At 36.8% G+C, this 115,343-nt stretch carries 101 protein-coding genes (2 of these 101 cut by a window edge); 40 read left to right on the top strand and 61 right to left on the bottom strand.

Going from position 1 to position 115,343, the window contains the following annotated elements:
• From AC27G3_RS09955 to rppH, 3 genes are all read right to left on the bottom strand, one after another.
• Nucleotides 1-83, bottom strand: partial view of a sulfite exporter TauE/SafE family protein gene (locus AC27G3_RS09955; RefSeq protein WP_487121141.1) — the start only. 712 nt of this gene lie to the left of the window's left edge; the window shows 83 of its 795 coding nt (coding positions 1-83); it begins with the start codon at nucleotides 81-83; the stop codon falls past the left edge of the window.
• Nucleotides 84-102: 19 nt separating this feature from the next.
• The gene (ptsP, locus tag AC27G3_RS09950) at nucleotides 103-2,388 is read right to left on the bottom strand and encodes a phosphoenolpyruvate--protein phosphotransferase (RefSeq protein WP_487121139.1); all 2,286 of its coding nucleotides are present in this window, start codon (nucleotides 2,386-2,388) and stop codon (nucleotides 103-105) included.
• A gap of 85 nt (nucleotides 2,389-2,473) precedes the next feature.
• The gene (gene rppH / locus AC27G3_RS09945; RefSeq protein WP_487121138.1) at nucleotides 2,474-2,980 is read right to left on the bottom strand and encodes an RNA pyrophosphohydrolase; all 507 of its coding nucleotides are present in this window, start codon (nucleotides 2,978-2,980) and stop codon (nucleotides 2,474-2,476) included.
• A gap of 143 nt (nucleotides 2,981-3,123) precedes the next feature.
• Here rppH and mutH point away from each other — a divergent pair, with 143 nt between their 5' ends.
• Nucleotides 3,124-3,804 (top strand): DNA mismatch repair endonuclease MutH, encoded by a 681-nt coding sequence (mutH, locus tag AC27G3_RS09940; protein WP_487121136.1) that lies wholly within the window; start codon nucleotides 3,124-3,126, stop codon nucleotides 3,802-3,804.
• 204 nt (nucleotides 3,805-4,008) lie between these two features.
• On the opposite strand, the gene AC27G3_RS09935 is transcribed toward mutH, so the two are convergent.
• The 10 genes from AC27G3_RS09935 to AC27G3_RS09890 form a co-directional block, all read right to left on the bottom strand.
• Nucleotides 4,009-4,905 carry a D-hexose-6-phosphate mutarotase gene (locus tag AC27G3_RS09935; protein WP_487121134.1) on the bottom strand — a complete coding sequence of 299 codons (897 nt, stop codon included), beginning with the start codon at nucleotides 4,903-4,905 and terminating at the stop codon, nucleotides 4,009-4,011.
• 118 nt (nucleotides 4,906-5,023) lie between these two features.
• On the bottom strand, nucleotides 5,024-7,237 hold the full coding sequence (locus tag AC27G3_RS09930) for a patatin-like phospholipase family protein (RefSeq protein ID WP_487121132.1): 2,214 nt from the start codon (nucleotides 7,235-7,237) through the stop codon (nucleotides 5,024-5,026).
• A 149-nt stretch (nucleotides 7,238-7,386) separates the two neighbouring features.
• On the bottom strand, nucleotides 7,387-8,646 hold the full coding sequence (locus tag AC27G3_RS09925; RefSeq protein ID WP_487121130.1) for an amidohydrolase family protein: 1,260 nt from the start codon (nucleotides 8,644-8,646) through the stop codon (nucleotides 7,387-7,389).
• Nucleotide 8,647: 1 nt separating this feature from the next.
• Nucleotides 8,648-10,102, bottom strand: a complete 1,455-nt coding sequence (locus AC27G3_RS09920) for an amidohydrolase (RefSeq protein WP_487121280.1) — start codon at nucleotides 10,100-10,102, stop codon at nucleotides 8,648-8,650.
• Between the two features lie 205 nt (nucleotides 10,103-10,307).
• The gene (msrQ, locus tag AC27G3_RS09915) at nucleotides 10,308-10,901 is read right to left on the bottom strand and encodes a protein-methionine-sulfoxide reductase heme-binding subunit MsrQ (RefSeq protein ID WP_487121128.1); all 594 of its coding nucleotides are present in this window, start codon (nucleotides 10,899-10,901) and stop codon (nucleotides 10,308-10,310) included.
• A 34-nt stretch (nucleotides 10,902-10,935) separates the two neighbouring features.
• Nucleotides 10,936-11,943, bottom strand: a complete 1,008-nt coding sequence (gene msrP / locus AC27G3_RS09910) for a protein-methionine-sulfoxide reductase catalytic subunit MsrP (protein WP_487121126.1) — start codon at nucleotides 11,941-11,943, stop codon at nucleotides 10,936-10,938.
• 174 nt (nucleotides 11,944-12,117) lie between these two features.
• Complete coding sequence (locus tag AC27G3_RS09905) at nucleotides 12,118-12,480, bottom strand: glutaredoxin family protein (protein ID WP_487121124.1); 363 nt, start codon at nucleotides 12,478-12,480, stop codon at nucleotides 12,118-12,120.
• A 106-nt stretch (nucleotides 12,481-12,586) separates the two neighbouring features.
• The gene (locus AC27G3_RS09900; protein WP_487121123.1) at nucleotides 12,587-13,138 is read right to left on the bottom strand and encodes a DUF2058 domain-containing protein; all 552 of its coding nucleotides are present in this window, start codon (nucleotides 13,136-13,138) and stop codon (nucleotides 12,587-12,589) included.
• A gap of 159 nt (nucleotides 13,139-13,297) precedes the next feature.
• Complete coding sequence (locus tag AC27G3_RS09895; RefSeq protein WP_487121121.1) at nucleotides 13,298-15,310, bottom strand: EAL domain-containing protein; 2,013 nt, start codon at nucleotides 15,308-15,310, stop codon at nucleotides 13,298-13,300.
• Nucleotides 15,311-15,479: 169 nt separating this feature from the next.
• Nucleotides 15,480-15,851: a hypothetical protein gene (locus AC27G3_RS09890; RefSeq protein WP_487121119.1), complete on the bottom strand. Its 372-nt coding sequence runs from the start codon at nucleotides 15,849-15,851 to the stop codon at nucleotides 15,480-15,482.
• Between the two features lie 469 nt (nucleotides 15,852-16,320).
• On the opposite strand from AC27G3_RS09890, the gene AC27G3_RS09885 reads away from it, so the two are divergent.
• The 6 genes from AC27G3_RS09885 (at nucleotide 16,321) to AC27G3_RS09860 (ending at nucleotide 24,463) form a co-directional block, all read left to right on the top strand.
• A complete protein-coding gene (locus AC27G3_RS09885) occupies nucleotides 16,321-18,798 on the top strand; it encodes a penicillin acylase family protein (RefSeq protein ID WP_487121118.1) in 2,478 nt (825 codons plus the stop codon).
• 93 nt (nucleotides 18,799-18,891) lie between these two features.
• A complete protein-coding gene (locus AC27G3_RS09880) occupies nucleotides 18,892-19,278 on the top strand; it encodes an MAPEG family protein (RefSeq protein WP_487121116.1) in 387 nt (128 codons plus the stop codon).
• Between the two features lie 370 nt (nucleotides 19,279-19,648).
• On the top strand, nucleotides 19,649-20,827 hold the full coding sequence (locus AC27G3_RS09875; RefSeq protein ID WP_487121114.1) for a chorismate mutase: 1,179 nt from the start codon (nucleotides 19,649-19,651) through the stop codon (nucleotides 20,825-20,827).
• A 99-nt stretch (nucleotides 20,828-20,926) separates the two neighbouring features.
• On the top strand, nucleotides 20,927-21,589 hold the full coding sequence (locus AC27G3_RS09870; RefSeq protein ID WP_487121112.1) for a hypothetical protein: 663 nt from the start codon (nucleotides 20,927-20,929) through the stop codon (nucleotides 21,587-21,589).
• A 152-nt stretch (nucleotides 21,590-21,741) separates the two neighbouring features.
• Nucleotides 21,742-23,859 (top strand): transporter substrate-binding domain-containing protein, encoded by a 2,118-nt coding sequence (locus AC27G3_RS09865; RefSeq protein ID WP_487121110.1) that lies wholly within the window; start codon nucleotides 21,742-21,744, stop codon nucleotides 23,857-23,859.
• A 133-nt stretch (nucleotides 23,860-23,992) separates the two neighbouring features.
• The gene (locus AC27G3_RS09860; protein ID WP_487121108.1) at nucleotides 23,993-24,463 is read left to right on the top strand and encodes a c-type cytochrome; all 471 of its coding nucleotides are present in this window, start codon (nucleotides 23,993-23,995) and stop codon (nucleotides 24,461-24,463) included.
• 57 nt (nucleotides 24,464-24,520) lie between these two features.
• Here AC27G3_RS09860 and AC27G3_RS09855 read toward each other — a convergent pair whose 3' ends face one another.
• From AC27G3_RS09855 to AC27G3_RS09830, 6 genes are all read right to left on the bottom strand, one after another.
• Nucleotides 24,521-25,216, bottom strand: a complete 696-nt coding sequence (locus AC27G3_RS09855; RefSeq protein WP_487121106.1) for a cytochrome b/b6 domain-containing protein — start codon at nucleotides 25,214-25,216, stop codon at nucleotides 24,521-24,523.
• 212 nt (nucleotides 25,217-25,428) lie between these two features.
• Nucleotides 25,429-25,929: a thioredoxin family protein gene (locus tag AC27G3_RS09850; protein ID WP_487121104.1), complete on the bottom strand. Its 501-nt coding sequence runs from the start codon at nucleotides 25,927-25,929 to the stop codon at nucleotides 25,429-25,431.
• 45 nt (nucleotides 25,930-25,974) lie between these two features.
• Complete coding sequence (gene tyrA / locus AC27G3_RS09845; protein WP_487121102.1) at nucleotides 25,975-27,120, bottom strand: bifunctional chorismate mutase/prephenate dehydrogenase; 1,146 nt, start codon at nucleotides 27,118-27,120, stop codon at nucleotides 25,975-25,977.
• Nucleotides 27,121-27,160: 40 nt separating this feature from the next.
• Nucleotides 27,161-28,243: a 3-deoxy-7-phosphoheptulonate synthase gene (locus AC27G3_RS09840; protein WP_487121101.1), complete on the bottom strand. Its 1,083-nt coding sequence runs from the start codon at nucleotides 28,241-28,243 to the stop codon at nucleotides 27,161-27,163.
• 404 nt (nucleotides 28,244-28,647) lie between these two features.
• Nucleotides 28,648-30,594 (bottom strand): acetate--CoA ligase, encoded by a 1,947-nt coding sequence (gene acs, locus AC27G3_RS09835; RefSeq protein WP_487121099.1) that lies wholly within the window; start codon nucleotides 30,592-30,594, stop codon nucleotides 28,648-28,650.
• 376 nt (nucleotides 30,595-30,970) lie between these two features.
• Nucleotides 30,971-31,837: a tetratricopeptide repeat protein gene (locus tag AC27G3_RS09830; protein WP_487121097.1), complete on the bottom strand. Its 867-nt coding sequence runs from the start codon at nucleotides 31,835-31,837 to the stop codon at nucleotides 30,971-30,973.
• A gap of 162 nt (nucleotides 31,838-31,999) precedes the next feature.
• Here AC27G3_RS09830 and AC27G3_RS09825 point away from each other — a divergent pair, with 162 nt between their 5' ends.
• From AC27G3_RS09825 to AC27G3_RS09795, 7 genes are all read left to right on the top strand, one after another.
• Nucleotides 32,000-32,326 (top strand): hypothetical protein, encoded by a 327-nt coding sequence (locus AC27G3_RS09825; RefSeq protein ID WP_487121096.1) that lies wholly within the window; start codon nucleotides 32,000-32,002, stop codon nucleotides 32,324-32,326.
• Between the two features lie 76 nt (nucleotides 32,327-32,402).
• Nucleotides 32,403-33,986 (top strand): mechanosensitive ion channel family protein, encoded by a 1,584-nt coding sequence (locus AC27G3_RS09820; RefSeq protein ID WP_487121094.1) that lies wholly within the window; start codon nucleotides 32,403-32,405, stop codon nucleotides 33,984-33,986.
• Nucleotides 33,976-34,854, top strand: a complete 879-nt coding sequence (locus tag AC27G3_RS09815; protein WP_487121092.1) for a hypothetical protein — start codon at nucleotides 33,976-33,978, stop codon at nucleotides 34,852-34,854. The genes AC27G3_RS09820 and AC27G3_RS09815 overlap by 11 nt, the downstream gene beginning before the upstream one ends.
• Before the next feature lie 93 nt (nucleotides 34,855-34,947).
• A complete protein-coding gene (gene ettA / locus AC27G3_RS09810; RefSeq protein ID WP_487121090.1) occupies nucleotides 34,948-36,621 on the top strand; it encodes an energy-dependent translational throttle protein EttA in 1,674 nt (557 codons plus the stop codon).
• 134 nt (nucleotides 36,622-36,755) lie between these two features.
• Nucleotides 36,756-37,118, top strand: coding sequence for a PilZ domain-containing protein (locus AC27G3_RS09805; RefSeq protein ID WP_487121089.1), 363 nt, complete (start codon nucleotides 36,756-36,758; stop codon nucleotides 37,116-37,118).
• Between the two features lie 87 nt (nucleotides 37,119-37,205).
• Nucleotides 37,206-37,706, top strand: a complete 501-nt coding sequence (locus tag AC27G3_RS09800; RefSeq protein ID WP_487121087.1) for a glycine cleavage system transcriptional repressor — start codon at nucleotides 37,206-37,208, stop codon at nucleotides 37,704-37,706.
• Nucleotides 37,707-38,059: 353 nt separating this feature from the next.
• Nucleotides 38,060-38,218, top strand: coding sequence for a hypothetical protein (locus AC27G3_RS09795; RefSeq protein WP_487121085.1), 159 nt, complete (start codon nucleotides 38,060-38,062; stop codon nucleotides 38,216-38,218).
• Nucleotides 38,219-38,473: 255 nt separating this feature from the next.
• Here the strand turns inward: AC27G3_RS09795 and AC27G3_RS09790 are convergent, their stop codons facing one another.
• On the bottom strand, nucleotides 38,474-38,641 hold the full coding sequence (locus AC27G3_RS09790; protein WP_487121083.1) for a hypothetical protein: 168 nt from the start codon (nucleotides 38,639-38,641) through the stop codon (nucleotides 38,474-38,476).
• A gap of 382 nt (nucleotides 38,642-39,023) precedes the next feature.
• Here AC27G3_RS09790 and AC27G3_RS09785 point away from each other — a divergent pair, with 382 nt between their 5' ends.
• Nucleotides 39,024-39,761 (top strand): SDR family NAD(P)-dependent oxidoreductase, encoded by a 738-nt coding sequence (locus AC27G3_RS09785; RefSeq protein WP_487121082.1) that lies wholly within the window; start codon nucleotides 39,024-39,026, stop codon nucleotides 39,759-39,761.
• A 5-nt stretch (nucleotides 39,762-39,766) separates the two neighbouring features.
• Nucleotides 39,767-40,654: an amidohydrolase family protein gene (locus AC27G3_RS09780; protein ID WP_487121080.1), complete on the top strand. Its 888-nt coding sequence runs from the start codon at nucleotides 39,767-39,769 to the stop codon at nucleotides 40,652-40,654.
• 7 nt (nucleotides 40,655-40,661) lie between these two features.
• Here AC27G3_RS09780 and AC27G3_RS09775 read toward each other — a convergent pair whose 3' ends face one another.
• Nucleotides 40,662-41,837: a mandelate racemase/muconate lactonizing enzyme family protein gene (locus AC27G3_RS09775; protein WP_487121078.1), complete on the bottom strand. Its 1,176-nt coding sequence runs from the start codon at nucleotides 41,835-41,837 to the stop codon at nucleotides 40,662-40,664.
• A gap of 67 nt (nucleotides 41,838-41,904) precedes the next feature.
• Nucleotides 41,905-42,675, bottom strand: a complete 771-nt coding sequence (locus AC27G3_RS09770) for a class II aldolase/adducin family protein (protein ID WP_487121076.1) — start codon at nucleotides 42,673-42,675, stop codon at nucleotides 41,905-41,907.
• A gap of 192 nt (nucleotides 42,676-42,867) precedes the next feature.
• On the opposite strand from AC27G3_RS09770, the gene AC27G3_RS09765 reads away from it, so the two are divergent.
• Together AC27G3_RS09765 and phnW are read left to right on the top strand one after the other, a co-directional pair.
• A complete protein-coding gene (locus AC27G3_RS09765) occupies nucleotides 42,868-43,638 on the top strand; it encodes an NRDE family protein (protein ID WP_487121074.1) in 771 nt (256 codons plus the stop codon).
• Between the two features lie 205 nt (nucleotides 43,639-43,843).
• Nucleotides 43,844-44,938, top strand: coding sequence for a 2-aminoethylphosphonate--pyruvate transaminase (phnW, locus tag AC27G3_RS09760; RefSeq protein WP_487121073.1), 1,095 nt, complete (start codon nucleotides 43,844-43,846; stop codon nucleotides 44,936-44,938).
• A gap of 82 nt (nucleotides 44,939-45,020) precedes the next feature.
• Here the strand turns inward: phnW and AC27G3_RS09755 are convergent, their stop codons facing one another.
• From AC27G3_RS09755 to AC27G3_RS09730, 6 genes are all read right to left on the bottom strand, one after another.
• Nucleotides 45,021-45,716: a UTRA domain-containing protein gene (locus AC27G3_RS09755; protein WP_487121071.1), complete on the bottom strand. Its 696-nt coding sequence runs from the start codon at nucleotides 45,714-45,716 to the stop codon at nucleotides 45,021-45,023.
• Nucleotides 45,717-45,752: 36 nt separating this feature from the next.
• Complete coding sequence (locus AC27G3_RS09750) at nucleotides 45,753-46,310, bottom strand: HD domain-containing protein (RefSeq protein WP_487121069.1); 558 nt, start codon at nucleotides 46,308-46,310, stop codon at nucleotides 45,753-45,755.
• The gene (locus tag AC27G3_RS09745) at nucleotides 46,310-47,704 is read right to left on the bottom strand and encodes an FAD-dependent oxidoreductase (protein WP_487121067.1); all 1,395 of its coding nucleotides are present in this window, start codon (nucleotides 47,702-47,704) and stop codon (nucleotides 46,310-46,312) included. Before AC27G3_RS09745 ends, AC27G3_RS09750 begins: the two co-directional genes overlap by 1 nt.
• A complete protein-coding gene (phnX, locus tag AC27G3_RS09740; RefSeq protein ID WP_487121065.1) occupies nucleotides 47,701-48,510 on the bottom strand; it encodes a phosphonoacetaldehyde hydrolase in 810 nt (269 codons plus the stop codon). Before phnX ends, AC27G3_RS09745 begins: the two co-directional genes overlap by 4 nt.
• A gap of 96 nt (nucleotides 48,511-48,606) precedes the next feature.
• The gene (locus AC27G3_RS09735; protein ID WP_487121063.1) at nucleotides 48,607-49,932 is read right to left on the bottom strand and encodes a DUF5690 family protein; all 1,326 of its coding nucleotides are present in this window, start codon (nucleotides 49,930-49,932) and stop codon (nucleotides 48,607-48,609) included.
• Between the two features lie 79 nt (nucleotides 49,933-50,011).
• Entirely contained in the window at nucleotides 50,012-52,849 is a 2,838-nt protein-coding gene (locus AC27G3_RS09730; RefSeq protein WP_487121061.1) for a TonB-dependent receptor, read from the bottom strand.
• A 306-nt stretch (nucleotides 52,850-53,155) separates the two neighbouring features.
• Between AC27G3_RS09730 and AC27G3_RS09725 the strand changes: the two genes are divergently transcribed.
• Nucleotides 53,156-53,488, top strand: coding sequence for a hypothetical protein (locus tag AC27G3_RS09725; RefSeq protein ID WP_487121059.1), 333 nt, complete (start codon nucleotides 53,156-53,158; stop codon nucleotides 53,486-53,488).
• A gap of 77 nt (nucleotides 53,489-53,565) precedes the next feature.
• Here AC27G3_RS09725 and AC27G3_RS09720 read toward each other — a convergent pair whose 3' ends face one another.
• The gene (locus AC27G3_RS09720; RefSeq protein WP_487121057.1) at nucleotides 53,566-55,464 is read right to left on the bottom strand and encodes an alpha/beta hydrolase family protein; all 1,899 of its coding nucleotides are present in this window, start codon (nucleotides 55,462-55,464) and stop codon (nucleotides 53,566-53,568) included.
• 327 nt (nucleotides 55,465-55,791) lie between these two features.
• On the opposite strand from AC27G3_RS09720, the gene AC27G3_RS09715 reads away from it, so the two are divergent.
• Entirely contained in the window at nucleotides 55,792-56,115 is a 324-nt protein-coding gene (locus tag AC27G3_RS09715) for a hypothetical protein (RefSeq protein WP_487121055.1), read from the top strand.
• Here AC27G3_RS09715 and AC27G3_RS09710 read toward each other — a convergent pair.
• Nucleotides 56,112-56,285, bottom strand: a complete 174-nt coding sequence (locus AC27G3_RS09710) for a hypothetical protein (RefSeq protein ID WP_487121053.1) — start codon at nucleotides 56,283-56,285, stop codon at nucleotides 56,112-56,114. The genes AC27G3_RS09715 and AC27G3_RS09710 overlap by 4 nt on opposite strands.
• A 117-nt stretch (nucleotides 56,286-56,402) precedes the next feature.
• On the opposite strand from AC27G3_RS09710, the gene AC27G3_RS09705 reads away from it, so the two are divergent.
• The 3 genes from AC27G3_RS09705 (at nucleotide 56,403) to AC27G3_RS09695 (ending at nucleotide 61,133) form a co-directional block, all read left to right on the top strand.
• Nucleotides 56,403-57,629, top strand: a complete 1,227-nt coding sequence (locus AC27G3_RS09705) for a threonine/serine exporter family protein (protein WP_487121051.1) — start codon at nucleotides 56,403-56,405, stop codon at nucleotides 57,627-57,629.
• 202 nt (nucleotides 57,630-57,831) lie between these two features.
• Complete coding sequence (locus AC27G3_RS09700; RefSeq protein ID WP_487121049.1) at nucleotides 57,832-59,904, top strand: M13 family metallopeptidase; 2,073 nt, start codon at nucleotides 57,832-57,834, stop codon at nucleotides 59,902-59,904.
• A 176-nt stretch (nucleotides 59,905-60,080) separates the two neighbouring features.
• Nucleotides 60,081-61,133, top strand: coding sequence for an aldo/keto reductase (locus AC27G3_RS09695; RefSeq protein WP_487121047.1), 1,053 nt, complete (start codon nucleotides 60,081-60,083; stop codon nucleotides 61,131-61,133).
• A 90-nt stretch (nucleotides 61,134-61,223) separates the two neighbouring features.
• Here AC27G3_RS09695 and AC27G3_RS09690 read toward each other — a convergent pair whose 3' ends face one another.
• A complete protein-coding gene (locus tag AC27G3_RS09690; RefSeq protein ID WP_487121046.1) occupies nucleotides 61,224-61,682 on the bottom strand; it encodes a YehS family protein in 459 nt (152 codons plus the stop codon).
• A 273-nt stretch (nucleotides 61,683-61,955) separates the two neighbouring features.
• Between AC27G3_RS09690 and AC27G3_RS09685 the strand changes: the two genes are divergently transcribed.
• Both AC27G3_RS09685 and AC27G3_RS09680 read left to right on the top strand, forming a co-directional pair.
• On the top strand, nucleotides 61,956-62,786 hold the full coding sequence (locus AC27G3_RS09685) for a mechanosensitive ion channel family protein (protein WP_487121044.1): 831 nt from the start codon (nucleotides 61,956-61,958) through the stop codon (nucleotides 62,784-62,786).
• 163 nt (nucleotides 62,787-62,949) lie between these two features.
• Nucleotides 62,950-64,158 carry a serine hydrolase domain-containing protein gene (locus AC27G3_RS09680; protein WP_487121042.1) on the top strand — a complete coding sequence of 403 codons (1,209 nt, stop codon included), beginning with the start codon at nucleotides 62,950-62,952 and terminating at the stop codon, nucleotides 64,156-64,158.
• A gap of 6 nt (nucleotides 64,159-64,164) precedes the next feature.
• Here AC27G3_RS09680 and AC27G3_RS09675 read toward each other — a convergent pair whose 3' ends face one another.
• Complete coding sequence (locus AC27G3_RS09675; protein WP_487121040.1) at nucleotides 64,165-65,358, bottom strand: DEAD/DEAH box helicase; 1,194 nt, start codon at nucleotides 65,356-65,358, stop codon at nucleotides 64,165-64,167.
• Nucleotides 65,359-65,512: 154 nt separating this feature from the next.
• On the bottom strand, nucleotides 65,513-67,771 hold the full coding sequence (locus AC27G3_RS09670) for an ABC transporter substrate-binding protein (RefSeq protein WP_487121038.1): 2,259 nt from the start codon (nucleotides 67,769-67,771) through the stop codon (nucleotides 65,513-65,515).
• A 235-nt stretch (nucleotides 67,772-68,006) separates the two neighbouring features.
• Between AC27G3_RS09670 and AC27G3_RS09665 the strand changes: the two genes are divergently transcribed.
• Nucleotides 68,007-68,369, top strand: coding sequence for a GIY-YIG nuclease family protein (locus AC27G3_RS09665; RefSeq protein WP_487121036.1), 363 nt, complete (start codon nucleotides 68,007-68,009; stop codon nucleotides 68,367-68,369).
• A gap of 67 nt (nucleotides 68,370-68,436) precedes the next feature.
• On the opposite strand, the gene AC27G3_RS09660 is transcribed toward AC27G3_RS09665, so the two are convergent.
• Entirely contained in the window at nucleotides 68,437-69,126 is a 690-nt protein-coding gene (locus tag AC27G3_RS09660) for a type 1 glutamine amidotransferase domain-containing protein (RefSeq protein WP_487121034.1), read from the bottom strand.
• Between the two features lie 179 nt (nucleotides 69,127-69,305).
• On the opposite strand from AC27G3_RS09660, the gene AC27G3_RS09655 reads away from it, so the two are divergent.
• Nucleotides 69,306-70,202, top strand: a complete 897-nt coding sequence (locus AC27G3_RS09655) for a LysR family transcriptional regulator (protein WP_487121033.1) — start codon at nucleotides 69,306-69,308, stop codon at nucleotides 70,200-70,202.
• A gap of 25 nt (nucleotides 70,203-70,227) precedes the next feature.
• On the opposite strand, the gene AC27G3_RS09650 is transcribed toward AC27G3_RS09655, so the two are convergent.
• The 4 genes from AC27G3_RS09650 to AC27G3_RS09635 all read right to left on the bottom strand — a co-directional run bounded on the left by AC27G3_RS09650 (nucleotide 70,228) and on the right by AC27G3_RS09635 (nucleotide 74,755).
• On the bottom strand, nucleotides 70,228-71,052 hold the full coding sequence (locus tag AC27G3_RS09650) for a M90 family metallopeptidase (RefSeq protein WP_487121031.1): 825 nt from the start codon (nucleotides 71,050-71,052) through the stop codon (nucleotides 70,228-70,230).
• A gap of 191 nt (nucleotides 71,053-71,243) precedes the next feature.
• Nucleotides 71,244-72,848 carry an ABC-F family ATPase gene (locus tag AC27G3_RS09645; RefSeq protein WP_487121030.1) on the bottom strand — a complete coding sequence of 535 codons (1,605 nt, stop codon included), beginning with the start codon at nucleotides 72,846-72,848 and terminating at the stop codon, nucleotides 71,244-71,246.
• A 219-nt stretch (nucleotides 72,849-73,067) separates the two neighbouring features.
• Nucleotides 73,068-73,583, bottom strand: coding sequence for an NUDIX hydrolase (locus AC27G3_RS09640; protein WP_487121028.1), 516 nt, complete (start codon nucleotides 73,581-73,583; stop codon nucleotides 73,068-73,070).
• A gap of 143 nt (nucleotides 73,584-73,726) precedes the next feature.
• The gene (locus tag AC27G3_RS09635) at nucleotides 73,727-74,755 is read right to left on the bottom strand and encodes a zinc-binding alcohol dehydrogenase family protein (RefSeq protein ID WP_487121026.1); all 1,029 of its coding nucleotides are present in this window, start codon (nucleotides 74,753-74,755) and stop codon (nucleotides 73,727-73,729) included.
• 140 nt (nucleotides 74,756-74,895) lie between these two features.
• Between AC27G3_RS09635 and AC27G3_RS09630 the strand changes: the two genes are divergently transcribed.
• The gene (locus AC27G3_RS09630; protein ID WP_487121278.1) at nucleotides 74,896-75,834 is read left to right on the top strand and encodes a LysR family transcriptional regulator; all 939 of its coding nucleotides are present in this window, start codon (nucleotides 74,896-74,898) and stop codon (nucleotides 75,832-75,834) included.
• A 70-nt stretch (nucleotides 75,835-75,904) separates the two neighbouring features.
• Nucleotides 75,905-76,324, top strand: a complete 420-nt coding sequence (locus AC27G3_RS09625) for a tetratricopeptide repeat protein (RefSeq protein ID WP_487121024.1) — start codon at nucleotides 75,905-75,907, stop codon at nucleotides 76,322-76,324.
• A gap of 8 nt (nucleotides 76,325-76,332) precedes the next feature.
• Here the strand turns inward: AC27G3_RS09625 and AC27G3_RS09620 are convergent, their stop codons facing one another.
• Complete coding sequence (locus AC27G3_RS09620; RefSeq protein WP_487121022.1) at nucleotides 76,333-78,999, bottom strand: CHASE domain-containing protein; 2,667 nt, start codon at nucleotides 78,997-78,999, stop codon at nucleotides 76,333-76,335.
• A 99-nt stretch (nucleotides 79,000-79,098) separates the two neighbouring features.
• A complete protein-coding gene (locus AC27G3_RS09615; protein ID WP_487121021.1) occupies nucleotides 79,099-79,374 on the bottom strand; it encodes a GNAT family N-acetyltransferase in 276 nt (91 codons plus the stop codon).
• A gap of 326 nt (nucleotides 79,375-79,700) precedes the next feature.
• Between AC27G3_RS09615 and AC27G3_RS09610 the strand changes: the two genes are divergently transcribed.
• A complete protein-coding gene (locus AC27G3_RS09610; protein WP_487121020.1) occupies nucleotides 79,701-81,239 on the top strand; it encodes a methyl-accepting chemotaxis protein in 1,539 nt (512 codons plus the stop codon).
• Nucleotides 81,240-81,343: 104 nt separating this feature from the next.
• On the opposite strand, the gene ppc is transcribed toward AC27G3_RS09610, so the two are convergent.
• Nucleotides 81,344-83,905, bottom strand: a complete 2,562-nt coding sequence (gene ppc, locus AC27G3_RS09605) for a phosphoenolpyruvate carboxylase (RefSeq protein WP_487121018.1) — start codon at nucleotides 83,903-83,905, stop codon at nucleotides 81,344-81,346.
• 135 nt (nucleotides 83,906-84,040) lie between these two features.
• Here ppc and AC27G3_RS09600 point away from each other — a divergent pair, with 135 nt between their 5' ends.
• Both AC27G3_RS09600 and AC27G3_RS09595 read left to right on the top strand, forming a co-directional pair.
• Nucleotides 84,041-84,949, top strand: coding sequence for a LysR substrate-binding domain-containing protein (locus AC27G3_RS09600; RefSeq protein WP_487121016.1), 909 nt, complete (start codon nucleotides 84,041-84,043; stop codon nucleotides 84,947-84,949).
• A 151-nt stretch (nucleotides 84,950-85,100) separates the two neighbouring features.
• Nucleotides 85,101-86,174, top strand: coding sequence for an endonuclease/exonuclease/phosphatase family protein (locus AC27G3_RS09595; RefSeq protein WP_487121277.1), 1,074 nt, complete (start codon nucleotides 85,101-85,103; stop codon nucleotides 86,172-86,174).
• 22 nt (nucleotides 86,175-86,196) lie between these two features.
• Here the strand turns inward: AC27G3_RS09595 and AC27G3_RS09590 are convergent, their stop codons facing one another.
• Entirely contained in the window at nucleotides 86,197-87,312 is a 1,116-nt protein-coding gene (locus tag AC27G3_RS09590) for a PepSY-associated TM helix domain-containing protein (protein WP_487121015.1), read from the bottom strand.
• A gap of 324 nt (nucleotides 87,313-87,636) precedes the next feature.
• Here AC27G3_RS09590 and AC27G3_RS09585 point away from each other — a divergent pair, with 324 nt between their 5' ends.
• Entirely contained in the window at nucleotides 87,637-88,251 is a 615-nt protein-coding gene (locus tag AC27G3_RS09585) for a MarC family protein (RefSeq protein ID WP_487121013.1), read from the top strand.
• On the opposite strand, the gene AC27G3_RS09580 is transcribed toward AC27G3_RS09585, so the two are convergent.
• Entirely contained in the window at nucleotides 88,252-89,031 is a 780-nt protein-coding gene (locus tag AC27G3_RS09580; RefSeq protein WP_487121011.1) for a phytanoyl-CoA dioxygenase family protein, read from the bottom strand.
• Nucleotides 89,032-89,330: 299 nt separating this feature from the next.
• On the opposite strand from AC27G3_RS09580, the gene AC27G3_RS09575 reads away from it, so the two are divergent.
• On the top strand, nucleotides 89,331-91,196 hold the full coding sequence (locus AC27G3_RS09575; protein WP_487121009.1) for a YfiR/HmsC family protein: 1,866 nt from the start codon (nucleotides 89,331-89,333) through the stop codon (nucleotides 91,194-91,196).
• 397 nt (nucleotides 91,197-91,593) lie between these two features.
• Entirely contained in the window at nucleotides 91,594-92,946 is a 1,353-nt protein-coding gene (gene gdhA / locus AC27G3_RS09570; RefSeq protein ID WP_487121008.1) for an NADP-specific glutamate dehydrogenase, read from the top strand.
• A gap of 130 nt (nucleotides 92,947-93,076) precedes the next feature.
• Here gdhA and AC27G3_RS09565 read toward each other — a convergent pair whose 3' ends face one another.
• From AC27G3_RS09565 to AC27G3_RS09505, 13 genes are all read right to left on the bottom strand, one after another.
• Nucleotides 93,077-93,724 carry a DsbA family oxidoreductase gene (locus AC27G3_RS09565; protein ID WP_487121007.1) on the bottom strand — a complete coding sequence of 216 codons (648 nt, stop codon included), beginning with the start codon at nucleotides 93,722-93,724 and terminating at the stop codon, nucleotides 93,077-93,079.
• 37 nt (nucleotides 93,725-93,761) lie between these two features.
• Complete coding sequence (locus AC27G3_RS09560; protein WP_487121005.1) at nucleotides 93,762-94,913, bottom strand: GNAT family N-acetyltransferase; 1,152 nt, start codon at nucleotides 94,911-94,913, stop codon at nucleotides 93,762-93,764.
• 52 nt (nucleotides 94,914-94,965) lie between these two features.
• A complete protein-coding gene (locus AC27G3_RS09555; RefSeq protein ID WP_487121004.1) occupies nucleotides 94,966-95,727 on the bottom strand; it encodes an ABC transporter permease in 762 nt (253 codons plus the stop codon).
• On the bottom strand, nucleotides 95,724-96,623 hold the full coding sequence (locus AC27G3_RS09550; RefSeq protein ID WP_487121002.1) for an ABC transporter ATP-binding protein: 900 nt from the start codon (nucleotides 96,621-96,623) through the stop codon (nucleotides 95,724-95,726). Before AC27G3_RS09550 ends, AC27G3_RS09555 begins: the two co-directional genes overlap by 4 nt.
• A gap of 122 nt (nucleotides 96,624-96,745) precedes the next feature.
• Nucleotides 96,746-97,318: a DNA-J related domain-containing protein gene (locus tag AC27G3_RS09545; RefSeq protein ID WP_487121001.1), complete on the bottom strand. Its 573-nt coding sequence runs from the start codon at nucleotides 97,316-97,318 to the stop codon at nucleotides 96,746-96,748.
• 246 nt (nucleotides 97,319-97,564) lie between these two features.
• On the bottom strand, nucleotides 97,565-98,233 hold the full coding sequence (locus tag AC27G3_RS09540; RefSeq protein ID WP_487120999.1) for a glutathione S-transferase family protein: 669 nt from the start codon (nucleotides 98,231-98,233) through the stop codon (nucleotides 97,565-97,567).
• A 365-nt stretch (nucleotides 98,234-98,598) separates the two neighbouring features.
• Nucleotides 98,599-99,219, bottom strand: a complete 621-nt coding sequence (locus AC27G3_RS09535) for a PEP-CTERM sorting domain-containing protein (protein ID WP_487120997.1) — start codon at nucleotides 99,217-99,219, stop codon at nucleotides 98,599-98,601.
• Between the two features lie 379 nt (nucleotides 99,220-99,598).
• Nucleotides 99,599-99,898, bottom strand: coding sequence for a DUF3325 domain-containing protein (locus AC27G3_RS09530; protein WP_487121275.1), 300 nt, complete (start codon nucleotides 99,896-99,898; stop codon nucleotides 99,599-99,601).
• A gap of 32 nt (nucleotides 99,899-99,930) precedes the next feature.
• Nucleotides 99,931-101,517, bottom strand: coding sequence for a PepSY-associated TM helix domain-containing protein (locus AC27G3_RS09525; RefSeq protein ID WP_487120995.1), 1,587 nt, complete (start codon nucleotides 101,515-101,517; stop codon nucleotides 99,931-99,933).
• The gene (locus tag AC27G3_RS09520; protein ID WP_487120993.1) at nucleotides 101,514-101,810 is read right to left on the bottom strand and encodes a hypothetical protein; all 297 of its coding nucleotides are present in this window, start codon (nucleotides 101,808-101,810) and stop codon (nucleotides 101,514-101,516) included. The genes AC27G3_RS09525 and AC27G3_RS09520 overlap by 4 nt, the downstream gene beginning before the upstream one ends.
• 73 nt (nucleotides 101,811-101,883) lie before the next feature.
• Nucleotides 101,884-104,028 (bottom strand): TonB-dependent receptor domain-containing protein, encoded by a 2,145-nt coding sequence (locus tag AC27G3_RS09515; protein WP_487120991.1) that lies wholly within the window; start codon nucleotides 104,026-104,028, stop codon nucleotides 101,884-101,886.
• 83 nt (nucleotides 104,029-104,111) lie between these two features.
• On the bottom strand, nucleotides 104,112-105,449 hold the full coding sequence (locus AC27G3_RS09510) for a sensor histidine kinase (RefSeq protein ID WP_487120989.1): 1,338 nt from the start codon (nucleotides 105,447-105,449) through the stop codon (nucleotides 104,112-104,114).
• Entirely contained in the window at nucleotides 105,446-106,132 is a 687-nt protein-coding gene (locus AC27G3_RS09505; protein ID WP_487120988.1) for a response regulator transcription factor, read from the bottom strand. Before AC27G3_RS09505 ends, AC27G3_RS09510 begins: the two co-directional genes overlap by 4 nt.
• A 210-nt stretch (nucleotides 106,133-106,342) precedes the next feature.
• On the opposite strand from AC27G3_RS09505, the gene AC27G3_RS09500 reads away from it, so the two are divergent.
• On the top strand, nucleotides 106,343-106,810 hold the full coding sequence (locus tag AC27G3_RS09500) for a YciI family protein (RefSeq protein ID WP_487120986.1): 468 nt from the start codon (nucleotides 106,343-106,345) through the stop codon (nucleotides 106,808-106,810).
• Nucleotides 106,811-106,861: 51 nt separating this feature from the next.
• Here AC27G3_RS09500 and AC27G3_RS09495 read toward each other — a convergent pair whose 3' ends face one another.
• Nucleotides 106,862-107,356 carry an FKBP-type peptidyl-prolyl cis-trans isomerase gene (locus AC27G3_RS09495; RefSeq protein ID WP_487120985.1) on the bottom strand — a complete coding sequence of 165 codons (495 nt, stop codon included), beginning with the start codon at nucleotides 107,354-107,356 and terminating at the stop codon, nucleotides 106,862-106,864.
• A 240-nt stretch (nucleotides 107,357-107,596) separates the two neighbouring features.
• On the opposite strand from AC27G3_RS09495, the gene AC27G3_RS09490 reads away from it, so the two are divergent.
• The gene (locus AC27G3_RS09490; protein ID WP_487120984.1) at nucleotides 107,597-108,235 is read left to right on the top strand and encodes a hypothetical protein; all 639 of its coding nucleotides are present in this window, start codon (nucleotides 107,597-107,599) and stop codon (nucleotides 108,233-108,235) included.
• Nucleotides 108,235-109,002 (top strand): DUF3307 domain-containing protein, encoded by a 768-nt coding sequence (locus AC27G3_RS09485; protein WP_487120982.1) that lies wholly within the window; start codon nucleotides 108,235-108,237, stop codon nucleotides 109,000-109,002. Before AC27G3_RS09490 ends, AC27G3_RS09485 begins: the two co-directional genes overlap by 1 nt.
• Before the next feature lie 125 nt (nucleotides 109,003-109,127).
• On the opposite strand, the gene gcvP is transcribed toward AC27G3_RS09485, so the two are convergent.
• The 3 genes from gcvP to gcvT all read right to left on the bottom strand — a co-directional run bounded on the left by gcvP (nucleotide 109,128) and on the right by gcvT (nucleotide 113,930).
• On the bottom strand, nucleotides 109,128-112,013 hold the full coding sequence (gene gcvP, locus AC27G3_RS09480; RefSeq protein ID WP_487120980.1) for an aminomethyl-transferring glycine dehydrogenase: 2,886 nt from the start codon (nucleotides 112,011-112,013) through the stop codon (nucleotides 109,128-109,130).
• 205 nt (nucleotides 112,014-112,218) lie between these two features.
• Nucleotides 112,219-112,608, bottom strand: coding sequence for a glycine cleavage system protein GcvH (gene gcvH, locus AC27G3_RS09475; protein WP_487120979.1), 390 nt, complete (start codon nucleotides 112,606-112,608; stop codon nucleotides 112,219-112,221).
• A 233-nt stretch (nucleotides 112,609-112,841) separates the two neighbouring features.
• A complete protein-coding gene (gcvT, locus tag AC27G3_RS09470; protein WP_487120977.1) occupies nucleotides 112,842-113,930 on the bottom strand; it encodes a glycine cleavage system aminomethyltransferase GcvT in 1,089 nt (362 codons plus the stop codon).
• A 529-nt stretch (nucleotides 113,931-114,459) separates the two neighbouring features.
• Between gcvT and AC27G3_RS09465 the strand changes: the two genes are divergently transcribed.
• On the top strand, nucleotides 114,460-114,897 hold the full coding sequence (locus tag AC27G3_RS09465) for a hypothetical protein (protein ID WP_487120976.1): 438 nt from the start codon (nucleotides 114,460-114,462) through the stop codon (nucleotides 114,895-114,897).
• A gap of 65 nt (nucleotides 114,898-114,962) precedes the next feature.
• Complete coding sequence (locus tag AC27G3_RS09460; protein ID WP_487120974.1) at nucleotides 114,963-115,271, top strand: hypothetical protein; 309 nt, start codon at nucleotides 114,963-114,965, stop codon at nucleotides 115,269-115,271.
• Between the two features lie 26 nt (nucleotides 115,272-115,297).
• Here AC27G3_RS09460 and AC27G3_RS09455 read toward each other — a convergent pair whose 3' ends face one another.
• A protein-coding gene (locus AC27G3_RS09455; RefSeq protein ID WP_487120972.1) for an FAD-dependent monooxygenase crosses the window boundary here: on the bottom strand, nucleotides 115,298-115,343 show its 3' portion. It continues 1,211 nt past the right edge of the window; the window shows 46 of its 1,257 coding nt (coding positions 1,212-1,257); its start codon lies off the right edge, out of view; it ends in the stop codon at nucleotides 115,298-115,300.

The following is a 115,343-nucleotide window of genomic DNA, read 5'->3' as shown; positions in this document are numbered from 1 at the left end:
CCACCGCCGATCCCTAGAAGTCCAGCAAGAAAGCCAACAACACTACCGATAGCTAAGCAAATAATAAAGACGGTTAAGAACATTCGACTTGCTCAATAGTCATCACATCCCTGCCCTTACAAACCCACCTAAACCTAATTGCTCGAGTTGTTCATTTAAATAGCTCCGTACTTGTTTGGCAGTACTAAAAGAAAGCGCATGAGATAAAATAGCTTTACTGCGTTGATATTCTACATGCCGAATAACCCATTTAATTTTAGCTATATTGTGCGGGTTCATACTGAGCTTATCGTAGCCCATAGCTAATAATAATAATGCGCCCGCAGGCTCACTTGCTAATTCTCCACATAAACTGAGTGGAACAAGATATTTCGCTGACTCACTTGCAATTTGATTTAACGCCCTTAAAACAGCGGGATGATAGGCATCATATAAATTAGCCACCCGGCTATTATTGCGATCAACTGCCAAGAGGTATTGCGTTAAATCGTTACTTCCCACAGAGAAGAAGTCGACTCGTTGAGCTAGCTCTTTCAATTGAAAAATAACGCTAGGTACTTCTAGCATTATGCCAATTTTGGGACGAGGTAAAACTTGGCCATTTTCTAAAAACATTTCGGAGGATAATTCAAAGTAGGCTTGGTTTATTAACCTGATGGCATCATCGACTTCTGCAACACCTGAAATCATCGGCAGCATTATCTCTAAGTTTCTGGTGTCGTAGCTCGCTCTGATCATTGCTCGAACTTGTACTAAGAATATCTCAGGGTGATCTAGGGTTATTCTAATGCCTCGCCAACCTAAAAAAGGGTTGTCTTCAAGAATAGGAAAATAAGGCAATGATTTATCTCCCCCAACATCAAGTGTTCGCATAGTTACCGCCTGTTGCGGAAAAACACTTAAGACTTCTTTATATAACTTAGTTTGTTCTTGCTCAGTCGGGAAGCTGTTACGACTCATAAAGGGAATTTCAGTGCGATATAAACCAATACCTATGGCTCCAGAGTGTTTCGAATGTTCAAAGCCTGTAGATAAACCAGCATTTAAAAGTACTTCAATACTTCGTCCGTCTTTTGTTATCGCTGGCAGATGGGTCACTTCTCTAACTTTTTCAGTGAGCGTGTGTTCCTCTTTTAGCAATAATAAGTATTCTTTTTTTAACAACTCGTTGGGTGCAACAAATAGCTCACCACTATAGCCATCAATTATCGCTTCTTGATTATTAAGTTGGCCAAGAGGGATTGACTCAACCCCCATAATTGCAGGTAAATCTAACGCTCTAGCTAAAATAGCGGCATGTGAGTTATTCGAACCACACAAAGATACAATCCCCAGCAACCCCTTATGTTGATACTCTGCCAACATGGAAGCAGTTACATCTTCAGCGACTAGAATAAATTGCTCAGGCAAGTGTTTATCAAATTGATTTTGCTGTTGTAAATTAAACAGCAGGCGGTTCCCTAAATCTTTAATATCACTTACTCGTTCACGTAAGTATGGATCATCTAAGGCTTCAAATTGCACAACGTAAAAATCAATCACTAATTTTAATGCGCTTTGTACATTCCAACCCTGTTGAATTTTTTCAGATATTTCAACTCCAAGATTGGTCGGTTCAAGCAGTTGTTTATAAAACTCAAAAATACCTAAACTATCGTCTTGAATAATGCCACTGAGTTTTATACTCATCTGTTCAAAGTCTGTACGTGTTTGAGTAACCGACTCCTTAAACGCCGCTAATTCGATCGCTCGGTTACTGTTCGCGTTAATTCTTTCCAGTGAAATACTCGCAAGATCTGCTTTTGGTTGAATAGTAACCATTTGGCCGAGCGCAATACCAGGTGCCCCAGAAACGCCTTTTAACTGTTTTAGCCATTTACCATTTTCTAAACTTTGCCCTAACACACCTCTCGCTTCGGCATTAGCTAATGAAGTTGCAAGTTGAGCTGATAAAGTCACTAAAAAGGCTTCTTCATCTTCATTAAAGGCGCGAGTGTCTTTTTGTTGGATCGTCAAAACACCTAAAACTTTACGTTGATGGATAATAGGCGCACCAAGAAAAGAACTGAGATTGTCTTCTTCTACTTCTGGGGTGTGAAGGAAATGAGGATGATTTTTAGCATCGGCAATATTTATTGGCTCTTCTCGCTGCCCGACTAAGCCAATTAACCCTTCTGAAAAGCCAATAGTAGTGTGCCCAAGTGACTTCTCAGCTAAACCATCTGAGGCTGTTAAAATAAAATGCTGGCTTTGATAGTCCGCTAAATATATTGAACAACAATCGGTGTTCATTGCTGATTTAACTTGGCTAACCATGCGAAAAAGCGCACTTTCTAGTTCAGAGTTCTGACTAAATTCGAGCACAATTTGTCGCAAAGAGGTTAGCATATCATTCCATTAGTATGTGGGTTGAAATAGAGTAGATTAAAGAACCGATCTGTTTATAACAGATCGGAAATCAACACAATAATAATCAGGCGCGGCGTTTACGTCTGTCTTGACGGTGATGAGACATTGCTATTGGCGCAAACTCTTTCATCACTTTACGATAAACGTCCCGTTTAAATGACACCACTTGTCGTACTGGATACCAGTAACTTACCCAGCGCCAATCATCAAATTCTGGATGGGAACTGTGCAATAAATTAACTGCAGACGTTGGTGCAGTGAGCTTTAATAAAAACCACTTTTGTTTTTGTCCAATACAAACGGGTTTACTGTCATGCCTTATATAACGTTTTGGTAATTTATATCTTAGCCAATGTTTGGTTGTGGCCACAATTTTCACATGTTCAGGTTTTAAACCAACTTCCTCATGAAGCTCCCTGTACATGGTTTGCTCTGCACTTTCACCCTCGTCAACTCCACCTTGTGGATACTGCCATGAGTGTTGTCCAAACCTTTTAGCCCAAAATACTTGTCCCCTGTCATTGATTATTACTATGCCGACATTGGCGCGATAGCCTTCGGCATCGATCACAGGAACTCCTGACGATTCAAAAAAAATAGTTAAGTTGATTCTTCCACAAACTGAGCTTTCTAGCAAATAAATACTTGTTTTATTTGCCGTGGTACAGGATGATAATAAAGAGTTTTCCTTATAAAATCCGCCATTTAATTATCATGCCCAATAAAACCTCATCACCAACAACCGAGCACCAATTATTGGAAAGAGCGCAAGCTCTAGCAGGAAAAACCTTGGGTGAAATTGCAAAACAAGCAGCAATAGAAATACCTGAGAACTTACTGAAAAATAAAGGGTGGATTGGTTTACTGCTTGAACATGTTTTAGGAGCAAGTGCAGGCTCGAGACCTGAGCCGGATTTCCCTGAACTTGGAATAGAATTAAAGTCCTTACCCATTAACAGCCAAGGAAAGCCATTAGAAACAACGTTTGTCAGTGTTGCACCTTTAACAGGTTTAGTGGGTGTAACATGGCAAACAAGCTATGTACGTAAAAAGCTTGCCAAAGTGCTATGGGTGCCAGTATTAAGTGATAAATCTCTTGCTTTAAAAGATCGCATTGTCGGCACATCCTTTCTCTGGTCTCCTTCTGCAGAAGAAGAACATTTATTGGCTATGGACTGGCAAGAGTTAACCGACATGATAGTGTTAGGAGATGTTGAAAACATTCAAGGTAAGCATGGCCAAGTACTTCAGTTAAGGCCAAAAGCGGCAAATAGTCAGGCTAAAACACAAGCGTTTGACAAAAACGGAAAGCCGTTTATGACTCTCCCTAGAGGCTTTTATCTAAAAATACCATTCACGCAAATGTTATTGCACAAACATTTGCGCGTGAATTAAAGCCAATTAATTAACCTGAACTCGGTTTAAGAGATGGTTAACAGTTTGAAAAATAGATAAATAATTATTTTACTCCACTCTAGCTCGATAGTTTTTCTTAATTCAAAGCAAATTTCGCGTCAATAGCTGGCCTATTGCAAGAAATTTAACGAAGAAGTAAGGAAAAATAGCTGCTAGAAAAATATTTGTTAAGCCGAGCTCAAGTTAATTATTACCAAAAACCTCAATTGTTTGACTGATAACAGTACTAGTGTGTGCTGGTAACATTTGAGGCTGTGTATTTGCCGCTTCTAAACAAACAAATTCTTGCTCACCTTGGTTATGAATATCTGCCATATTGTTAGCTAATTTTTCTCCTGGGTTCCAAAAAACCCATTGTTGAGTATTTTCTGCAACAACTTTAATGGTTCGGCGTAATCCTTCATCTACTAGACACATAGTTCGGCTATCAGCATTATCTATGTAATAAATTCGATCAACAGGCCCTACACCATTAATAAACACTTCTTTGTCTCGCATTTCACCAGTTAATTTATCAGCAAACTTTAAGGCCGATAATCCCGCTATTTTTATTTGTTGAGGATCGCTAACAGAAAAGTAACTATGCAAAGCGCCTGTGTAGGCTATTTCACTTTCACTTAAATTGATCATTTCAAGTTGTTGGCTAAATTTTTCACCAAAAACTAGCGTTTGTTTGATCTGACAAGCAATAGGGAATAAGTCATGCATATTCTCTCCTTGCCACATCAATTTAACGACAACATCATTGTCGGTAATCGCTATCGATTCAACTTGCCAAGTTTGTTGACGTGCAAAACCATGATTTCCGGCTTTATTTTCAGGATCATTATGATGACTGCCAAACCATGGCCAACAAAGAGGAATTCCTCCACGTATCGCTTTATTTTTTTGATAACTTGAGGATTTGCTTAACCAAAAAACTGGCTGATGTTCTATTGGTTGCCACATCAGTACTTGACCGCCGTGCAAGCTTATTTTTGCTTGGCAATATTGATGTTTTATCTCTAAACCATCAATATTATCGGCTAACTTTATACTGTCTACTTGGCCAAATTGGTTTGACGCTAGTTGTACCGTCATTCTTTTATCTCATTTTTAAAAAGCATCTTTTAAATACTTTAAATAATAAACCGTTAGAAAGTAAGTATAAAAGTATTCATTTGTTCATTCAGACTCACTTTCGTTTGCTCAAAACAAGTTACCAGTTTTTTCCAAAAGAGATAAAAATTGTACTCTCACCTTCAGAAGCATACCCTAAGCCAATAACCGCAGGACCAAAACGTGTATCAGTGCCTAAATATACACTGCCGGAAGTAATTAAATCATTAAGCTCTATAGAACCTAAACCACCCCATACATTACCCGCTTCTAAACTGGTCCCTATATAAATAGGTAAATCAGTACCACCTGGTACTTTTCTACCTAAATCATACTGATAAGCAATAGCAGCAAATGCTTTATGATTACCAATTAAGGAGTCTTTTTCAAAACCAGAAAGGTTTAAAAAACCACCTAATGAAGTTACATGCATAGAGAAATCAATATCATTTTCAACAGTTACTATTGATGCTATCCCTAAAAAGGTATGATTATTGAAACCAAAGGCACCTCGCCAATCAAAATTGACGACTAAGGCATGATCAGAAGTGTCTTCAATAAGTTCTTGCTTATATCTATCTTTTGTAAAAAAAAAGTCCAAAGAAAACTTATTACCGCTTGTTGGGAAGTTAATACTATTTAAGTTATCGTAACCAAATGATAAATACCCCCCGTAAGAAAGGTAGTCTATATCTTCTAATACTTTATCTTCAAAGCTCATATCACCTGGTTCAACTAATAAGCCCAGCTCAATAAAGCCTTGATTGGAATAATTATATCCAAGGCCCGATTGCGCTAAAACATACGAGTTAGTCACCTCTGTTCTTTGATAAGACTGAGCCCATTTATCTTGGGTATACTCGATTCCAGTTCTTGAGTACAAAACTTGATCAAGCCCTAGAGGCTGATAGAACTCTGTAGCAAGTCGGGTTTCCCAGCCCAGTGATAATTCGTTTTTCCATTGCCCACCATTTTCAGTTACATCATTTTTAATGTAAGCAGTATCTATAGCGATCACGGTATTTTCAGAAAAATCAGTTTGTAAGCTAAAACCAAAGTGCAAAAAATCAGGCCCCCACGACTTCTCATGAAGAATCAATAAGAGCTTTCTACCATACTCAGTATCAATAAATTCAGCATTAACTCGTTCAAATCTATTTAATGCATAAACACGATCTATAGCCTGCTTGAGTTGCTCTTTAGTAACAACATCTCCGACATTAATCGCAAAATATTCAGCAATAATCGCTTCATGAACGGTGGAATAATTTTCATAGTCAATAGCAACAATAGGTTGCGCTTTCGCTTGAAACCATGACTGACTTTTAAGTGATTTTTGCTGCAAATAACTGGCATATTGTTCATCATTCACACTAAAAGAGGCTAAGTTATTGGCCTCAGCTCTTGCTGCTTCTTCACCTAATGTTAACGCTTGCGGCATTATTGAAAAATCAGTGGTACTCAACCCATCAATTTTAGGGCGAATATACAAGTCGTTATCTCTAAGCTGTGCCACCTGCTGTAAGGTTGTATTATTGGTTAAAATCGTTGAAAGTTGATTCAATACATCAACAGTATCTTTTATATGATCTTGATCAGCTAAAGGAGAGCCTATATCAACTGCGATAATTCTATCTGCACCCATTTTTCTAATGACATCAACAGGCATGTTATTGGAAATTCCACCATCAACGAGCATTTGCCCATTAATAACAACAGGCTCAACAATGCTAGGAACAGCTGCTGATGCACTCATTGCTTCAGTGATACTGCCAGAGTCTAGAACAACAGCTTTGGCGGTTGATAAATCAGTGGCTACTGCACGATAAGGAATTGCCAATTGGTCAAAAGAGCTAAACTCTGCAATAACATCAGTTGACAACCTTAATAATTGAGTAGAATTTTGCCCTAAAAGTAATCCTGTAGGTGCTTTAAAAGTTTTATCGCTATAACCTAACCTTAAAACAATATTATATTTATCTCTGAGTGCTTGCTCTCTGAATGGCAAAGATTGCCGAGGTACTGAATCGGTAAAACTGTTTTCCCAAGGAAGGCCTAACATTATTTTTTCAATTTCTGACGGAGTGTAACCTAGTGCATACAAGCCAGCAACATAGGCTCCTATACTTGTACCAACAACGTAATCAATAGGCACATTATGTTGCTCTAATACCTTTAAAACACCAATATGTGCAGCACCTTTAGCGCCACCACCACTAAGCACTAGGCCTACTTTAGGCCTTTGTTTAGCAATAACGTCAAAAGCTGTGGAAGAAAAAAGTATAAGAAAGGCAAAAACAATTAATGAGTGCATATTGAGTTATTAACCAAATGAAATGCATTGATTTTTCGATTATGTTAACCATAGCAATTTCATTGTTTTTTATCGAGCAAAAAAAACGCCATTCAAATGAATAGCGTTTTCAAAGCTTATTAGTCATCGTTATTATTATAACTAATGCCCTATTTTATATAAGCTCTAGGCATATCACTGTCAGTAGTATAACGTTTACGCAGTGCATCTTGTCTACTGGTAGTTGATACTTCTTCGCCTGCTATCCACATTTTTTCTACATGAGTGCTTAGCTCAAAAGGATCGGCACTCCATAAAACAAGATCAGCATCATACCCTGTAGCTATTCGGCCAGCATTAAGACTAAACGTATCAGCAACATTACGAGTAATAGCAGCTAAAGCAGCGTCTTTTGAAAGACCGTTAGCCACTGAGATGCCTGCATCATATCTCAGTTGATAAATATTATGTGCATCATTTACAGATAAAATAACTTTAACACCTGCTTGAGTTAATTCAGCAGCACTAGCAAGAGAAGTATGCAATGAGTCAAAACTGTCAGGTAAGTTTCTCATCACGCTGACAACAACAACGATGTTTTCATCAGCTAATTGCTTACTCACTAAAATGCCATCAGCAGCACCTGCAATAATTAGGTTTAAATTAAACTCTTTCTTTAAGTTAATTAACGTTAATAAATCAGTCGCTCTGTCAGCATAAGCCAATAAAGGGATTTCACCAGCTAACAACGAATTAATGATTTTTTCATCTCTTTTAAGTGATTCTTTCTTATCATCTTTAGAAGACTCCTCATCCGTTAATTTTTTTGACGCATCTTCAAGTTGCTGACTTAATGCTTGTAACTCCAACGCCCTAGAGCCTTTGCTTTTAGCACCTAAATCAACAACTACAGCACTTTTGCTATCAATCACACTGTCAAAGTCACCAGATAAATCAGCAGCGAAAGCAAAACCTTTAAACATGCTTTCACCACCGTTAGGGGTAACAATATTGCGCGTAATTCCACCTTTGCGGCTGTATGGAATCACCGTAGTTTTAGGATTAAATGCTAAACTTGCATCGAAGGTAATGTCTGCTTTTTTATCGCTTGCATCACGCGTTCTTGACACGGCACCAACTTCAATCAAACCTAATTGATTCATAGAACCGATAAAACCTGGCGTTAAAATTTTCCCTTTAGCGTCAATGGTAACGTCTACATCAACAGAGTTTGGATTGATTGCAGTAATTTTTCCATCTTCAACGATTACCGTCGCATTATTTAAAACGCCTTGCTCAGTCACCGTATACACAGTTGCATTTGTAATCGCTAAGCTTTGAGCTTGAATCGATAAACTACTTGATAAAACAGCCATACCTAATGTCATTGTTAATAACTTAACTGGCAAAATTTGCTTGATAAAACTCATGTTATTCTCCTTGCTCAGTTACTTTACTGGTATTTGATGACTTCACTTTATCTGAATCAATACTATACTGACCTAGCATAAAGTCGCTTTGAGCTTGGTATTTTTCGTCAAAACGGTCATATACTTTCGCGCCATCAATGAACACTTGCTCAGCTTGTGCATAAACACTAAATGGGTTTTGATTCCAAAGGACAACATCAGCATTCTTACCTGTCTCCAAGCTACCTGTTTTCTTATCAACGCCTAAAGATTTAGCAGCATTTAAAGTAATCCAAGTAATCGCATCTTGCGCTTTTAAGTCAAAACCATTTTGGTTAGCGCTATACATCACCTTACCTGCCTCTTGGTTTAAACGTTGAATAGTTGTAGCCGAATCAGAATGAACAATCGCGCATGAATTTTTAACGGCATCGACAATAGCAACATTTTCTTGAACCATATCGTAAGCTTCCATTTTAAAGCCCCACCAATCTGGCCACATAGCGGCACAATTTCCATTTTCGGCTAACAAATCGGCAATTTTATAACCTTCAATTGCGTGATGAAAAGTACCTGATTGATAGTTAAATTCTTTACCGATATCAATCATTACCGCCATTTCTTCTGCTTTATAACAATGGTTATGTATTAAAATATCACCGTCTAAAACACCTTTTAAGGTATCGTTAGTTAAATTACGAGTTGGTGCTTTAGGATTTTTTCCAGCGGCATAATCTGCCTCGTACTTGTCCCAAGCTCTTTTATATTCAGTGGCTTGTGCCCAAGCATGGCGATAGCCTGCAACATTCCCCATACGTGTACCTGGTGCAATATCTTTTGAACCGTACACACGTTTAGGGTTTTCACCACAAGCCATTTTTAATCCGTAAGGCGCTTCAGGGAATTTCATGCCCTGAGTTGTTTCACTTGGCACATTTCTCAACGTTACGCCTCGTCCGCCAAATAAGTTCGCTGAACCAGGTAATATTTGTAACGTTGTTATGCCGCCAGCACGTGCGGCTTGAAAACCAGGATCTTGCGGCCAAACACTGTGCTCAGCCCACACTTCAGAAGTGTTTGGGTTGGTCATTTCGTTACCGTCAGAGTGTGACTCAACACTCGGGCTTGGGTACACGCCTAAATGAGAATGTACATCAATAATACCTGGAGTCACCCACTTATTGTCACCATCAATTTCGATAGCATTAGGGGCTGATAAATTACTACCAACTTCCTTAATTTTACCATCAACCATAAGCACGTCAGTGTTTTCTAAACGTTGACCTGTTCCAGTTAGTACCGTCGCATTTTTAATAATAGTTGTTTGCTGTGGCAGTGCTTGGTAAGTACTCGGGAATGGATTTTTATTAATGGTTACTTTGGCATCTTGCTTTTCATTTTGTAAGCAAGCAGTCAATGACACCGAAATGGTCATTGCGAGTAAAGATACCGCAAACTTACTTGAGTTAGGTTTCATCATAGTTATTCCTGTTTAGTCATCTCATGATATTTTTTAATTCTTATTTTTAAATAAATCAGCATTATTTAACATTTTGACCATATTACTTTTTAGGATGAACAACAAGCCCAACTAAAGGCTGACAAGGGGAAATTCGTTAAGTGGTATTTAAATTGCGACTATTGGTATAAACGCATTGACATGCTTAGGCTTTCAGCATTAATTATTTAAACCAACGCTTAAATTTAGTTATTCTAAAATAGAGTAAAAATAAAACAATCGCCCCATAAATTATTGGTTCAACGACATCAGATTTTACTGACCAATAAAAATGAATAGTCACTAAAATGACGATCAAATAATTAAAGTTGTGCAATATTTGCCAGCGCTTACCCATTTTTTTTCGAATAAAATTGATAGAGGTGATTGCAAGTGCAACTAAGAATACAAATGCCACTAATCCAACATTAATATAAGGCCTTTCGATTATTTCTGAGAAAAACAGCATAAAATCAAACTGCACCTCAAAAGCTAAAAAATTCAATAAATGCAATAATGCATAGGTAAAAGCGTATAAACCGAGTAATCGACGGGTTTGTATTAAAAAGCCTAATTTAAACGTTTTGGCTATTGGTGTGACCGACAAGGTAATGAGCAATAAGTTAAATGCCCCAATACCAGTAAAATGAATAACAGCTTCAACAGGATCTGCACCTAATTGGTCATTAAACGCTGCCAAATAAAGATAAACTAAAGGTATAAAAGCGGACAATTGAAAAAGCACTTTCAGTAACATCACTTTATTTCTTAAGATCATTTTCAAGCCAACTTCTACCTTGCTAAAGTGTTAGTTAATAATATTTTTGCAAATCCATATTTTTATATAGTGCCGCGACTTCTTCTCCATAGCCATTAAATGGTTGCGTTGCAATTCGATTACGGGCAAATAACCCACCCGTAGTAATTCGCCGCTCGCTCGCTTGGTTCCACCTCGGGTGATCAACTTCTGGATTTACATTGGCATAGAATCCGTATTCTTTAGCAGCTAAAATATTCCAAGTTGTTGGCGGTTGCTGTGAGACAAGCTTAATACCCACTATCGATTTTATGCTTTTAAAACCGTATTTCCACGGTACAACTAATCTAATAGGAGCACCATTTTGAGGTGGTAATGTTTTGCCATACAAACCAACACTCATCAATGCTAAAGGGTTTAATGCTTCATCTAACCTAAGCCCCTCAACATAAGGGTATTCTACGCCCCCACCGATTCTCCTACTTGCCTGACCTGGCATTTGTTCTGGATCGTATAGAGTTTCAAATGCCACATATTGTGCCTTTGAGTTCGGTGCGACTTTTTTAATTAAATCAGCAAGTGAAAAACCAATCCAAGGAATAACCATTGACCAAGCTTCGACACATCGCATTCTATAAATACGCTCTTCTAACGGGAACATTTGCATTAAATCGTCATAATCTAGCGTGATAGGATTATCACACTCGCCAGATATCTTTAATTGCCATGGTTTAACATTAAATTGCTGAGCATTTTGTTGCGGGTCGGTTTTACTCGTACCAAATTCATAAAAATTGTTATGACTAATCACCTTACTTTCAGGTGTTCTCGCTAAGCTTTCATTGCGAATGTCAGGACTAAACCTTAATGTTTGGGTGTTAAACACCTCTGGTTCACTATCAAAAAAGCCCGCATTGGCTTGATTAGAAAAAGACTGGTTTAAAAGAGCACCTGCGCCAAGAAAACCCATTTGCTTTAAAAGGCTTCGCCTGCTTTTATAGTGTTTTTCGTCAGTTACTGCATTTTCTTTTAATTGGTAAGACTTGGGAACTTGAATTAACATTTAATCAATCTCTAATCAAAAACGACTTATACAAATAGAAAGAGTTTAAGTGAAAATAATTTCGTCTGTGAATAATTTAATAATTACCCAGTAAAAAAATAAAGCAATAGAAACAAAAAAGCCAACAACATAAAGCGTTATTGGCTTAATAGAGTCTAAACAAAAAATGAGTATTTAACGAGCAAACTTTTGCAAGTACGCAATAATATCGTTTGACTCATACAACCATTCAAATTGGCCATTTTCTCCTGCAATTTTCAAACAAGGTACCGTTCGCTTACCACCTTCTTTAATTAACTCTTCGCGATAATTATTTTTACCGTTTATATTTCGTAATTCAATATTTAAGCCTTTACGTTTGAATTCACGACGTACTTTGACACAAAATGGACAACTAGGTAATTGATATAAGCTTAACGATTTGGTTTGCTCATCAATTTCATTTTGCACACTCTGCTCTCTTTTGGGCGATGAAGGTGAAAAAATAAAATTAAAGAATAAAATAATACGACCAAGTACCCAGCGGATAATAAACATTGACTTCACTTCTTATGTTAATAAATAAAACGGTTAATTTTTTGCTGTAGCAGTAAATACTGCCCTTACAATTTACACTTATGTTGATTGATATAATAGGAGGTACTTACCACATTAAATCATCTGGTATTTGATAATCTGCGTATGGATCTGACTCATCAACAATATCGCTTTCAACTTTATCATTTTGCACTAAAATAATATCGCGATTAAGCTCAGCTAACTTTTGTGCAGTTTCACTAGTAACAATATAAGTTACTTCGTCTAAACCACATAAAGCTAATCGTCCATTCACTAATGCTTGGTGGGTGTTTTGATCAAGAGCTAGCTTTTTAACTTTATTGTTAAAAGTATAATTGTATTCCGTTTCACCACTCACATTCTTCACTTGATGGTGCTCAAGAATTTGTTTAATTCGCAAGTATTGTTCTTTAGCAATTAACTGTTGCTTTTTTTCATCGTTTAGCGCTGTGTCTTTAGCTAGTTTTTCTGCTTTTGCTTTAGCTAAGTCTTGCTGCACTTGCTCTTGTAAGCTAGCACCATGTGCTACACCACTTCGCTTTTGTTTGTTTTTTTTACGCTTGTCAGAATTGGCCTGACGCGTTTTCTGTTTTGTCGTTAAACCTGCTTTGAGCAATTGATCTTGTAGTGATGCCATAAAAGAAACTTAAGTAACTAGATAATAATTTTACGCGATATTCTAGCAGTAATTAAACAGAGTTTCATATAGGAATTTATCGCCCTTCAAACAAAATTCTATATAAAAGTATAACCACTAAGTTAATGTAAATATGCCTTAAATAAATCTATTAAAAGGTTAACCTAACTTCAATGGGATCACTTTCGCTGTATCAGAATAATCATAAGTTAAACTAACAAAATCGCTTATAGGAGCAGGATAGGCGATTCCATAACCTTGAATGAAGTCAACGCCTAGATCTCTTAAAAGTTCAGTAGTTTTCTCACATTGAACAAATTCAGCTATTGTTAACATGTCTAAGGTACTTGCCATACTTTGTATTGATTTAACGATGGCGACATCGTATTTATTGGTCAATAAATTTTGTACATAAGCACCGTCGATCTTTATATATTTAGCCGGTAAACTTTTCAAATAGCTGAACGTAGAAAAACCTTTACCGAAGTCATCTAAAGCAATTAAAAAGCCTGAAAAACGCAATTTTTCAACCATTTGCGTTGCTACGGTCATATTAGTAATTGCTGCGGTTTCGGTTACTTCAAAACAAATAGCATGGCATGGGAAACGGTAATTATTCTGACAAGAAATAATGCTATCAATGAATTTTTCATCCGTTAACGATCCACCCGATAAATTAATCGCGATAACTAGATTATCCCATAATTCGGGGCGCTGAGCGAACCAACTAAATGCTTTAGACATCACCCAATAATCGACTTGCGCACACAACCTAAAACGCTCCACTGCTGGTAAAAATATATTGGGACTGAGTAATTGGTCTTGATCCGCTAACCTTAGCAATATTTCAATATGTTGCTTGGTGCCTGCCCTTTCACTTAATGGTTTAATTTCTTGGAAAAACAGTTTGAATTGGTCTTGCTCTAGTGCCGTTTGAATACGCGCAGCCCATTGAGTTTCCTGCTGTAGGTGAACAACACTTTCGTCTTTATAGTCAAATAGTTGAAAACAATTAATACCTTTGTTTTTTGCCATAAAACAAGCAGCATCTGCTTCACGCTTAACTTCAACAAGTGGTGGAGAATCGGCCGTAATAAGTGTAGCACCTATACTTGCAGCTACATCGAACACTTGACCATTATAACTAAAAGTTAGCTCTTTAATTGCTTGGTTTATTTTCGTTATAATTTTTAACGTATCTTCTTGAGATAACTGTAATAACAACACTGAAAATTCATCACCGCCAATTCGTGCGCAAATATCACTTTGACGAACAACAGATTTAAGGAGTTGACCAACTTCACGTAATAATTGATCGCCCGCAGCATGGCCAGCGTTATCATTAATTAACTTAAAACGGTCCATATCTAACTGCAATAAGGCATGTTGATGCTTATTTTCTTGGGCGTCATGCCATGCATCAACAAGGCGTTGTTCAAACTTATAACGATTAAACAGTTTAGTAACACTGTCGTAATTAGCTTGATACCGAAGACGTGCGCGCAACTTCTCAGCATTAGTTACATCGCGTAATACAATGACTGTTCCGTCAAAAGCACCATCAGATGAGAACACCCCTTTTACATCTTGCTCAATACTTAAATGTTTATTTTTTAACTGCACGCTCAGTGTTTGTTTAACAACATGTCCAGTATTATGGGCTGATCGTAGAGCAATTAAACTATCAGCAAACGCATCATCACCGTCTTCCGTTAACATCATCGCTTTGATCTTGCCATATTCTTGATTAACAAAGTCCTGACTTTTTACTGAAAACAAGGTTTCACAAGAGTGATTGATATAGAGAATTACGCCTTGGCTGTCTGTACGAATAACGGCATCATGTAATGCATTTAATGTTGCATTAGGATTATCATTTTTAGCAACTTTATTTAACACTAAGGAGCTTTTATCTGAATAAGATTTACGTGAATGGCTCACCTTGCTTTGTGTTGAACTCGACGAAAAATAACTGAAAATAGTGACCAGACAAAATATGGACAACAATGCACAAGCAAGCAAGAAAACTTCTACTTGATTGTCATCTTGTCCTAAAAAGAGTAAAAAAATGAATAAAAAGAGCACAGAAAAAAGCGCAAAAACCTTTATATTAGATTTTCGTTCAACACGATGAGACAACCGTGCTAGTTTACTTTTAATGGTATAACGCATAACTACCAATCAAATACAGCTTGAATTTTGAGCGACAAAGTATAGCAACTTTTCATGACTGCCACACTAACAAAAAGCAAATAAAAGTACTAAGGCACCTTGTTTTAAAGGGCTACTGAGAAACTCTTTAAAAATAAATAGCTTATAAACACCTATTTTTAATTTATTTTTAAGTCTTTTTAGAAGGACGTGTTTCTGTTAGAGAAATAACATTATCATTTTCTTTTAAAGAGTCCCTTGAATTTTGTTGGCCAACAGCGACAACTTTAGTGCTGGATTCTCCATTGTGGTAACGTTGATAGGTAAACTCTTCTAAACCAAGTTGCTGACTAAATTGATAAAATGTCATAAAATCTTCTTTGGTAAATTCATCGTTTTTTTGTGTAAGCAAACCATCAATGTACATTGAGCTACCGTTAATATTACAAGTTGCGACAGCAGCATAAGGTTCTGTGTTGTTGCTCATTTTATATGCCCTAACCATTTTGACTTCAAAGCACCAATCACCAATTGTTAACTGTTTATCGATAATTTCTTTCATTTTACCTCTCACTCTACTTGTTCTCAGTCTAGGTTAACTTATTAAATGTAGACTAAGTGATTTTCAGCACTAGATTAGGGCGTATTGATCTTTCAAGTGCGACTCTGAAATGACTGAAAAATCCTCAATCAAGGCATAAAGAATGTAGTTTGGTCGTCGCAAATCAATAATGAGTACTGATCATTAGTGCCAGATATAACCCAAGTCCATACATCCATGTAGGTAACGCAGAGTGAGTTTGTCTAGCCTTTCCCCGCAGAAATGAACTTGAAAGATCAACACGCCCTAGTTTATCAATAATTTATTGTACAAGTATTAAGCAATAAATTCGAACACAACCTTTAGCAATTCTTTTTATTTAAAACAACAGGTAAAAGCAGTCCTTAGTAAATCTTTGTAATGATAAATTTATACAGCTGAGGTAACCTACCATCTTCTGTGATTTATTGAATATTGATGACTTTTTAAAATGAATAAAAAAATCATAATAAAAATTTTCATTGCCTTTTTATTAACTGCTTTATTAGTTACCGCAACGATTATTACTTGGGTTTATAGCCAAATAGACAGCGCATTGCCTACACTGAACGGCAAACAAACACTTTATGGTTTGTCGAACACCGCCACGGTTGAACGTGATGTACAAGGTATTGCCACAATCACGGCACAAAATCGCACAGATGTAGCTATCGCGACAGGGTTTATTCATGCGCAAGAGCGCTTTTTTCAAATGGATTTATTACGAAAAAACGCAGCTGGTGAGCTCTCCAGTCTTTTTGGTAAGGTTGCATTAGATTACGACAAAGAAATTCGACTCCACCGTTTTAGGGATCGTGCAAGAGAGATAGTCAAACAACTTCCCGCAACGCAATTTGATACACTGCAAGCCTATACTCGAGGAGTTAATCAAGGTTTGAGGTCCCTTAGAGCAGCACCTTTCGAATATTTATTATTACAACAATCTCCAGCAGAATGGCAAGAAGAAGACACGATATTAACCGTTTTAAGTATGTATTTAGATCTGCAATACCATGATGGCAGACGTGAGAGAACTTTAGCTACGATACACAACGTTTTAGGTAGTGATGTTTATCAATTCCTTAACCCCAAAGGCAGCATTTGGGATGCTGCAATTGATGATAGTCAATTTACAAGCTCTCCTTTACCAGCAAGTGATTGGTCAGCATTTACTCAACAAAAAATTGCAACTACATCGTCTTCCTTATACTCGATAAGCCCTTTAGCAAATACGCCATATAAAACGTTAGATAAAACATTAAATAGTGTTTTTGAAAGCTCTTTTAAGAAAAGTAATGCTATTGGCGAAAAATTTCCCGGCTCAAATAACTGGGCTGTTTCAGGAAGCTTAACCACAACTAAAAGCGCTATAGTCGCTAACGATATGCACTTGGGTATACGCGTACCCAACATTTGGTATAGAGCTAGTTTTAACTATGTAAACCAAGATAAAAAAGTCACGGTAACAGGGTTAAGTCTCCCTGGCACTCCTAACATGATTGTTGGCAGCAATACTCACATTGCTTGGGGATTTACGAATAGCTATGGTGACTGGAGTGACGTAATTGTATTAGAGACCAACGATGATGGCAGCCAATATTTAACGCCTCAGGGCTATAAGCCGTTTACATACCACAAGCAAATGATTGCCGTTAAAGGTGAAGAATCGGTAGAAATTAAAGTTAAAGAAACTCAATGGGGACCCGTTATAGGGAAAAATGCTAACGAGCAATTATTAGCCTATCGCTGGGTGGCTCATGATATAAATAGCGTTAATCTTAACCAAATAAAATTAGAAGCCGCAAGCAATGTTGACGAAGCCTTTGTTATTGCTGCATCGGCGGGCATGCCAGCACAAAACTTAATGGTCGCAGACGCACAGGGCAATATTGGCTGGACGATTATGGGGCCAATTCCTGCGAAAAAAGGAGATGTGGGAGAGTTGCCACAGAGCTGGTCAACAGGTAGTAACACATGGCAAGGCTACTTAACACAAGATCAATACCCGAGGGTCAAAAACCCTAATGGCGATCGGCTATGGACCGCAAACTCAAGAGTCGTTGGCGGTGAAATGTATGAAAAATTAGGAAACGGTGGGTATGCACTAGGTGCAAGATCTCGTCAAATTAGAAACGCTTTACAAGCTAAAGAAACCTTTGACGAGAAAGACCTGCTCACTATTGCTCTTGATGATAAAGCCGTATTTTTACAGCGTTGGCAACAATTACTGATTGAGCAAGTATTAACCTTAGCAGCGGTTCAATCAAATGACACATGGCAAACAGCTAGACAGATTATCTTAAACAATAATTTACAAGCATCCACTGACTCTGTAGCCTACCGCTTAGTAAGAAGGTTTAGATTAAATGTTAGGTATTTAGTTTTTAATCAGCTCAACACACAACTTACAGCACTTGACCCCGCATTTAACTTTAAAACTATAAGGCATCAAGTTGAAACGCCTTTATGGCAACTTGTCACCCTTAAGCCGTCACAATTTCTATCAAAAAATACTGAGTTTACTCATTGGCAGCAATTATTTACTCATGCATTAAATATGACTCTAGAGGAAATGACTAAAGAGCAGCCTCTTATTGAATCTACTTGGGGGAAAATCAATACAACTAATATCGTACATCCGCTAAGTAAGGCTGTCCCTTTTATTGGTCGATGGTTAGACATGCCACATACCCCTTTATCTGGTGATGCTTATATGCCTAAAGTACAAGGTAAAGCCTTCGGTGCTTCACAGCGTATGATCGTTTCACCTGGCAACGAAGAAAACGGTATTTTACATATGCCAACAAGCCAATCTGGTCACCCTTGGAGTCCTTATTATGGCATGGGACATGCCGATTGGGAGGCTGGAAACCCTTCAGCTTTTTTACCAGGAAAAACCAAATACACCTTAACTTTTTACAGTTTTTAATACTTTAAAATACATAGCTAATAGTAGATTACTAATAATAGATTACTAATAGTAAGAATAGATAATTCACATAAACGACAACAGGAACCTGATATGACGATATTGATTTGGACTTTATTAATTGCCACAATTCTCCCTTTTTTAGCCAAAGTCCCTGTGGCATATGCCATGAACAAACTTGGCGGATATGACAACAACCACCCCAGAGCACAACAAAATCAACTAACAGGCTTTGGTGCAAGAGCGCTTGCTGCCCATCAAAATGCTTTTGAGTCGTTAATTATTTTTTCTGCCGCCATTTTATGCGCTTTAGCTACAAATACCGTAACAGAATCAGTTCAAGCACTTGCGATCACTCACGTTTGTGCGCGCATTATTTATAACATTTTGTATTTAACAAATAGTGGTACCTTTAGATCGGTAGTGTGGTTTATTAGCTTGGGGAGCTCACTGACCATCATTTTACAATGTTTACTTTAATGATCTGCATCTTATCATCTTTCAATTAAAGTCAAATTTAAGTTGAGGTACGACTGAGACAGAGGCGACATTTATCAATAAACTGTATCTTGAACTAAGTACTATCAAATCATTATAAAGAAACCATTGACGAGCATAGTCAGCGAAGCTAGAGTACGAGAATGAATAAAGATACCCATTTAACCACATTTTTGCTTTTTACTTTTTTTCTCTTTACTAGCGAGTTTCGCTAGAGGGATTGTTGTCGTGTTAAATACCTTACGATAATAAAACCTCCCTTAGGAGGTTTTTTTATACTCGTGTTATAAATTAATAAAGCCTAAACAAACAATATAAAGCAAACGTTAAATATACTTAATAGGATCACATTGTGAACGAAGACTTAGATTTAAATAAAATACGCGAAAAAATTACCAACCTTGATAATCAATTATTAACGTTGTTCTCTCAGCGTCGTTCTCTCACTTTAAATGTGGCCAAAAGTAAAGCACACCTTGTTCGTCCAGTAAGAGATCAACAACGCGAACAAGAATTACTCATACGGTTAATTAACAAAGGCAAAGAGCTTAATCTAGATGCTCACTATGTCACGAGTATTTTCCAAAGCATTATTGAAGACTCCGTACTTAATCAACAAGCTTACTTACAAACTCTCGCTAACCCTAACATTCAAACACCTACGGTAAGTGTTGCCTTTTTAGGCCACAAAGGATCTTACAGCTACCTTGCTAGCCAACGTTACTTTTCAAGACGAGCTGAAAATATTATTGAACATGGTTGTCAAAACTTTAGCGACATCATGCAACAAGTCGAATCAGGTAATGCTGATTACGGCATGTTACCAATAGAAAACACCAGTTCAGGTAGTATTAACGAAGTTTATGACGTCCTTCAACATACGAACTTATCTATTGTAGGTGAAATTACACAGCCTATTGAGCATTGTTTGTTAACCGCGGTTAACACAAGTTTAGAGAATATAAAAACTATTTATGCCCACGGGCAACCGTTTACTCAATGCAGTAACTTTTTAGATAAACAAACAGATATTCGTATTGAATACTGCGACAGTACCGCCGATGCCATGGCGAAAGCTTACCAATTACAAGACCCTAGTGTAGCCGTTATTGGTAGTGAAGAAGGTGGTCATCTATACAAATTACACGCTCTAGAAAAGTCGATTGCTAACCAGCGCGAAAACCACAGCAGATTCATACTTGTTGCCCGTAAACCAGTAGACGTAGCAGAACAAATCCCAGCTAAAACAACTATTGTACTCGCCACAGGGCAAAAAGCAGGTGCATTAGTAGAATGCTTACTGGTATTAAAAAATAAAGGCATAAATATGTGTAAGCTTGAGTCTCGACCTATTCAAGGACGCCCTTGGGAAGAAATGTTTTATATCGATGTTGAAGCTAATTTAAAATCGCTAGCGCTTCAAGAAGCGATTAATGAAATTACTAGTTTAACTAACTTTATTAAAGTGCTTGGTTGTTACCCTATCGAACATATTAGCCCGACAAATGTGCCAAGCAATGCCATTGATTAAGACCTTCTAATTAAGTCAATGAATTAAAATGGCAAGCAACACAGCTTGTCATTTTAGTGTTAAAATTATCTAGACTTGATAGCCATCTATGGAAATTTAATGAATAAATTAGCACCTCTTGCCCTTCTACTTTTACTCTTTTTTGGTGGTGCTTTATGGTACTTAGCCAATAGCGAATTAAACGCTAATATTCGTGGACGCATTATTGATGTCTCCAATTACTATACCGATCAAACATTAACCATAGATAAAGTTGCCATCGATCTAACTAATGGCAGTGGCGAAATTTATGGCGTTAAATTACAAAACCCCACTAATTTCAAACATAAAAACATGCTAGAAATTTCACAAATTAGTTTCACATTTGACCCTAAAAGTATCAGTAGTGGATTAATACACTTACAAGAAATTACTCTTAATGATAGCCATTTTTATATTGAAAAAACGGTTGATGCCAAGGGTGACAGTACAACTAACTTTTCAACACTTTATCAACGTCTGAATGATAAAATTGCCTTAATTCAAGATCGTAGGAAACAAAAGGCAGAGCCTTATATACAAGTTGAGACCATTAATTTACTCGAATCAACGCAACACATCTTCAACTTAGCTAAAAAGCAACCAATAACGAATCAAATAATTAAAAAACAAACCTTAAATGCCGTCGGCGCAGGTGATGGCTTACCGGCCAGCTTATTTGGTATTGAAGTATTGAGAAAAACTATTGAAACTGTGTTAAATACTCAAGTTACAACGCATTAATATTGTTAATTTCAGGTTATTACTCAACGTTAGTATTTAATTAACCTGATGTGACGGTTAACTCAACAGAACAAACTAGAATATTCATAGCCTTCTTAAAACAAAATAGTTAAAGTGAGTAATAAAGCTTGAGCTATAACTAGGTAGAATAAATGTTAAAACAGTTTTTTCTGATCTTTGTCACACTCATCATATTATCGGGGTGTGAGCAAAGCCCTGATGCTAATCAAGTAGTCTCTGATGATGTTGCAGCGACAAAACAAAGTGCTGCGAATAATCAAAATAAAAGTGATAAGAGTCAGCCCAGCGTTAGAACATGGCAACAAATTAAAGATTCAGGTTATATTGTTGCGCTAAAGCTAGACAGAGAAAACGAAGCTGCCCTACCCCGTTCAGGTTCAACCAGTGATTACCATCGTCAATTATTTACACTTTTTGCTCAAGAGCATAACTTGGAAGTTAAGTGGCTAACCGTTAAAAACTTAAAAGAAATGTTTGAACAACTTGCCTTGTTCAATGCGGATATTATTCCACGCCACTTAACCATTACAAAAAAACGCCACGACCGATTCAGCTTTACCTACCCGCTCCTGAGAGATAAAGAAATACTGATCAGTCGGGTAGACACAAAAATACCGACCAATGAAGACTCAATTACTGTCACTTTACCTAAAGATTCATCTTATCAAGAAACTATTGAAGCACAATTTCCCCATTGGACTATAACTCCATTAAAACAAGCATTTAATTCTGAGGAGTTAGCTGATGAAATAGTTAAAGGTGAAATTAACTATAGTGTAATTGATGGCTTCGCATATGATGTATTAAAACAATACCGCGACGATATTAAAGCGACAATTGTTCTACCTAACGATATTGATTTAGCCTGGGCTGTCAATCTAAACAACCCTACCTTACTTCGAAAAATTAACAATTTCATCTCAGAATACCATGTTTTTAAAACAGCTGAGCCTAAGCGTAAATTTGACTTTAATACCTTAAAAAAGAAAAGGCTTCCACTGCGAGTGATCACACGAAATAGTCCTGAAACCTACTTTTTGTGGCGAGGAGAATTGCTCGGTTTTGAATTTGAATTAATGAGGCGATTCACCAGTTTACACAACCTAAAACTTGAAATGATTGTCGCTGAGTCGTACGACGAAATGTTGGCCATGCTAAAAGATGGTCGCGGAGATATGATCGCAGCAGGTTTATCACGAACACCTGAGCGCCTAGCTCAAATTAAAGAGCTAAAAATGCAAAGCAGTATTCGATATAACAGGGTATCCGAATTATTAGTTGTTCATATAGACAGCCCACCTATTAAAGCACTAGCGGATCTAAAAGATAGAACAATCACCGTACGTAAAACCAGTAGTTTTTGGCAAACCGCTCAGCATTTAGTAGAAAAGTATGGTGTTAAATTAATTGCCGCCGATGAAGAGTTGGCAACAGAATTACTCATTGGGCAAGTCGCCAATAAAGTCATCGACTTAACCATTGCCGACAGTAATTTGATCAATATTGAAAAAAATTTTAGAGACAATATTGTTACTCCTTTAACCTTAAATGAAGGTATTCCCTATGCTTATATTGCCAGAAACAATAACCCTCAATTGATGAACAACTTAAATGAATTTATTCGTAAGCATTACCGAAAAACTTTTTATAACGTGGTTAAAAACAAATACTTTAAAAACACCACTAACCAAAACAAATTAAGAGCATCACGCTTGCAACCCGGTTCAGCATTATCCCCTTATGATGAAATAGTAAAAAACAATGTCATAGAGTACCACTTTGATTGGCGTTTAATTGTTTCTCAAATTTACCAAGAAAGTCGCTTTGATCCACTAGCATCAAACCCGACGGGTGCTAAAGGGCTTATGCAAATGTTGCCACGTACAGCTAAAGAACTTGGCGTAACCAATTTAAACGAACCCGAGCAAGCGATTTCTTCGGGTATTAAATATCTGGACTGGACTCGCGATAGATTTTCAAAAAATTTACCCGTTCAAGAACAAATATTTTTCTCGTTGGCTTCTTATAATGCAGGTTTTGGCCATGTTAAAGATGCGCAACGACTAGCAAGACAGTTAGGGTTAAGGAATGATAAATGGTTTAATCATGTAGAAAAGGCTATGTTATTGCTGCAGAAGAAAAAATACTATCAAAAAGCAAGGTTTGGTTATGTTAGGGGAAGCGAGCCCGTTAATTATGTTAGAAATATTCACCAACGTTATTTAAGTTATATACGTATTACGCAATAAATATTGGAGTCTGTAATTTTCATTAAACAATAACGACTAGTCACCTATGCTAACTCTTGCGATTAAAAGAGAATCAAGTAGACTAACTCTAAAATAACAGTTGAATATAACTGAAAATCACTAAGGAATAATTATGAGTTTAATCAAATATAGTGCTGTAGCTTGTCTTGCTGCTTTTTCATTGTCTGCTTTTGCAGTAGAACCAGCAAAGTCACAAAAACACGCGGTTAAAGCAACTGAACTACGCCAATCAATTTTTTCTTTATTAGGCAGTAACATGGGCCCTTTAGGTGGCATGGCTAAAGGAAAGATTGCATTTGATGCAAAACGTATTGAAACAAACGCTTTACGAATTAACCAATTATCTTTAATGATTGCTGATTATAATCGCACGGATACATCAAAATTTGATGTAAAAACAGAAGCGTTAAATAAAATTTGGCAAGAGCAAGAAAACTTCTCAAAACGCATTGATGATTTAACAAAAGCATCAGCGCACTTACAACAAGTAGCCGCATCGGGTGATAAAGCCGCCATAAAAAAAGCAATTGGTGGTGTAGGGAAAACCTGTGGTGGCTGTCACGATGACTTTAAGAAAGACTAACACACCAACAATAATAAACGATTGATGTGTTATAGCTTGTTAGAATATTAACAAAGTCTAGTAATAATACTCTTCAAGCACTGGTGCATTTATTACCACTAACCAATAAATAAATGCGCCAACAAAAATTGCAAGTACAATGGCTAATACAAGTTTAGAGTGAGAGATACTATCTGCTTTACTCACTTGGTTAGCCGACTTCTTTCCGGTGATCATCGGTGAAACCAAGTTATTCTTTTTAACCTTGTAATAAAAAGCAATCGCCAGTAAATGAGCGACGATAGCAGCAATTAAGTAATCAAAAACATTGTGATGTAGAATCGACATTACTTTATCTACCTCATCGCTAACGCTACCGTAATAAGGGCCCGACGAAAAAATTTCATCATTCATAAACAAGCCACTTATTGCTTGAAGTAACACTAAAACAATCATCACCACAACCATTAAGCTTCCCAATGGATTGTGGCCAACACTTGGTTTTAATTCACTGTCATTAAAGTGCTTAATATAATTGATTAAACGGCTAAAAGAGGGAATAAAACTCGAAAATCTAGCATGTTTGGTACCAATAAAGCCCCAAACCACTCGAAATATAACTAAGCCTAAAATAAAATAGCCGAGTAACATATGATATTCAATTAAGTCATTATCTTGATCTGAAGTGTACCAAGCGCCGACAATTGCCATCGCAAAAAGCCAATGAAAAAGCCGTAAAGGTAAATCCCATATCAAGTACTGTTTAGTTGTCATTTATTGATCCAAAATTTAGCTGAAAATGCGTTTATTGAATTGGCTGATTATAATACGAACTCCCTGAGAAAGACATGCGCTTTGCGTAATCTTGTTATTGCGTTAAACATTTCGTTAAATATTACGTTTAACATTGAGGATAAAAATTAGCACAAAAAAAAGACCGAAACTTTCGGTCTTTTCATGCGCTTAACACGTTGTGATCTGACAATTTACTCAAGCATATTACTGATGTCATCGACTAAGCTGATTTTTGGTCTTTCGATTATACGACCTATTTCTTTCCCTGATAAAGAAACAACAAATGTAGGGGTGTACTTAACATTCGCACGTTTAGCTCTGCCTTCAGGTTCAGATTTTTGATAATCTAGTGCAATTAAGTTTAACTCAACGCTTGTATTAGCTGCTAAAGCTTTTAACAAGCGAGGTACTTCACGTTGACTGTCATGACACCAAGTACCAAAGTAAACATCAATTGTAAGCTGAGCTGGCCACTCTTTCATGCGTGCTGTTTGCTGTTGTGTGATATCAAAGCTCTGATACTCTTTAGAAAAAAGAGGGTATTGTGCTAACAAGGTGTCTGTTTCAACATCCCCTAATACATCATCAGCATTACTATTACTGCTGACACAACCCGTAACTAACATCAAAATAATGAGCATCATAGTTACAAATAACTTATTAATGCGCGCAGATAACATGTGTTCTTTCAAAACTAACTCCTGCTTAATATGAGTAATAACGCTAGTGCAAGCCGATTATTTTTTTAATTCATTCGCTTTTAATAACATGCCTTTGCTTTCAGCTAAGAAAATATCAGCGTAATCACCAAACCAGTGAGATACTTCATTAAACATATCAACAAATGCAGCCTTATTCCCTTGCTCCACATCTTCGAGCAAAGTCAGAAAACGATGAGCAAAGCGCTTCATCATAGCGACATTATCAGGATTAGCAAAAATAATATCTGAATAAAGTATCGGATCTTGGGCAAATAACCGACCAACCATTAATAGCTCTAAGCGATAAATAGGTGAACTCATATCTACTAACTGAGCAATATCAGCCCCTTCTGACATTAAATGATGTCCATAGGCAATGGTTGAAAAATGACGCATGACTTGCACCATCGCCATTGCTTTATCATGTTCTTGCGCACCTACAGAATAGATTTTTGCCCCCCAAACCTTAAACTGTTGCAGTAACCAGTTATATTGATCTGTAAGCCGACCATCACAAGCAATAATTGTTTGTTTTATTAACCCAGAAACATCAGGTCCAAACATAGGATGTAACCCCACTACAGGACCTTGATGCACTTCCATCATCGCCTTTAATGGAGATTCTTTAATACTTGTAACATCCGCTAAAATGCACGATTCAGGTAAGTTATTCAGTTTATTAATAATCGATTGTGTTAAACGGATAGGCACAGCAACAATAACGAGACTAGCTTGAGCAAATAGCTGCGCACTATTTTCCCAATCAGCCTCCTCAACAATAGCAACTTGGTATTGTGAACGTTGAAATAAATCAACAAATATTTGGCCTAGCTGTCCTTTACCGCCAATAACCACCACCTTGTTACAGTCTGGGTTCACACATTGATAACCACTGGCATCTTGACTGACATATGAGTCACGCATTAATCGACGTAAAACATCTTCAATTAAGTCGCCTGAAATGCCTGAATTAATCGCTTGTTGACGACGTTTACCAAATAAAGCTTTCTCACGAACTGGATCATAAATTGGCATGCCTACCTGACTTTTTAAATGCCCTACTTTTGCAGTGACACTCAAGCGTTTAGCAAGTAAGTCAACCAACTGGCTGTCTATATCGTCTATTTCATCACGTAAATTATTGAGCTTTTTTTCAAACTCAACAGGTTTTTCGTTTGTCATTTATCTTGAATCCACATTAATAACATAGGGTTGAAATAAGTTAGCCAATTCGCTCTACTAATTTGGTTGCTAACATTTCGTGAGCTTGAGCAAATAATTCAGTCGTCGTTGGTAAATCAATACAAGCATCAGTTACAGATACACCATAAGCCAACTCAGCTTGCGGTAAATCCGAACTTTGATTACCTGCATTAATGTGGCTTTCTAGCATAATACCAATAATTGACTTATTGCCTTCAAGTATTTGATTAAAAACATTTTTAGCTACTAAAGGTTGACGTTTGAAATCTTTATTAGAGTTACCATGGCTACAATCAACAACAATACTTGGCGTGATCCCTTGAGCAGATATCTCTTGTTCACACTCTGCAATATTAACAGAATCATAATTAGGCTGCTTCCCTCCACGTAAAATAACATGCCCATCTGGGTTACCCGACGTTTTAATTAATGCCACCTGCCCTTGTCGATTAATTCCCATAAAACGATGAGGTGATTCAGCAGATTGCATCGCGTTAATTGCTACGCCTAAACTACCATTAGTGCCATTTTTAAAACCTATTGGCATGGATAGTCCACTAGCCATTTCACGGTGAGTTTGTGATTCTGTAGTGCGTGCGCCAATGGCAGACCAACTGAATAGCTCAGCTAAATATTGTGGGCTAATTGGATCTAACGCTTCAGTTGCTAACGGTAGGTCTAACTCGGTTAAGTAAATTAATAACTCGCGTGCTTTTCTTAAACCACTCTCAACATCGAATGAACCGTCCATATCAGGATCATTAATCAACCCCTTCCAGCCTACTGTCGTTCTTGGTTTTTCAAAATAAACACGCATTACGATGTACATACTGTCTTGATATTGGTCATGCAGCTTTTTTAATTCTCGAGCATATTCTTTAGCAGCATCGATATCATGGACAGAACATGGACCGCTAATAACTAATAAACGCGGATCGCGTTTATGAATGATATCAGCAATAGTTTTTCGCGCATTAGTAACAAAATTGCGCCCACGTTGCGATAAAGTAATTTCAGCTCTCAATTGCTCAGGGGTGATCAATACTTGTTCAGAATTGATATGAATATTATTTAAGGTACTTCTAGGTTCAGCGATAGACATAATTTTTCCAGTAAAATGTGATGTAAATTAAGATTAAACGTTATTAATTGAGTGTAGATAAAACGGGTTAAGAAACAACTTAACCGTTGAGATGCTGCTAATTAGCAGTTAATAAATCGATAACTAAAACGATAACTAAAACGATAGTTAAATCGATTAATTAACCAATAAGTAAGGTTGGAGGTAAACAACATAATGTACAAATTCTCGTAGTTTTTAACATCACCAATCAAAAATAAAAACATGTAAACTTTTAATTACGCGACTTGTAAGGAATATACTACACATTAAAATCACTCAGGTATAGTGGGTACAGACAAAAAAAGCGCCAAAAGGCGCTTTTATTTTAACTGAGCTCGTTTTTTATACTAACGAGCGTTATCTTGCATCGAACATTGCTTTGTTTAACCGCCGTGAACAATTCGCTCTGCGATTAAGTTATCAACCACACTTGGGTCGGCTAAAGTCGATGTGTCACCTAAAGTATCGATATCGTTCTCAGCAATTTTGCGCAAAATACGACGCATTATTTTTCCTGAGCGAGTTTTAGGTAACCCCGGAGCCCACTGAATGTAGTCTGGTTTAGCAAAACGACCTAATTCTTTTGCAACAAACTCTTTTAATGTGCTATTTAGCTCGTCACTCTCACTCGTGCCTTGCATTAAGGTTACATAGCAATAAACACCTTGACCTTTAATCTCATGCGGATAACCAACTACCGCAGCCTCTGCTACCGCAGGGTGTAATACTAATGCGCTCTCAATTTCGGCTGTACCTAAACGATGTCCTGATACATTTAAAACATCATCCACTCGGCCAGTGATCCAGTAAAACCCATCTTCATCGCGTCTTGCACCATCACCTGTAAAGTAAGTACCAGGATATTGACTCAGGTAAGTTTGGTAAAAGCGATCATGATCGCCATAAACTGTTCGTAATTGTCCTGGCCAGCTACCTGTCATAACTAACAGCCCTTGATTTTCACCCGTTAACGTATTGCCATCTTTATCAAATAACGCGGGTTGAACACCAAAGAAAGGCTTACCTGCACAACCAGGCTTCATGCCCACAGCACCCGGTAGCGACGTTATCATAATACCGCCAGTTTCAGTTTGCCACCAAGTATCAACCACAGGACAATTGCTTTTACCTACCACCTGATAATACCAATTCCATGCTTCTGGATTGATTGGCTCGCCAACAGTACCTAACAAGCGCACTGATGATAAATCGGCTTTTTCAACGAGTTCGTCACCAATACTCATTAGTGCACGAATTGCCGTAGGCGCTGTATAAAAAATATTAACTTTATGTTTATCACACACTTGCCAAAAACGGCCTGCGTCTGGATATGTTGGTACACCTTCAAAAACTAGCGTGGTCGCGCCATTAGCTAATGGCCCATAAAAAATATAAGAATGGCCAGTAATCCAGCCGGCATCAGCAGTACACCAATAAATGTCGCCATCTTGATAATCGAATACATATTTATGTGTCATAGCGGCATATAAAATATAACCACCACAAGTGTGAACAACTCCTTTTGGCGTACCGGTTGAGCCTGAGGTATAAAGAATGAATAACGGATCCTCAGCATCCATCTCTTCTGGTTCGCAAACCGCTGGCATATTAGCTACAGCCGCCGCGTATTTAATATCAGTTTTATCATTATAATTAACATCACCGCCTGTGCGCTCTACTACCACAACGGTATGAACATTGTCACAATCAGCGATTGCCGCATCAACATTGGCTTTTAGAGGAATTTTTTTACCGCCGCGAAGACTCTCGTCAGCTGTAATAATAACTTGGCAATCGGCATCAACTACTCGAGAACGAATCGCCTCAGCAGAAAAACCACCAAAAACGACAGAATGAATAGCACCAATACGTGCACATGCTAGCATCGCATAACCGACTTCAGGGATCATCGGCATATAAATACAAACACGATCACCTTTTGTAACGCCACGATCTTTAAGTAAATTCGCAAAACGACACACATGATCATGCAACTCTTGATAAGTTACTGTGGCATCTTCACTAGGATCATCGCCTTCCCAAATAATGGCAGTATCGTTGGCTTTTGTCGCAAGATGGCGGTCAATACAGTTATAGCTTACGTTTAACTTACCGCCAGAAAACCATTTTACTTCTGACTCTTTAAAGTTAACTCGGCTTACTTCATCGAATGGTTTGGTCCAATCGATAAATTTTAAAGCTTGCTCACCCCAAAATTCATTAGGTTGTTCAATTGACTGTTGGTACATAGCATCATATGTCGCCGCATCAATATGAGTACGTGCTTTAGCTGAATCCAATACGGGATAAAACTTCTGTAATTCGCTCATCTTTTGTCCTTGAATATTTTTTAATATTTCATTTTAGTTAATTTTAGTTTAAAAAAGATTAATCACCTTAATACATTAAAATTCGCCCAAGAAAAGCCTAAATTGACCTTTAAAATGCATTAAGGTAATTACTCTATTTTTCTTTATGATTCACAGTTTACCTGTTTATTTTCGTTGATTGCACCCTACCTTAGTCTTATTGTTTTGTCGTTAATCTATACAATTTCACAACCAAATATTAAATAAAAATAGGAAAAATGGGTAAAACAAAAAATAACATAGCATTTAACACCGAGCATGACAACGCTGTCATTGGTTGTGTTATTTTATAATGCGCGATTATGCCAATTATGGTGTAACAAGTTGTAAACTACGTTTAAGGCGTTAACTTCACCCCTAAACTTCTTACTTTTACATTTACTCCAGAGTTAATTAAATTTTGATAAAAATCATAAAGATCACAGTATTCAACTTGTTTGCACACAATGTCATACTTTAAAATTGCGGGCTTATAACTTTGCAAAGCCGCTTGGTTAAACCAGTACAAAGCACGCTCTAAGTCTTTTTCAACATATTGACCATTTACGTACATTTCAGCCAAATTCAACTGGCCTTGAGGGTAACCAAGTTCAGCAGAACGGCTAAAATTTTCAAATGCGAATTCAGCATGTGTCTCTAAATTTTTTTCGTGCAAAAAAGCAAGGCCAACATTGTTTTCTCTTTTACCGGCAACAAATAGCTTGCTTTGGTAGACATACTTGTCAGGCTTAACCGTATTACCAAATAATCGACCTTGGACCGGTCTCTTTGCCATATAAATTGCCCCCGAGTCATACATAGCGTTTAACTGTTTTAAGGTAAAGTCGTAGCGTCTTGGTTGAAAATAATCCTTATATCGTAAATGACCAAACCGAAAACTATCCTCTATCATATTTTGGTTGTAATAAAAAAAGTCACTATAAAGCAAAGTAATAACATCGCCTGTTATATCTACGACTTGAGCAACACGATATTTTTCTTTAGGTCGTAAATTTTCACTGAATAGCCGAAAATCTAGAAAGTAGAAGTCATCTATTTTAGGTGCAGCAAGATACTGCTCAGTTAAAACGGAATGTTGGTGTATTTTAGTAAACCACTGCCAAGCAATAACACTAATGATTATTAAAAACAACAAGACATAAATGACTTTATTAAAAAGTTTGTACATTAGCACTTGGGTATAACTTGCAGTGTGTTCCATCATGTTTCTACTTAAGTAGTGGTTGTTTAATAACGGCAATCCATCAATATTTAATATAAAAGATATCAGTTAACTTTCATTAACCCCATAGAATTTTTACTATTTTATCTTTGATCTTATATATAATGCCTTACAATATAACCAAACACTCGATAAGGGATAGCTATGTTTAAACTTATATTAATTACTGCTTTGTTATTGTCGCCAACTGTTATCGCCAAAGAACTCAGCGATAAAAGGTTAAAACAACAGGTGTTGTTAGATCAACAATGTGAAAAAGACCGTCAAAAAGCACTCGCTCCAAGAAAAAAAGAAATCTACCAAGAGTGCTTAACTAAATTTAAAAAAAGTAAAAGTGTCTGTAAAGATGAAGCTGCCGCCTACAATGGTAACCGTATCAATGGCGCTCCTATGTTTTATGAAAAACCATCGTGCGAGAAAGCCTTTAATTACAGAAAAGAATCAGAAAAGATTATGGAAGACAAACTTTAACCTGTTTGATTTCATAAACGATTAGATAACTTTATTGGCTGAGTTTCATTAAACATACGCTAACGCAGGATAAACAATGCACATATTTAGGTTACCCAAGGCAAAATCGACACAATTTTTACCATTATTTTTTACCAACTTTTGTGTGGGTCATTTTATCTTAATTGCCATAATTTCTTGTGCAGTATCTTTTAAAAGCAATGCCACAACACCTTCAAATTATCATGCATCTACAACGCAAAACCCTGAAATTGAGTTAAATGAATTAAAGTTTGCTTTAATGCCATTAACAAAAGGTGAAGTAGAGATTGAATTAAATGCATGGCTAGTGCTATTAAAAAATAAAGCGATGATTGTCAGCGAAGCAGAGATTTTAGTCAGTCAAAAGAAAAAAAGTATCCTTGCCGCGAAAGAGATCTCTGAATTAAGTGCCGAAAGTGCAAAGCTGTTAAAAACTAACCAATCAAATGCGAAAGCAAAAGCTAAATTGAACGAAGATCTCGAAGCACTCAAAAGTTCAGCAAAAAAACTGCAACACGAGCAAGCAAAACAAGTCGTAGAAAAAACACCAAAAGATACCGAAAACTTAACTATTCTTGCTGAAAAAGCAACTGATTACAGTGAAAATCTACAAGAAAGACGTAACTTATTAATTGAGAACTTAACCTTATTACGCAGTGATAAAAATGATGTCCTTGAACGATTTAACATCGTACTTGAAAGCTGGGAAAAAAAAGGCGGAGACAGTGAAGAATTGCACCTTTACGCCGCCGCACTGTCGGGTACAAATGTTGACTTAACTGATGGAAATGCCGCATGGTTAACAATGAAAAGTTGGTTAGTTTCACAAGACGGTGGCGTACATTGGTTAACAAACTTTATTAAATTTTTTATTTCATTATTTGTGGTTTACTTGCTGTCACGTACAGCTAAAAATCTAACTGCTGCAGCGTTATCCCGAAATAAAAAAGCCTCTACCTTGTTAAAAAAGTTCATTCAAGTATCAGTTCGAAGAACGGTGCTTATTATTGGTTTTCTTGTCTCACTTACTTTTATTGAAATAAATGTTGCTCCTGTCCTTGCCTTAATTGGTGCAGCTGGTTTAGTGGTAGGTTTGGCACTGCAAAGCACGCTGAGTAACTTTGCTAGCGGCATGCTTATTCTTATTTATCGACCATTTGATGTAGGTGATATAGTTGAAATAGAAGGCATTACCGGCACCGTTCATTCAATGACTTTACTTTCAACGTCTATTAGAACATTTGATAATCAGCATATTGTTGTCCCTAATAATAGTGTTTGGGGAAAAGCCATTATCAATGTAACAGGTAGCCAAACCCGCCGAGTAGATTTAGTGTTTGGTATCGGTTATCGAGATGACATGGCAAAAGCTGAGGCTATTATGAAAGAAATTTTAGACAATCATGAATTAGTGCTTGATGAACCAGAATCCATGGTAAAAGTAAATGAACTTGGCGAATCTTCGGTGAACTTTGTATGTCGACCTTGGGTAAAAACCGCCGACTATTTTACTGTGTATTGGGATATTACTCGTCAAGTTAAAGAGGCATTCGATAACCATGGAATATCCATTCCATTTCCACAACGTGACATTCATGTTCACCAAGTTGAACAGGCTAATTTGATTGATGATAAATAGCCGATATTTATTGCGAGTAACGGCTAAACTTTATTTGTTTAGCCTTTTAACTGTATTAGGGTATGCAAGTGTTATTGCAAACAATGTTTATGCTAACACTACACCTATCGAGCCTGTGCATTACGCCTATGCAAACTATTTAGGTAGCGGTATTTATAAAACCACGGGCCAAGATGTTACATTAATTAATTTACCTTTCTCATATCAATTAGGGCAAGAAGGTCAAACCACGTACGGCCTTCGCTTACCATTATCCGTTGGCTTTTTCGACTTCTCTTATCAGGATTTACCCGAGCTAGACTTTCCTTCAAGTGTTGGCACTATTACCTTCACACCTGGGATAGAGTTTTCGCAACAAGTTACTGACGATTTAGTGCTCGAAACTTATTTAGATTTTGGCTATGCAAAAAACTTAACAGCCGATAGAGACGTTACTGTTCACTCTGCGGGTATTTCTAGTCTTTATTACTTTAACCTAAACCAATTCGACAGTATTTGGGCTAATCGAATTTATTATGCAGGTTATCAAGGTAATAGTGTTGATGTTAGTGACCAATATGCGGCAATTCAAACAGGAATAGATATTGGCTTTCCTGTTCGTTACCAACTTTTGGGTTATCGATTTCAACCAAGAGCATTTACCAGTCTATTTTGGTACTTTAACGAGGCTAAGTTTGATTTACCCTTAACAAAATTAGCCAGCTCAAAACAGGAAGTTACCTTAACTAATAGTGCCGAAATAGGCTTTACTCTAAAGTTTGATAAGCGCATAGGTTACTCTTGGGCAGGTATTGATCGTATAGGACTTAGTTACCGCTACAGTAAAAATATAAATGTATTTCGTTTATTATTTAGCTTTCCTATTTAACCTGACTAACTATTTCAGCTTTGCCATTGCCTAACCAAGCCAAAGTAACCTAAAATACCAAGCATTCTTATTATTAAGTTATTGGACTATTTCATGGCATTGCCAGACAAATTTATTTTTTCGATGAATCGGGTGAGCAAAGTTGTTCCACCTAAACGCACTATTTTAAAAGACATTTCACTTTCATTTTTCCCCGGCGCTAAAATTGGTGTTTTAGGTCTTAATGGTTCAGGTAAATCTACCCTACTTCGTATTATGGCGGGTCTTGATACTGAGTTTGAAGGTGAAGCAAGTGCATTAGCAGGAACTCAAATTGGTTATTTACCACAAGAGCCTGTACTTGATGAAGAAAAAACCGTTCGTGAAATAGTTGAAGAAGCAGTATCTACCGTTAAGAATGCGTTAAAACGTCTTGATGAAGTGTATAACGAATATGCCGCAGAAGATGCTGATTTTGACGCGCTTGCCAAAGAGCAAGGTGAACTAGAAGATATTATTAATAGTCAAGACGGCCATAATATCGATAACGTACTCGAACGAGCTGCCGATGCATTACGCCTTCCACCTTGGGATCAACCAGTAAAAGTATTAAGTGGTGGTGAACGTCGTCGTGTCGCCTTATGTCGGTTATTATTACAAAAACCTGATATGTTATTGTTAGATGAACCAACTAACCATTTAGATGCAGAATCAGTCGCATGGCTAGAGCGCTTCCTTCATGATTACTCAGGAACCGTTGTGGCAATTACCCATGATAGGTATTTCTTAGATAATGTCGCTGGTTGGATTCTTGAGCTAGACAGAGGTTACGGTATCCCTTGGGAAGGCAACTACTCATCTTGGTTAGAACAAAAAGATGCACGTTTAGAACAAGAAAGTAAAAGTGAGTCAGCATTACAGAAAACCATTAAACAAGAACTTGAATGGGTGCGTTCAAACCCTAAAGCCAGACAGTCTAAAAGCAAAGCTCGGATGGCACGCTTTGAAGAACTTAACGCACAAGATCATCAAAAACGTAATGAAACCAATGAACTTTATATTCCACCAGGGCCGCGTCTAGGTGACAAAGTTTTAGATGTTAATAACTTAACGAAATCCTTTGGTGACAGAGTACTTATTGATGACTTGAGCTTTAGCATTCCTAAAGGGGCTATTGTAGGTATTATCGGTCCAAATGGTGCAGGTAAATCGACACTGTTTAAAATAATGTCAGGTGCCGAACAACCCGATTCTGGCGATGTTACGCTAGGAGATACTGTTAAACTGGCCAGTGTTGATCAATTTCGAGATGATATGGATAACAGTAAAACCGTTTATCAAGAAATCTCTCAAGGCCACGATATTTTACAAATTGGTACCTTTGAAATTCCGAGCCGTGCTTATGTAAGTCGCTTTAACTTTAAAGGCAATGACCAGCAAAAGATCATTGGCGACTTATCAGGTGGTGAACGTAACCGTGTGCATTTAGCTAAATTGGTACAAACCGGTGGTAACTTATTGCTGCTTGATGAACCTACCAACGATTTAGATGTAGAAACTTTACGTGCCCTTGAAGAAGCTTTATTAGAGTTCCCTGGTTGTGCCATGGTTATTTCACATGATCGCTGGTTCTTAGATCGCATCGCGACTCACATTTTAGATTACCGTGATGAAGGTAAGATTAACTTCTACGAAGGCAACTTTACCGATTATGAAGAATGGCTCAAGAAAACCTTAGGCCCAGCTGCGGTAGAGCCTCATCGCATTAAATACAAAAAAATCAACTAACTAGAATAAGTTTAAAATTAGTTAGAATAAAAATAAAAACATTAAATAAAGGCAACTAATATATATTTTAGGTGCCTTTTTTTTAAACTAAGGCTATGCTAAAAGAACCTTCTTCTTAACATGTACTAGTTTAAATGGAAAATAGACGTCAGTTCACTCGCATATTGTTCTCAATTCAAGCGACATTAGAGGTTGAAGAGCAAACCTACCCTGTTTCGATTCATGATATTTCACTTAATGGAGCATTAGTTACTTCTACAGGAAGTGAACACTCACTTAAAGGGAAATTTGGTACACTTAGTTTTGACTTAAGTGATGATGCATCACAAGTTACTATGCATATTGCTGTTGTGCACGAAGGCGAAGACGAAACAGGTCTACAATGTAATGCTATTGATATTGATAGTGTCACCCATTTAAAACGATTAGTAGAATTAAATTTAGGAGACGAAAACCAGCTCAATAAAGAACTTTATCAGTTAAGCAGTCATTCTTAACCTTTTATACATTCACTTAAACGTTCACCATTTATATTCTTAACGAGTATATTTACTACTTTTGATACAATTTTCTAAGGAATTTATATGAATCATATTGTACTTTCATTTATAGGTCAGGATAAAGCAGGCTTAGTTAATACTCTTTCGCATACCATTAAAACTCATCATGGCAACTGGCAAACTAGTAGCATGCATCATTTATCAGGCTTTTTTGCTGGCACTATCGAAATTGCCGTAGAAGAAAGTAATTTAACCCCTTTGGTTAATGCTCTTAACGATATTGACGATTTAAACTGTCAAATTGAAGTGGCTCACGCACAAAGTGAAAAGCATGAAGCCAATTTAGTATTAGAACTCACAGCGAATGATCGCTCTGGCATAGTACAAGATATTTCATCTGTTATTCATCAACAAGGTGGGAATTTAATCAAGCTTGTTAGTACACAAGACAGCGCGCCTTACAGTGGACAATTAATGTTTAAAGCCAAAGCCCAAGTTTCTGTACTTAGCAGCCATATTGATGACTTGGTTGGTGCAATAGAAAATATTGCTGATGATATTATGGTGGACATCTCTCGAGATTAACCACTAAAAATTCAACCCCCTCGTAACAAAATAAGTATCTGCTCTCTTAGCAGATACTTCCTTATAAAAGACAGCCTCACCAAAACAATTAATATCAGGTCATTTTCATTAAGTTGCTGATCTTGTTGTGTACAAAAAATATTTCAGAACAAGCGCAAGATTGAGCAATAACTTAATGAAGTTCGTATTACCACTTCTAAGGACTGCATTTCATATCGTTTACAAAGCACAAAAGGAGATAAATCTTTACAGTTTGTTTATTTGGTTATTAATTTAATTCAGACTCTGTTTGGTGTTCTGCTATTTTCTGCATAAGCTTAAAGTGTCTTAAATTGAAATGTTAGGAGTACTTTATGGCTGATAGCAACACGTCAATTAACTTAACAGAACAACAGGCTAACAATGTTTATCAAGCACATGAAAGCAGCATTGAACAGCAACTTACCGACGCAAATAAAGAAATAGAGGAGCTAAAATTAGCATTAGCTTGGCTTGAGCGGCCCTACGAATAGCTAACCCTTTTTAATATAATACCATTTTCATTAAGTTTATGGTTTTGTTGTTCACAGGAGTAGTATTTCAGAGCAAGCCGCTAGCTTGACCAATCTCTAGCTATTGAAATTAAGAGCAACGCCGCTTTGAGGAATTTTAACCAATACAAGTAAAATAACTTAATGAAATTAGTATAACTTCAATGCCAACAAAAAAGGCTAACCGATATAGTTTAGCCTTTTTCAATCGTACAAAAATACAGTATGAGGCAGTAATTATGCCTGATAGACCCAAGCTAAAAACTGCTTTGAGTCAATCACATTATTAAACGTAAATAATTGTGATCCTTGTTGATCTTTAACAACGACATTAAGTTTGTTAACGGATATTGATTGTACAGGTGAGTTAACAACTAACTCAGCCCCTTTGTATGTATAAGACATAATATAACTCTTTAAAATTTGCGCCAAACGCATGAATAAATAAAGCTAAATTATTGGGAACAAACGATTAAGAATTGAAACTCACAAGATAAATACGAACATTGAATTCGATGATCAGGCAATAATTAAGCTTAAACTTTGGTGATGACTGACTGTGAAATGGAAAGACAAACACAGATTACCTACTAAGATAATCAGTTAGATAAACGAGAGGAGAATATATAACGGCGCCATCATAATGCTAATCGCTTAGTAAGTAAACAATATTATTAAAATAAAATTCAACTGCACCTCAAATGCCTTTACAATAAGCTGATTAAAATTGCATATCGCCTTTTTAATAGAGCTTGCACAAAAACACTTTATCTAACACGAGATTAATATGAGTCTTAACCAAAAGAAAACATGCATTGTTACCGGTGGAAGTTCTGGTATTGGGTTGTCTATTGTTCAACTGTTTTTAGCAAACAATTACCGTGTATTTAACCTTGATTTACACCCGTGTGAGTTTGGCGAATATCGACAATGTGACATCACAAATTCAGATCAAGTATCTAATATCATTCGTGACATTGCCGATACAGGATCAATTGATGTGTTAGTTTCAAATGCCGGCATTCACTTTTCAGCCACCATTGAAAACACTAGTGAAGCCGAATTAGATAAGGTGTTTGCAATCAATGTTAAAGGGGCATTTTCAGCGATTAAATCAGTACTACCTAGCATGAAAGCCAATAACAATGGGGCAATCATTCTCGTATCATCTGATCAAGCGCTAATTGGTAAACAAAACTCTTTTGCTTATAATTTAAGTAAAACAGCCCTCGCCTCAATGGCAAAAACTACAGCGCTTGATTATGCCCAATATAACATTCGTGCAAATGCGGTGTGCCCTGGCACAATTGAAACACCGTTATACCACAAAGCAATTGATAATTATTGCGCAAAGTCAGGTGCTGATAAAGCGCGTATACATCAAGAAGAGTCCCAACTGCAACCTTTAGGGCGATTAGGCCAACCTGAAGAAGTCGCTGAACTTATATTGTTTCTTGCGAGTGATAAAGCTAAATTTATTACCGGTAGTTTACAAGTCATAGACGGCGGTTATACGGCGCAATAACAGCTATGAGTAAAATTATTGATCCACATCTTCATCTGTTTGATTTACTTCAAGGGGATTATCATTGGCTAAAAAAAGAAAACCCGCCGTTTTGGTCAGATAAACACCTAATTAATCATAACTTTACTGAAAAGGACTTACACCTTAACGAATATAGTCAGTTAGCTGGATTTGTCCATATTGAAGCAGGTTTTGATAATATAAAACCTTGGCGCGAAATTGCGTGGTTAGAAGCAACCTGTCAATTGCCTTTTAAAACCGTTGCTAGTATCGATTTAACTCTAAGACCTGAGCTGTTTATTCAGCAAATTGAACACTTGCTCAGTTACACTTCTGTTGTTGGCTGCCGACATATCTTAGATGACGAAGCATGTAAGCTACTTGCACAAGTAAATGTTCAAACTAACTTAGCCCATTTAGCCCTTAAAAAGTTGAGCTTTGATCTTCAGATGTCACTTTCTGATTCTTCAGCACTCTCATTGTTAACAAACATTATCAAGCAGTGCCCCCATTTAAAGCTAATTATTAACCATGCTGGTTGGCCTCCCTATTTTGAAGGCGAGCATGAACAAGAAGTTATTTGGCAAAAATGGTTATCGGGCTTATTAAGCTTAAGTAAATTCTCTCAATGCGCCATAAAATGCTCGGGCTGGGAAATGGTCAATAGGCAGTATTCAAATAAATGGCAGCAGCGCATTATTAAACAGTGCGTGCATGCTTTTGGTGATCAAAGAGTGATGTTCGCCAGTAATTTTCCATTAACATTATTTAATAAAACGTATAGTGAACTCTGGCAAAATGATTATCAGCTGAACGACTTTTATACTGAGCAGCAATTAACGGCATTTACTTATCAAAATGCCGTTAATTGGTATAAGTTAGCCGTGAATTAGCGTTACCTTATTTTATCGTCACATTGGGTGAACGTTTCACCACGTCATCATTTAACTCAATACCAATACCTGGTACTTCTGTTACTTTAAATATGCCATTAGTCGGTTGCGGATCTTGAAGACAAAGTTCACGGTTCCAGTCTTTAGTGGCGTAAGTGTGATGTTCATGTATTAAAAAGTTAGGAATAGCTGTTTCTAAATGCAGTGATGCCGCTGTAGCAACAGGTCCACCACAAACATGAGCTTGAATGCGAATATCGTAAACATCAGCATAATCACACACTTTTTTCGCTTCAGTAAAGCCGCCACATAAACCTATATCAGGCTGCAAAACATCAATACTTTGATCTTCAAAATAAGGTCGAACATCCCAACGATGGTATAAACGTTCACCACCAGCGATTGGCACATTGACATTATCCGACACTTTCTTATGTACCGCAGCATTTAAGTAGTTTACCGGCTCTTCGTACATCATACAGCCAACTTCTTCGACAATTTTACCCATTTGAATTGCTGACGCTGCGCCCATTAATGAATGTGATTCAAAAATAATATCAACATCATCACCAACAGCATCACGAATAGCGCGCAGTCTATTACCAAATAAACGCATTTGCGGTTGGGTAAATAATTTAGTGCGATCAAAAGAAGAACTGCCGTCTTGGTTATAAACTATTGGATCGACTTTTACCGCATCATAACCTTGTGCAACCGCTTTTAATGCAGCTTGAGCATACTCCTCAGGCTCGATTAACTTACTGACTGTTGTATCCCAATCAAACTGTAATTGACTAGCATAGGTGCGTAACTCTTCATTAACCTTACCGCCAAGTAATTGATAAACCGGCACGCCTAGTGCCTTTCCTTTTATATCCCAAAGTGCAGTATCAATTGCGCTCATCGCTGAATATAAAACAGGTCCGCCACCTAATCCCCAAAAGCTTTCTCGGAGCATTCTTGTCCATAACAATTCAGTATTAAACGGATTAAAACCTATGAGTACTGCTTCTGTAATTTCTTTTAACATTGCTGCTGCAGCACTATGTCCCCAATCGTAAGCGAGCCCTGCTTCACCTACCCCACTTATTCCTTCATCAGTATGAACACGAATAAAAACTGGGTTCCAACCTGGGCGCTTAGGGCATTCAATATCAAAAATTTCTACGTGGGTAACTTTCATTTTTATACCTTAAATAATTTTTTGTAATTCAAAAGCTTCAATGGCTTATTTGCCAAATATTGTTATTTTACTGATCAAAACCAGGGCAATCTCGATACACTTTTCTCATCATTGCAGGCCAAGCTTTTTGTCCGCCAGTAAGTCCTGAATGAACAATATTAGCTTGGGCTTTAATGCCATCAACAATACTTTGGTCAACATAAATCGGTTGCATCCCCGTCGACATTACTTGCAGTTGTACTTGACAGGCGCGTATTAAATCGTACATATGCATAAATGCATCACCAATCGTTCTGCCCATTGTCATCGCGCCATGATTGCGTAACAACATAAAGTTAGCATTACCTAGATCTTTTTGAAGTCTCAGCTTTTCTTCATGATTCACCGCTAAACCTTCATAGTCGTGATAACTTAACGAAGCTAAAGCAAACATCGAATATTGACTTAAAGGCAACAATCCTTCTTCAAGACTAGCAATGGCAATCGTTTCGTTAGTGTGAACATGCAGTGCACACTGATCCTCATGACGCGCTTCGTGAACTGCACTATGAATGGTAAACCCTGCAGGATTAATTTCGAATGGGCAGTCTTCGTCAACAATATTACCGTCAATATCAATTTTTACTAAATTAGACGCAGTAACTTCATCAAAACTTAAGCCAAAAGCATTAATTAAAAGGTGCTCTGAATTAGGGATACGAGCGGAGATATGAGTATGAATCAGATCATCCCAGCCATGCATAACAAATAAACGATAACAAGCCGCTAATTCTACTCTTGTTTGCCATTCATCCGCAGACACTTTGCCTTTAAGATTTACAGTTGGCAGCTCAAACATTTGTATTCCTTATTGTTAAGTTAAAACTAGTTGAAAGCTAACTTAAAATTAACGTGATAATAAAAGTATGACTAAATTTTACCTGAGGTTACCTTTGCAATAAAGAAAGAGTTACCATAAGTTATACTCTTATCAACAATCTATTGCGTTAACCTTTACTGTTAACTGTCAAAAAAAGCCAACTTAATTCTTATGTGCATTTTATTTTTTGCTCTTGATCAACACCCCGACTATCCCGTTATTATTTGTGCGAACCGAGATGAGTTTCATCAACGCCCGACTAAAGCGATGCACTTTTGGGATTCACCAAATATTTTAGCAGGAAAAGATTTAGTGGCAGGGGGTACTTGGCTGGGCTTAACACCACAAGGGCGATTTTCAGCATTGACAAATTACAGACAACCTACAGAGTTTGATACTAAGAAAAAATCCCGCGGTGAGTTAGTAATACAGTCTTTATTGAAAACTGATCAAGAGGTTAACCTACTTCTTAGCGAAAACTCAACTCACTACAATGGCTTTAACTTAGTGTATGGCCAACTCGACAATTTACATTATTTCGATAGTGTGAATAAGCAATGTAAAAAATTACCGAGTGGTGTTCACAGTTTATCTAATGGCGCACTTGACGATATTTGGCCAAAGATGGCAGTTGGGCAAAGTAAATTAACGTCTTTTATTACTAGTCACTCAAAAAGTAATCCAAAGCTCGTTACTGATAATTTATTCAACTTGATGAAAGATACTCAGCAAGCCTCTAAAGAAGAGCTTCCAAATACAGGAATATCATCACAGTGGGAAAAACTCCTTAGTGCTATTTTTATTATCTCCCCAGAATACGGCACTCGAACTACGACAATTATTATGCAAAATAAACAGGGAGAGATTACTGTTGAGGATCGAAGTTATAACACTTTAGGTCGATGCTCATTACAACAAAGCTTTACCTTAAAAGTCCGATAAAAATACTATTTATATCTACTATTACCATTATATCCTTATCTTCAAAAATTTTCTTTTACTGTTAATTACAGAAAACTCTTAACCAAAACAATCAACAAGTTTCAAAAAAATCATGACAGTTTTATGAAGAATTGTTTTAGCTATTGTGGCATTCAAATAGTCAACCTACAATCTGGTCTAGACCAACAAAACTAAGGTATACAAAATGAATCATTACAAACTACTTACCCCTGGCCCTTTAACAACCTCACCAACAGTCAAACAAGCAATGATGACAGACTGGTGTACATGGGATGATGATTATAATATTGAAATAGTGCAAAATATTCGCACTCAACTCACTAAACTAGCAACCCAGCATTCAGGATACACAAGTGTTTTAATGCAAGGCAGTGGTACTGCTTCAGTTGAATCAGTTCTTGGTAGTGCACTTAAAAGCACAGATAAAATTCTTGTAATAGATAATGGCGCCTATGGACAACGCATGGTGCAAATTTGCCAAATGTTAAATATTGAGCACAGCGTACTTAAATATAAAGAAACTGAGCAACCAAGTGGTAAAGATATCAGTGATATTCTAGCTAGAGATTCTACTATTACACACTTAGCTATGGTTCACTGCGAAACCACCACAGGCATGATCAACCCTTTAGAAGAAGTTGCTAGCATTTGCCAGCAAGCAAACATTGTATTTATTCTTGATGCTATGTCTAGTTTTGGCGGGATAGAATTTGATATAGGTGATTTAAACATTGGTTATATGATCAGCTCAGCTAATAAGTGTATCCAAGGAGTCCCAGGCTTTGGTTTCATTATTGCTAAAGAACCCCTGCTTGAACAATGCCAGGGGCAAGCCAAATCACTTAGCTTAGATCTTTATGATCAATGGCACACTATGGAAGTACATCAAGGTAAATGGCGCTTTACCTCACCGACACATGTGGTACGAGCTTTTGCACAAGCGTTAACCGAACTGGAACAAGAAAAAGGCATTTCAGCAAGAGCAAAACGCTATGCTGACAATCAATCTTTACTTGTTCAAGGTATGAGTGAATTAGGGTTTACGGCACTATTAGATAGGCCCTTACAATCGACAATTATTACTGCTTTTCATTCACCAACTGTAGGAAACTATAACTTTAAAGAATTTTATCAAGCACTTAAAGGCAAAGGGTTTGTAATTTATCCTGGCAAAGTATCGGATGCTGATTGTTTTCGCATAGGTAATATTGGCGAAATATATCCAAAAGACATACAAGAATTGTTAAATGCGATAGCCGACAGCCGTTATTGGTTGTAAATACAACATTATGAATCACTCTTTATTAATAAAGAGTGATTTTACATAAATAAGGTATTGAAAAAGCGCTTAAATAGTCGAATTAGTGACTTTCAACTTCGATTTCTATGGCACCATGGATCCAATATTCTACATTATAATCAATCAATGTTTTGTGCTGGCAAAAACGTTTCCGGATAATCTTTAAACAAGGAGCTCCTGCATTTAAATTAAGCAGTTCAGCTTTATCATCAGGTAATGCGGTGATATGAATACTGCTTTGTTCAGATTCAATAGTGATATTAAAATGTTGAGAAAACAACGTTGTAATAGAGCCAGTTAAATCTTGTTCATTAAGCATAGGAAATAACTTTTGCTGACAATAAATTTCCTCCAACATAACGGGCCTTTCATTTAAAAATCTTAATCGGTATATTTGCCAATAATTCTGTTGATTTGTTTCTTTAAATGCCTGAGAAATGACAGGTTCTGTTATTCCATGCTTAACACTTATCAATTGAGTTTTAGGCTCAAAACCTTGCTCTTTGGCTAATTGATAATAATTGACTTTTTTTACCGGATTCCAATGTAACCGAGCAGGACTAACAAACCAGCCTTTTCTATTTTGCCGGTATATTAATCCTTCTGTTTCTAGCCGAAATAACGCTTCTCTTACGGTAATCCGGCTCGAGTGAAATTTATCCAATAACTGTCGCTCAGAAGGGAGCTTTACATGTTGTTTCCTGTCATTGATAAGCGTTGCTATGTATTGCTTTATTTGTTGATATAAAAGCATCATCGGCTCCCTCAGTTTTTTATAATTTTAAAATAAGTCTTATTTACGCTTCATTCCGCTTACAAGGTAGAAAGCTTCAACGCGTTTAAGCCAACTATCAATATCATCTGTCAAGATATAAGTTGGTTTGCCTAAGTCGTCATACTTTCTCAATTGAATAGCATCGTTAAAATAATCATTACTTTCAAAAGCAGCCGCTTCACTTTCAGTCATACTTCCTCCTTGTTGACTTAACGTCGCGAAGCTCGCAGACGAGAGTTTATTATGGCTTCGTTGTAAATATCGTTTTGCACAAACATGATACCTGATAGGCTGCGTAACGCTATCAGGAAAACCATGTTTATCTAACCAGTTTGCCGCAATTTCACTATGATTAGGGTGGCCAAACTCGGTAAAACCTTGAACGTTACTCTCATCTGCTAAAAAATGACCAATATCATGCAAAAAACTCGCGACAACAATTGCTTGTGATGCATTATCTGAACGTGCGTTTTCCCCTGTGCTAATAGCATGCATTAATTGTGTACAGTTTTCACCGTAATATTTACCACCAAATCGTTGAAATAATTGACAAATCTCGTTAATTACTGTTGGCATTATTTATCTGCCTTTCCTACAGACATGGCAAGTTTTGACAATTGCTTGTCAAACCAATAACCAGACTGTTCATTATCTTCCATCGCTTCTTTTCTTAGAATACTTCGACGAATAATTTTAGCGCCTAATGTTCTAAATGGCTCTATAGGAAAAACTCCCCGACAGCCTTGTGCCATGCCAGAGCGAGACCATTCGTTATCTTGCTCTAGAACTAAAGAGGCTAAAATTTCTCCTCCTAAATAACTTTGCACTACGCCATTACCAGAGTATCCAAGACCATAGCAAACGTTACTTTGCCCCTCTAGTCGACCAAAAAATGGTACGCCCGTAACTGAACGATCGGAAGCGCCTGTCCAACTACGTTCGAAACTAGGTACTAATGAAGGGAAAAACTGGTCAAAAGAGTGCTTTAACATTGCTCGATAGTTACTTGGACGATCAAATGCCTCCAACATCCTATTACCATAAGCAAATAAATTTCCGCCCTTACCTAGCATTAAACGTCCGTCAGGAGTACTACGATAGTAATGCACGAAAAGTCGTGAATCTGCCACAGCCATACCATGATTAAAATTAATTTCAGATAATTGCTCAGGCATAGCTTTAGTAATAAGCATATCCGAAGAAACTAAAACAATACTTCGGCTAAAAGGTTTAAACGCTTTTGCCATCCAGGCATTCATAGCTAACACTAATCGTGGCGCATGCACTTCGCCTTTTGGCGTGATCACTTTTACAGTTTTGCCATAATTAATACTGTTCATCGGAGTATTTTCAAATATTCTCACTCCCAGTTGTTGTGCAACACGAGCTAAACCACGCACTAGCTTAGCAGGCTGTAGAGTACCAGCCGCTGCACTATAAATACCTTGTAGATGTTGCGAAGAACCAGAGCATTGTTGAACAAACTTTTGATCTTTAACTTGCCAGCGATTGATGCCTGCCTCCTTCAAAGCATCTAAAGGACTTAGAAGCGTACTTTGTTGAGCAGTGTTCGTTGCTGTATATAAAGCACCATCGAGCCTAATTTCAGCGTCAATACTATATTTTCGGCAAAAATCAGCGATGTCGAATACCGCTTTTTCTGACGCTTGCACTAATCGCACAGCTTCATTTTTTCCGAATAAACTAGCTAACGTATTATATTTAGTAGATAAAGTAAGCATACATCCACCATTACGCCCAGATGCCCCTTGCCCACACAAACCTTTGTCTATAATAACAACATCTTTTTCAGGTGACTGCTGTTTGATTTTTATCGCTGTCCATAACCCTGTATAGCCACCACCCACGATACAGACATCAGCTAACGTTTTCCCTGTTAGTTTATTCAATGGACGACTATTTTCTTGCGCTAGTGCTTGCTCAAACCAAAAAGGTTGCTCGACGCTCAAGGACGTTCACCTCGCGCAATTTTCGCCATTATATTTTGAATGACCGGCAAGGCATCAGCTAATGAGTCAACAACATAATGTGCACCACTTGAGAATAGTTCAGCATAAGCAGTGTTCTTCAATTTCTCTTGCTCTTCTTTTGTTAGTGCGCGCCACTCATTGTCAGTTAAACCTACCGCATTACCTGTTAATGCAAGACCAATTGTCCACATACCTGCAGTTAAGCCTTCAGCAATACCCGGTGCAGAATCATCAAATTTTATACAATGAGCTACATCCTTTATTCCCATTTCAATTACATTTTGTAATGCCATCCAAGGACCCGGACGCGATCCAGCTCTTAAATCATCACTCGCTACATAACAGTCAGGTTGATAACCTAGTTTAGCTGCAGCAGGTACTAAGACCTCCATCACTTCCCTTGGGTAACCAGAACATGAACCAATTTTTATATTTTGTCCTCTTAGCCAATCGATAATAGGTAAAACACCATCAATGGGTTGCGCATACTCAGCAACTTTAGCTTTTTGTAAAGGCATAAAAGCACGGTATATTTCATCCACAGTTTCATCTGTCATAGGCTTGCCAAATTGTTCAGTCCAACGTTGATTAACAGCAGGTAATTGTCCAAGAGTTTTTATATGATCCCATTTTCCCATTCCCATAGGTACGCGAACTTCTGCTAAGGTGACATCAAAATCAAAAGCTTGTTTAAATGCCTCTACAAAAATACGTGTCGGTGCTACCGAACCAAAATCAACAACCGTACCAGCCCAATCAAAAATTACCGCTTCAAGTTTGTTCATAATATTTCCTAGTTTTTAAAATGTATTTAATGTGTGTTCACTATCGATGAGTTGTTTACTGTTATATTCTGAATAATTAACTCATAGCTAAACTGCTTAGTTTTCTTGTATTAACGAATGTTCATTCACTCTTTGAGGGGGGTAATGTTGCTTATAAAGTAGATGACTAAAATAGCTCATCGAACAAGCCACTAAGCCTGCGCCAACTACTGAAACGAAATAACAAAGGTTAATAAAGAATTCGAGCCAACTTAATTGAGCAGATGAGAATGTTCGATACAATAAAATACTGACACTCCCTAAATACCCTGCAGAATCAGCAAGGTAAATTAAAAATCCCGCATTAGCTGTTACCCCAACGGCAGCGATCATGCGATCAAATAGAAAGCAGTTATAAGGTATGTAGGCGGTATATAATCCGGCTCCCAACAATACCATCCAAGATTTTCCATCTAACACGCCAGCTTGAAAAGCCAATGTCGCTCCACCAAGTAGCCCACAGCCGAGTAAGATAAAAATATGATTCACCAAAAATGCACGAACATTATTTTTAATAACAACCATGGCACCTAAGGCAAATAACACAATCGCAGCGATACGAATGCCAGCGTATGCAAAAATAGTAGGTTCATCGCCATAGCCTAGAGCAGTCCAAATTTCCGCGGAAAAATTATCTCGAAAATCTCTCAGCCCGGTAATTAATAAGAAACTTAAAATGAGTAAAATAATTCCTGGAGCATAAGCAACAAAGAAGCGTTTACGTTGCAGCGCATTCATTGGGGCTCTTTCTTGGCGCTCTGCGATGTCTTCAGCACTGGGTTGAGGTAGTTGTGTTAACAAATATACGGATATAAACAAAGGTATTGTAAATAATGCGCCTGTTACTGCTGGCATCCATATATCCACCACACCCATTGCATCTATTAACCATTTACCTACTGAACGAACTAAACCAGATGCCACAATAAAAGTAATACTTAAAATAGCCCCCAATATTTCTGTCGTTCTCCTGCCCTCCAAAAAACCGAAAACAAGTCCCCAAATCATGCCTAAAGGCACACCATTTAAAAACATGAATAATAATTTGTAATCAACAGGGACTAATGCAAAGCCAATTAATGCCAGTTCACTCGACATGACAAGTATTAAAATGGCAAGTGCCCTTTTATTGCTCTTCATTTCAGCAATGACTTTAATGCCAATAAACTTAGACAATAAATAACCTAAAACTTGAGCGAGCACTAAAGCGACTTTAAAATCGATAACACCAGAGAATATTTCAATATTGTCATAACTTGCAGCAACAAAAGGCTTGCGAAAAGCATACATACAAAAATAAGTCATGAATGCAGCACTGGCCGCATAAATAACAAATATGGGTGTTGAGCTACGTTGTAACAAAACATTTAGTGAGAATTTCATACAGAGCCTGACTTTATACTTAATGTAATTTCGCAGTGGTATCAAATCGGTGAACCACTGCATTTAAGGTTAAATAAACTTAGAAAAAGTCATATTTAAAGCCAACTTGCCCGCGTAATCCGTAATACTCTATTTGATTAGGGCGCTGAATTGAGCCTGTGTAATATTGCAAAGGCTCGTCGGTTAAATTATTTAGCTCAATATAAATCATTGCTTGATCCGTAAGATTATATGAAGCAGATACATCAACACTGGTGTAATCACCATAATAAGTATCTAAACTCGAATTACTGCCGTGATCTTCGATGTAACTGCCCTTATGATTGATAGCAATTCGAGCAGCAAAGTCGTAACCTTCATAATAAACTGAACCATTAAACAGCAAATCAGCCTGACGAGGGATGTTAACTTTATCCTCTCGATTAGGAATAGACATTTCAGAGTCCATCCAAGTTAAATTGAAGTTAAAGCCAAAATCACTTAATGATTCTGAGATAAACGAAAAACTCGAGTTTGTCGCAAATTCAACACCTTGTAACCAAGCGTTATCGCCATTTAACGGGCTTTTTACGGTAACGGATTCACCTCTATAATCGGCTTGATAACTTTGAGAAAAAACGGGATCCGTAATCTGTTTAAAAAAGTAACCAACAGAAATAACACCCGCATCATCAAAATATCTCTCATACATTAAGTCAAAATTATTAGCATAGGTTGGTTTCAATTCTGGATTACCTGAATTCAGCGTATTTTCCATTTCTAGATAAGTAGCACCGGGCGATAATTGTCCGAAATCAGGCCTTGCAAAAGTACGAGTTACTGCCAAACGAACATTGTTTAAATCATCCGCTTTATACGTTAGATGCATAGACGGTAAAATTGACCAATAGTCATTACTACTTGAAACAGCTTCAACAGTTGTCCCATTGGCATCTTCAACGGCGACAAATCCGTCAACATCGGTTGACGTTTGCGTAGCTCGAACACCTGTTACCATTGACCACTGCTCTGAAAACTTATAAGTCGCCATACCGTAAGCTGACATATGCGTTTCGTATAAATCAAAGTTACGGCTTAAACCACCACCATTTTCAACCACTTCTGAATCGCCAGGCAAAAAAGTTAGTTTATGATTATTGTCATCCCACCATCTTTTTAAATCGTTAACGGGGATCACTTGTGAAAAATGTTGTTGATAATCAATAGCAAAATTATCTAAATAGTCACTACGTCCCGGTTGATCCACTAACTCCACACCTAAGTCATTTGCAATTTGGGCTAAAGTCGGTGTTGCACCGTATTCCGCTTCATTCCAACCATAAAATTTATCGTAGAAAGTCGCATTACGTTCTTTGTCTCTATATTTAACCCCAGCTTTCAACTCTAATGCATCACTGTACCAATGAGTTAAATCAAGTTGAGCGACTATTTTATCTTTTTCGCTGATGTCAATTCCGTACAATTCAACATCGGCTAAAACAGCTTGCGTAGGATCCATGGCCCAGTTATTAGGTAAATGCATGCCAATTCCACGCGCGGGATCTGTGCCTCCATCAATCGTGTTATATATAAGACCACTTCCTACATGTTGACCATCTCGCATGCCAACATCATCATCAAAAGTAACACCTTGCTTAAATTTCACCACGTAATAAGCATTGTCTTCGCCGTTTGGAATATCACCATATTCAAATTGGTTTTCGTAAGTACTTAACTTCCAGTCTAAGCGAGTGCTTAAGTTTAAGTCGTACTCACCACCAATTTGGAGTCCGTACATTTCAGTGATTAATTCATCATAGATATGCTGTAATTCGACACGGTTTTTATTGAAACGTACTCTGTTTTTATAATGCGTTTCTTCATCTTTTAACGTGCCATATGTGCCTTTAGCGTAAACCATGCCTTTATCGAAAAGGTATTCACCTGATGCATTTAATCCATAAGTTGTCCGTGTACCGGTGTAATCTCGAAGTTCTAAGCGATGAACTCCAGCTATGCCGTCATCATCAATTTCACGTCTAGGTTCATAATTATCAGTTGCCCAATCACGCTCTAACGCTGTGGCGTTTATTAAAAAACCTAGCTTTCCATCATCGCTTCGATCGCCATATAAAAGGTTAAATGATTGACTACCTCCTTCTGCTTTCTCAGCTTTTCCTACTGCAAGGTTTACTGAAAGTGTTCTCTCATCGGGTGCTCGGCGAGTGATAAAGTTTACATTACCACCAATAGCATCACCTTCCATATCTGGCGTAATCGCTTTTGATACTTCAACTAATTCAATGATTTCAGTAGGGAAAAAGTCAAAGGCAACGGCACGGCTCGTGGTTTCTTCTTCAGCTGTCGGCAGTCTGTCTCCATTCATACTGGTTGAACTCCACTGTGAAGGTAGTCCACGAATAGCTACAAAGCGCCCTTCACCTTGATCTCGTTCAATTGAAACACCAGGAATACGTTGTACTGCTTCAGCGGCATTTCTATCCGGTAATTTTCCAATACCATCTGAAGATAAGAAGTTTTTAATACTGTTTGACTCTTTTTGCATGTTGGTCGATAAAACAGCGCCTCTTCTCATGTGACCAATTGCAACCACTTCTTCTATGGTGTCGTCTGCCACATTTAAAGTAAACGCCCCCACTCTATTGATTTGATTATCGAGCACATCAATATTAAAAGTTTTGGACTGATAACCTAAGTATTCTACTTTCAGGGTATTTCTCCCTGCAGGGAGGTGACTTAATTCAAATTTTCCCTGATAATTAGTTGCTGTATTGATATCAGTGCCAACAATTGACACTTTAGCGCCAGACAAAACGCCTGAGCTATCATTAATCGACCCCGTGATAGTGGCTTCTGCGAGCACTTGATAACTTGAGAGCGCCATTAACGCTGTCGCTATTGCGGTTAACTTTGACATGGTATTCCTTAAGTATTTTTAAAGTGGCAAATGACTGGTCTAGACCAGACTTATATTTATCTTAAAGAACATTTGTGACAAAAAAATTGCATTTTCTTTAAACTAATAAATTTTGTAGGAGCTTCTTAATCTTTGAAGTACTTTTAAATAAGTCCTTATTACATTGATTTACGTAACTGCCCCCCTGTAAAGTGCATCTTTTAGCATTTATAATGCTTATTTGGTTTATCTCACACTCACTTATTAATAAACTATTCAGTAGTAATTTATGCAACTATGATTAGTTGGCTGCTTAATGGAGTAACAATGAAAGCAACAACAAAAAGTCTTTACGAAATATCAGCGATGGCCAACGATTTATTAGCAGAGAAATATCCAAACGCTCATACATCAGTAGGATTAATGGATAAAGTATTACGAAAAAAAGGCATACCTGCTGACGCAGTAACCATTGATAATGTTGATAACAACATTAGAGTAATTTTAATCTTGATAGATAATCAGGAAGATACCGTAGGTATTGGTGTGGGCAATACATTAAGCGATGATATGAATGTTCTCTCTCAACGCCCATTAAATGCATTAACCGCGAATGATGTTTTTGCTATTTTAGAAGCTCATTTAGCCATTGACGGATAAATATAAAGTAACAGCTAGACCACAAATTTTTAATCATGAAAATTGTGGTCTATTTATGACTATTACTTCTGTTGTGTTTATATATTATCCTCGATAAATTTTAAGGATTCTTTTAAAAATTTCTTCCTAGATTTTTGCTCTGAAAACCAGTGATCTTCACCCTCTAATTCGATTAAATCAACATCTTTTATCTTTGCTTTTTTTAAGGCTTTATACATCATCTCTGATTGAAAGAGCGGAACAACTGTATCTTTATCCCCATGGAACATTAAAATTGGTCGTGTATTTTTTGTCACTAATTCAACTGGCGAGTATTTATCTAACTCTTCTAAATTTTTTCTTTCGCCAATACTTTTTTCCCAGTATTCAATACCACCTAATTGTTCTTTAGTATGGTAAAACATGTCACTTAAATCACTTACCCCTGCAAATGAAACACTACATTTGTATTTGTTATATCTTTTCGTTGCACTATATAAAGCGACATAACCACCATAACTACCACCAACAACACAAATTCGGTTAGCGTCAACTAAATCATTTTTAATTAAGCTGTCAACGCCATCGTCAACATCTTGCTGCATTAACTTGCCCCATTCGCCGTACCCTGCTTCAGCGAACTTCTTACCGTACCCTGACGAACCTCTGAAGTTAGTTTGAAAAACAGCGTAGCCTTCTGAGGCAAAAAACTGTCTCATCCAATCAAACCCCATGTTATCTCTAGTTTCAGGACCACCATGTGGTATAACAATTAAAGGAGGTAGACTTTTATCGTGCGTTTTTGGTTTAGTCAGATACCCTGTGATAGTTGTGCCATCACTTGTAACATAATCATATTGAGACACCTCACCTAACGCAGTACTTGTCGCTTTAGGGTACCCGTCTGCAATTTTTGCTAATTGCCCTTTATTTTGATCGTAGTAAAAATATTCAAGAGGAAAATCTTTGCTGGAAATCTTAGCGATAAATTTATTCTTATCTACTGAGTATGAAGTGATTTCAACTTCAGATTTTGGAAAGGTTGCTTTTAAATCTGCCTGTACTTGCTTTAAGGTCGGATCAAAATAATCATATTCTATGAAATTATTGGTAAATTGAGCGCCTAATAATTGAGAGTTATTATAATCGCGGAGAATAGCATTTACGTCAAATTTTCCATTATTAGCAACCACTTTGCTATCAACTAATCGCTGACCTTCAACATTGGCTTTAAATAAATTCAATACATCATCGTTGGCACGTTCCGTATAATAAATTGACTTTAAGTCTTTTCCTACTAACTTAATATTACCTTCGAAATTCTTTTCTTCTTCACCATCTAATATTTTCAGTGTTATAAAATCATCACTTTCTGATGATTTTAGCATTTCAGTGTGTTTGTCATCTCGCTTGTGATAAAGAGTATAAGCTAATAATTCACCTGATTTATTGGTGACCCATGCACTAGATTTTCTCGGTGTATCGACCTCATCTTTATCACCATCGCTTAACCTAACTTTGAGTAAATCACCCACATAAGAAATCAATACGTGATCTGGCTCATCAATAAGCTTATTTACCACGAAAGGCGCGCCAATATAATACTTATTTCTCCCTTTATTAAATGGCCAAATGGCTTCACTAGTATGTACATTTAAAAAACCTAATCGATACATAGTAAAAGTTTCATTATCAGATTTTGAGTGATATGGGATGGTTGCATTGAAAATAATACGATCATTATTCCCCCAGTCTATATCCCTTATTTTGGCTGTTTCAAGTCCAAAAACAATAGGCTTAACTTCAGGTTTAAACAATGTTCGAATGACAATACGATAGTCACCACCCACATTTTGCAACGATGCTATTTTTAAGCCATCAGGTGAAATTTTTATGTCATTGATTAATGGAAGTTGACCAAATACATCGGCGTTGTCTTTTGCAAAAACCTGAGTGGTGAAAAAGAGTAAAAGTAAAAAAATGCAGTTGTTAAGCATTATCATTCCTTGATGTTTTTATTATCTTAAAGATAGAAATTTAAATTGTTAAAACTAAACCGCTTTTCATACTAGTTTAGTGGGAGTAAATACTGGGTAAGTGGTTATTTATTAAATAATAATTTAGTTACGCCAACATAAAACCATGTCATTTTCACGAACATCATAATGCAATTAGCGCATATTTCAATACCTTCGAGTTTTTAACTCCTGTTGATTTTAATATAATTGAAAGTATTGATTACATTATTTTTAATCGTCTAGTTAATTCACCGACTTACAGGTAAAATAGTCACAATAACACTCCCCCTAACAAGAGCATAAAACATGAAGCCTTATTCAAATATTGCCGAGTATATTGAAAACTTAGAATCAGAAATAAAATCACTTAACGAACAAATTACTACTTTAAAAGAAGAGCCCAAGAACTTTAACGAACAAGTAATTTTCAAATATATAGACACTTGCAGCACAGGAAAAACTAAAGATTTTGTTAGATCGCTCGGTGTAAAATCTGAACGAGGATCATTATTTTCATCTGGCGATGTGAGTAAATTAATTAAAGACGGTGCTGATGATATCTCACCAGATTTACTCGCTATAGCTAGAATGCTAGTGAATACAAAAAATAAATATGGCAAGCATCGTTAAAGCAGTTCCCTAACAATTGCGCCAATAATTAAAATAAAAACGAGAATTGGCGTAATTTTCGCGTATTTAGATTGCTCTTCTGAGGTCATCGGCTTCCCAAATTTTTGTCCAATAACAACCATTAAAAACACGCCTACAAAAACGGCTAATAAAATGTATAACAAAATCATATTTCTTCCTTAAAGCGCTCCGTAACATATTTATACTTATAGATAAAAATCATTATCTCATTGAGCAAAAATCAATTAACATAGCCTATCATAAGCTAATTTTGGAAATCTATCCCTATGTCACCTTCAGATGATTTTTATATCAAACGAAAATTTATCATTCGATTAGGTATAGCTTTACACAAATTAGGCACCACTGCTTATCGTTTAGAAGATAACTTATTGAGTATTGCTCATTTTCTTCAATTGCGCGCCTCTTTTATTATTTCCCCAACCTCGCTTACTTTTATTTTAAGTGATGATGAAGACGATCAACAATACAATCATTTGGTAAGAGTAACACCAGGAGAAATCGACTTAGGCTCATTAGCCCGTATTGACGAACTTGTTGATGAACTTACATCAGGTGAGCGCACATTAGAAGAAGCCATTGACCGACTTTATGAAATAAGCCAAAAACCTGCCCCTTATGGTTTTTGGTTAACTTTTTTTGCTTTCGGTGCTTCAAGCGGAGCATTTTCGATGTTAATGCACACCAGTTGGAATGACGTACTTTGGTCGACGCTGCTAGGCTTTATCGTTTATGGATTGGTCGTGTGGTCAACAAAGTCTCGACGAGTAACTGAAATGCTTGAACCATTTGCAGCTTTAACCACTGCAATGTTAGCGTCAGCTATTTCACAGTTTGATCCCACCATAAATATCTCCATGGTAATATTATCTAGCATTATTGCTTTTATTCCTGGACTCTCGCTTACCGTTGGTTTGTCAGAGCTTGCAGCACGCCATTTGATGTCAGGCACCGCAAGAATTATGGATGGTGTCATGGTTTTGTTTAAACTTTATTTTGGCGCAGTATTAGGCATGGCATTGGGGAATTTATTATGGGGAACCGCTCAATTTGTTCCCCCTGAAACAACTCCTATGTGGACCTCATGGGTCGCTGTTACAGTATTATCTATTTGTTTATCTATCTTATTTAAAGCAAGAAAAAAAGATGCCCCTTGGGGAATAATCGCTGGTTATATTTCTTTTTCGGTTAGTATTTGGGCCGGTGGATATTTAGGTGTTGCGCTTGGGGCTTTTGTTGGCGCTTTTGCATTAGGTTTATATTCCAACTTGTTTTCTCGTGTTATGAACTTACCATCGAGCATCGTTCGATTAATGGGCTTAGTTGTTTTAGTACCTGGAAGTAAAGTATATATTGGCTTGAATAGCTTAGTATCAGGGCAAGAAATGCTGCCTTTACCGACAATGGGATCGCAAACTTTTTTAATTTTTATGTCTCTAGTCGCTGGGATTATATTCTCCAATGTCGCACTGCCTCACAGAAAAACCCTTTAAATAAAAACAACACAAATAAAAAACATATAAAATCAAGTAGTTAAAACAACCTACAAAACAATAAATAATAATTTGTACAAATAGCCATACAGTTAATTTTTTCGAAACATGTAAACATATATGTCAGTGACTAGTATTTAATTTATCAACGCTCTACTATCATGACACTAAAATTAATATCAAATAGGACATTTCACTCACAATGAAAGCATTAATAACAAGCGCAGTGTGTTCATCTTTATTGATTGTTGCCGGTTGTAACAACACGAATAACGAAACATCAGCCAATCAATCATCAGCTTCAGCCATGCAAAAAACTGCCCTTGCCTCAGGCATTGAAAAAGTCAATATGGACTTAACTGTTCGCCCACAAGATAACTTTTATCTTTACATGAATGGTGGTTGGCTGAAAAGCCATACAATCCCTGGTGACAAAACAGCCATTGGTTCATTTTATGATTTACGCGACAAAGCAGACGACGATGTAAAAGCAATCATTACCGAACTTGCACAACGCAATGATTTAAAAATGGGGTCAGACGAGCAAAAAGTGGCTGGATTATATCGCTCTTACATGGACACAGAACAACGAGATAATCTAGGTACGGCACCTGTACAACCTATTTTCGATGCAATTAAGCAATTACAAGATAAAAAAGATTTAGCCCAATTCTTTGGTCAATATCAAGCCATGGGTGTTGGTAGCCCGTTAGCATTTTATATTAGTGTCGATGCTAAAGACTCTTCTCGCTACGCTACACACATTTGGCAAAGCGGCCTTGGTTTACCCGATCAAGATTACTACATCAATGAAAAAGAGCGTTTTGTCGACTTACGTAGCGGCTACCTTGCGCACATTGAAAAAATGTTTGATTTAGCAGGATTAGCCAATGGCGCTGCTGCTGCTAAAACGGTTATGGAGATAGAAACAAAAATAGCTAAGCATCACTTAACTCGTGTAGAAACTCGCGATAGTGAAAAACGTTACAATAAATTTGATGTCGCTAAACTTAATGAGCTTGGTGAATCATTTGATTGGTCAGCTTATTTGGCTGCTCAAGGTGTAGCTAAACAAAAAGATATTATTATCAACCAGCCTAGTTTCATCAAAGCATTCGACCAAATATTTGCCACTACTTCATTAGCCGATTGGCAAACCTATTTAACTTTCCATTCGTTAAGTAACTTTGCCAGTTACTTAACGGTTGACCTTGATAATGAAAACTTTAACTTCTTTTCAAAGCAGTTAAATGGTCGTCAAGAACAACGCCCACAATGGAAACGTGGTGTAAGCACAGTTAACCGTAACTTAGGTGAAGTTATTGGTAAAGTTTATGTTGCTCGCCATTTTAAACCTGAAGCTAAATCTCGTATGACACATTTAGTTGAAAATTTACGTGATGCTTATGGCTCAAGTATTGATAGTTTAGAGTGGATGTCTGACGACACTAAAAAAGCAGCGCATGTTAAGCTTGCAAGCTTTGATCCTAAAATTGGTTACCCGAACAAATGGGAAGACTATTCTGCACTTACCATCAAATCTGATGACTTAGTCGGTAACATTATTCGTTCAAGCCAAGTATCGCATCAAAAAGAAGTGAAAAAACTCGGTGGTCCAATTGATAAGCAAGAATGGGGGATGACACCTCAAACAGTAAATGCATATTACAATCCTACAAAAAATGAAATTGTATTTCCTGCGGCGATTTTACAACCTCCTTTCTTTAACTTAGCAGCAGACGACGCGGTAAACTACGGTGGTATTGGTGCGGTAATTGGTCATGAAATGGGCCATGGTTTTGATGATCAAGGTAGTAAATATGACGGTGACGGTAACTTACGCAACTGGTGGACTGAAAAAGATTTAACTCAGTTTAAAGCGCGTACTGACGCACTAGTCGCTCAATACGATCATTACCAAGTATTTAATGATTTAAACGTGAATGGCAAATTAACTTTAGGTGAAAACATTGGTGATTTATCTGGAGTAACTATTGCTTACAAAGCCTATAAAGCCTCATTAAATGGTAAAGAGGCGCCAGTGATTGACGGCTTAACAGGCGATCAACGCTTCTTTATGGGCTATGCACAAATTTGGCGTTCTAAAATTGTCGAAAAATCTATGCGTAACCGTGTAGCAACTGACCCTCATTCGCCAGGTGAATTCCGTGCATTAGGTTCATTATCAAACATGAATGAGTTCTATCAAGCGTTTGACGTAAAAGAAGGCGATGCTATGTATATTGCACCTGAAAAACGCGTAAAAATTTGGTAAAAAATAAAGTAAAACGTACGTAAACCCTAAAGGAGCTTCGGCTCCTTTTTTATTGAAAATAATACTTCGTTGCTTCTTTCAACTAAGCTAGGTAACCTTTATTGGCTAAGCGTATTAAAATAGTAGGTTAGTGATAACAGCGCACAAGTTAACTTTAAATAGGATGTAGAAATCAAATGAAATATCTCCCATTAGGCAGCAGTACACTAAATGTTTCTCGAGTATGTTTAGGCAGTATGACTTGGGGCTTACAAAATAATCAACAAGATGCTAACCAACAACTTGATTATGCGATCTCACAAGACATTAATTTTGTCGATACTGCAGAAATGTATGCCGTGCCTCCCTCAGAAGAAACTTATGGGAAAACGGAAGAAATTATCGGTAATTGGTTAGCGGCTAATCCACATAAAAGAAAAGACATCGTATTAGCATCAAAAATTGCCGGCCCGGGCTTTTCTTATATTCGAGAGGCTAGCCCAATTAGTGGAAAAACAGTGATCCAGGCGGTAGAAGACTCACTTAAACGATTGCAAACGGATTATATTGATTTATACCAATTACATTGGCCTAATTATTCAACACCACATTTTGGTAATCATCAACCTAACGCGATTAATTTTTTGCCTCAAGAGTCCGAGCAAAAAATTGATAATATGTTAGATATTTTGCAAGGCTTAGCTGCTTGCATTCAAGCGGGGAAAATTAGGTATTGTGGTTTATCTGATGACACGCCATGGGGAATTAATCAATATTTACGTTTAAGCGAGCAACATAGTTTACCTAAAATGGTATCTTTGCAAAATGAATTTAGTCTGTTGCACACCAAAGATTGGCCTTATGTTATTGAAACTTGTGTTAATGAAAATATAGCTTACCTTCCTTGGTCGCCATTAGCGACAGGCCTGTTAACAGGAAAGTACTATAACGGGGCAAGACCAGAAGGCAGCCGATGGACATTTATCCAACGAAACGGTTTATTCAGAGATACTAAATATAGCAATATGGCAGCACAAGCTTTTGTAGAATTAGCCCACCAACATAATATTACTCCAACAAAGCTAGCTCTCGGGTGGGTTGATCAAGTCAATGGCGTAACTTCAACCATTATAGGCGCAACCACAATGGCACAATTAAAAGAGAATATTAGCGCCTTTGACGCTCCTTTAACTGAACGTCTACTCAGTGATATTCAATCGCTGTTAAAACAATACCCAGCTCCTTTTTAAGAAGCTTAAGTAAAGCTACTGGGGGGATTAACAGAGAATAATCGCTCTAAGTTAATGATGAAATTAGAGCGAGATCATAACGAGATAACTCTATTGTTGAGCTTGTATTTTCAACCCCTTTAAGAATGCTGACAGCACTTCGTCAGAGCAAAGCTTATAATGTTTATGGTTAACATTTCTGAAAAATGCACTTAGCTCATATTTACCTAAAGTAACTCCTGACAACTCAAGAATTTCAATCACATCATCGGCCTTTAAAGCTTTGGCAATTTTAACTTTGTTAAAGATAGCATTATTAGTAATTTGTTGCTCTGCAGGACGTTGCGGCCCATCCTTCTTCCCTCTTTGCTCTATAATTAAACCGTTTAAAAAACTAGCTAATCCAACATCCGGCAATTGAATATAAGCAGCATTGTCTTTAGCTTGATAATAATTAGCTAATTGTAACTCTGTCACTTCATACTCGCCCAAGTCGAAAATCGATAAAATTTTCTCGTTTGAAAGATTGAAGATAGTGCTAACGCGTCGAAGAATGTCATTGTTTATCATGTAATGCGCCTAAAGAAATAACTTAACGTAAATTTTAAAATATGCATAAGTATAACTGACTTCCCATTTAAGGTATTGCGCTATTTTATTCATTCGGCGTGCAACATGCTCTCTGGCAATTACATAAACTACAAAGAACAAGAGTTTAGTTTAAATAAGCATAAATCCTCATAACAGATAAATATTGCTTCTTTTACGCACAGAAAAATTGTATTTTATTAATTAGAAGATAAAATAATACTTAATCAAACCGTTGAAACAAAAGGAAGTACAATGAGTAATACCGACACAACACAACTCGAAGCTTTATCAATGAAGGCTTATGAGCTAGGAATAGAATACGCGCCAAAACTAGCACTCGCTATTTTAACTTTAATTATTGGTTTATGGATTATTAGCGGTATTCGAAAGTTAATCATGCATTCTATGGAGCGTTCTAAGGTTGATCCCACCTTAATTCCATTTATGGGCAGCCTAACCTCTTGGTTACTTAAAGTACTTTTATTTATCTCTGTTGCATCAATGATCGGCATCGCGACTACGTCTTTTATCGCTGTACTAGGTGCTGCTGGTTTAGCTATAGGATTAGCCCTTCAAGGCAGCTTAGCTAACTTTGCTGGTGGCGTTTTAGTGATGATTTTCAAACCATACAAAGTCGGTGATTTAATTGAGACTCAAGGGCACTTAGGTGTTGTAAAAGAAGTGCAAATATTTAACACAATATTGGTATCGCCTCAGTCGAAGCGCATTATTATTCCAAATGGCTCTACCTCTAACGGTTCAGTGATTAACTATACTGTTGAAGGGAAAATTCGCGTTGACTTAACCATTGGCGTGTCATATTCGGCTGATATTGATCAAACCAAAGCTGTTTTACATGATGTTTTAAAAGCGAATGATAAAGTGATGCAAGATCCTGCTCCTTTTGTTGGTGTAGTAGAAATGGCCGACAGTTCAGTTAACTTTGTTGTTAGACCACACTGTTTACCTGAGCATTATTGGGATGTGTTTTTTGGCGTAAATGAAGCGATGAAAAAAGCGCTTGATAGCAATGCGATTGCGATTCCATTCCCACAAAGAGATGTACATTTAATTCAGCAATAGAAGCTGCATTATCACCAAGGCGCTAATAGAGTTTACTATCAGCGCCTTTTTATTAATTACCTTGATTTTTAAAACACTTTTCACTAAAAACTCATGCTGACTGCTCTTTTTATTTTTGTAGAAAATCGTTAGAATGCTCTGCGCATTTATTCTGAGACTTTCTATGTATTTTCGACTTTACCTATTATCTTTTTTATTAATCACACCATTTGCTTTTGCTAATCCCCTAAATAACAGCAATAGTATTAGTCAATTTAACGACGCCTTCGCCAAAAATGTTGTTTCTCAACTAACACAAAAAAGTATTCCCGGTGGGGCCTATGTGATTGTAAAAAATAATAAAGTACTTGCCCTAAAAACCTTTGGTTATACCGATAAGAAAAAAAGCCAGAAAATAACGCACGACACAGTATTTCGCTTAGCCTCCGTATCAAAAACCTTTGCAGCCACCCTTACAACCATGTTGGCACAGGAAGAAAGATTAAAGCTCACCGATCCTATAACTCAATATGTTCCTCAATTTTCATTAGCGAAAAAAGGGGCAGCTGAAAAAATTCAACTACAACATTTATTAAGTCATTCTAGTGGTTTAATGCCAAATGCTTACGATAATTTATTACACGAAAACTGGAATATGGAAAAAATTATTGGCCGCTTTGACAGAGTCTCCCCCATTTGTCGACCTGCTCAATGCTATGGCTATCAAAATATTGCTTACGCCTTACTAGAGCCGGCTATTGAAGCAAGCCAGCCTAAAAGCTATACAAAGTTAATGCATGATCGGATTTTTTCCCCATTAAAAATGACTAATGCATCTGTAGGATTATCACCCTTTTTAGCCGCGAAAAACTCCGCTCAGCCACATGTATTAAGAAAGCGAATTAATACAGGTAAAAAAGATGCAAATGGAAAAGATATCAAACGCTATATTTGGCGAACAGTAAAGGTACAACCTGACTTTTATAAAGTTGCGCCTGCAGCTGGTGTCAACGCAAGCATTAGTGATTTAGCTAAATGGCTAATTGCTAATTTGGGCCACCAACCTCGCATTTTATCTCCCAATTTATTAACAGAATTAACCACCCCTCGAATTAAAACTAAAAAAGATTTAAGACGCCGCTACTGGCGCGAACATTTAACAGATGCACATTATGGGTATGGGTGGCGCTTGTACCAATTTGATGACTTCCCTATTATTTATCACTCAGGTTGGGTAGAAGGTTTTCGAGCTGATATTGGCTACTCTCCTGATTTAGATATAGGCTTTGCCATACTCATTAACGCCGAATCAAATGAAATTAGTAAGATATCTAATCAATTTTGGTCACAAGCAAAAGACTTAGCCCAAACTTTAAATCAGCAAAAAGGTTAATGTTACTTATCGCTGTTTATTTTTTTGATACTGAGTTTGATAGTTTAAAATTGAAACAGGCACAACCTTTTTCACGGGAAATTCGTCAAACGATTTCCTTTCAATAATATGCCCTAAGCGGCTTTCAATCGCGCAAAGCTCTCTAAAATTATCTTTAGAAACAAAAGACACAGCTTCACCGCTTGCGCCAGCACGACCAGTTCGGCCAATTCGATGAATGTATTCGTCTACTTGGGCAGGTAAATCGTAATTAACAACCCGCTCAAGTGCGCCAATATCAATACCTCTAGCGGCAATTCCTGTGGCAATTAAAAATGAAATTTTACCCGATTTAAATTCGTTAAGAATTTGTTCACGAACGGCTTGAGTTCTGCCTCCGTGAAGTGATTCTGCCTTGATTCCTCGCTTTTCAAGTTGGCTTACCAATTTGGCAGCTCCATGCTTAGTCTCAATAAAGATCAATGCTTGTTGCCACGCTAAAGAATGTATTAAATGACTTAACAAGGCTGATTTATTGGTTTTATCAATAGTAACAAGCCACTGTTTAATGTTTTTCTTTTGAGTGTTATCTTCTGAAACGGTTAACTCAACCGGCTGATTGATAGCTCTTTTCGCTAGCGATTTAACGGCATCTGACATGGTTGCAGAAAACAATAAGTTTTGTCGTTGCTCAGGTAAGCGCGCTAATATTTTATTGATATCTTCAATAAATCCCATATCGAGCATTCGATCAGCTTCATCTAACACTAACATTTCTAATTCATCAAAGTGCAATGCTCTTTGGTGCGCCATATCTAATAACCGACCGGGGGTAGCGACTAATATATCAACTCCCCAAATTAATCGCTGTATTTGAGGGGCTGAGTCAACACCACCATACATCGCCATAGAAGTGAGCTCGACATATTTCCCATACTGGCTAATGCTCTGTTCAACTTGAAGGGCTAATTCACGCGTGGGTGTAACAACCAAAGCACGGATACGCTTACCTCTAAGCTTTCCTTTATTATTTAGTAAATGCAGAATGGGCAGAACAAAGCTCGCCGTTTTACCTGTTCCAGTTTGAGCTGACGCGATAATATCTTTACCTGATAAAATCACTGGAATTGCTTTTTTTTGAATAGCTGTAGGCGATGTATAACCTAACTCTGTTACCGCTTTTAAGAGTGGCTCGGATAAGCCAAGCGTTGAAAAACCCATAGTAGACCTTATTAGAAAAGTAATGACAAAGCGACAATATACGTTCTAGCTCAGCATTGACTTTGCTAACCGATCACTAGGTCGAATTAAAAGTAAGAGTATAACGGTATACCTGAACAAAATCGTCTACTTCTCAAATAAATTAACGGCTTAATTACTCACTACCTTTAAATTTTTTCAATACAGCATAAAGCTTATTAAGCTCAATGGGTTTAGCGATATAACCATCAAAACCAACTTGCTCATAGTGTGCAACATCTTCTGTCATTACGTTTGCCGTTAAAGCGATTATAGGAATATTAGGATGCGTTTTTTTAATGGCAACACAAGCACCAACACCATCTAGTCTTGGCATTTGTATATCCATAAAAATAATATCGGGTGTATGTTTGCTCATATAATCGATGGCTGCTAAACCATCTTGAGCAATATCAACTTTAGCGTGTGTAGGTTTTATTGTTGCTCTAAATATTGTTTGATTGACTCGATTATCCTCAGCTAACAGTATCGTTAAATTATCGAGTACAGGGGGGGCTGCTTCCGCATTTTGTTTAACACTCCCCTGACCTTGTTCCAAGGCTAATGAGACATCAATAGTCGTGCCCTGATTAACATAACTTGTTGCTGTAATTGTGCCTTTCATTAATAGCACTAAACTTTGAGTAATCGCCATTCCCAAGCCTGTGCCGCCAAAATTTCGAGTCGTCGATTTATCCGCTTGTTCAAATCGAGAGTAAAGTTGTTTAAGTTGTTCGGCATCCATTCCAATGCCTGTATCAACGACTTTAAGGTTTAATTGATTTTTTTGATGGGAAATATAAAGTTCAACCGTGCCATTTTCAGTAAATTTTAAACCATTAGAGAGTAAGTTCGTCATGATCTGTCTTACTCTTATTTCGTCACCTAACCAGCCATCAATAAAGCCCTCATCATAATTTACCAATAAGTGGTTATTGTTTTGCTTAGCAATTAAAGACAGTTCTTGTGCGACTATTGCAGTGATTTCTCGGCAACTAAAAAAACGATGCTCTAAAACTAGCTTACCCGCTTCAATTTTAGAAAAATCTAAAATATCATTAATGATGGTTGTTAATAACTTGGAAGAGTAGATAGATGTATCAACAATCTCTCTGGCTTCTTGTGATAAATCATATCGAGATAATATTTGTAATCCGCCTAAAACGCCATTCATTGGTGTACGTATTTCATGACTCATATTAGCAACAAAAAGTGATTTCGCTTGGTTCGCTATTTCAGCTGTTTCATTCGCTTTTAGCAATTGTTGGTTGGTATTTTCAAGCAGATTTACATGCTTAGTTTGTTGAGCGTAACTTTCTTCTAGTGCTTCTGTTTTTTCGCTAACTAAATTCTTTAATCGCCGATTAAACGAAAATTGTAAAATAATAAAGCTAGCAAAAATTAATAATAATATAACAATAGCAACTAACAGCGTCTTGTTTATTGGCAACTTTACTGTTTCATATTCACTCAATAACAAGCCCGTTAAGCTAGCTTGTTTTTCTGCCATACCAAGTTCTTTATAAGTGTCTGCTATCCGCGAAAACCTGGCAGGATAAATAGTACCTAATGGCACCATATCAAACTTAACAATTGAAGCGATTGATTTTGCCTCGGCAAGCACTGTCACAAGATTTAAGTTTGAATTATATTTTTCTATAATGAGTTCACTTGTTTCTTGTTGATGACTAAGTGCGTATTGCCAACCTTGATAAATCGCTTGATTAAACTTTTTGACTTTACCTAAATTATTTTTTACATACGCTTCTGAAGTAAAAAGTAAGTCACCATAAAAGTCGATGCCATAACTACTCGGGTCAATAATATTAATCGCGATGTTTTTCTGCTCGTATAAAAACGGTTGATTAGATGAATACGCCGACATCACATCTGTGGTGCCGTTAGTTAACGACCAATTATCAAAGTTATGAGTAACAAAAGTGTAATCATCTTTTCCAATATTAAATAACTGTAAAATAGCTTGCAAAGAAGCGTCATCGATACTTTTTTGAAACATGATGCGCTTGCCTTTGAAGTCGTACGGACTTTTAATTTTACTGCTTTTTAAGGTCATAAACACAAGCGGACTGGTCTGAAAAATCGTTGAAACAATAACAATCGGTTTTCCTTCTAACCTTTGTAGCACAATACTAGAGTCTGCTATGCCAAATGTGACTTTACCATTAAGCACATCTTCAGCGGCAGAACTCTTTGCCTCCCTCTCTAGTATTTCAACGTCAAAACCTGCTTCTTTAAAATATCCTTTTTCTTTTGCCATGTAATAACCAGCAAATTGAAACCCATGTTTCCATTTTAACTTTAAACTAACTTGATCAGCGGCTAGTGAAAAAGTTGATGTGAATAATAAAAACCATAAATACTTAGATATTTTCAATCGATAACCTTCAAGCAACTAAATTATTACTGGTAACTATAATACTAAGTATAAAATAAGACACTGTTAATTTATTACTTATCAATAACCTTAGATTGCTTTAATAATTAACAGACAAGTTTTTTAATTAAAAGTAGAGTATAAAGGCTAGAGTGAAATAGTGAGTTTTCAGCAATAAAAAAGAATTAAATGCATGATACAATTTAAGCTACCGGAGTTTACTAAGGAGGAACCATTGATTAATAAGAGTAAATTATCAAAGGAAGATAAATTAGATCAAGCGAATAATGAAGTCGCCCTTGGTCATGTGTATGTAATGACCCATTCTTTTTTTTCAGACGTGATACGAATTGGCTGTACACCTGACGATCCCAAAAACTATGCTCGCTCACTTTCAGCACAATCCCCTGGCACATATCATTTAGTTTTTTCATTAAAATGCGAAAAACCGTGCCAAGTTAAATCGAAAATTAGGCAATATTTAAATGCTCAGAAGTACGTAAACGAATTTTATCAAGTACCTCCTGAGGTGGCTAAAACTCTATTAACAAGAGAAACGTTTAGAATTCCTACCTTTGATTTTATCGAATCAGATTAAAAAGACAGCGAACGGGGTAAGTTCACTGTCTGAATAAATGTGCAAAGTATATGTTAAAAATACAATGCTAAGCTGATAAGTGCTGCAATAACTTTTGTGCTACAACAGCTGAACTAGCAGGGTTTTGTCCTGATATAATTAGTCCATCTTGTACAGCAAAAGCATGCCAGTCTTCAATTTTTTGATAATCAGCCCCACGCTTAACTAATTCATCTTCTAATAAAAATGGCACCACATGGCTTAACTCAACCGCATCTTCTTCACTGTTAGAAAAACCAGATATCGCCTTACCCTTAACGACATAATCGCCTTCATTATTTTTGGCATTTAATATAGCCGCCGTAGAGTGACAAACCGTAGCTACTGGCTTGTTTGTAGCAAGAAAACGTTCAATTAGTGCAATAGATACACTATCTTCGGTTAAATCCCATAATGGGCCGTGACCACCTGGGTAAAATATAGCGTCAAAATCTTCAGCATTAACATCGGTAAGCTTTAAAGTTTGTGCAACTAAGCGTTGAGTTTCCACGTCTTGGTTAAAACGTTCTGTATCAGCTGTTTGGAAATCGGCTAACTCACTTTTAGGATCAATAGGTGATTGTCCGCCTAAAGGTGACGCAATGATCACATTAAAACCTGCATCTTTAAATACATAATAAGGTGCAGCAAATTCTTCAACCCAAAAGCCTGTTTTTTCGCCTGTATTACCTAATTTATCATGCGATGTTAGTACCATTAATAGTTTTTTAGCTGTCATTTTAGCTCCGTATTGTTTGTTAGACGTTTGTTTTTGCTGTTTGTAGTTAATTAAGTTCAGTGTATATTTTCAAATAAAGCTTAACAATGCAGACAACATAAACTTCTTTGTATCATAAAATGATACAATAGCGCGATAGAATACTATTTAACGCGATAAGTTAATTAAAGTGGTACTTAATGGATATTTCATTTGAACAATTAAAAAGTATGGTCGTTTTTGCTCAAGTTATCGAGCAAGGAACACTAAGTGGTGCAGCTAAAAAAATTGGTCTATCTCGTGCCGTAGTGAGCTACCATATTAAAAAGCTTGAAGCACATTTAGGCATTAAACTGCTTAATCGCTCCACAAGAGCGATATCGTTAACCGAAGCGGGAACGCAATATTATCAATACTGCCGTGTTATTGCAGAACAAGCATCTACCGCTAATTTAAAAATTGAGAATTTAAAGCACGAGCCTGTCGGTTTAATCAAAATAACATGTCCTGTGAATATAGGATTACAGAAAATAGTACCAGCGCTGAATGAGTTTAGAGCCTTGTACCCTAAAATTGAGCTCGACGTTATGTTAACAGATGATGTGATTAATATTATGAAGGAAGGTATTGATTTAGCGATCCGAGGAGCGCCGCTTCCTGACTCAGGATTACAAGCAAGTAAAATATCAACACTCGCAACATGCTTATGTGGTGCACCCAATTATTTCGAAAAACATGGTATTCCCAAACATCCAACACAATTAACTGCACATCAATGGGTTTTGTATAAACTAACGTCGAACACTTTAGAATTAACAAAAGGGACGCGTTCATTTAGTATTGAAATGAAAGGAACAATTAGTACCAATAATGCTGCAGCAAAAACCGCTTTTGTTATGGGGGGACACGGCTTAGGTCGTATTCCTGTATACGATGCTAAACCTAAAATTATTGCAGGCACTTTAGTTTCTGTACTTGATGATTATGCTCTAAAAGACATTAACCTTTATGGTGTTTTCCCACCAGGTAATGCCGACTCAAAAAAGCTACGTTTAATTATCGACTACTTAAAAGACTTTTTTCAACGCCAAGCTTAACGATAAAGAGCTGTTGCCAGTAGAGTTATTTCCAATGTATTGGATCTACCTGATAATACAACTTTAGTTGCTGATATAGCTTAGGGTGTTGTTGAAAAAACAGAGTTGATTTTTCAAAAAACACTTCACTGGTTACAGCAAAAAATTCTGCTGGGTTCGTTGCCCCATAATAATCAAATATTGAAGGCTGTCCCGATAATGCTTGAGCTTTTAACTGTTCAAATTGGTTTGAAAACTCTTCAGACCAAGCTTGGTAACTTTGAGCATTTCTTAAAATAGGTGCACCATTGGCTCTGCCGTTTTCTTGATCAAGCTGATGAGCAAACTCATGAATAACAACATTGTGTCCATCATCAATAATTTTTGCGCCATCAAGTGTATCTTGCCAAGATAAAACCACCTGACCAAAATCCCACGACTCTCCCGATAAAGCGACTCTTTTTAGCTGCTGCACTCCATCTGCACTTATACTGTGTTGCTCTTTAATAAATGCGCGGGGGTAAACAAGCACCGTACGAAGTTTAGGATAATAATCAGTCTTACGATTAAGCAGTAATAAACAAGCTTGAGCAGCAATAGTTACCCTAATTTCATCAGTAATTTCCACGCCATTGCAGCCAACAAAGCTTTTTTCTGATAAAAATACTTGAATATGCTGCTTTAGTTGCAACTGTAAATCGGTTGGCATTTGTTTGAAATAAGGCATACGTTGCTGAATAACTTTACGCCAATGTTTTTTAAATGGCTGTTTTTTCACTTTACGCCGTTGATACTCACGCCAATAAGGCTTGCCAACTGAATAGCCGATAATGGCTGCGCCAATAATGATCGGCAAAAGGTAAGACAACATAATAATATTTACTGATAAGTGTTTATTTTGAGGTTGGTATGATTGATGAAAAGATCAAGTCATTATATAAAATGGCGCAGCCTATTGGTTAATTGGGATGATAAAAAAGCCTCAAACATTTTCGCGTTATCTGCCAAATAAGCAGATAAAGAAAGCATTTGAGGCTTAAGTGTTTAAGGCCTTGGTAGTTATTACGCTACTTTTGATTCTTTAACCTGACTATCAAGGTACTCATCTAACGAGCCTTGAAAGTCGATTAATTTTTTATCTTTAATATCAATAATACGCGTAGCTAAACTTGAAACAAATTCACGGTCATGACTGACAAAAATCAAAGTGCCTTCAAAATCTTTTAACGCATTATTCAAAGCATCAATAGCTTCAATATCCATATGGTTGGTCGGCTCATCCATTATTAGCACATTAATATCAGCCATCATTAATCGACCAAACAATAACCGGTTCTTTTCACCACCTGAACAATTACGCGCTTTTTTGTTGGCATCGTCGTCAGTAAACAACATACGACCTAACATGCCACGTACACTTAAATCGTTGTGACAAGGACGTCGCCATTGTGACATCCAATCCATCAGTGTTAAGTCATTATCAAAAAATGAGCCACTGTCTTGCGGACAGTAACCTACCGAAGCATTTTCTGACCACTTAACTACACCTTCATTTTGAGTTAATTCGTTCATTAAACAACGAAGAAAAGTCGTTTTTCCCACACCATTTTCGCCGATAATGGCTAACTTAGCGCCTGCTTCAAGTAGTAAATCGCCCTTTTCAAATAACACTTCACCATCAAAACCATGACCAAGGTTTTCAAGCTCTAATGCTTGGCGATGCATTTTTTTACCCGGAGCAAAAGCAATTTTTGGGGTAATGCGGCTTGATGACTTCACATCATCGAGTTTAATTTTATCCATTTTTTTCGCACGAGAACTGGCTTGTTTCGCTTTTGATGCATTAGCGCCAAAACGATTAACAAAGTCTTGTAATTCTGCAATTTCAGCTTCTTTTTTCTCATTACCCGATAATAATTGTTCGCGTAATAACGCAGATTGCGCTAAGAAAAACTCGTAATTTCCTGGGTAAATACGTAATTCACCATAATCGATATCAGCCATGTGGGTACAAACAGAATTAAGAAAATGTCTATCATGCGAAATGATAATCATAGTGCACTTACGTTTGTTTAACTCACCTTCTAACCAACTAATGGTATGAATATCTAGGTTGTTGGTAGGCTCATCCAGCAAAAGAATATCAGGGTTTGCAAAAAGTGCTTGGGCAAGTAACACACGTAACTTCCAACCTGGTGCAACTTGCTGCATTGAACCAAAATGAAAAGACTCTTCAATACCTGCTTCTAATAATATCTCACCAGCACGACTTTCCGCCGTGTAACCGTCCATTTCTGCAAACTCACTTTCAAGCTCGCCCGCACGCATGCCATCAGCTTCACTCATTTCAGGTTGTGCGTATATAGCGTCTCGTTCTTGCTTAACTTTCCATAATGCCATATCACCCATAATAACGGTGTCAATAACACTGTGTTCTTCAAATGCGAACTGATCTTGCCCTAAGGTACTGACTTTGTTGCCTGTGCTTACCGAGACGTTGCCTGAACTTGGCGCAAGCTCACCACTTAATATCTTCATAAATGTAGATTTGCCACAACCATTTGCGCCGATCAAACCGTAACGGTTACCGTTGCCAAATTTCGCCGAAATGTTTTCAAACAAAGGCTCTGCGCCAAATTGCATTGTAATATTAGATGTAGTGATCAAAGGTAATTCCTAAATTTTGCCAACCGCGATTAAGTGTTTCCTTGATGATTTACCACAAACTTTTAAAAGCAATGCAAACAACAAAAAATACTCAAAATAATAAGGTCGCGTATTATACAGCAATAAACGGTTTGACCCCAACTAAACTTAACTTTTCGTTTAAATTTTCATCAAGCAAAAAAATAAGTGTTAAACATTGAGACTAAAAAATTAATCGTTTTATAAAAGTTCATCAACGATGCGTTTTAATAAAAATGTTTCTCGTTCAATCGATAAGCCCTTCTTATTACTCGAGGCAATGGTTGTCTCGTTATGCTCGATTGCCTGATGAATATTCATCCAAATAGGATGCATGCCATTGTTAATTTCATGAGGTTCTAACTCTGGTTCGAGTAATTTTTTGTCAATCGTGCAAATATAACAATAAGATTGCATATGAACGATATCAAAATCTTCTTTATGCCAAGGCCTATATTCTTCGTACAAACCAAACGCTTGAATATTTTTGACATTTTTTGCGCCCGTTTCCTCTTTAAGCTCCCTAATAAGTCCTTCTACCTTGGTTTCTCCTTCATCAATGCCACCACCTGGTAGGCTATAGTCATGATAACGTTTGGTATATAACAGCAAAATATTCTCGCCATTAAGTACAATAGCTCTTGTCGCTTTACGGGTGAAAACAGTTGACGATGTATGATCGATTTCAGGATGGGAAGTTGATTTTAATAAACGCATAGTAAGTCTGTAGATTAATGAATAATAGCTTAATAGGTTCCTCACTCAGGTTTGCAATGGCAAGAAGATAAGGCAGTAATAAGGTAACAAAGCAAAAATTGTTACCTTATTATAAGTAAGTCTCTGTCAGTTATAAAGACCAACTAGAATCCTTCTAGCACTACTTTACCGATTGATTGACCGGTTTCTAATGATCTATGCGCTAGCTTTAAGTTTTCAGCATTAATTTTACCTAACGACTGACCAACTGTCGTTTGTATATAACCTTGATCAATTAACTCTGACACTTCATTAAGTAATCGACTTTGTTTATTGATGTCTTTTGCATTAAACATTGAGCGTGCAAACATAAACTCTATGTGTAAAGACAAACTTTTAAGCTTTAATTTCATAATGTCTAAGCTTGTTTTCGGATCATCTATCATCGCAATTTTTCCAAATGGTGCTAACAATTCCACATATTCGTCATAATAATTTTCAGTACCATTTAAACTCGCAACGTGAGTCACTTGGTCGATACCTAACACTTCAATTTGACTTTTAAGCGGCTGACTATGATCAACAACAAAGTCAGCACCCAGTTTTTTCACCCAGCTTTTTGAACTTTCTCTAGAGGCTGTGCCGATAACTGTCGCGCCTGTAATTGCTTTAATCAATTGAATTAATATGGAACCAACACCACCTGCAGCACCAACAACTAAAATGACCTCACTTGACTTTTCACTGCTGGACGGGTTTTTCTTGCTAACAGCCAAGTGTTCAAATAATAATTCATAAGCAGTAATTGTTGTTAATGGCAAAGCCGCAGCTTCAAAGCCTGATAAACTTTTGGGTTTATGTCCGACGATACGCTCATCCACCAATTGATATTCTGCGTTGCTTCCTTGGCGATTTAAATCGCCAGCATAATAGACTTTATCACCTAGCTTAAAATCCTTGGCATCTGCTCCCATGGCTACGACTTCACCAACAGCATCCCAACCAATCACTTTATAATCACCTGAAGGTGATGCAACATTTTGACGAATTTTATAATCGACAGGGTTTACAGCAATTGCCTCGATTTTAACTAGAAGATCTCGACCTCTTGCTTTAGGTAGAGGAAGGTCGATATCAACCAATGACTGAGAATCGTTAATGGGTAAAGATTTTTTGTATCCAATGGCTTTCATGATGTTCTCCGTTTATGCCTTTAGCATTAAAGGTAAATAATTTTAAATTAATAGCGTGTTAACGGGGATAATAATAAAACTTGATTTACTAAAGATAAACAGCATAATAATTGAATGATTATCAAATTATTTTTGACAATATGTTATTAGAAGATCTTCAGGTTGTGCTAAAAGTTGCTGAATTTAAAAGTATTACCGGTGCAGCCACTAGCCTTGATATGCAAACAGCTACAGCAAGTGCAGCAATAAAACGCGTAGAAGCAGCACTGGGAGTTGATTTATTTATTCGTACCACACGTCAATTAAGACTTTCTACAGCTGGAGAGCGCTATATTCCTCAATGTCAGCAAGCGCTAGCCACACTCGCCCAAGCAAAACAAAATATTCATGATGAATTAGATACCATAGAGGGAGAATTACGTATCGCTTTATCATCAGATTTAGGCCGTAATATTGTCTTTCCTTGGCTTGATGAATTTATGCAAACACACCCTAAAGTGAGTGTTAAAATACATGCCAGTGATAGCAATATCGACTTTTATCGAGACTCTGTTGATGTTGCTATTCGTTATGGCTCACCAACAGATACTAACCTTTATGGTTTTAAAATTTGTAATGTACCGGGCGTACTTTGTGCCAGCCCTGATTATCTTGAAGCAAACGATGTGCCTGAACACCCAGATGATCTAACCTCACACAATGGACTTTTCTACCAACTTCATGACGTTGTTAATAATATTTGGCAGTTCGAGTGCAAAGATCAAAAATTTAAAATTAAAATGAACAGCAACCGGATTTCAAACGATGGTGATTTAGTCAGACGTTGGTGTGTTTCTGGTAAGGGTATAGCAGTAAAATCTTGCCTTGATATGTCAACCGACTTATTAGCGGGCAATGTAGTGAGTATTATGCCCAATTACCAGCCGAGAAAAACTGAACTTTGGTTAGTTTGCCCTAGTAGGCAATCGATTACTCCTGCGGTTAGACTGCTAAGAGACATGTTAAAGACCCAATGTGCAAATATTCTTAATACATTAGTCAAAAAAGATATTATTTCTCAGGGTGATATTAACAGCTAAGCCTGTTTAGTTAGTTGAAAAACATTATACTAACAATCAATTCCTTAAATTAATTAGACCGCTAACCATCATGAATACCAAAATATATAAACGCGTACATACCTTAGCTAAAGATTTAATGCAGTCGGTACATCGTAAAGATCAAAAGCGCTTCGATAATTGCTACAGCGAACTAAAACAAATTTGTGACGATAATAAAGACAGTGATAAAGATCACCCTGTTCAGTGGGAAACTCTCGCAGATTTTACTGACGATTATAACTTAGCCATTGAGCTTTACGAGAAAGCACTAGTAAAAGCTGAAGCGATAAATTCGACGGATTTTTGTTCATCTATTGGTTTTTCCATTGCTTCGTTAAAAGCAGAGTTGGGTGACGATGCCGGCGCTATTGAACATTTACAAAAAGCAAAAATTAGTAGTAATAAAATTGTCGATAAAGATCTAAAAGCCGAAATTAACGATTTATTAGAAGAATTACAAAAAGGTTAACATTACAGTTAAAACATTGATTTCAACAACTTAATTAACTCAACCTGAACAATAGGTTTGGGTAAGTAACCATCAAAAGCTTCATCATACAACTGTTTTTGTTCCGTTAATGCATTAGCCGTTAAAGCAACAATTTTTTGTTCTGGAGCGATTGCTTTAATCTTTAAGCAAGCTTCCATTCCATCCATTTTGGGCATTTGTATGTCCATAAATATGATATCAGGTAGCTGTTTTTTATATTGCTCAACGGCCTCAATTCCGTTATTGGCTATTATTATTTTCGCTTTACTCGGCGACAGCATATTCTTTGCAACAAGTTGGTTTATTTTATTGTCTTCTGCTAATAAAATAATTTTGCCACTTAGATTGGGGTATTCAATATCTTGGTCTTGATTAGTTTCAGCTGTCGCTTCAGATTTAATTAACGGTAAAAAAATATAAAATTTACTGCCTTGTTTTACTGTACTACTGACTTCGATTCGCCCCCCCATTAATTCAATTAAAGAATGAGTAATAGATAAGCCCAACCCAGTACCACCATACTCCCTAGTGGTTGAGGTATCAGCTTGTTCAAATCGTTGGAACAACCGCCCTAATGCTTCTTCCGATATACCAATCCCAGTATCTGAAACAATAAAACGCACTTCATTAGCATTGTTCATCGAGACCTCTAGCGTAACACCACCTTGGTCCGTAAACTTAATCGCATTAGAAACTAAATTCAGCAGACACTGCCTTAGACGTGCGTCATCACCTAACCAATAAGCATGTGTAACCTTTGAATCAACCTTAAAGGTGATATTTTTATTGCTGGCAGAACCTACAAGAGCTGCCTCTACAGAGCTTAATAAATCGTCCAAGTTAAACGTTCTTTTTTCTATTGATAGTTTTCCCGCTTCTATTTTAGAGAAATCGAGAATATCATTAATAACTGTTGAAAGTGCTCTAGTAGAATAAAGTGCGTTTTTTAAATATTCATTGGCTTTAGTATTTAAGGGTAATGCTTGTAACAATTGCAGCATGCCAAAAATACCATTCATCGGCGTACGAATTTCATGACTCATATTTGCCAAAAATTCAGATTTTGCATGAGAGGCTTTTTCAGCAACCTCTTTAGCATCGGCAAGTTTTCTTTCATAAACTAACTGTTCGGTTAAATCATAAGAAATCCCCAAGTAACCTACTGTTTTATCATCACTATTAAGCAGCGGTGTCACACTCAGTAACACAGGAATATGCTTACCATTAGCATTAAGGTAAGTCCACTTTTCGATATCAGGTTGACTTGGCGTTGCTTTAACGACAAAAACACCAAACCCCGGCTCAATAGGCTGATTGAGTTCAATGCTCAACTGTTTTGCTCTTTCAACTACTTCAGATTCTAAATGAAATATTGCGGGGGTTTTACTTCCTATAACTTCATCTGCTCGATAACCCAACATTTTTTCTGCCGCAGGGTTAAATTCAGTGATAAGGCCATTCATATCCGTTGCTATAATTGCATAACTTGCACTGTTTAACATACTTTTGTGCAATATACTTATTTCAGCAAGTTGCTGAGTTCGCGCATTAACATCGACTGTTAATTTTGTATTTGCTTCTTCAAGGGCTTTCTCATGGTACTTTGATAAGGCTATTTCTATTTCAGCCTGTTGCTTTTTCCGATGGAAAACAAGCTGCACAAGTGCGACTATCAACATAATTAAAGTAGTAATTAATAAGTTATTAAGTAAAGCGCTATACCTTCCATTTAGGTTTAACTCTTTAATAAAATGCGTAGTGGCAGTTAAATTTAGGTGCCAATTACGCCCCATTATTTGATAAGTGTCAGCAACAGAATAACGCGTTATATCTTGAGTATCACCACTGTTAAAAAATTTAAGCGACTCATTATTATTAACGTCTGAAATACTCAAAAAATTTCTATTTAATTGAGAAAGCGACATCAGCACATCGTTAATCAGTAATGGCGAGTAAACCCAACCTACCAGTTTCTCCATACGTTGATTTTCAGTAACAGGTGAATTAATAGTGTTATACACAGGTAACAAAAGTAGGAAGCCTTGTTGGCTTTTTTTATTCTCTTGAACTAAGGTAATGGGCGCCGTTAATTGTGCTTGATTATGAAGAGCGGAAAAAAGAGCGGCTTGTTTTCTGATGCTTTCTGAACCAATATCAAGCCCAATCGCTTGATAATTATTATGTTCCGGAAAAATATATTGAATGATAAAGTGATCTTCTTGATTTTCAAATAACTGCTTCACATTAAAAGTTTTATCTTCTCTGTCTTGTTGTGCAAGACTAGTAAAGGTTGCTAACTCTTGAGGAGCTACCATTTTTATAAAGCCCGTACCATTCACACCAGTAAGCTTAGATTGATGATGTATACTTTTTGAATAATTAGCGATAGCTTGATAATTTAATTGCTTTATCCCCACACCATGTATAACACCACGCATAGCGTTTAAGTTAAATAAAGAAAGCTCTAGCTTCTCAGCTATACCTGTTGATAAAAAAGCTAATTGTTTATCTAAAGCTGAAATAATTTGATCATCTATGTTTCTTTGATGATTATTATGACTAACTGTAATGAATATACTGCCAACGATTAACAATATAAATTGAACAAATAACGCCCAAGAAAAATTATTTTTTATCCAATTAACATCAATCATTCAACACCGCGATTTAATAAGCTTATTTAATAAAAGGTTTTCACCAACACTTGATACAACAATTAATATAGCAGTATGTTTAAGAATATTAACAATATTTTAAACAAAATAATGACTAGCTTCTGGGTGCTTTTCTAAGTATTTAACAATATATGAGCACTGAGCAACGGCTTTTTTATTGTCTTTTTTGATTTGTTTTAATACATCCTCTAATAACATTTTTGCCAATCCTTTTCCTGAAAGCTCGTCAGGCACAACGGTATGAGTTAAGTGCAGCTTGCCATGTTTTTCATCATAGGTGATGTAGGCAATAGCCCCTTCAATATGATATTCATAGTGAGCTAATGTTTTATTATGGACTAGTGTATAAGTCATATACATTCTCTGAATTGGTTTATTTTGTTAAAAGTAAAGTTTCATCATTTAAGGTAAGCGATTAACTTTCACCTTAAATGGCACTAAGTAGAGCTTCAGTGAATATTAGCTGACTTTGAGGCAATTAAAACGAATAATTGAACGCTATTAAAAAATCAAACACTCCCTCCTCTAAGCTAAATTGACTTAACGCTAAATAATACTACACTAAGTATTTGATATTTATGTTATTGATAAAAGTTAAATATTAAATTGATAACGTTTATACCGCTATCATTGATAATATTCTCAGTTTCCAACACTATTTTAGCCATATGGATATATAAATGAACAAGACATCAACAAATGAAAAAACATTTAAAAGTTTTGAGCAATTAGTTTCGATTACTGATTTAGACGGGCGAATAACTTATGCAAACCCTCAATTTTGTAAGGTGGCAGGTTATACACTCGAGGAGTTAGTTGGACAACATCACAATATAGTTCGCCATCCTGATATGCCTAAGGCGGCATTTGCTGATTTATGGCAAAAATTAAAGCGAGGAGATTCTTGGCGCGGTATGGTGAAAAACCGTTGTAAAAATGGTGATTTTTATTGGGTAGATGCTTATGTTACTCCATTGTATGAAAACGATAAAATAACAGGTTATCAATCAGTAAGAGCATGCCCGACGGATGAACAAAAGATAAAAGCGGAAAAACTATATAACACTTTAAATAACAATCAATCAACCTTAGATTTAAATGCAAATACCCCGATAAAACGCTTAAGTATAGTCGCGGTAGTAGGCTTAGCTTTACTAGCGAATTGGTTACTTGTTGGCTCATTTACGTCAATTGTAATTTTAATGGTTTGTTTAGGTCTCATTATTACCATTTTTTCAGAAGAGCTGATCTCTATTCCTAATACCATTACTAAAACAAAAGCTTCTTTTGATAGCCCGTCGCGCCTCATATATTCAGGGAAAGGATTAACAGGACTGATAGACTACCCGAGCGAATTATATAAAGCTAAAATAAAAACAATATTAGGCCGAAGCCATGACTCTGGAAGACCGTTAGTCAATGTAGCTAACGGATTAGAAAAAGCATCAAATGAGATGCTCGACGGGATTCAAGAAGAAAACTTACATTTAGCACAATTAGCAACTGCTATTACTGAAATGAGCGCGACAATCGATGAAGTCAGCACAAACACAACGTTAACTCACGATAAAGTTGTAACTATTCAACAAGAGTGTTTAGAAAACATCGAAGTTATTGACACCAATCAAAATAAAATCAAACACTTAACAAAAGACGTTGAAAATGCGGCAACGAGTGCTATGGAATTAGTCGCCGATGTAGAAAAAATTTCTACTATTATGTCGGAAATTCAAGGCATTGCAGATCAAACCAATTTGTTAGCGTTAAATGCTGCCATTGAAGCGGCAAGAGCCGGAGAACAAGGGCGTGGCTTTGCAGTCGTTGCCGATGAGGTTAGAACTTTAGCGAGTAGAACTCAAGGTGCTGCAGTGCAGATACAAGGATCTGTACAAGAATTACAAACCACATTAAAAGAGTGGAGCAAAGTTATGCTTACTAGTAAAGATAACGCCGAAGAATGCTCTGAAGACTCAAATAGCATAAAACAGAAAATGGACGATGTTATTAAAAATGTCAATGATGTGAGTGATATGACCGCCCAAATAGCAACAGCCACTGAAGAGCAAAGTGTTGTAGCCAATCAAATCAATCAAAGTATTATCACAATCGACAATATTTCTAAAAACAATGCTGAGCTAGCTCAAGAAGTAAATAACAATAGTGATAAAATAAAGAAAAGTTCTAAAACTATTGATAATTTAAGTACTACATTCAAATGATTTTTATACCCAGCAACTTTATACCCAGCAACTAAATATACTCGAGTTAAATATCATTAACTTACATAGGCTACTGATATTTAACTCGTTAATAGTAAGGATATCTAGCCAGTATTTCGCATTCCTGTAGCAATACCTGTCATACTGACCATCAGCAGTTGTTCACAAATTGGATGTTCAGGCTGTTGTCGTAAACGCTTTAATGCCTCAATTTGTAATAAGTGGAGTGGTAATAAATACGGTCGACGTAAATTAAATGACGCTAAATTCCATTGATCACTTTCTAATGTTTCTGTTTGACCTAGTAGTTTAAGCACCATTTTCTTATCTGCTGCTAACTGCTCTCTTAACGCCTCCCCCATTGGTAATAACGCTTTTGACACTAAACTTTTATCGTATAGCCGAGAGATATCTGTATCCGATTTGGAATAGACCATTTCAGTTAATGAAATACGCGCTCTAAAATACGGCCAATTATCAAGCATATCTTTAATAGCTGCTTGATGATTGGTACAACCATCAGCAATTGCTTGTCCAAACCCTAGCCAACTTGGCACAACTAATCTATTTTGGCTCCAAGCGAAGATCCATGGAATAGCACGTAACGATTCAATACCGCCGTCAGACTTCCGTTTGCTTGGACGAGATCCTAAAGGCAATGATGATAACTCTTGCTCAGGTGTCGCTTGTCGAAAATAAGTGACAAAATCATCTTGATCACAAACATAATTTCGATAAATCGCGCAACTTTGTTTTGCCATTTCTTCCATGGCATTACGCCACGAATCTTTCGGTGCAGGCTGTGGTTTAACTAAACTCGCTAATATAGCACTTGCGTATAAATGTAGGCTGCGCACCGCTAAATTAGGTAAACCAAATTTAAAGCGAATGGTTTCTCCTTGTTCTGTTACCCTTAATCCCCCCTCTAAAGTTCCTGGTGGTTGCGAAGCTATCGCAGCATGCGCCGGTCCGCCCCCACGGCCAATTGTACCGCCACGACCATGAAATAATTTAAGCGTAATGTTATGCCCTTTTGCAGCTGCTACTAACGCTTCTTGTGCTTGATACTGAGCCCATGCAGCAGCTAAAACACCAGCATCTTTCGCTGAATCGCTATAACCTATCATGACGTGTTGCGCGCCATGAGTTCGCTTGGTGTAACTTTTGTTACTCAGTAATACGTCTATAACACCCGCAGCATTGTTTAAATCATCCAACGTTTCAAACAAGGGGGCAATTGGCATATCCCAACTTAAATCAGTCGCCTTCATCAAAAGGTTCACCGCTAACACATCGCTTTGTTGGCTTGCCATTGAAATAATGTAAATGCCTAAAACTTCTTTAGGTTGTTCAGCAATAAATTTAAAGGTGTCAATAACTTCTTGTGTTTGTTCACTCCATTTAGCTTTAGGTAATAAAGGTCTTGGATTGTCAATTTCTTGCTGTAAAAAGGAACAACGTTGCTGTTCGTTCCACGATAAGTAATCACCTAAACCTAAATTTTGTGTTATTTCTGAAATCGCTTGATCATGAAATTCACTGTGTTGGCGAACATCGAGTTTAACCAATGAAATACCAAAACAATGTACTTTGCGAATAACATCTAACAATAAAGAGTTAGCCGCACGCTCTAATCCGACAGCCAATAAACTTTCACGACAAGTCGTTAACGGTGCTAATAACTCTTCTGGTCTTGAAATGACTCCATTAATTTGATTTTTCTTTAATAAGGCAATGCTATGTTCCAATTTATGAATAGTTTGCTTTATTAAATTGCGGTATGGACCAATATTGTCAATATCTGCATTCGTTAATTCATCGCTCGCTTTGTGCATTGAAAGCTCTAAATATAGGTTTTGAAAATCAACTAAATAAAGTTCTGCAGCAAGTAAGCGTGCATTGATAATGGCTTGTTTGCTTAGCTTTGCTGTAACAAATGGATTGCCATCACGATCCCCTGCCATCCAACTTGCCATGGTAATTGGTGTTGCATCTAATGGAAGCTCTTTGCCGGTCACGTTCTGACAGAGTTCGTCAAGCTCTCTAACAAAGGTAGGTACGGCATACCATAAACTATCGCGAATGGCATTGAGCCCCCAGCGAGATTCATCAAGCGGAGTTGGACGCTGTGAACGTATTTCTTTAGTGTGCCAGGCTTGTTCAATTATCTCTTCAATTCTGCCGTTAAGTTCTGGCCCTGCTTGTTCCAACTCTTCGGCAATTGCATGATATTTATGAATAAAAGTTCGACGGTTAACTTCTGTAGGATGCGCAGTTAGCACAAGTTCAATATGAAGTTTTTTAATAGCTGTTAAAAAAGCTTCCGGAGCAGAGCTATCGAGTTGCTCTTTTAGCGATTCTAAAGGATGCGGCAAGTCTAACTCTGCTAAACCTTGTTCACTTGTTGTGTGCTGCTGCTCGGCAATATTCGCAAGATTTAAAAATTGACTAAATGCTCGGCCATAAATTAACAACTCTTGCTCATCGCAAGATGCAAATAACGTTTGTAACTCATCAATCGCATAATCATCTTGTGCAACGCCATCTTTTGCCAGCAAGCGTACACGTTCAACATTATCTAACCAGCGCTGACCTTTATCATTAGCAATAGTTTTGCCAAGCACTGAGCCAAGTGATCGTATATTCTGTGAAATTGTCTCTAACATAATCTTAGTCTCTTTAAAGCAAGTGACATTATCCTAGAATTAGTTAGCAATAGAGTCTAATATATAAAATTAATTACTATCATAAACAAAATTCTATACATGCCACTTAATTTTCAATCAAACAGACAACCAACAATGCGGCAATTACAATTAGTGCAAGCTTTGGCTCGCTATCAAAACTTGTCTGTGGTTGCCGAAAAGTTGCATATATCTCAACCATCCGTGTCTATTCAATTAAAAAATTTAAGTGAACTTATCGGTTTGCCTGTTTATCAAATGCAGGGTAAGCAATTAGCATTAACTGATGCAGGCAAAGCTGTAATAAGAAGTGCCAATACCATATTTCAAACCCTTGAAAACTTAAAAACTGATATTGATAATTTACAAGGGGTTGTCACCGGAACCTTACTAATCTCTGTGGTCACAACTGCGCAATATTTTCTGCCATTATTACTCGCAGCTTTTGCTAAACAGCATCCTGAAGTTGAGGTAAAATTAGAAATAGGCAACCGAGATAGAATTCAAAGTCGTTTACTCAACAATAGTGATGATTTCTATTTGTTCAGTAAAATTCCATCTGATGTACAAGTGATTGAAACCCCATTTTTAGACAATGAGTTAGTGGTGGTTGTGCCAGAAAATCATGAGTTAGCAAGGTTCCCTCATGTTAATTTAGCTCGTTTAAGCCATTATCCTTTTATATTACGAGAAGCTGGTTCAGGAACGAGAGAATATACTGTCGATTTATTTAAACAACAGGGATTTGTTTTAAATGAAAAAATGACTATCGCAAGTAGCGAGGCTATTAAACAAGCCGTCGCTGCAGGGTTAGGCATCTCTGTGATCAGCAAACACAGTTTAGATTTTGGTATAATGCCTGGCATTAAAATACTCAATGTTGAGCACTTCCCAATTCGAAGTAAATGGCGTTTGGTGCAAAATGCTTCAAGACAACCGACTTTACTGGCAACAGCATTTCAAAAATTTATGGTGGAAAATGGAGGCCATATTCTTGCTAATGCCGTGCGAAATAATAAAAGTTAGCTAATTATTCAACAATAAGCCAACCATAAGCTAACCAACTAAAAATTAATAATGTAAATCCCCACAAGATATAATTAACTATCTTTAATATACTTAAGTAATCGTTATCACCAATAAAAGAGCTAAAGAAGCCAACTTGCCACATTCCTCTATGACAAATACAGTAACGATAGAAAATAGTCAGCTAAAAATAGCCACCTTCAATCTATTTAATTACCTTGAACCCCCTAACGCTTTTTATGAATTTGAACGCATTTATAGCGCTCAGCAATGGCAAAAAAAACAGCGTTGGATTTGTGAATACTTACACGAGCATCAGCCCGACATCATCGGCTTTCAAGAGGTCTTTAGCGTCAACTCGTTAGAAAAACTAATGCATTTACAAGGTTATCGTTTTTTTGCGGTTGTTGACCAGCCACAAATTATTGATGACTTTATTTATAAACGCCCTGTAGTTGCCATTGCCTCTCGCTTTCCAATTATTGAGGTAGCTGCAATAAAACCAAACGCCGAATTAGTACAAACTATAGGGTTAACTCAAGGTTTTTCGTTTAGTCGGAAAGTGTTGCGGGCAACTGTTGACATCCCCCACCTTGGTCATTGTGATTGTTATGTTGTGCACTTTAAATCTAAACGGTCAATAATTGAGGTTGACGAACTACCGAATTATGACTCCGCTGAAAAAACAGTAATTGAAAACTTAAAAGCTGAGATAGCAGGACGTTGGGGGTCAAGCATTCAACGCGGAAGTGAAGCCGCATTATTAATGGTTGAAATAATAGCAAGACGTGAAACAACAAATACTCCGATGATTTTGATGGGCGACTTTAACAACACTATAACCGATGGTGTATTAAGCCATTTACTCACTAATGACTTACGCTTTGTTTCACCGTTAGACCCTGAAACTTACCTTGCAAAATATTGTTTAAATGATGCTTGGGATTTATTTCAAAAAGTATTATCAAACGAGAGTCCCGATTTATTACACCCAACAAAAGCACCTAGCACTTTGCGCACACCAACACATTATTATGGCGGTGTGGGGTCGGTGCTAGACTACCTACTATTGTCGTGTGAATTTGATGCGAGTTATCACGACAGTTTGTACCAACTAAGCGATTACCATACCTATGATCGACATTTAATTAATCCCTCTTTTGAACGTGATGGTGAAAGTACGGATCATGGTATTGTACTAGTCACACTCACTTTACGATCATAAACATTGCGATATAACTTCAAGGTTATTTGAGTGCCCTACTTCTTTGCCAGCGTCTAAATGACATCGCAATACCGGTATAAACTAATAAACAAGCTAACAGTGATGCCAGCCCTGCTAACGTTTGTCCAACTAAACCAAACATTTCTCCTGTGTGTAAAAAGCGTATATAACTTCGCACTTTTCGATAAGTCGAGTTGTCATCAAAACTTTGAACAGCTTCAACACTGCTGTTAAGAGTATTTAATAACACCGTCTTACGTTTCGTTGGCTGACCGCCATTACCCATATCTACTTGAAACGTTTGAATGCTTTGCGGTGTGCTCGCCAACGAAAAGCTTAAGCTTTGCCATTGGGGATAATCATTAATAATTTTAGTGAATAATGTTTGCATACTGAGCTGATTTACACGCTCTTCCTGCGATAATTTTTTAGCTTCAGGTAGCTTCTCGGAGTACGATGAAACATACGATTTCAAAGTATTTCCCGGCCATTTAAATGAAAAGAAGAATGCAGTAAAAGTAATAACGATTAACAATGGAGCCATATAAAAGCCAAAAGTATTATGCCATTGATAATCCCTCGCTTGACTGTTTTGGTGGTTTTTGGTCAGGATAAGTTTTTGCTTGAAGGCTCTTTTTTTGAATTTAACTGGTAACCATAAATATAAACCAGTAATCGCTAAAAGGAAAAAAATCACGTTCGCAATACCATTAATCCAACGGCCAGGCTCACTAAATTTTCCGTCCAAAGTTAACCAACGATGAAATGCTCTTAACTTTCCTAAAAAAACGGTGGTTTCTTGACCTGGTGTTGCTATTACTTCTCCGGTAAAAGGGTTTAAATAGGCTAACGTTTTTCTCCCTTCTTTGATCACAAACGGGGCATTAGATTCATTTGAAAAGCTTACCCTTGGTGGTTTTTCAGTGTCAAAGTCTTGTGCAATGTCAATAACGCTATCGAGCGAAATTCTCTGTGCATTGGCACTAGGCGGAACGGGGAAATCAGTGCGTTGCGCAGACTGAATCATCTGTCTTTCATAAGTTAAGCCAACACCTGTAATTGACATTAGCAAAATAAAAATTGCGGCACTACAACCAATAATTAGGTGGAACCAAAAAATATACTTCTTAATATTCATTTTTATTTAATCATCTTCTGTTTAAGCGCCGTAAAGGCATACTATTTATTGAAGGCATTTCACTATGTTAATACCAAAAACGCTATTGTAAATCATTCTCGTTTAAATATTTACGTTAATTGTAAATTTTATTGTTGCGAAAATAGACTTTTCAATAATTCGAATTTTTTGATATTATTTAAGTTCAAGGGGTTATCGAGTGCCCTATATTTCTCCTCTACAATACAAATAGCCATACAACATAAAGCTAAACGTATTAGTTTTCTTATTGCTAGCTCAATAACGTTAGTGAATATATTTTCGTAATTTTTATTAGGATAATAAATGATAGATATATTAGCGGTTTTTATCACTTTTTTTGCGGTTATAGATCCTATTGGCACAATCCCTGTGTTTGTTGCCGTAACTAAAAGCTATGATAAAAAAACAAAGCACCGAGTTGCACTACTTGCCACATTTACGTCTGCATGTATTTTATTGTTTTTTGTCGTCGCAGGAGAATTGTTACTTAATGCGTTATCTATACCATTACCTGCATTTCAAATTTCAGGCGGTATTGTACTTTTCCTATTTGCGCTTAGCATGATATTTGGTGACAGTAAGCCAGATGAAGAAATAAAGCTTTTGGAAGTATCACATAAAGAAACCGCTATTTTTCCATTGGCCGTACCTTCAATAGCCAGTCCCGGAGCAATGCTAGCGGCAGTATTACTAACCAAAAATGATTTATTCAGTGTTTGGGAACAAACGCAAACAGCTTTAGTAATGTTATCCGTGCTCGTTTTAGCTTATATTTTAATGCTACTTTCAAGCTATATTACAAAAATTATTGGCACTAGCGGCGCTAGTGTTATTAGCCGGGTAATGGGCTTAATAATTTCATCTATCGCGATCACCAATATATTAACTGGGTTAACTGAATATTATCATTTAATGTAATCAGTTAACCTTCAAAGCAAGTGTATTAGAAAATAATCTAGGGTGAGTGATTTTTTGAAGAGTCATTTCATCCGGCAAACAATCGTCATCAATATAATCAGCGAAACCTCCGTCAGTATCAAACACCAAAATATCGAGCGCTAACCTGTCTAAGCCATACAAGCCACGATGGATCATATCAGCAGAAAACACTAATAAATCACCTGCAGCGAGTTTAATAGCCTTACCTAAAGGCAAATTTTCACTACTCACTCGGCCTTGTTCTTCTTGACGAACATTAAACTCTTCCTCGTTATCCCAACGTTTATGGGTACCGGGAATAAGTTCCATCCCAAGTTCGTCAAACAAAGGCACACGAAGATGAAGCACTTGAGTTTCTTTTACCGCCTTTTTTTGCCCTTCAACATCATGATCATATTGACAATCACGGTGCCAAAAATCTTTTTGATTTGGATTAACCGGATTAAAAAACAATTGGGTATTCATAAAGGCTGCATTTTTAGGAATTAACGCATCAATTATAGCCATCATTTTAGGTGAACTAATAAAATTAAAAAGCGCTACTCTATCCTCCTTACCTAAGTAACGACTCCCCGTAATTAATGAAGAGTTAAACGCTTCTTCTTGATAAAATTTCTCATTATCAATTTTCCAAGCTTGGTGAAACTTTAAAATACTTTGCTTAAGTGCTGTTATTTCAGAGCAGTTAAAATAGTTTCTGATGACAAAATAACCTTCTAGATCATAACTTTTCTGGTATTGGTTTTGATTTTCTAACATGCCTGATTCGTGGCCTTTATTTTATTTGATATATTGCGGTAATAATAAACATGCTAATTTTCTCTTTTAACAGCTTATTAAAACAGGCTTATTTTACATATTAAACGTCATTATTTTGTAAGGTAAATCATTGTAAATGGCTTGCCTTACCTTACTTTTAAATGAGAAAATTATAACGGATAAGGCTGAATTAGAATAAGCCGAAAAACTATTCTAATTAACTTATTAAAAACGCTGTTGATTTAAGATAAATTCAACGTAAAATGTAAAAATATTATTAATTTTTTGTAAGGTATCTCATGGAAGCAGTATTTGCACGATTAAGATCAAGCTGTATGTTATTAATTGTTAGCATAGGTCTTGTAGTAAGCGCTCAAGCTGTGGCACAAACCACATCGTTAGAACATGAACAAGCTAAAATAGTTAGTAAGTTTGCGAAATATGTTAATTGGCCTTCAGAGGCAAGACAACGCAAATTTATTATCGGTGTTTATGAAGATGTTGAAAAATATAATTACTTTAATAATTACTTTGCCAATAAAGGTGTAAGAGGTAAAGACATCTCTGTTCTTTTAGTCAATACATTTACTGAAGCTAAAGACGTAAATATTCTTTATTTATCGTCAAATAAAAGAAACCTTTTATCATCAGCCAATCGTACATTAAGTGGCTCTCACGTTTTACTTATTACAGAAGACAGTAAAGAACCTTATAAATCAATGGTTGATATTGCTTATAACTCTCAAGATGCAAAAATAACCTTTACTGTTAATGATGTTAATATGGAAAAAGAAGACTTAGATATTCCTGATTTATCATATTTTTCAGATGCTAACAAAACTAGTGCAAATGCAGGTGCAGAAGAAGCAGTAGAAGAAGAAATATTACCCCCTGGACCAACCTTTTTGCTTGAACAGAAACATGCCGAAGAATTATTAGTGCTTCAAAGTCAGTTGAATAAACAAAAAGAAACTTATCAACAACAAATTAATCAGCAAAAAAGTTCAATTAACCAGCTGAACAAAGAGTTAAGCACGAGCAAACAGACTGCAGAGAAAAATACGCTCGCACTACAAAAACAATCTGATCGTTTATCTCTTATAGAAAAAGCAGACTCTAAAAAAAGCCAAGAATTGAAATCTAAAGATCAAAAGTTACAAGCTTTAGAGAAACAATTAGCGACTCAGCAAGCACAGTTAAAAATGAATAAAGAAGAGTGGCAAGTATCTAATGAAGATACTAATGGCGCTCAAGAAAAAAAATTAGCAGAGTTAACTGAGCAGCTTAAAAAGCAAAAAGACATTGCGAATAATTCCGCCATAAAATTACAGAAAGTGAGCAAAGAAAACGACAGCTTAACCAGTTTTCAAATGTTGTTTTATGTATTTGTGATTATTTCTCTGCTGGCTTTAGTTGTCGCATTCCTCATGTGGAAAAAAGCAAAAGAGGCTGCGCTAGCACCTTCTTCTGAAGCTGGTAATGAAAACAATACGTTATTACCTGCTAGAGAAGAACAATTAATAAAATCTGAAAACTTTGCAGCACTAGGGTATTTAGCAACCGATATTACTTATGCCGTTGGTGTATCGCTAGATGAATTACAAACGCAATTTGAATCAAGCGGGGATACTAAGCATGCAAATACGTTAAAACCTATCGTTACATTACTAGAAAACTTTAACTTAATTGCAGCAGATCAGGATGATACAGATGTTCAAAGCTTTAACTTAATCGATTATGTACAAAAAATGGTTATGTTGTATGAATTTGAATTTAATCAAAGTGATATAGTTTATAACTATTCTGGCGAACAAGCGTTAACGATTAAGTCGGTACCTAGTTACATTGCTATCATTTTAATTAATGTTATCAACAACTCTTTAAAGCACGGTTTCAACAATGACGGCAACGGAAAAATAGCTTTAAAAATTGAAAAAGGCGCTAAAGGCGGAGCTATAATAACTTACTCTGACGATGGTAAAGGCATGAACAAAGCGACTTTAGATAAAGTGTTTACACCATTCTTTACCACACAAAGCAGTCGAGGCTATGTTGGTGTGGGTATGAGTACCACGCAAGAGTTAGTTAAAAAGAAACTTTCTGGCGATATTAAAATCGATAGTCAGACAGGTAAAGGAACAACTGTTGTTATAACCTTGCCATAGGTTATGCTTAACAATTAATTTACCTAAGAACCTAAGGTCAATTCAATTGTTATTAAAATCGAGTAATTAACTGATACATCAGATTAATTACTCGATTTTTTTTATTCAAAATATAACATTTCTTAACAACTAGCTAAATTTGTCCTCCCTTCAAAACACCATTAGAATTATTATTCAAACAAACAGAATATAAATGCATAATTTAGATCAAAGTAAATCACTTATTTAGGCTAAATAGATTTACTTAAAATCACTTTTTTTTGATAATCAACCATTCAACTCAACATAGGTGCCAATAAAGTGTTCATTTTTAACTTACCTTAATACTTTTACCTCTATCTTCAAACAGATAGGGAATACATACTAACTAGCAAGTTTTTGCTAAAGGATAAATTCAATGTCGTATATTCATCAAACCATTACAGAATTAAAAAACTCAAGCCCTGCCCAATCAGAATTTTACCAAGCTGTTGAAGAAGTTTTAGACTCTTTGGCTCCCATTTTAAATAGTAATAAACGTTATCAACAACAAGCAATTATTCAGCGCCTCGTAGAGCCTGAAAGACAATTAATGTTTCGTGTTCCCTGGGTTGATGATGAAGGCAATATTAAGGTTAATAAAGGCTACCGCATTGAATTTAACTCCGCGCTAGGTCCATACAAAGGGGGATTGAGGTTTCACCCCAGTGTTAACGCTAGTATTGTAAAATTCTTAGGCTTTGAACAAATCTTTAAAAATGCATTAACTGGCTTACCTATTGGTGGCGGTAAAGGCGGATCAAATTTTGATCCTAAAGGCAAATCAGATGGTGAGATTATGCGTTTTTGCCAATCATTTATGAACGAATTGTATAGACATATCGGTCCCACTACTGATGTACCAGCAGGTGATATTGGTGTAGGTGCTCGAGAAATAGGTTATATGTTTGGGCAATATAAACGTCTTACGGGCAGATACGAAGGAGTACTAACAGGTAAAAGCTTATTATGGGGCGGTTCATTAGCACGAAAAGAAGCGACTGGTTATGGCGTAGTGTATTTTGCCAATAATATGTTGTCTGTAATAAACGACAATTTAGAAGGTAAGCGTTGTTTAGTGTCAGGCTCTGGAAATGTCGCTATTTATGCAATGGAAAAATTGTATCAATTAGGTGCAAAACCGATAACTTGTAGCGATTCATCAGGGACTATTTATCATGAGGAAGGTATTGATTTATCGCTCGTTAAACAGTTAAAAGAACAATCGAGACAAAGCCTAGCCACTTACCTTGAAACTTACAATGATGCTAAGTTTATCGACAGAGAAGAATACCCTAACGACGGGCATGCTGTTTGGCGGTTCAAAGCAGATGCGGCTTTTCCTTGTGCTACTCAAAATGAACTCACTCATACTGACGCTCAAGCATTGATTAGTAATGGCTGTAAGCTTGTTAGTGAAGGAGCTAATATGCCATCTACTCAGGAGGCAATTAATACCTTTGTTGCGGCTAAAATTTCATATGGCCCAGGTAAAGCAGCTAATGCGGGTGGTGTAGCAACAAGTCAGTTAGAGATGGCCCAAAATTCAAGTATGCAAAGTTGGACTTTTGAGCAAGTAGATAAAAAACTTCAAGAGATCATGAAAAACATATTCGACACAGCACATCAAACAGCCACCGAATTTGATCAACCGACCAATTTAGTTTTAGGAGCTAACATAGCAGGGTTCAGAAGAGTTGCCGATGCGATGTTAGAACAAGGCGTTGTATAAATTGTAAGTGCAATATCTATTTAAGCTTCTCATTAACCTTTAAACATAGGTTAATGAGAAGCTAAATTTAAGTCCTACAAAACGTTCCTGATTAAGTCGACACGAATACAAATTAACCTCTATTTGAGAGTTAATTTTCTTTAGCTATTTCTTTTAAAGCCTGCTCAAAAACATCGACAGGCTGCCCACCGCTGATCAAATGCTTATTGTTGATAATTACTGCTGGTACAGAACTAATACCCGCAGACTGATAATGTCGCTGTAGCTCTCTTACATCTTGTTCGTATTCATTAGAGGCTAATATTTGCTGCGCTTTTTTTGGCTCTAAACCAACATGCTTAACAACATCAAGTAATTGCTGATGATCGCTTGGATTACCATTTTGTTTAAAGTATAAATCGAACAAAGCGAGCTTTAACTCAGTTTGTTTATTATGCTCTTTCGCCCAATGGAGCAACCTATGCGCATCAAAAGTGTTATAAATTCGACCGCCTCCGCGATTACCAAACTCATAACCAACGGCTAATCCTCGTTGCTGGATCACTGCTTTGTTTTGTTCACTTTGCTCAATGCTTATATTATATTTTTCAGTTAAGTGTTCAGTAATTTCTTGACCTTCTTGTGGCATCTGAGGATTTAACTCAAAGGGTTGCCAAGTAATATCAACAGTAATCTCAGGGGTTAAATTTTCCAGCGCTTGTTGCAATGATTGATAACCAATAATGCACCAAGGACAAGAAACGTCTGAAACGATATCTAATTTAAGATGTATGCTCATAGTGTTCCACCTAATAAAGTTAATGCCATATTGTAGGTTACTTAGCGATTGTTTTAAATGGTAAGTCTTGCCTACATTGATGCTGATAAGCTTTCATGTGTTGTTGCTCTCGAAGACAGAAGTCTTTAACCGATGGCCTAAATGCGGCGTGTTTTATCCAATGATAAGAATACGTTAGTACAGGCTCAAAGCCTCGTTGAATTTTATGTTCACCTTGCGTACCAGGATTAAAGCATTGCAAATTGTTCTCAATGCAAAATTCAATACCTTGATAATAGCAAAGTTCAAAATGCAGATGATTAAAGAACTGCTCGCTTCCCCAATAACGACCATATAAATTGACCTCGTCAAAAAAGAATAACGCACAAGCGACATCTTCTGTTTGCTGACTCGCGATCACCAATAAAATATTGTTTGCCATCGTGGTGAAAACTTGTTGAAAAAAAGCAAAGCTTAAATGAGGTTGATGCCCTCTTTTTAAATAAGTCAGTTGATAAGTTAAATAAAAAAACTCGAGCTCTTTAGCACTGATATTCGCCCCTAAAACACGACGCACATTAAGCCCTTGCTTTGCGATGGAAGCTCGCTCTTTTAAGGTGTTTTTCCGTTTACGCGCTGTAAAAGTCGTTAAATAGTCATCAAAGCTTTTATAATCACGATTAAACCAGTGAAATTGTACTGTATTACGTTGATAAATATCGTTAGCAAGTTCGCTGCCTAATTCTGACACTATTTCCTCTAACGAAATTTCAGGGCAATAAAGTAAATGCCAACTATTGATATTTTGCTGCTGGCAGTATTGGATGAGCAATTGAAACAAAGCCTGATGTGTTACGTTTTTCGATAACAACTTATCGCTAGTAACAGGCGTAAATGGCAACGTAGCAACTAACTTAGGGTAATACTCAATACCGTGTTGCTCAAATGCTCTAGCCCAGTCCCAGTCAAATACGTATTCGCCCCATGAATGACTTTTTAAATACATAGGCACAATCGCGTTAACTTCATTCTCATGGCTTAACATTAAATGATGCGGTTGCCAGCCACTTTCAATACAAGCCGAATCACTCTGTTCCAATGCTTTAAAGAAGTCATATTTTAAAAATGGACATAATGAGGAATTTAACTGTTGCCACTGCTTAAATGGAATTTGGTTAAAACGTTCTAAAAACTGTGCTTGCAATATCATTCTCTACAACAATTAATGTTATCTAACTTATAGATTTTATTGGTAATGGCTCTTATTGCTTTATTTGATAGCCGCTTTTAAAAATCCAAGCAACAGCAATAATACACATGGCCAAAAACCCACTCATAACGCAAAAACTAGTGAGTAAGCTTACTTCAGCCACTTCATAAAAACTCCATCGAAAACCACTAATTAAATAAAATACAGGGTTAAATTGCGTTACAGTTTGCCAAAATGGCGAGAGCATACTAACAGAGTAAAAAGTTCCTCCTAAAAAAACCAATGGGGTAATAATAATCAGGGGGATCACTTGAAGCTTTTCAAAGTTGTCGGCCCAAATACCAATTATAAAACCAAATAAGCTAAAAGTGATTGCTGTAGCAACTAAAAAGAATAACATCCACAAGGGATGAGCAATATTAAGATCGACAAAGCAATGTGCTGTGGCCAAAATAATTAATGCGAGTAAAATTGACTTAGTCGCCGCCGCGCCAACATAACCGAGCAGTACTTCAAAAGAAGAAACCGGAGCAGACAATAACTCATATATAGTGCCAGTAAATTTGGGGAAATAAATACCAAACGATGTATTAGCAATACTTTGTGTAAGTAAAGATAGCATAATTAGCCCAGGCACAATAAACGCGCCATAACTCACACCACCTATTTCTGTTATACGAGAGCCAATAGCCGAACCAAACACTACGAAATAGAGCGATGTTGAAATTACAGGCGAGACAATACTTTGAAAAAGAGTACGTTTTGTTCGCGCCATTTCAAATTTATAAATAGCGGCTACTGCGAAATAGTTCATTCTGTCTCCTTAACTAATGAAACAAATATATCTTCCAACGAGCTTTGATCTGTTTTGATATCTTTAAAAATAATACCTTCAGCAGATAAATGTTGAAGTAAATTAGAAATACCTGTGTGCTCTTTCGTAGTGTCATAACTATAAATTAACTGCATCCCCGAACTTTGTATTTGTAAATTAAAGTCTGCAATACTGACAGGTAGTTCGGCTAATGGCTCTTTTAAATCGAGTGTTAATTGCTTTTTGCCTAACTTTTCCATTAAGGCTGATTTTTCTTCAACCAGAATAATTTGACCATTTTTAATCACGCCAATACGATCAGCAATTTCTTCTGCCTCTTCAATGTAATGTGTCGTTAAAATAATGGTTACACCGTCATTTCGAAGCTGCCGCACCAATTGCCACATATCTTTACGCAATTCAACATCAACACCTGCAGTGGGCTCATCTAAAAACAACACACTGGGTTCATGTGAAAGCGCTTTGGCAATCATCACTCGGCGCTTCATGCCACCCGAAAGCTCCATCATGCGATTATCTTTTTTATCCCATAATGATAATGATTTCAGTGTTTTTTCAATAAAAGCAGGATCAGATTTTTTACCAAACAAACCTCGGCTGAATGTAACCGTTGCCCATACCGTTTCAAAAGCATCTGTGGTTAACTCCTGTGGCACTAAGCCAATAAGTTCACGCGTATGGCGGTAACCTGAAACAATATCCTTTCCATCAACAGTAATTTGCCCAGACGATGCGTCAACAATGCCACAAATGGTACTAATGAGTGTTGTTTTCCCCGCGCCATTAGGCCCTAATAAAGCAAAAATTTCAGCGGGCTTTATGGTTAAATTGACATTATTAAGTGCTTGAAAGCCCCCTTCGTAAATTTTATTCACATTTGTAATTTGAATCATGGGTAGCAAGGTAATTACCATCAAAAGTTGGAATGTTTGAGTATTACTAAGGTATACGACATCGGCTATTAATAGCTAGAAAAATCACACAATCAGTCGTAATTTTATTGATTATAACTAACACTTAACATTTCATATGCTTTACGGATCACGATAAAGTCTTCTGCACAGCCACCTTTATCAGGATGATTACAAATAACTTTCTTTTGATAAGCTTTGCGAATTTCAGCCCAGCTCGCCGTTTTATTAACCTCCAAAGTTACCCGCGCAGCATCCACTTTATCTAACGCTCGATATTTTTTCCAAAAGTGGTCAAACAGCGCTTCAATTTCGGCTTTAGAAGTATGATGATAATTTGACCAATTAAGATAGTAATCTGCCAACTTATTATCACGTACAGATATCCCCCCCTCTCCTTTCGCTATAATAGGGGTAAGATAGACCTCTAATGGGGAAATTACCAGTTGAAAGCCTTCTTCACTAATATCATGTTGAATTTGATAAAGGGCATTCATGACAAAGAAGTTTTTTTGAAAAATTACCACTTGATAATCTACGTTTTGCTCAATCAGTGAATGAAAATCTTGCTCGCAAAACTTCACTAAATCTACCAAAGAACAAGTGCTTTTCTGTATTCTTAAATACTCTAGGATTTGAAAAACCAAGGGGTTTGTCATGAGAGAATTCTCTTTTTCGTTAGCTGTAGTTATCATAGCCACTTCATGCAATAACATAAAAAATGAAAAACACCAATATTTTCAATTAGATACACACAGACTTTCAAAACTTTCTTCTTCTTTATTTATCGCATTTACTTATATAGATTTAACATTAAACAGTATGTCCGAAGTCTATGAAAAGTTAACTTCCTTATAATCCTTATAAGCTAACCACTTTACCCTAATTATTCTCATCAAATACATTTAAGCGTAATCGTACTCCCCTCCAGTGGATAAAGCTTTTTGATATGCAGGTCTAGATTGAAACCGCTCCACGTATGTAATAATTTTTGGATAGTGCTTATTATTTTTGTTTTTCGATGCCCAAGCTTCTAGCGGAAAGCTCATTTGAATGTCTGCGCCAGAGATCTTATCTCCCGCAAACCACTCATTACTTTTTAAATGGCTTTCGATAAAATCAAGGTTAGCAATAATATTGGGCCCTACGTATCCTTTCATAACCTTTCTTACAATCTTTTTTGCTATGGGTTTAGCAAAAAACAGCATGGGCGCTTTCTCTATTTTTTCAAATATTATTTTTAATAAAAGCTGAGGCATTAAGGTGCCCTCTGCAAAATGTAGCCAATATAAATACTGACGATGAGCTTCACTGTCAGGCATAACCTTAAACTTATCTTGTGCGTAGTTTTGAACAAGATATTCAATAATAGCACCGGATTCAGCAACGGTAATATCGTCATCGGTGATAACAGGAGACTTACCCAAAGGGTGAATTTTTTTAAGACTTTCAGGCGCTAAATTGGTTTTTGAATCGCGTTCATACCGTTTAACTTCATAGGGAACACCAAACTCTTCTAAAGCCCAAAGTACTCGTTGAGATCGGGAATTATTTAAATGATGTACAACAAGCATGGTTTTCTCCAGTAAGTTAAAGCTATTGAATATAGTAAGTTATCATATGAGCATTATGGTGTATTAATTTATCTCTAATTTTATTGCAATTAACCCATACATAGTTTGGTTACTAATCAGTCGAATTAACTTCTCGCTATAGAGTTCTTATCTAATCAAACGTTATTCTGTGGCTCTATCGGTAAGGATTTTTTTATCACACACAAAGAAATACAAGCTTGAGAATAAACTGCGTTTGAGTGGTGGAGGTAGTCTTGTTTTTTTAAGTTTACTTTGGTTATTAAATTGCAGTGCTGCCAACAAAAAAACCGCAAAATACTGATAGGTAATCTGCGGTTTTAGGTCATATAAAAGTTTTAGTGGCTCTATTTTTTACGCTTTTGCGCTACACCTAACACAAATAATCCTAAACTAAACAGTGCCAATGGCGCTGGTTCAGGAACTTCAACAGCACCTTTAACCGTTAACGTTGCACTGGTTAAATAAAAGTTATCTCCAAACCACGTTTCTTCAGCAAACATTAAGGTAAAATTTTGAGTGTCTAAAATATCTTGAAAGGTATCGTTATCAACATTAGTTTCATCAAATAATAAGCTCGTTGAAATACTTTGATCGTCTGTGTAAGCATAGTTAGAGGCAGAAGCACCTGGTCTTACATTCCAGTCTTCGACAAAAGAGAAGCGACTAATACCTGAAAATGTTAAGCTCAATTCAAAACTATCAACACTTGCAAAGTCTAATGCTGAAAAATCAAAGTTATCATAAAAGCGTCCACATCCACGGCTTGTATCATATATGCGAACTGAATCAGCATTTAACGTATCACAGCTATTGGCTGAGATCAGACTAGTAGGTGAATAATTACCAGCATCACTGCCGTAGTTATGTACGATATCTGTAGTTGTCTCAATAAGCGCTGCTTGAGAGAACGTAGTAACTAAGCTAAGGGTGGTTACTGCAACTAACTTACTCATTAGGTTTTTCATACTTCAAATCCATATTTAATTATAAAAAATCAATGTCACAATGACATTGAACCTAATATAGATAGGCAAATACCAAACCAGTTTTTGAACACTCGTACAAAAATAAAACAAGCAATTGTTATTTAATATAAAATTTTTAATTGTTCAATTCATTTTTTACTCTTCACTCATCTTACCTGTAAAGTAATTCGACAGTAATTGAATCAATAGCGTTAAACAATTGTTAACTAAAAGTTAAGTAAATCAAAAAGATAAAGCCTGCTTGGTTTGTTGATAAATTATTATTTTCATCAGTACATTCCAAGCTAGGTGATAAAAAAGTACAATAAACAAACAAAGCAACAAGACATCAATTACTATTTAATAGCTAACTAGTTGATTAACTAAATAAATCACTGAAAAATGACAACATTTTAGGTTTGAATGTGAAGATTAATGACAATACCAAAGCCACTAACATTGCGATTGCACACCAATAAACTAGGCCTAATGTTAAGCCCCAATGAATGACTGCAATTATCCCTCCTAATATCAACAAACTAAAACCGCATAACCTTAATATCTGTACACTACGCTTTGATAATCTCTGGCGATTATCAGTTATTTGGCTGTAATGTTTTGATAGTGAAAGGCTTAAAAATACAAAACCAAATGTTATTAATATAATTACAATAAACATCATCATGTTGAATAACCTTCTTTATAAAACTTTTATGTATTTGACCTTTGTGATTCGGCTATCGCCATCATGTCTTTTTTGGTCGTATTGTTTTGAATTATTTTTGCCGCGATAGCAAAACAAATGCCAAAAAATAGCATGCTTATATCAAAGCCAACCATTAACCAATCATTCCTTTGTATACTCGAAAAGATGTTATGCTTTGTTGTTACTAGATTCAGCACAGGTAACAATAAATAAGCAACGGCGGTAAACCAGAGCAAATGAGTCCATACTTTTTTTAATGGGTACCATAAACAGCAACCAATACTGCTCAACATGCCAATGAAAAACCAATGCACCTCCCAATCGGCTCTATTTTCAAGCGCAAATGGAAGAATTCGGTTACTCCAAAAGTATGCAGCTATAGCAATAGGTAACCCGAGAATACCCCCAATATTAATGCGTTCAATCAAAGAAATAATATTGTAACGGCTATTGTTAGCCTTCTTAATTTGTCGTTTTTTCACCCATAAAATCATGCCGGTGGCAATCATTCCTGCACCTAGAATTCCAGCTAAAAAATACAACCAGCGTAAATAAATATTCGCAAAAAGACCTTCATGTAAGTGCTCAAATAAGTCGTAAACTTTAGCGGCACTTCCTGCTTTTTCTTTTGTTATTTCAAGTTCAACTCGACTACCATTAATACGATATTTTACTACCGACGCCAGGTGGATCCCTTCAAATTTATCAAACCATATCTCATAATGCTCCTTATCACTGCCGCGATCGATGATACCAATATAACTAATTTTAAGGTTTTGATAGCGTACCGCAGCATCTTTAAGTACTGTGTCTAAAGATAAATTTTCAGGAGCTAAATTGATATATTGTTGCTCTGTAATATCTAATTGTGATTCATCATAGAACTTCCGAATGTTTTCTCGCCCTTCGCCATACCGAACCTCTATAACCGATGACATAGTTACTGTCATTAAAAGCAATAAACCGCTATAGGTAATCATCAAATGAAATGGTAGAGGCAATACGCTAAAAATATTATGGATATCTAACCATGAGCGAATACCTTTTTTAGCACGGAAAGTAAAAAATTCGATAAATATCTTTTTGTGGATAACAATGCCAGTAACTAAGCCAATCAGCATTAACATGGTAGCTAGACTTGTTAAAATATAACCAACTAATTGAGGCACATAGTGTAAATTGTAATGCATGCGATAAAGTGTTTCACCGCCAGCAGTTTCTCTAACTTCATCCGCTTTACCAGTGTTTGTATCAATGAACTTTTCTTGCCAGTCTCTTGGTGTATTAGTAGTCTCATTCGCTAGTTGCAGCCACTGTATTTGAATAAATGGTGTACGTGAAGCAGGTAAACCTATATACCATTGCGGGGAGTCTGACGCTAATTCATTCAAATGTAACTCTGCAGCAGCTATTGCTTCATCTTGATGAGTAAATTGATCAACAACTGAAATTTCAGGTTTCATCCAACGATCTATTTCGCTGTCAAAATATCCTACAGTTCCTGTAATAAATATAAAATATAAAAGCCAGCTAAAAGAGAAACCGACCCAAGTATGCAGCCAATTCATCGATTGACGAAAACGTGTTTTCATAAGTTAACAGCCATATTAAGGTAAACCGTTCCAACATAAGCAACTAAACAACTGCTACTAACCCATAAACCTGCCTTTAGAGCTGTTTTAGTTGAAAACACATACATAACAACTAATGTATAGACAATAAAACTAACCATCATTCCCGTGACAATACCATCCACTTTATTATCTGCTGGTAAATAAGAAATAAGTATTGCGACTAAGTTGGCTAAAATAAAACCACCCAATAGCGCAATAAGGATTCGAATGGCAATCCCGATTGATTGACTGTTTTTTTGAATAAATGTCATAAAATTACTTACTGTAGTAAATGCTAAATGCACAACAGTATTGTTGTGCATTTAGTGATAACAAAGAGTTTGTTTAGAATTGATAAGATGCAGTGATCCTAATATCGCGTCCTGGTTCTTTAATTCCTACCACGCTTTCATAACCACTTATGTGTCCATAATCGGCGACACTACCATGGCTTCTATAAGACTCATCCAATAAATTTTGTATCGCGAAGTCTAAGGTTAAGTTCTTGATAGGTGTATACGTTACATAAGCGTCAACAACGGTATAGCTTGGTTTATCTACAGTTTCTAATGCTGATTGCCAACCTAACTCAATAGAGCGGTGAAATACTTCAATATCATCTAGGCTAGCAACATAATTAAGGTTAAAGCCCATTGCTATGTCGTCATTCAACTCATAATTAACGTTCAAATTGATTGAGTCACCCACTGCATTACCTAAACCGCCATATTCGTACGCAGCTAAGTCAACACCATTTAACACAACAGTACTAAACCCTGATGGGTCATTAGCATCAGGCCAAACAAATGGCGCATTATTCAATTCCACGTCATTGCTGTTATAACTAATCAACACATCAAAATTATCTGCTTGATAACCTGCAACTAATTCAAATCCTACGGATTCTAAATCACCAATATTTTCATAGAAAACACCTTCTCTGCCTTTGAACTTATCAAAAACAACATCGCTGATTTCGCTGTTATACACAGATATTTCAAACACAAAGGTGCCGTCATTATATTCTAGGCCTAGCTCTTGGTTGACAACATTTTCTGGTGCTAAACTGTCGTTATGGCTTAACTCACCCACAGTAAAGGCATCGGCTACCTGTCTACCGCGTAATGCTTCGGCATAACCTGCAGACAGTTTTAAATGTTCAGTGAGGCTATAAACCATCCCTAAGTTAGGACTAAAACCGTCTTGTTTATCAATGGAAAAGGCATCACTTGACGTTACTGGATCACCGTTACTATCTGTTTCAACAACCCAAACCCCGTTAACTTGCACCCATTTAGCTGACTCACCTTCGTGATCGAGTTCGTAACTATCATGACGCACCCCAAAACTTATTAACAAATCATCATTAAATTGCCAGTGATCTTGAATATAGAAGCCAGTTACAGACCCTTCTTCATAGTAGATACCACCAAAATCTTCATAGGATTGAGAATTAACTTTATCGACTTTGCGTTCAACACCATAAGTGAATGAATGGCTAGCCATATCGCTAGTATTACGAATATCAAATCCCGTTGTTTTGATCGATGCATCCCACGTATATAACTCGCGTTTAAAAGATGAATCAGTTTGGTATAGGGTGGTTTCTAAATTAACTAAATCGTTTAAATACCAAGCATGATTTAACACTATGGTTTCACGTTCACCCCATGATTCAAATAATGGATCACTAGCTAGCGGTGCCCAGTTTGTTTGTTTACCGAACTCCCCTTCTTCTTTTCTGCTTTCGTAACTCAAAACAAGCGCTTGGTTATCGGTGAGATTGGCATTTAATTTAATAAAAGCAAGAGTTTGATCAGCAGCAGTACCTGGAATTTCTTCACCGTCGCCATCTTCCATGTTATCTCTGCTCACATTGACATAAGAAGCCAAAATACCCACATCTTCCGTTGCTTTACCATATAACGAGATGCTTTCTTTATGACCATTATTTGAAAAATAACCTACTTTGGCCTTACCACCAAATTTCTCGTCTTTAGCAAGTAAGTTATCAGCATTTTGAGTTTTAAAACGAATAGCACCACCTACAGCGCCTATACCCGAAGTTGCTTCACCCGCCCCCGCTTGCACTTCAACACTTTGTAATAATTCTGGTTCAATAGATACACGGCCAATATGATGGAATAAAGTACTTGTTTGAGGGGCGCCATCAACGGTTACATTGACCATGGAGTCTTCTAAACCACGAACATATATTTTTTGCGCGATACCTAAAGAGCCGCCAACCGTAACCGATGGTGTGTGACGAAAGATATCTTCTAAATCATTCGCTTGGTATTTCTCTAGATCTTCAGGGGTAATTAGCGTATTCGTTGTCGCACCGACAACAACTATTTTTTCAATCGCTTTTACTTCTGTTTCATTGTCTTCTTGATAGGCATAAACACTAGGAGTAGCAATTACAGCCGCAACAGCCGCATTAACTAGTGTCTTTCGAAATGTACTTTTTTTATTCGGGTTATATGACATGGTTAAATTCTCATTAAAATCTCGTTAATGAGAATTATTACCATTTAGTTTGAGCATTTATACTACTTTTACATTTGTTACATTTACGTAATAGGAATCATTATCACTACAGTCAGACCTTCGTCGGTATTATTTTTAGCTGACAAATTAGCCCTCACACTGTTTAAAAGACGTTTTGCCAAAGCCAACCCAAGGCCAAAGCTATCATTCCCAGCTTCACGAGAGTTATCTATTCGAAAGAACGGTAGAAATACTTTATCTAAATATTGAGGTGCAATACCAGGTCCTTGATCAATCACTTCTATACAGTAGTGACTACTTTTATTTAATAATCTTACAACGACCTTTTTACCTACGGGAGTGTAGCGTAATGCGTTGCGAATAATATTCTCTAACGCGGGACAAAGCGCTTTATGGCTACTATTACTGATAACAGCATGGTTAGGTGTTTCTAGTGCTAACTCTCTGTTTGAAAATTCAAACTTAGCATCATCAATAACAACATCTAACAAATCGACTAAATCGACTTCTTCTTGGCGAATAATAGGCTTTTCATTATCAAGCCATGCCAATGTGAGTGTGTCTTCAACCAATTTTCGAATATATATAGACTCTCTAGCAATACGCTCTAGATGTTGATGGCTATTATCAATTTCAAAGTTATTTACAGCAATATCTAACCGTGTTAACGGCGTACGTAACTCATGGGATAAATCTGAAATTAGTTGTCGCTGACCTGCTATTAGTTCGCCTATTCGGCTAGCCATTTGATCAAACGTTGAGGCTAAATGTGCAAGCTCATCATTTCTGCTACCTAACAGTTTTCTTACTCTTACATCAAAATCACCTTTACTAAAAGCTGAAGTGGCTTTTTCCAACTGATGAAGTGGCGTAATAATATGCCGATATAACCAAATAGAGAGTAAAATGAGTATTGTCATGGGCAGTATTATTTGCAAAATAATTTTAGTGGTTAGCCAATACCCTCCTGGTCTCATATGTTCAGGTAGCTTTATTAAAAAACTCGCTTTGCCTTGAGAAAAAGGAAATTCCATGACAGGGTTTTGCTCAAAATATAAATGGATTTTCCAATCAATGCTTCGCCCAAAATGATGGCCGCCAACGCTATTTACGTCAATGGTATCGCCGGCTATTTGGTCAATCTGAAAACTAGCAATTGCCAGCCATGTATTTTCTTGTTGTTTTAATTTAGCCAACCATTGATTTAATGCGGCTTTATCGCCCGATAAATATAACTCCTCTGCGGTTACAGCCCATGCTTTTAATTGCTGTTGTTCAGGCTCTTCAATAAAGCTCATTCCTTCTTCGGCCTTAGAAGTTAAAACACTTAATATATAAAAAAAAGCGACTAACCCCGTTGCTATCATCAAGCAAGTTTTCCATAAAAACTGTCTATTCATCTAAAGCAATAACCTTTTCCATGAACCGTTTGTAAACGATCCCCCAACCAATTTGCTTCATTCAGCTTTCTTCGCACTCTACTAAGGTGCATATCTATACTTCGATCATATACACCCAGTTTTTTATTTAAAACGGCTTGATATAAGTCAGCCTTACTCACTGTTTTATTTCGCTTTGAAATTAATTCCCACAAAAGCTTAAACTGTATTGTTGTGAACTCTATGTCTTTATCATTTACTTTTATTGACTGCTTGCCAGCATTGAGTGTTAGGCCATCAACACATATCTCATCATGACTTTGAGTATTAACTTGCAATTGACTTCTTCTGAGTAGCCCTTCAATTCTGAGTAATAATTCCTGACTATTAAATGGTTTAGCAATATAATCATCAGCACCGTGCGTTAAACCCAGTATTCTTTCCTCTTCCGCCCCTTTCGCCGATATCATAATTACAAGTTGCTGACTCGTTTCTCTTAATGTCTTTAAGAGTGAAACACCGTCTAGTTTAGGTAACATTTTATCTAATAGAATAAGCTGATGTTGCTGTGTTTGAGCCAATTTAAGCCCAACAACACCATCAAAGCATTGCTCGACAATATAGCCAGATTTAGTTAATAAATCGGTAATATAATTATTAAGCGTATTATCGTCTTCGATTAATAAAATTTTTGTGTTTTTCACTATAGAACCTAGAGAAGTTATTAATGGTAATCATTATCATTAACAGTAATCTTAAACGTATTAAAAGTAAATGATGGTACAGCATTAGATTTCATTTCTGTTATTTGTAGAGCATTCTCACAAAAGCTCGCCTAATGAATAATTCTATGGCATAAATAATTATTCCTACTATTCTCTAGGCTTAAATTTAATTTTAATAGGGTAAATAACATGATTAAAACGTTACTGATCATACTCACTACATTTTTCATTGCTGTTGCGCCTCATGCTTTAGCGCAAAATATTAATCCTAAGTATGATGCTGAATTAGCGGCTAAGTTAGGAGCTGATGATTATGGTATGAAAAACTTTATTTTGGTTATTCTTAAAACAGGAACAAACCAGTCAACGGATAAAAACAAACGAAATGAAGCTTTTACTGGGCACTTTAAAAACATCAATCGTTTAGTAGAAGAGAAAAAATTAATTGTTGCAGGTCCGTTTGGCAAAAATGAAAATGATTTTAGAGGGCTTTTTATATTAGATATTGCCTCACTAGAAGCAGCAAATGCACTACTTCAAACTGACCCTGCGATTAGTGAAAAATATTTAACAGCCGAGCTTTATCCCTGGTATGGCTCAGCAGCTTTAACAGAGTACCTTGATGCCTCCGATAAAATTTGGAAAATTACCCCTTAGCGTTTTATGAGCATTTAATTTCTCTTGACTACTAACAACTTAAGCCAATAACTATTCCTGACAACGTGCATCAATAAGGGTAATTTGAGAAACAAGCGCGCTGTTAGGACCAACAGATCCTGATAAACCTCTTCTGCCATACGCTAAGTCAGACGGTATATAAAGCTCCCAACTTTCACCTACTTTCATCATAGGTACGCCTTCTCGCCAGCCTTTGATCATTTTCGACAATTCAAATTTATCTGGGTTTCCGCGTTGATAACTGCTATCGATAACCTTTTTCGACTCAGCTAACATCATTGTATAGTGCACAGTAACCCTATAATCAGGATCAGGGTTACAACCTGTACTTTGCTTTAAAACTTTATACTGCAATCCAGAGTCTGTTGCTTTCACCCCTTCCCTTTTTAGGTTCATGGCTAACCAATGCTTTCCTTTTATGGCATTAACATCTTCTAAACTATACAAACTATTAGAGTTGGTTGAACTCGCACAACCAAGAAATAAAGTACAAATAAAACTAATGAACAGAGCGCGTAATAACATTTTGATTCTCGATTGATAGATAGAACAGTTTATAAAAGTAAGATAAATCATTTTATAGTTAAGTACCGTTAAAGTCATGACATTATGAGTAGAATGAGGTTTTATCAAATGAATTCCCACACACAAAAGCAACCTTATTTAATTGCTTACCTCATTGCAACTAAATAAGGTTGCATATTAAATAGCAATTAAATATGATTGCAAATACGTTCGTAAAGCTTTAACAATAGGTAATGTAATATGATTGCAGTATTAACGGGAGATATTGTCAATTCTACCAAAATGTCTAACGAGATTTATTCAGACGTTATAAAATGCATGAATGCTTTACTCAATGAAGCGAATGAAAAATATGGTGCTGTAGGCGAAATATATCGCGGGGATGAGTTTCAAATTCAATATCCTGATCCTGTGTACGCTTTAAAAAGTACGCTATTGATCAAGCTTGCTTTGCATTTATCAAGCTTTTCGCCAAAACCTATTCAATGCACACTATCTCTCGCTTATGGCACTCATAATATTTACGATGAAAAGCCTAATACATCATCAGGCCCTGTTTTTATAGCATCTGGTAGAGGATTAGAAAAAACTCAACGTGGTGATCTATCGGTACACTTTGATCATAAAAATGATCAATACGAACTAAATCTCTTATCGCAATTTTTAAATCACCTACTGAACAGACTCACTAAAACACAAGCTGAATTATTATATCAATATATTGAAAGCAACTTCGCAGAGCATAAGAAACTTGCCGATATTACTGGCACAACACGTCAAAACATCAGTAATAGATTGAGCAACATTGGTGCCTTTCTCGTAAGAGATTATATGGAAGTAATAAACAAAAAAATTATGCTACTTGGAGGTAACAACTAATGGAACTCTTACTATTATTACTGGCGGCTCACTTCATAGGCGATTTTTACCTGCAACCTTCTCAATGGGTTGAGTGTAGAAACAATAACCATATTAAGTCGGTAGGGTTATGGAAACATTTTTTAGTACATACTTTACTTAATACGGTTGTTTTTCTAATTGCAGAATTCTCATTTTTTCAATCAATAATAGCCATTGGCGCCATATCAATATCGCACTTACTGACCGATTACTGGAAATCTCATAGAAAGAAAAATCTCATCTATTTTCTGTTGGATCAACTCATTCATATAGCAATTATCAGTAGTGTATGGGTATATTTTTCTGGTTTCACCTTTGAACAGGTAACAGTCTTTATAGGAAGCTTTTTTACCGCTAAAAATATGATCATCGCCATATCATACGTATTAGTCTGTAAACCGGCATCGGTAATAATTTCACTCGCGCTAAAACAACATACTGATAGCCTGATTAAAAATAATGACGTAAATGAAGAAGTAAATAATAGTAAAAATAATGTGGGCCTAGTTTCTGCTGGTTCTTGGATCGGCTATATTGAGCGGTGCTTAGCTATTTCTTTTATCTTTATGGGACAATTTGCCGGCATTGGCTTCTTAGTAGCTACTAAAACCATATTTAGATTTGGAGATCTAACAAAAAACAAAGATATGAAACTGACTGAATATATGATGTTAGGCACTTTATTAAGCTACGCCATTGCCCTATTTGTTGGATGGAATACCATGCAAATATATAGAGCGCTTTAAGTTAAAGAGTTTATTTTTACGATATACAATAGAAGGTTTTCTGAAAGCAAAAAAATAGACAAACCGAAGTTTGTCTATTTTTTAATACATTGTCTGAATTTTAAATATTCAGGTACACTAGTTAACTAGTCCACATAACTATCAATTGGAGGACATGAACATATCAAATTACGGTCCCCATAAACATCATCTATACGATTAACCGTTGGCCAGAACTTGTTCGCTGCCGCTGCTGGTACAGGGAAAACAGCTTCTGCAACTGTGTAACCACGTTCCCATGTGTCAGTAATATCGGCTAAAGTATGAGGCGCATTTTGTAGCGGGTTATTGTTTAATTCCCACTCGCCTGACTCTACTTTACGTACTTCATCACGGATACAAGTCATTGCTTCAATAAAGCGATCTAGCTCAACTTTAGACTCCGACTCTGTTGGTTCAATCATGAAGGTGCCTGCTACTGGGAACGACATAGTAGGCGCATGGAAACCGTAATCAATTAAGCGTTTAGCAATATCTACTTCGGTAATTCCTGAAGTTGCTTTAAGAGGACGTAAATCAATAATACACTCGTGAGCAACACGGTTGTTTTTACCTGTGTATAACAGCGGGTAATGTTGGCTTAATTTAGTTGCCATGTAGTTAGCATTAGTGATGGCATATTTACTTGCATCAGTAACACCTTTTTTACCTAATAAGGCAACGTAAAGGTAAGAGATACATAGTATTCCTGCACTACCGTATGGTGCTGCTGAAACTGCGCCATTGCCTGTAGTTTTTTCATCTACATTAATTAACGCATGATCAGGTAAAAATGGTGCTAAATGCGCTTTAACGCCAATAGGACCCATACCTGGACCGCCGCCGCCATGTGGAATAGCGAATGTTTTATGCAAGTTAAGATGAGAAACATCAGCGCCGATAAAACCTGGTGATGTTAAACCTACTTGTGCGTTCATGTTTGCGCCATCAAGGTAAACTTGACCGCCATTTTTGTGAATAATATTACAAATTTCAGCAATCGTTGTTTCGTATACACCATGTGTCGATGGGTATGTGATCATGATACAAGCAAGGTTGTCTGCTAACTCTTCAGCTTTCGCTGTTAAGTCGGCCATGTCAACGTTACCTTCTTTATCACAATCTACTACCACAACTTTAAAGCCAACCATATTGGCTGTTGCAGGGTTAGTACCGTGCGCAGACGCTGGAATTAAACAAATGTTACGGTGCGAATCACCACGACTTTCATGATATTTATGAATAGAAATTAAACCTGCGTATTCACCTTGTGCGCCAGAGTTAGGCTGCATTGACATTTTGTCGTAGCCTGTTAACTCTACTAACCAGTCGGCTAGTTCGTCGATCATCTTTTTGTATCCTTGCGCTTGGTCAACTGGTGCAAAAGGATGCATATTGGCAAATTCAGGCCATGATACTGGGATCATTTGTGCGGTTGCATTTAACTTCATGGTACAAGAGCCAAGTGAAATCATTGAATGGTTCAATGCTAAATCTTTGTTCTCAAGCTTTTTGATATAACGAAGCATTTCTGTTTCGCTGTGATACAAGTTAAATACAGGGTGAGTTAATATTTCAGACTCGCGCACTAATGCCGCAGGAATTGAAGAATGACCACAAGCTACGATTTTATCATCGAGTGCTGCAACATCTAAACCGTGATCTGCGCCAAGTAAAATATCAAATAAACCCGCTATGTTTTCACGCGTTGTCGTTTCATCAATTGAAATGCTAATTTGACCATCAACATCTGTACGGAAGTTAACGCCTGCTGCTAAGGCACGAGTAACAATTTCATCTTTATTTGATACATTAAACGTTAAAGTATCAAAGTAATTCTCATGAATTGCTGTTAACCCTTTTGTTGCCGTACCTAAGCATAAGATATCAGTTAAACGGTGAATGCGATCAGCAATAATTTTTAAGCCTTTAGGGCCATGATAAACCGCGTAAAACGCAGCCATGTTGGCTAATAATACTTGTGCAGTACAAATGTTCGAGTTGGCTTTTTCACGACGAATATGTTGCTCACGTGTTTGCATAGCCATACGTAGTGCGTTGTTACCACGTGTGTCTTTTGACACTCCGATAATACGACCCGGTAATGAACGTTTGTACTTTTCTGATGTAGTAAAAAATGCAGCGTGTGGACCGCCGTAACCCATAGGTACACCAAAACGCTGTGTTGAACCAATAACGGCATCAGCGCCAAGTTCACCTGGAGACTTTAATAAGACTAAACTCATGATATCGGCAGCTACTGCAACAATGCCTTTTTTATCATGGATTTTTGCTATTAGTTCACTAATATCAGTCACTTCACCTGTGGCGCTTGGGTATTGAATAAGGGCGCCGAAAATATCATGATCTGCTGCTTCATTTGCTGGAGCAATGATAAGGTCAAAACCAAACATTTCTGCACGTTGTTTAACAACGTCGATAGTTTGTGGGTAAACATCGTCTGAGATAAAGAAAAGGTTAGACTTTTTGTTTTTAGACACACGTTTGGCTAATGCCATAGCCTCTGCTGCTGCAGTTGCTTCATCCAATAATGAGGCTGAAGCAAGCTCTAAACCGGTCAAATCTATACACATTTGTTGGAAGTTTAATAAAGACTCTAAACGCCCTTGTGCAATTTCTGGCTGATAAGGAGTGTACGCGGTGTACCAACCTGGGTTTTCTAATACATTTCGTAAAATTACGTTTGGCGTTAATGTGCCGTAATAACCTAAACCAATGTAGGTGTCGTTTACTTTATTTAAACTAGCAACGGCTTTTAAATCGCTCAATGCTTTAACTTCTGTTTTGCTTTCTTCAATAGCAGGTAATTGTGATAAACGAATATCTGCAGGAACAATTTCGCTGATCAAGTCATCAACAGTCTCAGCACCAATGTCGTTTAACATCGCTTGAGTTTGTTCAGCATTAGGACCAATATGGCGACGGATAAAATCTTGAGTTTGTTCAAGTTCTGCTAGCGTTTGAGTAGTCATAAAACAGCTTCTCTTAAAAATGTAAAAATAAAATAAAAGAAAGCCTCTTTTTCTTATAAGAAGAAAGAGGCTTCAATAACTATTTTCGTAAACAGTCTGTTTTTAGGCAAGGCGCTGAAATTGAGAGTCTAATGAGCTTAATTTACTCAGTGATTTAGACAAACAACACAAACAACGCCGAATAAAGACAGAGTGTGACCGAAAATTAGTCTTCGTCGATAGAGTTTTTGTAACCTTCAGCATCTAATAAGCTTTCAACTTCGCTTGCATCATCCAATTTAATTTTGAATAACCAACCGTCACCAAATGCGTCTGAGTTTACTAATTCTGGAGCATCTTCAAGTTCTTCGTTCACTTCAACAATTTCACCAGAAACTGGAGCATAAATATCTGAAGCAGCTTTTACTGACTCACATACGGCAACATCGTCACCTGTTGAAACGTTATCGCCAACTTCAGGTAATTCAACAAATACCATGTCACCTAATAGATCTTGTGCATGTTCAGTAATACCAACAGTAACGGTACCGTCACCTTCGTTGCGAACCCATTCGTGTGAAGTTGCGTATCTTAATTCTGAAGGAATATTGCTCATTTTTATTGTTCCTGTGTTAATTGTATTTTTAACTTGCTAAAAAGTATATTGCTGTAGTTTACAGTTAGCTTTCACTAATCCATGCATACTATAGCCTAAATTTCGTTCTAATTTGACCCAGTAAATAACTTTATTACCCAGCCAACGTAATTTTTTGTTATGTTTAAAAACCACCTTGGTTGATGAATAATTACATTCATCGTTAATCGAGCAGTTTAATACATAATTTGTACTTAAAAAACTTTTTTACCATTGCGAACAAAGCTCGCTTTAGTCACAACTACCTTGACTAATTTTTTACGCATTTCAACTTCTACAGTGTCGCCAACTTTAACGCTGCGTGGTACACGTGCTAAAGCAACACTATGACCTAGTGTAGGAGAGAAAGTCCCTGAAGTTACTTCACCTTCGCCAAATTCAGTCACTACTTTTTGATGTGAACGTAAAACGCCTTTCTCTTCGAGTACTAAACCCACTAATTTTGGTTGATCACCTGCTGCTTTTTGTGCAGTTAGCACGTCACGACCAATAAAGTCTCTGTCTTCAGGTTCCCATGAAATTGTCCACGCCATGTTAGCTGCTAAAGGTGAGATAGACTCGTCCATATCTAAACCATAAAGGTTCATGCCTGCTTCTAAACGTAAGGTATCGCGTGCACCTAAACCACAAGGCTTAACACCTGCATCGAGTAAGTCTTGCCATAACTTAGCGGCAACACTGTCTGGAACAATAATTTCGTAACCGTCTTCACCTGTGTAACCTGTAGTGGCAATAAAAACATCGCCCACTTGTACACCAAAAAATGGTTTCATGCCTTCAACAGACGCTTTCTGCTCATCTGTTAATAGCGTGGCTACTTTTGCTTTAGCTTGAGGGCCTTGCACAGCAAGCATACCAAACTCAGGACGTTCAGTAATAGATACATCAAAGCCTTCAGCTTGCTTTGTCATCCATGCTAGATCTTTTTCACGTGTAGCAGAGTTAACGACTAAACGGTAATCAGTATCAGTAAAGAAATAAATAATTAGATCATCTATAACACCACCCGCTTCATTTAACATACCAGTGTAAAGTGCTTTACCTGCAACAGTAAGTTTTGCTACGTCGTTAATCACTAAACGACGTAAAAATGCTTTAGCATCGCTACCTTGAATGTCGACAATGGTCATGTGAGAAACGTCAAACATACCCGCATCGGTACGAACAGCATTATGCTCTTCTATTTGAGAACCATAGTTAATTGGCATTTCCCAGCCGTGAAAATCAACCATTTTGGCGCCAGCATCAATGTGCTTGGCATGTAATACTGTTTTATTGCTCATACTGTTTCACCTGTTAATCATCTACCTTATTAAGGGTTAACTTAATAAAAAGTAGAATATAGAGTGGAGATTTACAAAATAATGCGGCGATTATAAACCTGTAAACTCGTTGATTCAACAAATAAAGAGGTGTTTTTCAAATTTAAAACTGACTAATAAATTTAAACGGAATATTATTTCCAAAAAGCGTGTTAAAAAAAATTAAATTCCATTAAGATTAAATAGAGTACATATTAATTGTGATTAATTTTTTGCCATAAAATAAGTTTTTTAATCTGTTTCTTTTAAATATTAAAATCGAAGATAAGAGCTACCTCTTAGCCTCTACTTTAATAGCAAAGTGTCGTTAACTCATTGGTAGTAAAACATTGTTACACACATATAACTCTAGACAGAACACTCAAAGAAAACATGAAACACTTGATATGCATAGCGTTTACAGGTAGTTTCACATACAAAAATATTAAACGGTTAATGCGTAACAAAAAGTATTACTGTTTAATTTCTTATTACACTTTCGGAGTTTGTCATGAAAAAAATATTATTAGCTTTAGTTTTAACGTCTACCTCCATGGTCTCGATAGCACGAGATGATATTGCTGATTATTCGGTTGCAGAAGCAATGTCGATTAAAAAAATATCATCGGCAATAGGCAATAATGTCAGTTTTTATTTTGACGGCCAAGAGCACGCCAAAGCAGAAGAAACATTTGGGGAGTTTCAAAGCAATAAAAAAACCAACGCTTTTATGAAAAGTGATAAAGAAGCTTGTCAATGGGCATTTGCCTCAGCAATGAAGTCTTTAAGAGAGCGTGCTGTTAAAGAAGGTGGGAATGCAGTTATTAATATTCGATCTAACTACAAAGGCAATATGACCTCAAGTAGCACCACATTTAAATGCGGTGCAGGAGCAGTTATGGCAGGAGTAACACTAGTTGGTGATGTTGTCAGGCTACCAAAAAGCTAATCAACTGCGTTGATTAATTAACTAGGTCAGGCCCCTACCAAAATAGGTGAAGATCATAAAATACCATGAAACAACTTTCACTAATTAAGCTTGCCATTCGTGTAGGCTTTATCGCAACGATTATTGGTTTAATTGTTTTTACCTTGAGTTGGAATACATGGGCAATATGGGGAGCACCTTTACCGGGTTATCAAATTTTCTTATTTCCTGGGAACCTGTTGCTTGTTCATCTTTGGCATCCATTACTCACTGAAGAGATAGATTTTTGGCCTAAACTTTGTTTATTATTAATGGGACAATTTATTGTGGTGACTCTCTTCACCACTTTATTGGTAACTGTAATTAAAGTAGTAAGTCATCTTCGTAACAAGTAAACGAGGTTATCAAAAAAAGAGAATAATTAGTCACGTTTTATCGCGAGAGCAGGTAAATGATTTTTTTTACCA

This window comes from Colwellia sp. SU-HH01217, assembly GCF_057543495.1.
This window is presented reverse-complemented; position numbering and strand designations above follow the sequence as displayed.

Excerpts from the sequence above, each read along its gene's own strand:
- AC27G3_RS09660 (WP_487121034.1), bottom strand. The coding sequence starts at position 69,126 with ATGACAGCTAAAAAACTATTAATGGTACTAACATCGCATGATAAATTA.
- AC27G3_RS09890 (WP_487121119.1), bottom strand. The coding sequence starts at position 15,851 with ATGAAAGAAATTATCGATAAACAGTTAACAATTGGTGATTGGTGCTTT.
- AC27G3_RS09780 (WP_487121080.1), top strand. The coding sequence starts at position 39,767 with ATGAGTAAAATTATTGATCCACATCTTCATCTGTTTGATTTACTTCAA.
- AC27G3_RS09525 (WP_487120995.1), bottom strand. The coding sequence starts at position 101,517 with ATGAAAACACGTTTTCGTCAATCGATGAATTGGCTGCATACTTGGGTC.
- AC27G3_RS09500 (WP_487120986.1), top strand. The coding sequence starts at position 106,343 with ATGATTAAAACGTTACTGATCATACTCACTACATTTTTCATTGCTGTT.
- msrP (WP_487121126.1), bottom strand. The coding sequence starts at position 11,943 with ATGTTAATTCAAGTTCCCAAGTCTTACCAATTAAAAGAAAATGCAGTA.
- phnX (WP_487121065.1), bottom strand. The coding sequence starts at position 48,510 with ATGAACAAACTTGAAGCGGTAATTTTTGATTGGGCTGGTACGGTTGTT.
- AC27G3_RS09675 (WP_487121040.1), bottom strand. The coding sequence starts at position 65,358 with ATGGGTTTTTCAACGCTTGGCTTATCCGAGCCACTCTTAAAAGCGGTA.
- AC27G3_RS09935 (WP_487121134.1), bottom strand. The coding sequence starts at position 4,905 with ATGACGGTACAACTAGCGTCAAACCAATTTGGCCAAGTAGACAGTATA.
- AC27G3_RS09770 (WP_487121076.1), bottom strand. The coding sequence starts at position 42,675 with ATGTTTGAGCTGCCAACTGTAAATCTTAAAGGCAAAGTGTCTGCGGAT.
- AC27G3_RS09530 (WP_487121275.1), bottom strand. The coding sequence starts at position 99,898 with ATGTTTATTGTAATTATATTAATAACATTTGGTTTTGTATTTTTAAGC.
- AC27G3_RS09925 (WP_487121130.1), bottom strand. The coding sequence starts at position 8,646 with ATGAGTTTTATCAAGCAAATTTTGCCAGTTAAGTTATTAACAATGACA.
- gcvT (WP_487120977.1), bottom strand. The coding sequence starts at position 113,930 with ATGAGCAATAAAACAGTATTACATGCCAAGCACATTGATGCTGGCGCC.
- msrQ (WP_487121128.1), bottom strand. The coding sequence starts at position 10,901 with ATGATCTTAAGAAATAAAGTGATGTTACTGAAAGTGCTTTTTCAATTG.
- AC27G3_RS09690 (WP_487121046.1), bottom strand. The coding sequence starts at position 61,682 with ATGATAAACAATGACATTCTTCGACGCGTTAGCACTATCTTCAATCTT.
- AC27G3_RS09735 (WP_487121063.1), bottom strand. The coding sequence starts at position 49,932 with ATGAAATTCTCACTAAATGTTTTGTTACAACGTAGCTCAACACCCATA.
- AC27G3_RS09535 (WP_487120997.1), bottom strand. The coding sequence starts at position 99,219 with ATGAAAAACCTAATGAGTAAGTTAGTTGCAGTAACCACCCTTAGCTTA.
- AC27G3_RS09700 (WP_487121049.1), top strand. The coding sequence starts at position 57,832 with ATGAAAGCATTAATAACAAGCGCAGTGTGTTCATCTTTATTGATTGTT.
- AC27G3_RS09800 (WP_487121087.1), top strand. The coding sequence starts at position 37,206 with ATGAATCATATTGTACTTTCATTTATAGGTCAGGATAAAGCAGGCTTA.
- AC27G3_RS09540 (WP_487120999.1), bottom strand. The coding sequence starts at position 98,233 with ATGCTTGTTGTACATCATTTAAATAATTCCCGATCTCAACGAGTACTT.
- AC27G3_RS09565 (WP_487121007.1), bottom strand. The coding sequence starts at position 93,724 with ATGAGCATACATCTTAAATTAGATATCGTTTCAGACGTTTCTTGTCCT.
- AC27G3_RS09895 (WP_487121121.1), bottom strand. The coding sequence starts at position 15,310 with ATGCGTTATACCATTAAAAGTAAACTAGCACGGTTGTCTCATCGTGTT.
- AC27G3_RS09725 (WP_487121059.1), top strand. The coding sequence starts at position 53,156 with ATGAAAGCAACAACAAAAAGTCTTTACGAAATATCAGCGATGGCCAAC.
- AC27G3_RS09610 (WP_487121020.1), top strand. The coding sequence starts at position 79,701 with ATGAACAAGACATCAACAAATGAAAAAACATTTAAAAGTTTTGAGCAA.
- AC27G3_RS09825 (WP_487121096.1), top strand. The coding sequence starts at position 32,000 with ATGTTTAAACTTATATTAATTACTGCTTTGTTATTGTCGCCAACTGTT.
- gcvP (WP_487120980.1), bottom strand. The coding sequence starts at position 112,013 with ATGACTACTCAAACGCTAGCAGAACTTGAACAAACTCAAGATTTTATC.
- AC27G3_RS09860 (WP_487121108.1), top strand. The coding sequence starts at position 23,993 with ATGAGTTTAATCAAATATAGTGCTGTAGCTTGTCTTGCTGCTTTTTCA.
- AC27G3_RS09870 (WP_487121112.1), top strand. The coding sequence starts at position 20,927 with ATGAATAAATTAGCACCTCTTGCCCTTCTACTTTTACTCTTTTTTGGT.
- tyrA (WP_487121102.1), bottom strand. The coding sequence starts at position 27,120 with ATGACAAACGAAAAACCTGTTGAGTTTGAAAAAAAGCTCAATAATTTA.
- AC27G3_RS09680 (WP_487121042.1), top strand. The coding sequence starts at position 62,950 with ATGTATTTTCGACTTTACCTATTATCTTTTTTATTAATCACACCATTT.
- AC27G3_RS09655 (WP_487121033.1), top strand. The coding sequence starts at position 69,306 with ATGGATATTTCATTTGAACAATTAAAAAGTATGGTCGTTTTTGCTCAA.
- AC27G3_RS09555 (WP_487121004.1), bottom strand. The coding sequence starts at position 95,727 with ATGAACTATTTCGCAGTAGCCGCTATTTATAAATTTGAAATGGCGCGA.
- AC27G3_RS09930 (WP_487121132.1), bottom strand. The coding sequence starts at position 7,237 with ATGCACTCATTAATTGTTTTTGCCTTTCTTATACTTTTTTCTTCCACA.
- AC27G3_RS09560 (WP_487121005.1), bottom strand. The coding sequence starts at position 94,913 with ATGATATTGCAAGCACAGTTTTTAGAACGTTTTAACCAAATTCCATTT.
- AC27G3_RS09465 (WP_487120976.1), top strand. The coding sequence starts at position 114,460 with ATGAAAAAAATATTATTAGCTTTAGTTTTAACGTCTACCTCCATGGTC.
- AC27G3_RS09785 (WP_487121082.1), top strand. The coding sequence starts at position 39,024 with ATGAGTCTTAACCAAAAGAAAACATGCATTGTTACCGGTGGAAGTTCT.
- AC27G3_RS09685 (WP_487121044.1), top strand. The coding sequence starts at position 61,956 with ATGAGTAATACCGACACAACACAACTCGAAGCTTTATCAATGAAGGCT.
- AC27G3_RS09695 (WP_487121047.1), top strand. The coding sequence starts at position 60,081 with ATGAAATATCTCCCATTAGGCAGCAGTACACTAAATGTTTCTCGAGTA.
- ettA (WP_487121090.1), top strand. The coding sequence starts at position 34,948 with ATGGCATTGCCAGACAAATTTATTTTTTCGATGAATCGGGTGAGCAAA.
- AC27G3_RS09520 (WP_487120993.1), bottom strand. The coding sequence starts at position 101,810 with ATGACATTTATTCAAAAAAACAGTCAATCAATCGGGATTGCCATTCGA.
- AC27G3_RS09515 (WP_487120991.1), bottom strand. The coding sequence starts at position 104,028 with ATGTCATATAACCCGAATAAAAAAAGTACATTTCGAAAGACACTAGTT.
- AC27G3_RS09460 (WP_487120974.1), top strand. The coding sequence starts at position 114,963 with ATGAAACAACTTTCACTAATTAAGCTTGCCATTCGTGTAGGCTTTATC.
- AC27G3_RS09575 (WP_487121009.1), top strand. The coding sequence starts at position 89,331 with ATGGAAGCAGTATTTGCACGATTAAGATCAAGCTGTATGTTATTAATT.
- AC27G3_RS09730 (WP_487121061.1), bottom strand. The coding sequence starts at position 52,849 with ATGTCAAAGTTAACCGCAATAGCGACAGCGTTAATGGCGCTCTCAAGT.
- mutH (WP_487121136.1), top strand. The coding sequence starts at position 3,124 with ATGCCCAATAAAACCTCATCACCAACAACCGAGCACCAATTATTGGAA.
- phnW (WP_487121073.1), top strand. The coding sequence starts at position 43,844 with ATGAATCATTACAAACTACTTACCCCTGGCCCTTTAACAACCTCACCA.
- AC27G3_RS09630 (WP_487121278.1), top strand. The coding sequence starts at position 74,896 with ATGTTATTAGAAGATCTTCAGGTTGTGCTAAAAGTTGCTGAATTTAAA.
- AC27G3_RS09720 (WP_487121057.1), bottom strand. The coding sequence starts at position 55,464 with ATGCTTAACAACTGCATTTTTTTACTTTTACTCTTTTTCACCACTCAG.
- AC27G3_RS09920 (WP_487121280.1), bottom strand. The coding sequence starts at position 10,102 with ATGAAACCTAACTCAAGTAAGTTTGCGGTATCTTTACTCGCAATGACC.
- AC27G3_RS09620 (WP_487121022.1), bottom strand. The coding sequence starts at position 78,999 with ATGATTGATGTTAATTGGATAAAAAATAATTTTTCTTGGGCGTTATTT.
- AC27G3_RS09600 (WP_487121016.1), top strand. The coding sequence starts at position 84,041 with ATGCGGCAATTACAATTAGTGCAAGCTTTGGCTCGCTATCAAAACTTG.
- AC27G3_RS09900 (WP_487121123.1), bottom strand. The coding sequence starts at position 13,138 with ATGGCATCACTACAAGATCAATTGCTCAAAGCAGGTTTAACGACAAAA.
- AC27G3_RS09495 (WP_487120985.1), bottom strand. The coding sequence starts at position 107,356 with ATGTTATTACGCGCTCTGTTCATTAGTTTTATTTGTACTTTATTTCTT.
- AC27G3_RS09715 (WP_487121055.1), top strand. The coding sequence starts at position 55,792 with ATGAAGCCTTATTCAAATATTGCCGAGTATATTGAAAACTTAGAATCA.
- AC27G3_RS09590 (WP_487121015.1), bottom strand. The coding sequence starts at position 87,312 with ATGAATATTAAGAAGTATATTTTTTGGTTCCACCTAATTATTGGTTGT.
- AC27G3_RS09815 (WP_487121092.1), top strand. The coding sequence starts at position 33,976 with ATGATAAATAGCCGATATTTATTGCGAGTAACGGCTAAACTTTATTTG.
- AC27G3_RS09545 (WP_487121001.1), bottom strand. The coding sequence starts at position 97,318 with ATGACAAACCCCTTGGTTTTTCAAATCCTAGAGTATTTAAGAATACAG.
- AC27G3_RS09755 (WP_487121071.1), bottom strand. The coding sequence starts at position 45,716 with ATGATGCTTTTATATCAACAAATAAAGCAATACATAGCAACGCTTATC.
- AC27G3_RS09750 (WP_487121069.1), bottom strand. The coding sequence starts at position 46,310 with ATGCCAACAGTAATTAACGAGATTTGTCAATTATTTCAACGATTTGGT.
- AC27G3_RS09510 (WP_487120989.1), bottom strand. The coding sequence starts at position 105,449 with ATGAATAGACAGTTTTTATGGAAAACTTGCTTGATGATAGCAACGGGG.
- AC27G3_RS09625 (WP_487121024.1), top strand. The coding sequence starts at position 75,905 with ATGAATACCAAAATATATAAACGCGTACATACCTTAGCTAAAGATTTA.
- AC27G3_RS09595 (WP_487121277.1), top strand. The coding sequence starts at position 85,101 with ATGACAAATACAGTAACGATAGAAAATAGTCAGCTAAAAATAGCCACC.
- AC27G3_RS09615 (WP_487121021.1), bottom strand. The coding sequence starts at position 79,374 with ATGACTTATACACTAGTCCATAATAAAACATTAGCTCACTATGAATAT.
- AC27G3_RS09795 (WP_487121085.1), top strand. The coding sequence starts at position 38,060 with ATGGCTGATAGCAACACGTCAATTAACTTAACAGAACAACAGGCTAAC.
- acs (WP_487121099.1), bottom strand. The coding sequence starts at position 30,594 with ATGAGCGAATTACAGAAGTTTTATCCCGTATTGGATTCAGCTAAAGCA.
- AC27G3_RS09775 (WP_487121078.1), bottom strand. The coding sequence starts at position 41,837 with ATGAAAGTTACCCACGTAGAAATTTTTGATATTGAATGCCCTAAGCGC.
- AC27G3_RS09790 (WP_487121083.1), bottom strand. The coding sequence starts at position 38,641 with ATGTCTTATACATACAAAGGGGCTGAGTTAGTTGTTAACTCACCTGTA.
- AC27G3_RS09880 (WP_487121116.1), top strand. The coding sequence starts at position 18,892 with ATGACGATATTGATTTGGACTTTATTAATTGCCACAATTCTCCCTTTT.
- AC27G3_RS09855 (WP_487121106.1), bottom strand. The coding sequence starts at position 25,216 with ATGACAACTAAACAGTACTTGATATGGGATTTACCTTTACGGCTTTTT.
- AC27G3_RS09905 (WP_487121124.1), bottom strand. The coding sequence starts at position 12,480 with ATGTTTATTATCCGCTGGGTACTTGGTCGTATTATTTTATTCTTTAAT.
- AC27G3_RS09805 (WP_487121089.1), top strand. The coding sequence starts at position 36,756 with ATGGAAAATAGACGTCAGTTCACTCGCATATTGTTCTCAATTCAAGCG.
- AC27G3_RS09865 (WP_487121110.1), top strand. The coding sequence starts at position 21,742 with ATGTTAAAACAGTTTTTTCTGATCTTTGTCACACTCATCATATTATCG.
- AC27G3_RS09650 (WP_487121031.1), bottom strand. The coding sequence starts at position 71,052 with ATGTTGTCTTACCTTTTGCCGATCATTATTGGCGCAGCCATTATCGGC.
- AC27G3_RS09840 (WP_487121101.1), bottom strand. The coding sequence starts at position 28,243 with ATGTCTATCGCTGAACCTAGAAGTACCTTAAATAATATTCATATCAAT.
- AC27G3_RS09580 (WP_487121011.1), bottom strand. The coding sequence starts at position 89,031 with ATGTTAGAAAATCAAAACCAATACCAGAAAAGTTATGATCTAGAAGGT.
- ppc (WP_487121018.1), bottom strand. The coding sequence starts at position 83,905 with ATGTTAGAGACAATTTCACAGAATATACGATCACTTGGCTCAGTGCTT.
- AC27G3_RS09490 (WP_487120984.1), top strand. The coding sequence starts at position 107,597 with ATGATTGCAGTATTAACGGGAGATATTGTCAATTCTACCAAAATGTCT.
- AC27G3_RS09710 (WP_487121053.1), bottom strand. The coding sequence starts at position 56,285 with ATGATTTTGTTATACATTTTATTAGCCGTTTTTGTAGGCGTGTTTTTA.
- gdhA (WP_487121008.1), top strand. The coding sequence starts at position 91,594 with ATGTCGTATATTCATCAAACCATTACAGAATTAAAAAACTCAAGCCCT.
- gcvH (WP_487120979.1), bottom strand. The coding sequence starts at position 112,608 with ATGAGCAATATTCCTTCAGAATTAAGATACGCAACTTCACACGAATGG.
- AC27G3_RS09485 (WP_487120982.1), top strand. The coding sequence starts at position 108,235 with ATGGAACTCTTACTATTATTACTGGCGGCTCACTTCATAGGCGATTTT.
- AC27G3_RS09885 (WP_487121118.1), top strand. The coding sequence starts at position 16,321 with ATGAATAAAAAAATCATAATAAAAATTTTCATTGCCTTTTTATTAACT.
- AC27G3_RS09585 (WP_487121013.1), top strand. The coding sequence starts at position 87,637 with ATGATAGATATATTAGCGGTTTTTATCACTTTTTTTGCGGTTATAGAT.
- AC27G3_RS09640 (WP_487121028.1), bottom strand. The coding sequence starts at position 73,583 with ATGCGTTTATTAAAATCAACTTCCCATCCTGAAATCGATCATACATCG.
- AC27G3_RS09820 (WP_487121094.1), top strand. The coding sequence starts at position 32,403 with ATGCACATATTTAGGTTACCCAAGGCAAAATCGACACAATTTTTACCA.
- AC27G3_RS09830 (WP_487121097.1), bottom strand. The coding sequence starts at position 31,837 with ATGATGGAACACACTGCAAGTTATACCCAAGTGCTAATGTACAAACTT.
- AC27G3_RS09635 (WP_487121026.1), bottom strand. The coding sequence starts at position 74,755 with ATGAAAGCCATTGGATACAAAAAATCTTTACCCATTAACGATTCTCAG.
- AC27G3_RS09765 (WP_487121074.1), top strand. The coding sequence starts at position 42,868 with ATGTGCATTTTATTTTTTGCTCTTGATCAACACCCCGACTATCCCGTT.
- ptsP (WP_487121139.1), bottom strand. The coding sequence starts at position 2,388 with ATGCTAACCTCTTTGCGACAAATTGTGCTCGAATTTAGTCAGAACTCT.
- AC27G3_RS09705 (WP_487121051.1), top strand. The coding sequence starts at position 56,403 with ATGTCACCTTCAGATGATTTTTATATCAAACGAAAATTTATCATTCGA.